This is a genomic window from Thalassotalea sp. Sam97 (assembly GCF_041379765.1).
GTDB lineage: Bacteria > Pseudomonadota > Gammaproteobacteria > Enterobacterales > Alteromonadaceae > Thalassotalea_A > Thalassotalea_A maritima.
In genome coordinates, this window is record NZ_CP166919.1 from 3171177 (window position 1) to 3286519 (window position 115343).

A 115343-nucleotide genomic window follows, 5' to 3' on the forward strand; every position below is an offset into this window, starting at 1 on the left:
TTCAATCACAACTTGGCGAATTGGAATATCTAAGACGTTGATCATGCGCTTAACATCATCAATGCTTTTCGCGGTATCACGAATTAATAAGGTATTGGTGCGATCATCAACGGTAACACTACCTCGATCTGATAACAGGCTTGTGCCTTCATTTTTTAGTAGCGATGCAAAGTCAGTCGCTTTAGCGTAGTTAATTTGTATATACTCTGCGTATAGCGGCGCCAATTCTGATACTTGCTGTTGAGCTTGCAGTTCTTTCGCTTCGCGCGCCATTAACTCTTCATTCGGGGCAATCATCAGTATGTTGCCATCTAAACGCTTTCCTAAACCTTTGACCTTAAGAATGATATCAAGAGCCTGATCCCAAGGCACACCATCAAGACGCAAGGTAATATTACCGTTTACCGTATCGCTGGTTACTAAGTTAAAGCCATTATAGTCGGCAATAATCTGCAATACGGTACGGATCGGGATGTCTTGGAAGTTTAATGAGATGGCTTTACCATTAAACTCTTTGCCATCTTCCATGTAACTTTTTTTCTCTTCTTGCTCTTTTATTGTTAAGGAGAAGATATTATCAATTTGGTCGTGCTCGAATTGGAATGCCTTACTGGTTTCAATCTCCAACCGTGCATTATTGCCTTCTTTAAACGTTTCGATACTCTTAACCAATGTACCAAAATCAGTCACATCAAGTTTGTACAACAACTCGTCCATAATGGCGGTGTTGTAAAACTCGACATTTATCTTGCCTAGCTTATCGGTAACATCAACGGCAGACTTATTATCATCAAGAAACACCAGTACTTGCCCGGCACTCCCCTCGCCTTTACGAAAATCGATGGCTTGAATACCATTAATAAAGCTACTGGTGTCAACTTTAGAGTCTGGCTTATCAAAGGTTGACATGCTATTTAACAATATTACGAACTTTCCTTCGATAATATCGGTTTGATATAGCTTTAATTCATCAAGATAAATCGTCGCTTTAACCTGACCGCCACCTTTTTGCACATCGATATATTTAACACCAGCATGGTTTACTTGAGTTTTAGCTAATGGCTCAATAAACGAATCTGCGTTAAATACGACTTCGATTCGTGCCGGCTCCGCATAAGTTTTTACAACGGGTTGATTACTCAATGGATGATCAAAACCGAAGGTGAATTCAATTTCATCAGCGAGCAATGTATTGTAGTAAATGTCATTTAATTGACCCGCAGCAAAACTTGGCATGGCAGCTAAGGTAATGGCACCAGCAACAAAACCGTTAAACAGCACCTTTTTAACGGGTGCTAACACATGGCTATTGAAAAACTTCAAACTGATCATTAATTCCTTTGCCCCTTAAACTCTGTATCAATCATTGCTACCGTGGTCTCACGCTCAACCCAACAGCCTGCGCCATCAGGAATAAGCTCAACGATAATGATTTCTTCGTCTGCAACGCTGATAATTCGGCCATTATATAGCCCTAAATAACTGCCAATAGACACGCGGTGTAACGCATTGTCTCCGGATTCGACTAACGCCCACAATATCCCCTCTTCGCCAAGCGTGCCACGCATACTCAGAGTATCTAAGGCAAACTTTTCAAGTGGTTGTTTGCGGCGCCTCGGGTCTGGGTGTAAACAATCTGAAACTTGCTGCATCTTCTCCTGAATCGCTTCAGGCTTAGGTGCAACAAACGGGCTACGTAACGCAAACGCTGAATAATCGAAATGATTAAACTCGTGAATCGCAGGCATTGGCTTTATACGACTTGGTGTAGACGCTTTTACTTTATCTATATGGGCCTGTAAGTCTGTCTTGTCATCAAAACACCCTACTAGCAACAGCAGGGGCAAATATCGTAGTAAACGCATTACTCTGCTGTCTCCCTATACTTGTATGTTTTCGCCTGCAAGGTTAAGGTCAACGACCCCTCGTTTCCTTTTTTGTTGGCGTTGGTAATAGAAAAATCATGTAACGTAACAATTCGTGGCAACCCTGAGATCTTACTTACGAACTCACCAAAGTCGTGGTATGTTCCGCTAACTTGCACTTCGATCGGCAACTCAACGTAAAATTTTTGCTGTATTTCAGGTTGCCAATTTAGCTTTTTAAAATCCAACCTTGAGGTGGTGCCAACAAAGGTTATATCATCAAGCAAACCAGGGGTTTCATGACTCTCTGGAAGACGCTTAATTTGATTAGCAAACATCTCTTCGGCTTCTTCCATTTGATCACGGAACAACTCTAGGTTGGCAGAAACAAAGTACTTAGCTTCATAATCGGATTTTAGTTTTTGCTCCTGGGCAATTTCACGATCAAGCTCGGTAATTTTATCGCTGACCAAAATAAAGTAAGCGACGTAGCCGATGAACAACACCAAAACGACCGAGAGAATTATTTTTGCCGTTTTCGGCCACTGACCAATATTATTGAGGTCTAAGTCGTTTAATTCATTTAAATCAATATTCATTATCGACGACCTCCCTTCGCTGTCAGAGAATCGGCTTGCAATAAACCTTGAATGCGCAATGACATCTTAAAATCACTCAATAACTTACTGTCTTTACCGCTACTGCTAATAAATTGCAGCTCGGCATCAGCAAGCAGTGCAGAACTTTGCACTTCACGGATCATATTGGCTAAGTGGTTATTCGATTCGCTCTTACCTTCAAGCAACAATTGGTTGTCTTGTTTGGTTAACCGAGTTAAATACACCCCTGATGGCACAATTTTCGCGATTTCATCTAACACTTGAGTACCAACGTTACGACTTTTTTGTAGCTGCTCAATCAATGACATACGCTGAATAAGGTCGCGCTTTTTCTCTTCTAAGGTTTTTATTTCAGCAATACGCGCGTCGAGAATGCGAATTTCATTGGTCAAAAATTGGTTACGGGCACGTTGGCCATCAATTTTCGCTTGATAGTACTGGGCAAATAAAAACACACACAAGAAGGTTACAAGCGTTAAAAATAGCAACAGAGAAAAGAATTGTTTTTGCCTTAAGCGCTGTGCTTCTTCACGCCAAGGCAATAAATTTATATGTGGCATGGCGAAAAACTCCTCATCGCCAAACCTGTCGCCACCATTAATTGCGGTGCAACAAGCGCGAGTTCATCTTCATCAATATGCTGACTTATCAACATATCTTGAAATGGATTAGCAATAACTGCATGAATACCTAATTCAGCAGACAATAGCTCTTGAATATTTTCTAGTCCGGCTGTACCACCAGAAAGAACTAGATAGTCGAGTTTTTCTTTACCACTAAAGGTTAGGTACATTTGGATGGCACGACGTATCTGTTGAATCAACGTTGTTTGGAATGGGGCTAATACTTCAAATGTATAGGTTGGTGGCAATTCGCCAGCAATCTTTTCTTTTTCAGCTTCTTCAAACGACTTATTGTAATAAGAGACGATTGAGCGGGTGTATTGTTCTGAGCCAAACAACTGATCACGGCTGTAGATGTTGGTTTCCGATTCAACAACGGTAAACAGGGTCATGGTTGCGCCAATATCGATAAATGCGACCGTTTTATCGGCGATATCGTCCGGTAACGAAGATAGACACAAATCAGCAGCGCGACTTAATGCGTATGATTCAACATCGACCACTTTCGCCTTAAACCCCCCGGCATCAAGCGCTGCGACACGCGCTTCAACGGTGTCTTTTCGAGCAGCACTCAGCAATACGTTAACCTTACTTGGATCTGATTCATTGACGTCAAGCTTTTCAAAATCCAGACTCACTTCATCTAACGGGTATGGAATCAAACTGTCGGCTTCGATTTCAATTTGGCTGGCCAACTCATCGTCATTGAGGGACACATCCATGTAAATAAGCTTGGTAATAACGGTAGAGCCAGAAATAGCTACGGCGGCATTTTGTACGGAGGATACGACGCGCTTGCGTAGTTTGCGGATAATATTGCTAACCGCTTCGATATCTTGAATTTTGCGATCTACAACAACACCTTTGGGGATAGGCTCGACAGCATAAGCCTCAAGATGATAGCCATCTTTATCTTCACTGATTAATACTGCTTTGGCGGCATGCGAACCTATGTCTATGCCAACCATTTTAGTAGCGTTCTTATTCCATAGCTTACTAAGCATATCTTCCCATCAATTATTATTGTTATTTTAACTACGCTAACATTAAATCATATTATCGCTAAAAATACATTTATTACAGCGCTAATGTCGTTATACTGATAATATTAATCACAGTCTTTGAGAAATGGTAGTATTTTTGTGCAAATTTTCAAAAGGTTAGTCAAATTATTGGCAGCCCTTATGTTACTTGGCTTACTCACAGTAGGAGCATTGTATCTATACGTAAAAGACGATTTGCCGAGTGTTGAGGTATTGCGAGATATACAATTGCAAATCCCAATGCAAATTTATTCTGCCGAGGGTAAACTGATATCCCAGTACGGTACTAAGCGTCGTATTCCGGTTAAATTAGAAGACATGCCGGACAAACTTATTCAAGCGTTTCTCGCTACCGAAGACAATCGTTTCTATGAGCACTTTGGCGTTGACCCTATCGGTATGTTCCGCGCCGCATTTTTATGGGTAAGTACCGGTGAAATACAAGGTGGTGCGAGTACCATCACCATGCAAACCGCACGTAATTTCTTTTTAACCAGAGAGCAAAAAATTACCCGCAAGATACGAGAAATATTCATCTCGCTCCATATGGAGAGGCTACTCAGCAAGGACCAAATATTAGAGCTGTATTTAAATAAAATTGAGCTAAGTCATCGTGCGTTTGGTGTAGGTGCTGCAGCGCAAGTCTATTACGGCAAGCAACTTGATGAATTAACTCTTGGGGAAATTGCGGTTATCGCCGGCTTACCGAAAGCGCCAAGCACCTATAACCCGATTAGTAATCCCAAGCGCGCCAAGTTTCGTCGCACAACAGTGCTACAGCGTATGTTAGTAAGTGGTTACATCACCCAAGAAGAATTTAATCAAGCTAATAGTGAAGAAATCCACACTAAAAGACATGGTGTCGACATTCAGTTAAGCGCACCATATGTTGCCGAAATGGCCAATAAAAAAGTGCTTGAAATGTATGGTAGTGACTACGCTTACACCAAAGGTTTAAAAGTATATACAACCGTGCAATCTGAGCTACAAGTTGCGGCTCGAGATGCTGTGGTCAACAACATTTACGCCTACGATCAACGCCATGGCTACCGTGGACCTGTGCAATACTTGTGGTTAGCCGCAAAAGATAAAGTTATCACACTTAACAAAGCTAAAGACTACAAAGACGCCGAGGAGCTAGAATCATTTAAGCAAATGATCAATGCCCTTCCCGAGCTACCCGTTAGCAAAGATCGACAACTTGAAGCCATATCAGCGGTAGAGGCTTTCCGTGATTTACAGGCTGCATTAGTTATCAATGTTGCCGAAAAGAGCGCAGACATTATGACCACGAGTGGTGAGATGCTCACTCTTGATTGGGATGGATTGAAATGGGCACGTCGATTTATTGACGATAAAACACAAGGCCGGGCACCAACTAAGGCCGCAGATGTGGTACTCAGTGGTGAAGTTATTCTGATTCGCCCACTCAATGCGGACAGTTGGCAACTCAGTCAAGTTCCGGAGGTTTCAGCAGGTCTAGTCGCCATATCACCAGATAACGGTGCCATATTAGCCAGTATCGGGGGCTATAGTTTTAAGCAAAGTCAATTTAACCGTATTACCCAAGCTAATCGTCAGGTTGGTTCAAATATTAAACCGTTTGTTTATTCTGCCGCATTAAAACATGGTTATACGTTAGCATCGATCGTTAATGATGCGCCCATTAACCAATGGGATAAAAGCTCGGGTTTTGTTTGGCGTCCTAAAAATTCACCTGCCGTTTATGAAGGTCCACTGACGGTCAGAACAGGTTTAGCAAAGTCGAAAAACGTTATGTCAGTGAGGTTACTAAGAGGCATTAAAATCAATAACCTTATTGATCACCTGATAAAATTTGGCATCGATCGCAGCGCTTTACCAAAGAACGAATCGATAGCGTTAGGATCACCGTCTTTTACACCGTTACAAGTGGTTACCGGCTATTCTGCCTTTGCTAACCAAGGTTTTTTAATAGCACCATACATTATTGAGCGTATCGAAGATGCTAATGGTGAAATACTATATCAAGCTGAACCAAAGATAGCCTGCTTAGAGTGTGAGCAAGCGCAATTGCAGTATGCTAGTGATTTCGATCCCAATAGCCAAATCGATGTCAACTTACTCACTAAGCCAGTGGCACCACGTATTTTATCACGTGGTAATGCGTTTTTAGTCACCGAAGCGATGAACAGCGTGATTTGGGGTGGCGGTGGCGACTGGTCGAAAGGCACCGGCTGGAGCGGTACAGGTTGGCGCGCAAAAGCGCTTAAACGTCGTGATATCGCTGGCAAAACAGGAACAACTAACGAGTCTAAAGATGCTTGGTTTACAGGCTTTAGCCGACACCTAGCCGCAAGCAGCTGGATAGGCTTTGACGATCCGAGTCGTAACCTTGGTCGTACTCGTGTGAACCGAAATATGGGCAAGAAACAAACTGCGGGCGCTGAAGCTGGTGCTAACGCCGCTCAGCCTGCTTGGATTGCCTTTATGCAACAAGCGCTAACACAGTATCCTTATGCACCATTTCCTCGTCCCGATGATATTGTTTCAATAAGAATTGATAAAAAAACAGGTAAGCGTACCAATAAAACCGATTCAAGCACTCGTTTTGAATATTTTATTCAAGGGACTGAACCACAAGAATGGGTCGTTGAAGACAATATTGAAGAAATTTTACAGCCGGAATTAAGTCCAAGTGAGGAAGAAATATTCTAAGCCAGCTCCGACTTGCTCAGCATCCGCAGCGTTGATTTAAATGAAAACGCCGACCTAGAACCTTCATCTAGGGCGAGTTTTATCAGCATCACATGCTACGCTGCTGCAATTGCTTGGTTGCACCTTTAAACCAGTGAAAATGTTTATCTTAAATGAGCCTTCAAGCAACTCTTGTATGCTCGGTTGAGGTTGTGTTTTTATATCGAGTGACCACTTTCAAGCAAAATCGTCTATGCTTTTTTAACATAAACAACAAAAATGCTTGGAGTGGCAATGGACCCGGTAGAAACAACAGAACCCATTGAAAATATTGAGAGTATGGTCGTACAAAGCGTGCAAGGTCATCTCGATGCCTTTATTCAATGGTTAATGAGTTTTTCCGTGACCTTAGTCGCTGCATTCGTCGTTTTATGGATTTCTTTTTGGCTTGTTAAACGCATTCTCAACTTTTTAGATGCAGCAATGACTCGACGAAAAGTTGAGATCACCCTACATAAATTCTTACTCAACATTATTAGTCTCGCTTTAAAAGCGATTTGCTTGATTATCTTTGCCTCAATGATTGGCGTTGAGACGGCATCTCTGATTGCTTTGCTTGGTGCGGCGGGCTTAGCGGTTGGTTTAGCGATACAAGGTAGTTTAGCGAACTTCGCCGGCGGTATTATCATTCTCTTCTTCCGTCCATTTAAAGCTGGTGATGTTATTCAAGCGCAAGGCTTTACCGGTAAAATTGAAGAGATTCAGATCTTTAATACAATACTCATCACCTTTGATAACCGAAAGATATTCATTCCTAATGGCATGCTATCTAACGGCTGTTTAATTAATGACTTTGCGCACCCTACACGACGCGTCGACATGCGTTTTGGCGTGAGTTATAGCGATTCCATTCCGCATGTGCGACAAGTAATCAGCAGTGTACTCGATGCCGATGAACGAATTCTAAAAACACCACCCCCTGACATATTCGTCGTTGAACATGGCGCGAGCTCGGTCAATTTTGTGGTTCGCCCATGGGTAAGGACAGAAGATTATTGGCCTGTTTATTTTTCGGTCCATGAAGAACTTAAATTAGCATTTGATAAAGAAGGGATTAGTATTCCTTTCCCACAAACAGATGTACATATTATTGCGCAACCAAATAACAGCATCACAAATGCCCCACCTTCGCCATAGGTTCAGTGCGGGGCAACAAAAACCCGCACGAAAATTACATCTTGGTGACAGTTTTTTCAAAGGCACTACGTATAATAGCTCCCGAATGATTTTTCATTCGTTTTCTCTCCCTGAGATATCCCTTTTTATTTTGCCCTACAATCTTGTAGGGCTTTTTTTTATCTGCGAAAATGTCGCATCGACAGCAAATTATTTACTTGCATGAAAAAATCCATCTATAGCCTCATTTTACTATCCCTTTCAGTAACAAGCGCAACCGTAGCTAATGAACAGCAAAACAACGACTTGGTCAATGCTTTTGCTGAGCAACATCAACAGCTAATGCCTAAAGTTGCTGTTGCTGATATGTATGCCGGATGCCTGTTGGCAAAACAACAAACTCCGCCGTCGATGGCTGAATTGATTTTAAAGACCGATAAAAAAGAGTTGGCGGACAACCTTATCAACTGCTTAGGCGATAGTTCGCTCGCATCGGATGTTGCCCTTAATAGTGGAATCCGCGCCTGCTTTTTAGATCAAATGAGCAACCTTGAAGCTGACCAGCGCCAGCAAAACATGCAACAAGTTGAAGCAGCGATCACACAGCTCCCTCGTGCTGAGCGACAAAAAAGTTTCACTCAATGTGTCAATAACCAAACGCTCAAATATCTGTCGCCAACGACACCATAGTTAGCTGATATTAAGGTAATAAACGTGATACAAGATAAGCAGGTTATTCGCCTAACCAAACTGTTGGCTAGATGCTTGAATTCACCCATAAGATTGCTAACATATCGCCTTTATCATTCTTATGCTGTTTACCGTTTACTATGCTGAATAAAAACTTCATCACTAACTTTACTGCGGCAATGATCACCTTATTGGGCTATGTCATTGCTAACGATTTATTGTTTTGGGTTGGCGTGTTTGCTTTATCAGGTGCAATAACCAATACCTTAGCTGTGCACATGCTATTTGAAAAAATACCTTTTCTCTATGGGTCTGGTGTTATTCCCGCACGATTTGAAGATTTTAAGCTAGGTATTCGTGAATTGATGATGAATCAATTCTTTACCAATGAAAATATCGATCGATTTTTGACTGAGCAAAATGGTGACGGTTTACAAATCGATCTTGCGCCAGTAATCGAGCAGGTTGATTTAGAACCCGCCTTTGACTCGTTAGTTAACACTATCGAACAATCGTCATTTGCTAGTATGTTAGCGATGCTTGGCGGGCGCGAAGCATTATTACCTTTAAAACAGCCCTTTATTGAAAAAATGCAACGCTATTTACTTAAGCTAAGTAACAACGAACAGTTAACCAACGCCGTAAAACAACAGCTTGAGCAACCTAAAGTGCTCGACACGGTGCGTGAGAAGGTTGCTGCGATTATCGATAAGCGCTTAGATGAATTAACGCCACAGTTGGTCAAGCAAATAATTCAAGATATGATCCGCAAGCACCTCGGCTGGCTAGTGGTTTGGGGTGGTGTGTTTGGTGGTTTGATTGGCTTAATCAGCAGTTATATCATCACCCTGTAATAGTGAGCTAACATTAGCGCTACAGGCATCCTTGAATGGTTTATTAAAAACACCATGAAAAGCTCGCATTCACCAACAAATTTTTCGATCTTTGCGGCTTAATTTTCATCGCTTTGTGGTATAGTCTAAGCGATTACTAACAACAGCTTATATTTGTTTTAACAAGCAATAAATAAAAGCAAATTTTCATACTGGGAAAACAACACTATGTTCGGTAACCTTTCAGCACTTCCGGCCGACCCTATCCTTGGTTTGTTGGCAAAATACAGACTTGATCAAAACCCTAAAAAAATAGACCTTGGCGTAGGTGTTTATAAAGATGAGCAAGGTCATACCGCAATTTTAGATTGCGTTAAAACCGCTGAAAAATTCCGTTTCGAAAACGAAGACACCAAAGTGTATATTGGCCCAACCGGTTCGCCGCTGTTTAACGAGAAAATGACCGAGTTGGTATTTGGTGAACATAAAGTGATCAGTGAAAACCGTGTACGTACGGTATCGGCGCCAGGCGGTACAGGTGCATTGCGCGTTGCAGCCGAGTTTATTCGTGCATGTAAAAGTGGCGCAACGATTTGGGTTAGCGATCCAACATGGGCAAACCATACGGGTCTGTTCCAAGCATCTGGACTCAACGTAAAAACCTACCCTTATTATGACTTTGAAAATAAAAACCTAAAATTTGACGAAATGAAAGCGACGTTAGCAACGGTTGCTGCTGACGACGTTGTGCTATTGCACGCATGCTGTCACAATCCAAGCGGTATGGATTTGAATCAACAGCAATGGCAAGAAATTGTTGAGCTCACCAAGCAACAAGGTTTTACCCCTCTTATTGACATGGCCTACCAAGGCTTTGGTGATGGCTTAGATGACGACGCATACGGCGTTCGCTTAATGGCAGACAACGTTGATGAGATGATCCTAGCAAGCTCTTGTTCAAAAAACTTTGGTTTATATCGTGAACGCATCGGTGCCTGTTCAATTATTGGTAAAGATGTGGCAACAACAGACATCGCCAACTCAGTATTATTAAGTGTGGTACGTTGTATTTATTCTATGCCGCCAGCACACGGTGCCGCAATTGTTGAAACCATCCTTAATTCAACTGAATTAACTGGCCAATGGCATCAAGAGTTGGCAGAAATGCGTAACCGCATTAATGGTAACCGCCAGTTGTTAGTTGATAAGTTACTCGAACAAGGCGTAGCACGTGACTTTAGCTTTATTACTGAGCAAAAAGGCATGTTCTCCTTCCTAGGTATTACCCCAGAACAAGTGCAACGCTTGCAAGATGAATTCAGCATCTACATGGTCGGCTCAAGCCGTATGAGTATTGCAGGCATTGCTAAGTCAAATGTTGACTACTTAGCGCAGAGTATCGCTAAGGTTCTATAAAGATTATCCTTTATTGCTAAAAAAGCTTCTTTCGAGAAGCTTTTTTTATGTCCGTAATGGGCGTCGGGTCAGGACTATCTATAGATAAAAAACACATCTTGATTGTTAATTGACCAACACTGAAATTGCCGTTAAGTTAGAATTTCCAATAATAAGAATAACGGTACCTTTATGGCAAACAGCAGTCATCATAGCAATACCGATGAGCGTAACGAGCACATTAAAGTAAACATCAATGGCGAGTTAGTGGATCGCCATCAAGCCAAAATTTCGGTGTTTGATTCTGGCTTTATTTTAGGTGATGGAGTGTGGGAAGGTCTGCGCCTACATCATGGTAAATTACCTTTCATCGACAAACATATGCGTCGTTTATTCGATGGTGCCAAAGCGCTCGATTTGGACATAGGTATTAGCAAAGAAGAATTAGTCGAACGGATCTTACAAACCTGCCATGTCAATGATATGAGCGATGATGTACATATTCGGGTGATGGTATCGCGCGGTGTAAAATCGACACCGTATCAAGATCCACGCGTTACCATTTCATCAGCAACCATCGTTATTATTCCCGAGTATAAACAGCCCGCAGCACAAACATTAGCAGCGGGATTAAATTTATACACAGTGTATGTGCGCCGTGGTGCGCCCGATGTGCAAGATCAAAAACTTAACACTCATTCCAAGCTCAATTGTATTTTTGCCTGCATTCAAGCCACCAAAGCGGGTGCTGATGAGGCTCTGATGCTAGATCCACACGGCTTTGTGTCAACGTGTAACTCAACACATTTCTTTATTGTCCGCGATAATGAGGTATGGACTTCGACCGGTGACTACTGTCTTGCCGGTATTACTCGAAGTAACGTCATCAACCTTTGCCGGCAAATAGGCATAAAGGTTCATCAAAAAAACTTTACTCTCGCTGACGTCTATGCGGCGGATGAAGCCTTTGTGACTGGTACATTTGCCGGCGTCACCCCAGTCAACTCGGTAGATGGTCGCAACATTGGCGACTTCGCAGAGCATGGTAAAGGTGAAATGGTAAGTCGCCTGCAACACGCATATCAACAGCTGATAAAAAATGAGTGCCGCTAATGGGCAAAATATAAGTGGAGGAATATCCTGCTATGACTCTCAATATTGCCATGTGGTCGGGGCCGCGCAATATCTCAACAGCAATGATGCGTTCATTTGAAAATCGCGACGACACCTGTGTTATTGATGAACCGTTTTACGGTTATTATCTAAAACAAACCGGTGCTGATCACCCTCTTGCAGAGCAAGTTATCGCCTCACAACCAACGCGCTGGCAAGACGTTAGCGCACAGTTAATCAGCAATAAGACACAACCAATATGCTATCAGAAGCTGATGACGCATCACATGCTCGATGATATTGACTTACAGTGGTGCAAGCAATTACGACATTGCTTTCTCATTCGCGATCCCAAACAGGTGATCCACTCCTACTTACAAAAAATGCCCAGCGTCTGTGATGACGATATTGGCATCATCAAGCAATGGCGGCTCTATCAGCAACTTGCTGACATCACCAAACAGCGTATGCCGATAATAGACAGTAACGACATACTCAAGGCTCCCAAGACCATGTTGCAAAAACTCTGTGAACAACTCGACATTCACTTTGATGAAAAGATGCTCAACTGGCCCAAGGGGAAACGCGATAGTGATGGCGTTTGGGCAAGTCACTGGTATAAAAATGTCGAAAATTCCACTGGCTTTAGTCGTTACAGCTATAGCGACACTTCGCTACCGAACGAATTAGGTGCGATGCTAGAGCGCAACAACGATTATTATCAGCAAATGTATGAAAAACGCATTAAAATATAGGCTAGCCATTTTTCCATTGGCTATTTTGCTTTAAAATATAAGGTTAACTCAGTCAATAACACCTAATAAGGAATCATTGTGACCGTTCCTGGAAACCTGTTTATTTTGTCTGCGCCTAGCGGTGCTGGAAAATCTAGTCTCATTAAAGCGCTACTTGCTGAACAAAGTACTCGCCCAATGCAAGTATCCGTTTCCCATACCACTCGAGCGCCACGTCCAGGTGAAGAAAACGGTGTGCACTATCATTTTGTCAGTAAACAAGAGTTCGAACAGCGCATTAGCAATGGTGAATTCTATGAGTGGGCTGAAGTTTTTGGTAACTACTATGGTACTAGCGAATCTGCTATCGACGCACAATTACAACAAGGTATCGATGTATTTCTTGATATCGATTGGCAAGGTGCGCAGCAAGTTCGCCTGAAAAAGCCACAAGTAACAACGATTTTTATTTGCCCACCGTCAAAACAAGAATTAGAGCAACGTTTGCGCAACCGTGGTCAGGACAGCGATGAGGTTATCAGTGACCGTATGGCACAAGCGAAATCGGAATGTTCTCACTACCAAGAGTTTGACTACATTGTCGTTAATGATAATTTTGAACAAGCATTGACCGATTTAAAGGTAATTATTGCCAATCAGCGCTTAAAGCAATCACAGCAAGCGATTCAGCATCAGGCGCTATTTAACGCCCTGCTTGAAGAGTAACAAACTGATTTTATTTAAATATTATAATCACGCAATGACAAGAAAGTGCTGGGCAGATAAAATTTTCGACAAGCGCTCTGTTATCGTTACTTTTTCGATCGACTTTATTGCCTAAGGATCAATAAAGATCTGGCATAAAATTATACGATTTAGTAAACTATAGGACTTATTGATTTAATTTAGCTTTTTTGGAGTAAGTAAATGGCTCGCGTTACTGTTGAAGATGCAGTGGAAAAGGTTGGTAACCGTTTTGATCTTATCCTTATTGCCTCGCGTCGTGCACGTCAAATCGCTACAGGCGGTAAAGATCCATTGGTTGAAGTAGAGAACGACAAACCAACGGTACTAGCGCTTCGAGAAATCGAACAAAACCTTATCAACAACGACATTATGGACAATGCTGATCGTCAAGAACAGGTTCAGCAAGAATCTGCAGAATTAGCAGCTGTTGCCGCTATCGTTGGTAATCAGGTATAAGCTAGGTTAACTCACCTTTAGCTAAGTTTTTTGAGAAAGCCAATGACCTACGTCATTGGCTTTCTTTTAGTTTATAGCTACTGGTCTGCCCCGTTTATGTAGCTTGCACAGCACCGATGATGAGGGTATCTTTATATTAAGTCTGGCAATGACTCTGACTTAATTGATATCCCTGCTATAGGAACAAGGTGGGATACCGTTTGCGAATAGATATCTTGCGGCGACCACGCACACAACAGCTAACATAGATGCCGCTTTTTCTCTCATATCTGTTTTATCGTACCACTTGGTATTGTTTGGCTTTGGAGCGCTAGGTGTATCTTTTTGAACCATTAAAAAAACTCGCAGAAACCTATTTATCGCCTGAGCAAATTGAATTGCTGAAGAAGGCGTACATCGTCGCGCATGACGCACACGATGGTCAAATGCGCTCGAGTGGCGACCCTTATATAACTCACCCTGTTGCCGTCGCACGTAACTTGGCAGAAATGCACCTAGATCATGAAACATTAATGGCCGCTCTTTTACACGATGTTATTGAGGATACTGAAGTAACCGGTGACGAGTTGGCTGAAATGTTCGGCAATACGGTTGCAGAGCTGGTTGAAGGGGTCAGTAAACTCGACAAATTAAGCTTTAGTAACAAGCAAGAAATGCAGGCGGAAAACTTCCGCAAAATGATCATGGCCATGGTACAAGATATTCGCGTTATCTTGATTAAACTTGCCGATCGTACTCACAATATGCGCACCTTAGGCGCACTGCGTCCTGACAAACGTCGCCGCATCGCTCGTGAAACCTTAGAAATTTATGCACCAATTGCCAATCGCCTTGGTATTCATGGCATTAAAAATGAGTTGGAGCTGTTAGGCTTTGAAGGTCTCTACCCAATGCGCTATCGCGCCCTTAAGGCGGCCGTCAGCCAAGCTCGAGGTAACCGCAAAGAAATCATCGATAATATTCGTGAAGAAATTGCTACTCGCTTAGAAGAATCAGGCATTGAAGCGCAAGTGATTGGCCGTGAAAAGCATCTATACTCCATCTATCGTAAAATGCTCAATAAAGAGCTGATGTTCAATGAAGTGATGGACATTTACGCGTTTCGTATTATTGTCGATAATAAATTCGATACCTGTTACCGCGCTCTTGGCGCCGTGCACAACTTATTTAAGCCGATTGAAACCCGCTTTAAAGACTACATCGCCATCCCTAAATCTAATGGTTACCAGTCTCTGCATACCTCGCTCATAGGCCCACACGGTATTCCTGTGGAAATCCAAATTCGTACCCAAGATATGGATCAAATGGCCGATAAAGGGGTAGCCGCACATTGGCTCTACAAACAACAAGGTGACGATTCGGGCACAACGGCACAAGTGCGCGCCCGCAAGTGGATGCAAAGCTTAATGGAGCTACAGCAAAGCGCAGGTAGCTCATTTGAATTTATTGAGAACGTAAAAACCGATTTATTTCCAGAAGAAATATACGTGTTCACCCCTGACGGTAAGATTATTGAGTTACCAATGGGCGCAACAGCGGTTGATTTCGCCTATGCGGTACATACCGATGTCGGTAATAGCTGTGTTGGCGCCAAAGTCTCTCGTAAACCGTATCCACTGCGCAAACCGCTGGAATCTGGGCAAACAATTGAAGTCATCACCTCAACAGGTGCTCGTCCCAATGCCACTTGGCTCAACTTTGTCGTCACTGCAAAAGCGCGCCTGCAAATTCGTAACTACTTGCGCTCAATGGAGCAAAATGAATCGCTTAACCTCGGTCGACGCTTGTTAACCCACGCATTAGCACCAACCAAGTTAGAAGAGATCCGCGAAGATATCATTCATGAGGTAGTGACCGAAGCCGGCTATAAGAACCTTGATGAGCTGATGATAAACATTGGTTTAGGTAACGTGTTAAGTATTGGTATTGCCCGCCGTCTCACCGGTGACTTTACTAATGAAAGTCATGAACCAAGTTATGGTAAGGCAAAAATGCCAATCAAAGGTTCTGAGGGCATGTTGGTTACCTATGGTAAATGCTGTCATCCGATTCCTGGAGACGATATCGTTGCTTATATCAGTTCAGGTAAAGGCTTGATGGTACATCAAGATGGCTGTCGCAATATCAAAGGTCGAGAAAAAGAGCTCGGTAAATTCTTCCCGGTAAAATGGGATAGCGATATCGACCATGAGTTTTTAGCCGCACTGCGCGTTGAAATTATCAACCACCAAGGTGCTCTGTCTAAGTTGACCTCGATTATTACCAAAGCCGATTCTCATATCCGTACCTTGTATACTGAAGAGAAAGACTCTAACTTATACTTAATCACTTTTGAGATAACGTGTAGAGATCGCATACACATTGCTAACATCATTAAAAAAATCAAAATAATACCTGATGTTCAACGCGTTTTCAGACCGAGAAAATAACAACACAGATTACTGAGTAAGCTATGAAAACAATTATTACTACAGACAAGGCACCAAGTGCTATCGGTACTTACAGCCAAGCAGTAAAAGTTCACAATACCGTGTATCTATCAGGGCAAATCCCGTTAGAGCCGCAAACTATGACCGTTGTTGATGGCGGCTTTGCAGAGCAAACACACCAAGTATTTAAGAACCTACAAGCCGTTTGTGAAGCCTCCGGTGGCGATCTAAATGACATGGTTAAAGTCAACATTTACATGACAGATTTGGATAACTTTGCCATTGTTAATGACATTATGAGTCAGTATTTTCAACAACCATATCCAGCACGTGCCGCTATCGGTGTAAAACAGCTACCTAAAGGCGTTGCGATTGAAATTGACGGCGTGCTTGAATTACCAAACGTGAACTAAACACATGACCCCAGAAAGACATAAACGTATCTTAGACATGCTTAACAAACGTCAGGTTGATTTAACCGTCGTTATGGAAGGCGTGCATAAACCACACAATCTAGCAGCGGTTATTCGTACTTGTGATGCTATCGGTGTTAACGATGTCCACGCTGTATGGAAAAATGAGCGCATGCGCGTGGGTGGTGGCACCGCACTCGGTTCACAAAACTGGGTTAACCTACATAATTACGACAGCACCAAAGATGCCCTAACCCGCTTAAAGCAATCGGGACATCAAATTTTGGTGACTAACTTGTCTGATACGGCAGTCGATTTTCGTGAAATAGATTACACCAAACCAACCGCCATTATTTTGGGTCAAGAAAAGTTTGGCGCTTCCGATGAGGCCTTGGCTATGGCTGATCAGGATATTATTATTCCTATGGTCGGCATGGTACAGTCTTTAAATGTCAGTGTCGCTTGTGCGGTTACCTTGTATGAAGCCCAACGCCAACGTCAGTTAGCGGGCATGTACGATAGCCCATCAAAAGTCAGCGATGAGCAGCGTAATCGAATTTTATTTGAAGGCGGTCACCCAATCTTTGCCGAAGCCTGCAAGCGCAAAGGCTTACCGTATCCACACATTGATGACGATGGCGAAATTGTTGCCGATGAGTCATGGTGGCAAAAAATGCAAATGAATAAAGAAGCTTGGCAGGATCTAGACGACTAATGACCACAGCGGTAAGCGAAGGATTGCAAAGTCTGGCCAATATTCCAGTCACTGTATTAAAAGGCGTCGGTCCTAGCATCGCCGCCAAACTGGAAAAGCTTGGCCTGCACAGTTTACAAGATTTACTGTTTCACTTGCCACTGCGCTATGAAGATCGCACCCGCATTTATCAAATTCGCGATTTAATCCCTGGCATTCATACCAGCGTAATAGGCACTGTTGTCGATAGTCAAATTCAATTTGGAAAGCGCCGCATGCTCTTGGTACGCATCAACGATGGCAGTGGCGAGCTAACACTGCGGTTTTTCCATTTTTCTGCTGCACAAAAAGCCAATTTAGCACCGGGCAAAATGCTACGTTGCTTTGGCGAAATTCAACGTGGCGGTCGCGGTTTCGAAATCATTCACCCTGAATATAAATCAGCCGAAGAAGACGCTGAAGCAGTGGCCGTAGAAGAAACCTTAACACCGGTTTATCCAACCACCGACGGCTTGCGGCAAATCAGTATTCGCAATATTTGTGAGCAAGCATTACAGCGACTCGATCGCGGTTCCGTAGAAGAGCTCCTACCGAGTCACATGCAAAATGATGGTTTAACCTTGGCGCAAGCGATTAAGCTACTTCACAAACCAACACCGGATGTATCAACAAGTTTATTCGAACAAGGTCGCCACCCTGCACAAATACGATTAATTCGCGAAGAGCTGCTTGCCCATAACCTCAGCATGCTTAAGTTACGTCAGTCCAGCGACAAGCACCCTGCTAAGGCAATACAGATAGATAGCGAACTCGAACAACGCTTTTTAGATTCATTACCGTTTTCGCCCACCAATGCACAGCAACGCGTCGTCAATGATATTCGTCAAGATCTGCAACGGGATATCCCGATGATGCGCTTAGTTCAAGGTGACGTTGGCTCAGGTAAAACCCTAGTCGCGGCACTAGCAGCCCTTACAGCTATTGGTCAAGGATTTCAGGTAAGCCTTATGGCCCCCACCGAAATCCTTGCTGAGCAGCATGCCATTAATTTTGGCAAATGGTTTGAGCCGCTAAATATTCGCGTTGGTTGGCTAGCCAGTAAAGCTAAGGTGAAACAAAAGCGCGAAACTCTGGCTGCCATTGCATCTGGTGAGATCCAAATGGTGGTGGGTACCCATGCGCTGTTTCAAGAGCAAGTACAGTTTCACAATATGACATTAATGATCATTGATGAACAACACCGTTTTGGCGTGCAGCAACGTTTAGAGCTGCGCGAAAAAGGCAAGTTTGATAACTGTTATCCCCATCAGTTGATCATGACGGCAACACCAATTCCGCGCACCTTAGCAATGACCGCCTACGCCGATTTAGACACCTCCATTATCGATGAGTTACCGCCCGGCAGGACACCGATAAAGACCGTGGCGATAGCCGACTTACGTCGCGATGATGTCATTGAACGGGTGCGCCTAAATTGTCTCAACGAAAATCGCCAAGCTTACTGGGTCTGTACCCTGATAGAAGAATCCGAAGTACTGCAATGCCAGGCTGCCGAAGATACCGCCGAATACCTACAGCAGCAATTAGGTGAGTTAAAAGTCGGCTTAGTGCACGGAAAAATGAAAGCGGCTGAAAAGCAAGCGGTAATGGACAAATTTAAAGATGGTGATATCCATTTACTGGTTGCCACGACAGTTATTGAAGTTGGGGTTGACGTTCCTAACGCCAGCTTGATGATCATTGAAAACCCAGAGCGCTTAGGCTTAGCACAACTGCATCAATTACGCGGGCGTGTGGGCCGAGGTAGTGTCGCTTCTCATTGTGTATTAATGTACAAGTCGCCTCTATCAAAAACCGCCACCAAACGTTTAGGCGTACTACGCGAGTCCAGTGACGGTTTTTACATTGCCCAGCGCGACTTAGAAATTAGAGGTCCAGGGGAGTTACTCGGCACCCGGCAAACAGGTTTGGCCGAACTAAAGATTGCCGATTTAGTGCGAGATGGCGATTTAATTCCCGACATCCAACAGCAGGCTTATTTGCTGTGGAAACAATACCCCGCAAACAGCCAAAGGTTGATTAACCGTTGGTTAGCGAATAAAGAGCAGTATTCAAATGCCTAACTTGGCATCCATGTTTGCGGCTTGAGTTGATACGCATAAAACACGCCTAGTTCGCAGGAAAACAATTAATTCATCACGGCTTAATAACTCGTTTGCTATAATTTGGCTAGCGTTTGGTTGGTTAATATTATTGCTATCGACCGTGGTGCTAACAGTGATCACTTATCAAGCGTTTGTATTGTTTCTAGGCAATTAAGCTCGCCAGCACGCTAATTATCTACCACTAGGCTTGACTTGAGCACAATTATCGCTAGTTTTAGCTATGCTTTCTCTACGACTTCAACCTTAAGGCGATTTATGATTCTTTTGCTGCGGATCATCGACAAGTACTGGTACTGGGTGACTTTCCTCATTATGGCGCTTATCGCGTTGTTATCTTTATACCCTCTGGATAGTTTACCGCCAGTACCGGGTAGTGACAAAACCCATCATTTCATTGCCTATGCTGCGCTCGCTTTTCCTGTTGCGCTAAGCAAGCCTAAATCTTGGTGGTATGTCATTGTCGCTATTATTGCCTTTGGCGGAATTATTGAATTAATCCAACCCTACGTAAATCGCTATGGCGAATGGGCAGATATGAGTGCCAACAGCTTAGGTGTGCTGGTAGGGATCATTTTAGCAACAGCAATGAAAGCCATATTCAAATATCAGCATGGCAGCAAAGTTAATTCGAAGGTCAAATAAAAGCTCGCTCCAAAGGTTGTAAAAACCACTTCCATGTCGATGTAACCTCTACTTTCACGACAAAATTGTTTTCCCTAGGCGCCATATTCCAGTACACTTAGGGACACTATTTACTATTGGTAAAACAAGCAGCAGCATGAGCAACGACAACAAAGATACCACCCATTTTGGCTATAAAACCATTAACAGCCAAGACAAAGAATCTATGGTCGCCAGTGTTTTTCACTCGGTAGCCAAACAATATGATGTAATGAATGATTTAATGTCGCTTGGTATCCATCGCTTATGGAAACGTTTCACCATTGATGCCAGTGGTGTCCGTCCAGGCAACACCATCTTAGATCTCGCTGGTGGCACCGGCGACTTAACCGCTAAGTTTTCTAAACTGACGGGACCGCAAGGTAAGGTCATTCTTGCTGATATTAATTCATCAATGTTGCAAGTTGGCCGAGATAAATTACGTGATCGCGGCATTGTTGGTAATGTTGAATACGTGCAAGCCAACGCAGAAGCACTGCCATTTGAAGACAATACCTTTGATATTGTTACCATCGCTTTTGGCTTACGTAATGTAACCAATAAAGACAAAGCGTTAGCGTCAATTTTTCGTGTATTAAAGCCTGGCGGCCGTTTGCTGGTGCTGGAATTCTCAAAGCCAGAGCATGACTTACTGAATAAAGCCTACGACTTTTATTCATTCAATATTTTACCGAAAATGGGTGAGCTAGTCGCCAAAGACGGCGAAAGCTATCAGTATCTAGCTGAGTCTATTCGCATGCACCCAGATCAAGAAACCTTAAAGCAAATGATGGACAACGTTGGCTTTGAGCAAACCAGTTACCACAACCTTACCGGTGGTATCGTCGCATTACACAAAGGCTACAAGTTTTAATGTTAAGCGCCGATACGCCAAATGCCGTGCAGCAATTAATGCCCAAACAGGTATTAACCGCGGTACTTGAGCAACTGATCAACAAAACGATTGATTTAGATGATAAGGCGCGCAAGTACCTAGAGGTCATTAACCATAATAGCCTTACGGTATTAATCAACGAGCTAGGGTTCCCGATTACCTTACATGTCGCTGATGGCCACATCAGCGTCATTGCCAACAAGCTTAGTGACGATTGCTTGATTGCCTGTAGCTTGCAAACATTAACTAAGTTACAACAAGCATCGTTAATCCCTCAGCTTATCAAATCAGGCGAGTTAGACATTGTTGGTGATGTCAAAATAGCCCAGCAATTTGCCTCAATTACCGAAAGGTTAAATATTGACTGGGGTACCCTACTCGCTGGACGAATTGGTGACGTACCTACTCATCAATTGCAAAAGTTGGCAAACGTATTAAAACAGAAATTCAGCTTTGCCAAACAACAAATAGGCGAAGATGCCAGTGAGTTTGTACTTCATGAGGCAAGATTAGCAGTGAGCACTAACGAAGTTGAGCAATTCAATCAGCAAGTTGCAGAGCTTGCTCAACAAGTTGATAGTCTAATCAGTCGCTTTCAATCGCTTAGGCATAAGTAAGCTCGCCTCGCCGAGTACTTAGAGCTAAGTTTTGCAACAACAAAAAAGAGTCTTTTTCGTGCGCAGCAAACGTTTATACCACATTGTTAAAACATTTCTTACCTATGGCCTAGATGAGCTAATTCCCAAAGAAAAGTTACCTTGGGTCGCCAAGCTCACACGGATGTCGTTATTCTGGCTACGCAATAAACACAAAGACAAACCCATAGAACAGCGTTTTCGCCTGGCAATTGAATCTCTCGGTCCAGTATTTATCAAGTTTGGGCAAATGTTGTCGACCCGACGCGATCTCTTGAGCCCAGAATTTGCTGCCGAATTAGCGCTATTACAAGATAAAGTTAGCGCCTTTGACTCAGATATAGCAAAGCAAATCATCATTGATAACATTGGCGAGGACACCTTTTCTCAACTATTCAGCGACTTTTCCGCACAACCACTAGCATCCGCTTCGATTGCACAGGTACATACTGCCACTATGACATTGCCTGACCAACCGGCTAAAGAAGTGGTTCTTAAAGTGATTCGCCCCAACATTGATCAAGTCATTGCTGCCGATTTAAGCGTCATGCACTCATTTGCGTCGCTACTTCGTCGCTTTTATCACGAAGGCAAACGCTTACGCCCAGTAGAGGTGGTTAATGAGTACAAAAAAACCATAATTGATGAGCTGGATTTATTGCGCGAAGCGGCAAATGCCATTCAATTGAAGCGCAACTTTGAAGGCGATAAAGTTCTTTACGTGCCAGACGTCTACAGTGAATATTGCAGTAAAGATGTTATGGTAATGGAACGCATCTATGGTGTTGGTGTTGGCGAAGTAGACAAGCTCAAAGAGTTAGGTGTGAATATGCAATTACTTGCCGAGCGCGGTGTTGAAGTGTTCTTTACCCAAGTGTTTCGCGATAGTTTTTTTCATGCAGATATGCACCCTGGCAATGTATTTGTCGACGTTAGCGATGTCAACGATCCAACATGGATAGCTATCGACTGCGGTATTGTCGGTACCCTCAACAAGGATGATAAACGTTATCTGGCTGAAAACTTTGTTGCCTTCTTCAACCGTGACTACCATCGTGTAGCACAGCTGCACGTCGATTCCGGCTGGGTACCTAGAGAAACAAGTGTCGATGAATTTGAGTCCGCCATCCGCACCGTGTGCGAGCCGATTTTTGAAAAGCCATTAGCGGAAATATCCTTTGGCCAGGTATTGATAAATCTTTTTAGTACCGCACGCCGCTTTAATATGGAAGTACAGCCACAACTGGTGTTATTGCAAAAGACCTTGCTCTATATTGAAGGGTTAGGTCGCCATTTATACCCGCAGCTCGACTTATGGCAAACCGCAAAACCATTCTTAGAAGAATGGGTAAAAGAGCAAATGGGCCCTAAAGCGTTACTTCGCTCAATTAAGCAAAACTTACCATATTGGGCTGAAAAAATGCCGGAACTACCAAATATGGTTTATCAATATTTGCAAACAGGACACCATAGCGCCCTTGAACAGCAACGTATTTTAGCGCAGCTACAACACCGCCAACAGCGCCAATTTAAACGCTTGCTAACGGGCATTATAGGCTCAACCATTACCTTAGCAAGTGCCATATTATTTGGCTTTGGTCAGCAAAACATTGCTATTGCCGGGGCGGTGCTAGGGGCAATAGTGCTACTCTGGGCAACCAAGAAGGTATAGGCCTGTTGCACATCAATTTAGGTAAAAACGAGCTTTGTACCTCGTTGTCCTGTCGAGTGTGCGAACTAAGGGTTATGTTTTTTAATAACTATTAATTACCTATTTTGAAAATAGCCCTCTACTCGCAAGGCGATACCAGGGGTGACTTTATAATCGTATTCTTCAGGAAAATGTATAAATGGCTCCACTTCAAAGTAGAGCCAGCGTCGATACGCATTAACACGATAACGATAATTGATGATGTAGTTTTCTACCTCAAAATTACGTTCATCACTGTCTTCTCCGTAAATAATTACCCCAAAGGCGCCTGCTCGGAAGCGATCGTATTGCTGTAAGTAATAATAACTATTACGCCAGCGATAACCCGAATAAGCTTCTGACGTGCGAAAATTTAAGTTAGCCCGCAACTGCCGTTCAGGACTCAAATTGTACTCGTACTCAAGTAAAAGACGAGATCCAAAGCCGTCATCTAAAAAGTAATACAGCTCAGGCTGGACCTTGAAGATATGCTGCTCTGCTACCTGATACAGCAATCGAGCTCTAACTTTGGCAAACAAATCACCGGACGAAATGCCGATACGACTATCAATAAACCTATCAGCCGATTCTTTATTAACTACCCGCAAGGCCGCTGTAAAGTTCTCGTCTTCCTCTTCTGGGTTACTTGGTCGCTGACCTTGTTTCCTCTCTAGCCCTTGCTCACTATCATCCTCATCAGACAGTAAAATATCGACACGTTCTTCTAAGTTTGGCAGTTTCATTTTTAAGCGAAAACGGTGCTTAAACACATTAAGATCTCGCGCTCTGGGTTCATAACCAAGGCGGATCCGCATTAACGTTTGTGGCGTGGTTTCTAGCACCTCATCAACCGCAAAAAATTTATCAAACCACAATGCCGTACCGTAAACGGAGTCACTAATGGTCTGATGTATACCAAATAGCCAATCATCCGCTGGGTCTGGATGCACTATCATGCGATCGGCATACTCTTGTTGCTCTTGTTCAGCTTGACTCACCTCCTCCGCTGCGTCTAAGCAGCACGGCGCCAGCACTAAAAAAAAAGCCAAAAGCGTAAATAAGTTGATATTTTTCATGTAATTATTGTTACTAAAATTCAAAGCATCATCGAAACAGCGTCACAATTAATTAGTATAGTCATAAATCTCAACGCTGGGCTCGGTTGCCAAAACTGGCGACTAAATCCATGGCTGTATCCCCACCTTATAAAATCATAAGCTTATCTAGAGAAATAAATTGTCATACGAAAACGAATAAACAGGATTTAAGGTTTGTAAATTGATATGATATATCGCACACTTACCAAGAATATTTCAAGATAGGAATGCTTTATGATGGGTATCAGTATTTGGCAACTACTAATCATTTTCGCGATCATCATTTTGTTATTTGGCACCAAAAAGTTACGTAACATTGGCAGTGATTTAGGCTCGGCTGTTAAAGGCTTTAAAAACGCGGTAACAGATGAAGATAAAAAAGAAGATGAAGCCAAGCAAATCAGTGAAAAAAATAAAGTAGAAGATAGCGAAACAACCAATAAGAAAGAAAAAGATCAGGCCTAATCTATGTTTGATATCGGCTTTTGGGAATTAACGGTTATCGCCGTTATCAGCCTCATTATTCTCGGCCCTGAACGTATGCCTACGGCGATCAGGACGGTTCGTGGCTGGGTACGCAGTATCAAGCAGTTTAGCAGTAGCATGCAAACCGAACTAAAAGAAGAGCTGCGAATTCATGAGCTCCATGAAAGCTTGCGTAAAGCTGAACAGCAAGGTATGAAAAACTTATCTCCAGAGCTACAAGAATCTGTCGATCAACTTAAAGCCGCAGCTGAACAAGCAAATCGCCCATACGCAAACAGTAACAATCAGCAGACTTCTTCTACTAATAGCCACGATGAGCAAAACAGTGTTGATGTTAAAACGTCAACACCTAACAACGACGACACCTCACAAGAAAAGACAAAGTAGCCATATACTATGACGCAATCATCCGGTTCTTCACTCTTTGAGCATCTTCTCGAACTCCGTTCACGTTTACTGGCTATGGTTGTCAGCGTACTAGTGGTTTTTCTCTGTTTAGCCTACTTTGCGCAAGACATTTACCAGTATCTCGCAAAACCATTGTTAGCGGTTTTACCTGATGGCGCTAATATGATCGCAACCGATGTCGCGTCACCATTCTTTGCACCATTTAAACTTACCTTGGTGGTGTCAATTTTTGTCGCCATGCCATTTGTTCTTTATCAAATCTGGCGCTTTATTGCCCCCGGCTTATACACCAATGAAAAGCGTTTAGTCGCGCCATTACTATTTGGCTCCAGCTTACTGTTTTACGGTGGCGTCGCTTTTGCGTATTTTGTTGTATTCCCACTGGCATTTGAATTTTTCAGCAATTTCGCCCCTGCCGGCGTCACTATTGCAACAGACATCAGTAGCTACTTAGACTTCGTATTAAAACTGTTCTTTGCTTTTGGTGCCGCTTTTGAAATCCCTATCGCGATTATCTTAATGTGCTGGACAGGGTTCACCACAGTAGAAAGCTTACGCATAAAGCGACCATACGTAATTGTTGGCGTGTTCGTCGTCGGCATGCTGCTCACTCCTCCTGATGTGATTTCGCAAACACTACTGGCCTTACCCATGTGGTTGTTATTTGAAATCGGCTTGATTTTGGCATCTTTTTATCGCCCTCGAGATGAAGAAGATGAAGACCACGAAGAAAATGCCAATATAGGTAACTAACTTTTATGAAACGCATAATAACAATGATGGCTTGCTTATGTTCGTTAAGCGCTATGGCCAATACGGATACCCGTATTATCGATTGCAGTAAATTAACCAATGATAGCGACCGCCTTGCTTGCTACGATCGCATCGCAGCTTCGTTAACAACACCAGTAGAACAGGCTAGTGCTGATAACGTTGTTACAAAACAGGTAATACCGCCTGAGGTTGCAACGAACACAACAACAAACCAAGCGCAACCAGCTACTGCCGATCGCTTTGGTTTAGAGCATAAACGTACAGAACAAGAAAAAGCTACTGATGATCTAACAATGACCATCAGCAAAGTAAAGGCTCGTGCCTATGATGAGTGGATCCTATGGTTTGAAAATGGTCAACAGTGGCAAACCGTCAGCAGTAGTCGCAGCAAATTTAAAGTCGGTCAAGAGGTAGTCATTAGCCGTGGCGTTTTCAACTCTTTCTCACTGAGCATTAAAGGCCAAAACCGCTCGGTAAAAGTCAAACGTATAAAATAACACAGGAGCTACGGTTTGATAGATATTGGTATTAACTTAACCAATAGTCGTTTTGATAAAGATCGTGCACAAGTTATTGACGCGGCAAAGCAGCACGGCGTGCATGCTCTTATCATCACAGGTACCAATCAAGCCGAAAGCAAAGCGGCAGCCAAGCTTGCTGATCAACATGCCGCTTTGTATGCAACTGCAGGCGTACATCCGCACGATGCTGATAACGTCAGTGATGATTACTTACAACACTTAAAAAGCTTATTACTCAACGATAAAGTGGTTGCGGTTGGTGAGTGTGGGCTTGATTTTAACCGTAATTTTTCTACCCCTGAAAACCAACAACGTGTTTTTGCCGAACAAATAGCATTGGCTATTGAAGTACAAAAACCACTGTTTTTGCATCAGCGAGATGCCTTTGCCACATGGCAGGCAATGCTTAATGAACAAATAAGCAAAACATCAGGTGGCGTCAGTCACTGCTTTACCGGCAACTTAGATGAGCTTAAAGGCGCCCTTGATATGGGCCTTTACATCGGTATTACTGGCTGGATTTGTGATCCTAAACGTGGTCAAGAGCTTTACGACATTGCTCGTTATATCCCTCTCGATCGCATTATGATCGAAACCGATGCCCCTTATTTAACACCGAAAAACATTCGCCCTAAGCCAAAATCAAGTCGTAATGAACCCAAATACCTCGCTTTCGTTGTAGATACTTTGGCTAAGGCCATGAATATAGACAATGAAACGTTAATTGAACACGCCAGCAATAACACCAAAGCCCTGTTTAATTTGCCTGGTTAGGAGTAACAACATGAATCAATCAAATCAGTTTGGTCAATTTCCTGCACGCCGTATGCGTCGCATGCGTAAGGACGATTTTTCACGTCGCTTAATGGCTGAAAACCAACTTACCGTTAACGATCTTATCTACCCTGTATTTGTTTTAGAGGGTGAAAATCAACGAGAAGCAGTGCCTTCAATGCCCGGCGTTGAGCGAAAGTCGATAGACTTACTATTAGAAGAAGCTGAAGAATTGGTGCAACTAGGCATTCCTGCAATCGCCATTTTCCCTGTAACGCCACAAGATAAAAAGTCACTCATGGCCGAAGAAGCTTATAATGATGACGGCTTAGCTCAGCGTACAGTACGTGCATTAAAAGAAAAATTTCCCGAGCTTGGGGTGATCACCGATGTTGCACTCGATCCTTTCACTACTCACGGCCAAGATGGCATCATTGATGATGAAGGCTATGTATTAAATGACATAACCAAAGATATCTTAGTCAAACAAGCGCTATCACATGCCCGTGCCGGTGCCGACGTCGTGGCGCCATCTGATATGATGGATGGTCGTGTTGGCGCAATACGTCAAGAGCTTGAACAACAAGGCTTTATCAACACTCGAATACTTGCCTACTCAGCAAAGTACGCCTCAAACTACTATGGTCCGTTTCGTGATGCTGTCGGCTCTGCGGGAAATATCAAAGGTGGTAACAAGTATTCTTATCAAATGGATCCGGCTAACTCTGACGAGGCGTTGCAGGAAATCGCCCAAGATATTTATGAGGGCGCTGACATGGTTATGGTTAAACCGGGTATGCCATATTTGGACATCGTCCGTCGAGTTAAAGACAACTTTCAAGTACCAACCTATGCCTATCAAGTAAGTGGCGAATATGCCATGCACATGGCCGCAATTCAAAATGGCTGGTTAGCTGAAAAACCGTGCATAATGGAAGGCTTATTAGCATTTAAGCGGGCTGGTGCCGATGGCATTTTAACTTACTTTGCCAAACAAGTGGCTCATTGGTTAAAAGAGGACTAAGCCATACATAGCGGACGGTATTATCTATTACTGCATACGGCAATCTTAATGCTTGCTGTATGCGCCTTGTTTGCTAAGTGGATAAACTTACCCGCTCTATATATTGTTTGGGGGCGTTGCTTTTTCGCTACCATCGCCCTATTGATATTTTGCTTTTTACGCAAAACCTCACTGCAAATAAGTAGCTATTTAGTAAAACGGCTAGTTATTACTGGCGCACTGCTGGCTTGCCATTGGTGGAGCTTTTTTCACAGCATTCAACTAACCAATGTCGCCGTAGGCTTGTTAACTTTCGCCTGCTTCCCCTTATTTGTACCAATATTAGAACGTATCATTGATGGTAAACCGCTACAGATGACGTTGCTAATACAGGGGCTATTATGTCTGTTGGGCATATATTTGGTGCTACCAGACGAGCTTAGCGTCGGTTTCAGGCAACAATGGCAGGTGGGTATACTATTAGGCTTATTATCTGCAGCAACCTTTGCGTTAGTGACGTTTTATAATCGCCGCTTTGTGCAAAAACAATCACCGCTTTTGATCAACCTTTATCAACAGGCGACCGCAATGGTGTTATTAAGCCCATGGCTACTTGCCTATGATGTACATATCAGTGGAGAAGATATCTTACTGTTATTATTGCTTGGTACGGTGTTTACTGCCCTTACTCACACACTGATCACCTATTGCTTGCGCTTTATCCCAGCCTTCAGCGCCAGTTTGGCATTTACTCTAGAACCTGTATATGGCATCGTCGCAGCCCATTGGCTGCTGCAAGAGCCATTAACACTAACCACTATGTTAGGTGGTGGTCTGATTGTCGCAGTTTGCGCCTATTCGGCATCAAAGCAGTACCAATCGCACGCTGCCAATTAATCATTCACAACGCAGACTGACTGCTCGCGTGATTTATCTAATGATATGGCTAGGCTAGTTACGCTCAATACTAAAGTGAAATCCACATGCGGTGATATCTTTGCATTCTTGTTTCAATTCAGCAGAAATTAGCGGATGCTTTTGGCAAAATGCTTGGGGAAGCTTTAATACTAAGGTGTTCTCACTGGCTTGCAAGATAAAGTCTGGCATCGCGTCATCACGGCGACGCTTGGCAAGTATCACCGCTAATCGCAATAAGACGATAAGGTAAATGGCTTTTTGTTGCTCAGTATAACTTTGTTCGGTAATTACCGACAAATTGATATCTGTCTTGTAATTAGCAACTAAGGCGGTAAGCAGTAATCGCTGGTCATGGCTAAAACCCGCTAAGACGGTATTAGCCAATATATATTGGGCATGCTTTTTACTACGTTTAAATTCGAGTAGCAAACCAATCTCATGTAATACACAAGCCGATTGCAAGATGCTGGCAAGCTCATTGCTTAGTTGCCAAGATTTTTGCACCTGACTAACTGCTTTATCCGCCAAGTTAGCCACTCGGTAAGCGTGCATTTCATCGATGCTAAAGCGCTCTATTAATCCCATCAAAGTGCGCTGGCGAATATTCATGTTGCGCATGTTAGGTAACAATTCGTATAAGATACCCTCGCGTATTGCGCCACCAGCTAGCTGTACTTCATCAATCGCAAATTCCTCAAGTATGGCGATTAAAATTGCCAAACCAGGGGCGAAAACCGGCTTACGGTCATCTTGCAAACCAACAATATTAAGTTGATTCAATTGCTGCCCAGCAATAACTTGCGTCTTCAATAAACGTAAGTTTTCAAGCGTTAATTTTTGACCGAGACCTTGAGCACTTAATGTTTCAGCTGCGGCTTGCAAGGTACCCGACACCCCCAACACCAAATCCCAGCCAAACTGCTGGTAGTCAGATTTAATTGCCGAAAGTTTGGTTTTTGCCGCGCGAATCGCGTCATTAAACGCTTGCTCTGATAAAACACCACCAGAAAAATAACGATGATTAAAAGTGACGCAACCGATATCAAGAGAGCGTACTATTTTCGGTTCAAACTGTTGACCAACAACGAGTTCTGTACTGGCACCACCGATATCGATCACCAAGCGGGCTTCAGCACCACACGTTGTGTGCGCCGCCCCTAAATAGATATGACGAGCTTCTTGCTCTCCGGTTATCACCTCAATAGGAAACCCGAGTACCGTTTCAGCTTGTTGTAAAAACACATCGGCATTTTTTGCCAGACGCAGCGTTGCGGTGGCTACCACGCGAATATTCTCGCGCGGAATATCTTGCAATCGCTCAGCAAAAAAACTTAAGCACTCCCAACCACGCGCCATCGATTTATCATCAAGCATATGATTATCATCAAGTCCTGATGCTAGGCGCACTTTACGTTTTACTTTATCAACCACTTGCACGCTGTCAGCAACAAGTCGTGCAATTAACATATGGAATGAATTAGAGCCAAGGTCGATAACGGCGTACAAAGGCTCTGCGACGGATGGAAGCGGTTTACTCATAAAATGTTAGTTTTTATGCGGCCCCGGACGGCGGTTACCTGACTGACCACCACGTTTAGGGCTTGGTTTATGACGACGCTGTTTAGGCTTAGGTTTCGGCAAATCGGTTAGCAATGCATCGGGGTTATATTTGCTTACCGGCAAACTATGCTCAATGTACTGCTCGATAGCAGGCAAATTAAATACATATTCTTCACAAGCTAAACTAATGGCATGCCCCGAGGCTCCTGCTCGACCTGTACGACCAATACGGTGCACATAGTCTTCACAATCGTCAGGTAAGTCGTAGTTAAACACATGCGTTACCGCCGGAATATGTAAGCCTCGCGCGGCGACATCGGTTGCCACCAAAATATCTAAATGGCCTTGGGTAAAATTCTCTAATATTTTTAAACGCTTATTTTGCGGCACATCACCCGTTAGCAAACCAACTCGATGTTTATCAGCATGCAAGTAGGCGTAAACCTTTTCACAGGTATGCTTGGTGTTGGCAAAAATAATCGCTTTATCAGGCCATTCTTCCTCGATAAGCGTTTGCAACAAAGCCATTTTGTCTTCGTTGGACGGATAAAATAGCTCTTCAGTAATGCGCACATTGGTCTTTTGTTCCGGTGCGACTTCGACACTAACCGGCTCATTCATGTGCTCAAATGCGAGCTCTTTAACACGGTAACTTAGCGTTGCTGAAAATAGCATATTAAGACGTTGTTTCGCTTCTGGCATGCGACGGAACATATAGCGAATATCTTTAATAAAGCCCAAATCAAACATGCGATCGGCTTCATCAAGCACGACAACTTCAATGTTATCTAAGCGGTATACACCTTGCTTGTAGTAATCGATTAAGCGACCACAGGTGCCAATAAGTACGTCAACACCTTGCTCCAGCGTTTCTCGTTGGCTTTCATAACCTTCACCACCATAAATCACACCAAGACGCATGCCCGAGGCTTTCGCCATAAACTTGGCATCGTTAGCAATTTGAATAGCTAACTCACGGGTTGGCGCCATAATAATCGCTCGAGGCTGATTGTGACCCGGATTACCATTGGCGAGTAAGTGGTGGAAGGTAGCGGCTAAAAAGGCAATGGTTTTACCTTCACCAGTCTGTGCTTGGCCGGCAATATCTTTACCAGTGAGGAGGATAGGCAGCGATTTTGCCTGAATAGTCGTGCAGTTGTGAAAGCCCATAGCATCTAAGCCACTCACAACTTTAGCATTTAAACCAAGTTCGCTAAACTTAGTATCAGTTAAGTGTGTTTTATTCATGCTTAAAGAATAACACCGATTAAATTTTCGAGTAAGTAATATCTTAGTGAAAAGAGATATTTATATACGTCTATCGATTTTTTTTAAGATATCGATACAATATCCCTTGTAATTATTGGCAAACGACCCAATATCGACACATATCGCAAGCCTAACTGTAGGTTTGCCACAGATTTATCAGGCTAATCGCCACTTAATTGGAGACAAAAATGAGCGATAAGATTGTTCAGCTGACTGATGACAGCTTTGACGAAGTAGTAAATTCATCTACCCCAGTGTTAGTTGACTTCTGGGCTGAGTGGTGTGGTCCTTGTAAAATGATCGCTCCAATCCTAAATGAAGTAGCGGAAGAGTATGATGGTAAAGTAACCATCGCTAAGCTAAACATTGACCAACACTCTGCATCACCTCAAAAATTTGCGGTACGTGGTATCCCTACTTTACTGCTATTCAAAAACGGTGAAGTTGCAGCGACAAAAGTTGGCGCACTTTCTAAAAATCAATTAAAAGAATTTTTAGACGCTAACATCTAATCTATATTGAAAAGGCCAACAGCAATTGTTGGCCTTTTTTCTTTAAATGGTCGTACTTCTAACTTAGTCGCTTTACCAATTGGTTATTTAATGCTAAGTTACACTATACATACCGAATTTCTAATTTAACCCTTTTCGTTTCAGCAACTAATAGCCAATTCAGTCGAGTGGCACTTGCAAAACACAAATTAAAAGACCCTTCAATATGAACCTGATCGAACTTAAAGATAAATCCATTAGCGAGCTTCTTAAACTTGCTGAAAGTATGAAGCTTGAGCACCTTGCTCGTAACCGCAAACAAGATGTTATCTTCGCAATTTTAAAAGCTCACGCAAAAAGTGGTGAAGACATTTTCGGTGGTGGCGTTTTAGAAATCTTACAAGATGGCTTTGGATTCTTGCGTAGTGCAGATTCATCATTTTTGGCGGGTCCGGACGACATTTACGTATCGCCAAGCCAAATTCGTCGTTTTAGCTTACGTACTGGTGACACCATTTTCGGTAAAATCCGTCCGCCAAAAGATGGCGAGCGCTACTTTGCCCTACTAAAAGTTAATGAAGTTAACTTCGACAAGCCAGAAAACTCACGTAACAAAATCTTATTTGAAAACCTTACCCCGGTTCACCCGAACGAACGTTTAACCATGGAACGTGGTAATGGTAGTACAGAAGATATTACCGCTCGTGTATTAGACTTAGCCTCTCCAATTGGTAAAGGTCAGCGTGGTTTGATTGTTGCACCACCAAAAGCAGGTAAAACCTTATTACTGCAAAACATCGCACAAAGTATTGCTCACAACCACCCAGAGTGTGAGTTAATGGTATTACTTATCGATGAGCGTCCTGAAGAAGTTACCGAAATGCAGCGCTTGGTTAAAGGTGAAGTTGTTGCCTCAACCTTTGATGAACCAGCAAGCCGTCACGTACAAGTTGCCGAAATGGTAATTGAAAAAGCCAAACGCTTAACCGAGCACAAGAAAGATGTGGTTATCTTGCTAGATTCGATTACTCGTTTAGCTCGTGCTTATAACACCGTTATTCCATCATCAGGTAAAATTCTTACTGGTGGTGTTGATGCTAATGCTTTACACCGTCCTAAGCGTTTCTTTGGTGCAGCACGTAACATCGAAGAAGGCGGCAGCTTAACCATTATCGCCACAGCACTTGTTGATACCGGCTCAAAAATGGATGAAGTTATCTACGAAGAGTTTAAAGGTACCGGTAACATGGAGCTTCACCTATCTCGTAAAATTGCTGAGAAACGTGTATTCCCTGCGATTCACTTTAATCGCTCAGGTACTCGTCGTGAAGAAATGCTAACCAAGCCAGACGAATTACAAAAGCAATGGGTACTGCGCAAAATCGTTCACGAAATGGACGAAATTGCGGCAATGGAATTCCTTATCGATAAATTGGCCATGACCAAAACCAATAACGAATTCTTCGACGCGATGAAAAAAGGCAAATAAGCGCCAGTAAACCTTTCTAGCAAATTATTAAAGCCGCTTATCTACCACAGGTCAGCGGCTTTTTTATTACTTGATGTCAGCCCATTGCTACCGACACAAGATCCACAAGCCCGCTGATACCCTTTAAAAAATTACAGCAATCAAAGCGCTGATCAGCGATAATAACACCGTCTATAACCCATTGAACATTCTTCGAGAGCACCACTTTGAGTACAGAACAAGGCAAACGTCTTAATAAATTCATTAGCGATACAGGTTATTGTTCACGTCGCGAAGCCGACAAACTTATTGAACAGCAACGTGTCACCATCAATGGTAAACCGCCTGAGTTAGGTACAAAGGTACTACCTAGTGATGAAGTTCGTGTGAATGGTAAATTGATTAATGCCGTTCGCGAAGATAAATCCGATCGTATCTATCTTGCCTATAACAAACCGATTGGCATTACCTGTACTACAGAGCGAAAAGTAAAAGGCAATATCGTTGATGCCATTGGTCATAAGCAGCGCATTTTTCCTATTGGTCGCTTAGATAAACCTTCGGAAGGGTTAATATTTCTTACTAATGATGGCGATATCGTTAATAAGATCTTACGCGCTGAAAATGCTCACGATAAAGAATATGTGGTCACCGTTGATAAACCAATCAGTGAACGCTTTGTTAAACGTATGGCGCAAGGCGTGCCTATTTTGGGTACGGTTACTAAACCTTGTCAGGTTGATGTGGTCAGTAAGTTTGTTTTTAAAATCATTTTAACCCAAGGTTTAAACCGACAAATTCGCCGCATGTGTGAGTACTTGGGCTTCGAGGTTACCAAACTCAAACGTACCCGCATTATGGCGGTGGAGTTAGGTAACTTAAAACCAGGACAATGGCGCAACTTAAACGCCAAAGAAATGCAGCAAATTAACGATGCGGTTGCCGGTTCACGCAAAACATCATTAAGAGCAGAGCAAAATCTTGGTAAAGAAGTCAAAGCCGCCGAAAAACATAGCGAACAAGTGTCACGACAAACAGCAAACCGAAGCACGAAACCTAACGACAAAAGCAGCTCGCGAGCAACGGGTGCTAAGACCACAGGCAAAACATCGGAAGCTGATAACAACAATAGCCGAAAACACGCATACAAACCTGATCAAAAGCGAACACCAAAACCACGATTAACCGGTAAACTGACCATAAAAAAATAGCTCACATAAATATTTTCACACATGCTAATGCTGGTAGCTATTCTAGTTGCCAGCTCTATATCAAACACATCCAAAAACACAATAAAGCGCATTGATTTCATAAGCTTAAAGCTGTTAGATTAATGATGCGAGTGGGTGTAGTTTCATCATTTTTGTATCTTGCTAGTCATGCCATTTGCCTTCAATCTCGTTCTACGGGTCACTCTAATCACCAAAGCCCGTTGAGCTTTTCTATCAATATGGAATAAGCATAAATATTAAGGAACTTACATGTTTAAAAAAACTATGTTGGCTGTATTGCTGGCTGGTACGTCGTTTGCATCTTCTGCAAATTGGGTAGCAGGGGCTGGTTATATGAGCTTCTCAGACAGCGAAGATGGTATAGATATTAACCTTAACGCTGTTATCGGTTCAGTTGGGTACAAATATCTTATTAATGATAACTTTTCGATTGTACCCGAGCTACGTTTAGGGTTTGGTCTAGGTGATGATACGTTTACCTTTTATGAATACGACTACGTCGTCGATGCCGAAGGTGACATTGTTGCTGGCGAGCCTATTAATAGCTTTATAGTGAAGACAGAGCTGGAGCGTTTTTTTGCTCTATCGTTACGTGCTGAGTACGATTTAAAAAATGGTGTCTACCTATTCGCCGTTCCTTCATATGCCAACGCAAAATTTAAGGCAAGCGCATCATTTATGGACGAAAGCTTTTCCGCTTCTGAAGACTCTTGGGAGTTTGGTCTTGGCGCTGGTGCTGGTTATAAGTTTACTGACACCGTGGCCGCGGAGCTAAGCTACGAGCAATACGATGGTACCGATATTTTGAATGCTAATATAAAATTCAGCTTCTAAATTATTAATCGAATAATATAAAAACGGGACCCTATTGTTATATCAGGTCCCGTTTTTTATTCTATACACTCATCGCAAATTATGGGCGCGTGTATTGTTTTGGTTTCTCGCTGTCTAATGTTAAGTAGCGATCGCGCAATTTGGTTTGACGTGACTCAAGTGGCACTTCAACACCATTAATAATCACGTGGGTTGGCGCTTCCATTACTTCTAATGGATCTCCTGACCAAACTACAACATCGGCTTGCATACCAGCTTTTAGCGCACCAATTTGTTCATCCATACCGTAGATTTGTGCAGGCACGGTTGTTAATGCCGCCAAGCCTGCCGCATATGGCAAACCATTGGCAACGGCGTTACCCGCCTGCTGTGGCGCTAAACGAATATTATGGGTGTCCATACCAACCGCCACTTTTACGCCGGCCGCATGCAAACGAGCGGCGTTTTCAAGCGTTGCGCCATTTTGCTCAAATGCATATGGTAGGTTTGATTCAGGGTTAATGATCACCTCAATACCTGCTGCTGCCAACTCATCCGCTACGCGCCAAGCTTCCGATGCGCCGACTAGGGTGATGTTTAATCTAGGGTAATCTTGCAACAACGCTAGCACTTGGCGAATATCCGCAGCGCGATGAGCAACAATTAATAGTGGTACATTACCATTAACAACGGGCATTAACGCACGCACGTCAGACTTAGAAAGCGTCCCATGCCAGTCGGTAACGGGTGTTAAATTAACGCCATACCAATCAGACTTAGGACTGAATTTCATACCTTGTGCGAATACTGCTTCAGCAAAGGCATCACGTACTTGCATCCACAATGAAGCTCGACTACCGGCAGTTTTATCAGCACCACTATTAGAAATATCAATGGTCATAAAGGCACGACGCTTGGTTACTGGCGTTTCGTTATCACCTAAGGTGATCATAGCCCCTAAACCTTTAAATAAGGTGTCGGTATATGCCATGCTTGTTGCGGCGCTAGTAATACCTTCAATGCGACTGATATTACGCAAGGTAGTATCTGGTGAGACAGCGTAGCTAACATCTAACGAGGCTTGATAATGGCTATTTTCAACCGTTGAGTCGACAGTGTTAGCCCAAGATGATACTTCGACTAAACCTAATGAGGTATAAGCACCAATAAAACCAGGCGTAACCACTTTGCCGTTTGCATCAATAACACGGTAACCATCGGTAGTAATATCACTACCAACAGCTTGAATACGACCGTCATCGATTAGTACAGTGGCATTATCAACTGTACCTTGCTCACTCATGGTGTGCACGGTACCACCAACAATGGCAATTTTTTCTGCATTAGATGCAAAGCTTGTTACGCACAGAGCCGCTAAAGCGGTTAATTTAAATTTGCTCATTTGCGGTCTCCTTCACCTACTTGTCCTAACTCATAATCGGCAATTGCCCAACTCTCTGGAGTATTGCGATCGAATGCTAAGCCACCGTCGATAAATACCAACTCAGCTTGTGCATACGTTGAAAACGGCTCGTTATTCCATAACACAACGTCGGCGTTTTTGCCTTCTTCAATAGAGCCAGTGTGCTCGAAGATACCTAGCGACTTCGCTGCATTTGAGGTCAACCAAATCCATGCATCGGCTTTTGATATTTCTAAACCTGCACGTTGGCCATCAGACAACGCTTTGGCGGCTTCTTGGTTTAAACGCTGAATACCTTGGTCACTATCTGAGTGAACAATCGCACACGCTTGTGCAGCATGTACCATAGGTACGTTTTCGCGAATCCCATCATAGGCTTCCATCTTAAAGCCCCACCAGTCAGCCCACATCGCCGAACAAATGTTATTTTCAGCAAGTAAGTCGGCAATTTTGTATGCTTCAACAGCGTGTTGGAATGAGGCGATTTGATAGTCGAACTCTTTCATAACGTCAATCATGGTGCCCATATCATCTGCACGGTAACAGTGCATATGTACTAAGATTTCACCATCAAGTACCCCCATTAGGGTTTCTTTGTTTAAGTCACGCTTTGGTGGCTTAGCATCTTTGCCAGCATTGTAATCTGCTTCATATTTTTCCCACGCTCGTTTGTAATCCTGAGCGTCAGACCATGCTTGACGATAACCAGCAACGTTACCCATACGCGTCATTGGTCCACCTTTTTGGCCATAGACACGCTTTGGATTTTCACCACAAGCCATTTTTAAACCATATGGTGCATCAGGGAATTTCATGTCTTGAATAACACGACCTGGTAAGTTTTTCACCGTTACACTGCGACCACCAACCAAGTTAGCGCTACCCGGCAGAATTTGCAGAGTGGTTACACCGCCTGCAAGGGCACGACGAAAACCAGGATCTTGTGGCCAAATTGAGTGCTCAGCCCACACTGCTGCAGTTACGGGCTTAGTCATTTCGTTACCGTCAGCATGTGCACCAGCATCAGGCGTTGCATAGACACCCAAATGGCTGTGCACATCGATAATTCCTGGCGTCAACCATTTACCACTACCATCGATGACGACAACATCATCAGCCAAATTAATATCGCTACCAACTTTGACGATTTTGCCGTTTTCTAACAAAACTGATACGCCTTGTTGCATACCACCAATACCGTCATACATGTTGACGTTTTTGATTAAGGTTGTTTTAGCAGGTAAAGGCTTATAACTGCTTGGGAATGGATCTTTGTTAATTTCAACAAAGGCTGCTTGTTCTTTCTTGTCGCTTGCTTGTTCACCACAACCGGTTAATACCGCTGCAGCAAGCAAAGAAACAGAAGTCAACAAGACTTTATTGACGTTTTTCATTACTACTCATCATCTTATTATTGTCAGGGTACTACACTTTAGCAGGCAAGATTATTAATGTCATCGCCATACACGGCAGATATTGGGTTAATCATCGCCATTTTGCTCGTCATCGGTTGTCGATCCTCGCAAGCTTTGACATATTCGTCATTTTTCGTTCAAATAAGCGGCCCTAATCGCTATAATGCAGACAAATTAACGCATAATAAGCTCTATGAAATATAAGGACTTGCGCGACTTTATCGACAAACTAGAACAGATTGGTCAGTTAAAGCGCATTACTCAACCTATATCAACTGATTTGGCGATGACCGAGATCAGTGATCGTACGTTACGTGCTGGTGGCCCAGCGTTACTGTTTGAAAACCCAATTGGTTACGACATCCCTGTGTTAACCAATTTATTTGGCACCCCAGAACGTGTAGCAATGGCCATGGGACAAGAGGATGTTCAATCTTTGCGTGATGTTGGCAAGTTAATGGCAACACTCAAAGAACCAGAACCACCAAAGGGCTTTAAAGATGCCATCGACAAGCTACCGGTGTTTAAGCAAGTACTGAATATGCCGACCAAGCGTTTAAAAAAGGCGCCATGTCAGGAAATCGTATTCACGGGTGACGATGTTGACTTAACCAAGCTGCCTATCCAAAAATGTTGGCCAGGAGATGTTGCACCGTTGATCACTTGGGGCCTAACGGTTACCCGTGGTCCAGAAAAAGAGCGACAAAATTTAGGCATTTACCGCCAGCAGTTGTTAGGTCCTAACAAGATCATTATGCGCTGGCTTTCACACCGCGGTGGTGCATTAGACTTTCAGGAGTTTAAAAAGCGCCACCCTGGTGAAAAGTACCCTGTGTCTGTCGCACTTGGTGCCGATCCGGCAACTATTTTAGGCGCCGTCACGCCTGTCCCTGACACATTATCAGAATACGCTTTTGCGGGCTTGTTACGTGGTAGCAAAACTGAAGTGGTAAAAAGCTTAAGCAATGATTTAGAAGTACCAGCGTCGGCAGAAATTATTTTAGAAGGTTACTTAGATCCTGAAGAAACCGCACCAGAAGGTCCATATGGTGATCACACCGGCTATTACAATGAAGTCGATAACTTCCCAGTAATGACGGTAACCCATGTGACTATGCGTAAAGACCCTATCTACCATAGCACTTACACTGGCCGTCCACCTGATGAACCGGCCATTTTAGGTGTGGCGTTAAACGAAGTATTTGTGCCTATCATTCAAAAGCAGTTTCCGGAAATTGTCGATTTTTATTTGCCACCAGAAGGCTGTTCATACCGCCTAGCCGTGGTCACCATGAAAAAACAATATCCAGGCCATGCCAAGCGAGTCATGATGGGGGTTTGGTCGTTCTTACGACAGTTTATGTACACCAAATTCGTTATTGTTTGCGATGATGATGTCAACGCTCGAGATTGGCATGATGTGATTTGGGCAATGACTACGCGCATGGATCCGGCACGGGATACGGTAACGGTGGAAAACACACCAATTGACTACCTTGATTTTGCTTCACCGGTATCTGGTCTGGGCTCCAAAATGGGTATGGATGCCACCAATAAATGGCCTGGTGAAACCGATCGCGAATGGGGCGAGCCAATAACCATGGACGATAACATTAAGCAGTATGTGGATGATATTTGGGAAGAACTTGATATTTTCGATACTCCTAAACCACAAGATAAGTGATTATTAAGAAAGATTATGAAACGAATTAACTGTCAGGTTGTATCACTACAACCTTTAACAGAACACGTATATCAGGTGCTATTAAAGCCTGAACAAAAAGTTGCATTTGCCGCAGGCCAATACCTTAATTTTGTAATGGCAGAGGACGATAAGCGCCCATTTTCTATTGCGTCAGGGCCAAGCGATGAACTAATAGAACTGCAAATTGGTGCCTTTGCTGCCGATAGCTGGGCGATGCAGGTTATCGATCGTATCAAAGCAAGTGAAAGCGTTGATATTGAAATGCCAGGTGGTAATGCGCAGTTACGTGACAACAGCGAGCGCCCTATTGTCTTGCTCGCTGGCGGCACTGGCTTCTCATATATTAAGTCAATATTAACCGAGCTGGTTACTCGTCACTATCAACAGCCGGTATTAGTGTATTGGGGCCTACGTGAACCAAGCGCATGCTACCAACTTGATGAAACACAAGCGTTAGTAAACCAGTTAGCACATGGCCAATTTGTCCCTGTCGTAGAAAATGCTAACGATAATTGGCATGGTCGTGTTGGCAAGGTTCATGAGCCGCTATTAAACGACGTAGTATCGCTGGCTGATTATGACATATACATGGCAGGTCGTTTTGAGATGGTCGGCTTTTTACGCGATGAATTTATTAAAGTCGGCGCTAAACGTGAACATATGTTTGCTGACGCGTTCGCATTTATCTAAAGAGATGCGCATCACAGAGGAAACCTAGCAACCCCCATATTGTCAGGTGTCTATCTCCTAAAGACAGTAATTGCGAGTTTGTAATACCTGGTTTCACGCTATAAACCGCTGTTTTATTGGTTCTATGCTAAAATAGGTCTACATTTGCATTCGCTTATTGTTAATCGAACAACTGACAGTACGGGCGTTGTAATTGATAAACGCCAGCTGTTCTGGTTGGTAAATACACACCGTTAACCGCGAAGCAAGGGTGCGTGGTACCGCACACAACGCTGGTCAATCGGTACAAATTTGAACATTTATACTATGAAATTAACCAAATTATCTTTATTGGTGATCGGTGCGATCGCCTCAACTCAAGCACACTCTGCCGCTTTCCAACTTGCCGAACACAGTGCCTCTGGCTTAGGTCGTGCATTCGCTGGTGACGCTGCTATTGCTGAAGACGCATCAGTTATAGCCCGTAACCCTGCCCTAATGAGCCAATTTGAGCAAAATGTTTTTACCGTAGCAGCCACATACATAAAACCCGATGTAAGCCTAGAGGGTTTAGGCGCACCGGCAGGTATCGATGCAAGTTCACTAAACGATGACAGCATCGCACCAGCTGCAGTCGTGCCTGGCGCTTATTTCTTAATGCCTGTTGATGACAAACTCTCTGTCGGTTTAGGTGCGTTTTCAAACTTTGGTTTAGCATCAGAGTTGAGTGAAAACTACCCAGCGGGTCAAATCGCCGGTGAAACCAGCATTACTACTGTTAACTTAAATGCGAGTGCGGCATACAAACTTAATGAACAGTGGACTGTTGGCGCAGGTTTAAACATTATTTATGCTGAAGCCGAATTAACGCGCTTTTTTGGTGAAACACCACTACCTTTGCCAGTAAACACAGTTGCAACGAAACTTGAAGGTGATGACATCGCCTTTGGTTGGAACGTTGGCGTAAGCTACGACATCAATGACAATCATCGTCTAGGCTTTAGTTACCGCAGTGAAGTTGAAGTCGCTTTTGAAGGTGACTATACCAACCAACTTCCTTCGGCGTTTGGTGGCTTGGAAGGTTCATCCATTGATGGTCGCTTAAATGTGAGTTTACCTGCCATTGCTGAAATTTCAGGTGTGCATCAAACGACAACAGATTTATCGCTTCACTACTCTGTTATGTGGATTGGTTGGAGTAGTTTAGACCGTTTAGATGCCGTATCAGAACAAGGAAATATCTTATTCAGTAAAGTCGAAGACTTTTCTGATTCATATCGCTATGCCTTGGGTGGTACTTATCAATATAACAGCGATGTCACCGTACGTTTTGGTATCGCTTACGACGAAACACCAAGTAGCCCTGCACACATGTCTATCTCAATTCCTGACAACAACCGCGTTTGGTACAGCACAGGCTTTAACTACAAAATTGACGACAACTCAAGCATCGACTTTGGTGTAACCTATATTCAAGGTAAAGGCGCAAGCTTCACCGAAGCAGACAACTTAGGTCAGCAATGGCAATTCTATTCAGAAGGTAATGCGACATTAATTGGCTTGCAGTATAACCAAGCGATTTAGCAACCTTGTTAGTTAGCTAGATAACTCTAAACAATGCAAAATGCCTGACATCGTCAGGCATTTTTTGTTATTAAGCCAGTCTCGTGGTGTGCATATTAGCTCTTTATATTATGAGCGCAACATCAACATGGCAAAGGGATCTCATCGTTAATTTACAGCCATCATTGAGGCGCTACGTGGATTTGCTAATAAGTCAGCAAACACCTGCCAGCGCTTGTTGGTATCGTTATGGCTTTGCGCTTCAACATAGCGCTTAACGATATCCTGGCCTAAATTGTAATTGATCACATAAGCGCGGTAGCGCTCAATAAAATCAACACGCTGGCGTGATTTTTGTTCATCACTCAAGGCATACTTCATTAAAAAATCGACTGCTTGCTGCTTATCTATGTCACCATCTAAATAGCGTTTGGCTGCAACATTGCCGGCATACGACAATTTCCCTAATAACGCCTGTACTTGGTAATAGGTTGCCGCCTTACTTGCATCAAGGCCTGCTAATTTAAACAACACTTGTTGCTCAAATTTAAGTCGTTGTTGCTCAGGAAAAGCGACCTCAATACCATAATTGGCACTGCCTTCGGCAAGTAAAGATAACGGTGAATATAATGGGTATACCGAGTATTCAACCCAACCCTTTGCATTGACTAAATGCTTTTCCATTAGAGAGTTGAACACATGGTGCCCTGGATAACCTTCATGGCTAGCTAAATCAATGGCACGATCTATCTGAATTGAAAAATCAACATTAATCTGGATTAAGCTAAAGCTATTACCTTTGTACCAGTTATAACCACTCCATGGCTTATCTGTAACGTATTCAATAGTAAACGCTTCATTATCTGGCAAGTCAATAAACTGCTTGGTGCGCTGGCGAGCCTCATCAATGGCGGCGATAAACACTTTACCTAGTTGTTCTTTAGGAATAACAAATTCTGCTTTAAACGATGCTAAGCGTTGATTTAATTCACCTTCTCCTGGTAATAAGCTGTCAAGTTCGGCAAGGGCCGCATCAAAGTCGGCTTCGGTTAAATCAGGCGATTTAGCGTCATACAAAGCCAGCGACTCTTCATCAAAGCTAAAGTGTTTACCATTTAGTTGCTCAATAAACGCTTTAACACTTTTCGCTTGTACCAACAGCATATCTTTGCGTAACGAAGGCGCGTTGATCGCCTCAACTTCGGTTATTAACTGCTCCGTTTGCTGCAACAGACTCGCTAAAGGTAACTGTGCTGCTTGCTCGCGCCATTCGCTAGGGCCATAGTAAGCATCAATATAATAGTCTTGGTGCTTGCCTACCATGAGTGTAAGTTTAACGTAGCGTTCTGCTAGTTCATTCATAACATTCTCGCTTGCTTGGCTGGTCTTTGCTGGCGTTGCTGGTTGTGATGGCTGTTTCACCTGACCACAAGCTAATAAGCCAATACAACTCAAAGCAACCAAACCCTTGCATATCATTGATTTCATTGTTGTTCCACCTTAGAAGACTGTGAATAATATTCTGCTAACGCCGCTAATTGTTGATCGCTAAAGCGTTGCATCATCACCTGTTTTATCTCACTTGTTCGTTGTCGATATTTATAGGCTTGCAATTGGCTGAGTAAATAATCGGCAGGTTGCTCAGCGAGATCAGGGTAAATTGATTCGCGGCTAATGCCATTTTGGCCATGACACGGCGCACAATAAGCAACGTGTTGTCGCAATTGCTCAACAGCGCGCTGTTGCTCGGCGAGTTGTTCTTGATCAAGCTCTGGGTGATCTGGTTTTGCTGTATCGACGGTGTTTAATGCGTCAGTTTCAGCGCTAACTTCGGGTAATGTAGAGTTTGCTGGGACTGACGGTTCACTTGCATACGCCTTTGCAACCAACGCAGAATTCAGCCAAAAAATAGTTAGGAATATTTTCATATAGACACAAAAAAAGCGCATACAGGATGCGCTTTTTTCTCAATTTGTCGCTTACTTAAGGCTAGCGTAGTATGCCGCTAAGTTAGCAATGTCAGCATCCGTTAATGGCATAGCCATTGGCGCCATAACAGGATCTTTACGAGTGCCTGCTTTAAAGTCTTTAAGCTGCTTAGCAATGTAAGCTTCTTTTTGACCCGCTAAGTTAGGGTACATAGGCACGGCAGAAACACCTTCAGCACCGTGACATGCAGCACATACAGCTGCTTTTGCTTTACCCGCTTCAATATCAGCGGCCATTGCCGGAGCTGCCATCATAACAGACGCAGTTAGAGCTAGAGTTAATTTTTTCATAAGTCACTACTCTTTTGGTTATTAAAATTTGAACACTCAGTTGATTATATGGAAAAAAACGTAACATGTCTGTGGTTTTTTTAGAAAAACATACAAGTGGATAAAATTATCGTAAAATAAAGCCAGTTTTCGCCGCAAAATTTGATATTAATCAACAATTATGGACGTTCTAAGCAACCAATATTTATCTCTTGGTAAGCAGTTTTATCAACGCAGCTTACCATGCAAAGCGCCGGCCCCTAGCACCCTATTGTTTAACAATGCTCTAGCAGAACAAATCGGTTTTAGTACGTCATTGATTGGCAACGCAAACTTACAAGCAAAGTTATTCAGTGGAACTGAGCTGTTTGCTGAAAGTGAGCCTCTTGCTTTAGCCTATGCCGGACATCAGTTTGGCCAACTTAACCCGCAACTAGGTGATGGACGAGCCCACTTATTAGGCGAAATAACCTCGAGCACAGGTACAGTTACCGAACTGCAACTAAAAGGTTCAGGACAAACCCCTTTTTCACGTGGTGGCGACGGCAAATGCGCATTAGGTCCAGCCATCCGCGAGTATCTGATGAGTGAAGCATTGCACGGCCTTGGCATTGCCACAACGCGCACGCTGGCGGTAGTCACAACCGGAGAAACAGTATGGCGTGATCAACCTCGACCGGGTGCAATTGTGACGCGCACTGCACAAAGTCATATCCGGGTTGGTAGCTTACAATACTTTGCTATCCGTGGCGATTACGACAGTATCAGGGCATTGGCTGATATCGCTATTGATCGTCATTACCCGCATATAAACAAGCAAGATGATGATTACTTACTGCAGTTTCTTAACGCCGTTATCGACAAACAAATTGCTCTTATTGTCAGTTGGTTAAGGGTGGGCTTTATTCACGGTGTGATGAACACCGATAACTCCTTGTTGAGCGGTGAGACCATTGATTATGGTCCATGTGCCATGATGGGTGCTTATCATCCTGGCACCGTATACAGCTCAATCGACCATCAAGGACGCTATGCCTTTGGTAATCAGGCGGCAATTGGGCAGTGGAATATGGCACGTCTAGCAGAAACCTTACTTGCTTTGGTAAGTGACGACAGTGACAAAGCGATAGAGCAAGTTAAGCCGATATTATTTGCCTATAGCGACAAATTTCAGCGCGCATACCAAGATATGCTCGCAAACAAATTAGGCTTCACCGAGCAAAGCGATGAGTCGCGCAGTTTGGCTGAGCAATTACTTAACATCATGCAAGAAAACGGCCTCGATTATACACAAACATTCATAACATTAAGTCAAGTGTTAGCGGGTGACACGGCGCTTAGACAGCTTGACGCCAGCTTATGTGATTGGTGTAAAACATGGCAAGCAGCGATCAGCAATACTGATAATGCCTTAGCGCTAATGGCCAAATCCAACCCTTTGGTTATTCCCCGTAATCATCATGTTGAGGCACTTATCGAGCAGAGCTACCAAACCAATAGCACGGCTCAAATTGACAAGTTTTTAGCGGTTGTTACGCGACCTTATCAGGCAACAGCTGATATTGCGCTTTATCAAGATCTACCCAGTGATGGTGATAAAGGTTATCAAACCTTTTGTGGTACATAAGTAAATCGTCGCGGCTCATAAATAGTAGGAAGTTTTTATGAATAAGATACAATCTATCAGTCATCCAAGCGAACTCGAAACCAGTATGCTAATTATCGATTTTGAACAAAACTGGGATGATGAAAATATTAATAGCTTAACTGAAATGCTGTTAGCCAAACTGAATGTTTCGAAAACAATCGAAACGATTGTCGGTGCTGATCGTCAAGATGTACGCTTTGAATTTGCCAATAGTATTTTACAGCTACATTTTGAGGTCAATAGCAACTCGTGTTGGCTAGAACCTGAACTCGGTAATGACCCAAATGGCGCAACTGCGATAGAACTGGCGCATAAAAGCTTGCTGTTATAAACACGGTTTGGCTCGCTAATCAGACCGCATTATTATCGCATCAGGTAATATGGCATTTATGACCCGATGCGATAACTTTAGTGCACTAAAACTTTAAAATGACCTTACCGTCGCTCTTATTCATTGCATAGTGTTCAAGACCATGAATAAAGGTTTCTGGTGTGAATTCACCATAAATATCGGTTTTAAAAATGCCCTCAGCAAACAGCTTTTGAACCTTGCGACTAAGTGACAAGATCGCTAATGGGTTGGCGCTCTTCATATACGTTGCCAACCAAAAACCTTCAATACGCTGATCTTTAAAGATTAAATCAGCAACGCCATACTGACCACCGTATGGGTGCATGGTTTCAGTGAGTCTGCCATAGACAATCGCGGTACTCGACTTTGGCAATGCATGCATAGTCTCAGCGGTTGCTTGATCTGCCACAGCATCTAACAATACGGTTGCCTGCAACTGCTCAGCCGCCTGTGTTAATTGCGGTACATAATCCTCACCTTCACTGTTTAATACAACATCAGCACCTAACGCTTGCAATACCTTGACGTTCGCATCGGAACGGACAATGGCGATGGTTTTTAAGCCTTGCATTTTGGCGTAGCGAATAACCCCTTTACCGACTTGGCTCGCTGCCGCGTTAAGGACAATCGCTTTGCTGGCAAGCTGCTTAGCACGCTCAACCAAACACACACTGGTGCAAGGGTTAACAATTAACGTGGCTGCTTGATTATCATCAATATCAGCACGTACAGGTAAACAATGATTGGCGGCAGTAATGGCGTATTTCGCCCAAACACCGTCACCACCAGGTTCTGCCGATAAAGCAACACGCTTACCTGTTAACCATTTACCATATAAACCGGCATTAGCCGCCACAACAGTACCACAGCCTTCAAAGCCCGCATAAGCGCCATCAACAGGCGGTAAGCCATATTTACCCATTAAGTAGACCAAATCGGATGGGTTAACCGGTGACGCCAGCATTTTCACCAACACCTGCCCTTGTTTTAATGCTGGTAATGGTTTTTCTGTAAGCTGGATGCGATCAGCAAGGGGCGCTTGTAAGTCATCTATAAAATTAAGGGCAAAGCCTAAGTTGTTATCGCTCATAATCTTCTATTTGTTCTATTAGTAAATAAAACCACTATAAAGCAAAAGCCTCGTCAATTCACATCGACAAGGCTATATGTTGTAAAACAGTAACGTTTGCAGGCCGATTAGAAAAATGCAGCCTGAGCATCTGGAGAAATATCGATACCGCTTACCTGTGCGCGTTGCAATAACTGCCAGTAATAACGATACGTTGCCCTATCATGCAATTCGCCTTTGTGCTGAATTGGCCCCCAACTGTTTTGTTGTGCTGCCAACAATATCGCCTCGGCGTCGGCTACTTCTTCATAGTTGGGTTTCATCGCATCAACAATTGCTTGTATTTGCGTTGGATAAATTGACCACATACGCATAAAGCCAAATTCGTTACGGGCGCGCTGAGCGTCAGCAAAGGTTTGATCGGCGTTTTTAAGATCAAGGGTAACGTTATGCGATGGCACGACGCCGTGCGCTAACGCTGCGGCAACCAACTCTGTCTTCGCTCGGTGCAGTAACGCGTGATCGAACTGACCAGGGCTGCGCATACAGCTTGCCGGAATCGCACCATTGTGGCCTGAAACAAAGTCCATCATGCCAAAATCTAATACTTGCACCCAATCGGTAGTAGCAATTTCCCATACGTCCCGCAACGCACCGTGGGTTTCAATAAGCACGTGAATAGGTATCTCTCGCTCAAGCTGATGCTCCGCAACAAGCGCTTGAATGTAAGCAACCATTTCTTTGATCTGCGCTGCTGTTGTGCATTTGGGTAACGTAATATAGGCCACTTTGTGGCCACATGCCGGTATTAAAATCTGCAAATCTTGACGCCAATGAGCGTGCGTATAATCGTGAATACGCACCCCCATCATTGCAAACTGGTTGTCGTCAGAGGCGATTAGCCGCGCTACCATCTCAGCATGTTGCTGCTCGCTCCCCGTGGCAGCACCATCTTCACAGTCGCAGGTAATATCAAATACTGGCCCTAATTGCTGTTGCATTTGCATAGCTTTGCTAATTAATTTTTCACTGCCAGCAAAATGCTCACATGAAGGAATAACCGCAAAAGGTTTTTCGGCATCAAATAAAGCGTCATTTGGATGAACCAAGCTGCTCATACTTTTCTCCTGATTATTGTTTTTGGCTACTCAACGAACAGCACTGTAATAAAATTACGTTATTTATGAAACTCATTATAGAAAAACATATATAAAGCACCTGCAAAGTGCTCTCCATCACGGCAACATTAGGCATTAAACGAAACTCAGCCGACAACATCACTTTAACCTAACTAAACAAGCCTCACGCTAATTGCACAATGGTTACTGCAATACTTTTATCACTTACCCTAGCGATAACCTGAACACATTTCAAACACTTTTTTAAAACATTTGTTTGAAATATATACTCAAATAATGTAATTGTTAATAAAAGTTTTCATTTTTTGTTCGGTTTTGCTCATTCACAGCAAAATTAAATAATACTGATTAATAACAATAAACCATAATGCGTCACAGCAAGGGGAGATATATGCATTACCATAATGAATTCCTCGATCATGTAAATGAACAGGATGTACTCGGTGGCTTTTGGCCTGGGATTCAGCTCTATTATCCGCCGATCAAATACTCTCCCAAAGATGGGCGATATGAAACAATAGAGCAAGCCACAGAGCGCTTGCACAAACATGCCCACGATTGCCAAGCCCACACTTTGTTGTTTGATCTTGAAGATGGTTGTCGACAAAAAGAGATGAGTCGAGAGCTCCTGCTCAATGAGCTGCCCAAATTTCCTGCTCGCGATTTTCAAATCGCGTTGCGCATCAATCCTTTTCGTACAGATGAGTATGAAAAAGATTTAAAAATGATTATGCAAGTGGCTGAATATATCGACGTCATCGTCTTGGCGAAAGCAGGTGAAATGTACGGTGCTGCGGAAATACGCGATTTATCTGCATGGCTACTGGGGGTTAACCCAGATATTGAAATTCAACCGATTATTGAACATCCGAGAAGTTTAAAAATCGCCGCCGAGCTCATGGCCTTTCCAGCAGTAAAGCATGTGGTGTTTGGTATTCATGATTTTTCCAAGGCGATGGCGATTCACTTAACGCCGGAAGGTTGGATTAACGAATTACTTACCTATTTGCGTAACCTTCTGCTTGAAGCTCGGATTGCCGGTAAGGGTGTAATTGGCGGCGTTGAGGTATTGATCAACGACACGCCGATGCCTGAACACTTTATTGAACCAAACGACGTCCGTCGCTGGTTAGATTTGCACGGTGACCATGAATCGCACGTGGTTCATGATCACGCCGTTATCGAAACACAAATGGGCTTAACAGGTAAGCAATTGATACACCCCTATCATATCCATTTGTGTAAGGTGGCCTTTACCCCGTCACCCAATCAAATTAAGCGCAATATTGAAATCCTCGAGGCTGCAATAGCCGCTGACGCGTTATTAGGTGGGGCAATAAAATTCGAAGGTGAAATGCTCGACCCGCCGATGTTTGGTAAAGCATTGCAAACCTTGTTAAGGGCCTATGCCTTAAAGTCATTAGACGAGAAAGACAAAAGGTTTGCGCTTGATGTATTAAAACGCCTACCGATAACCGTGATCCGAGAAAACTGGCCTTACGGGCGTATCTAGGGAGATGCTATGACAAGCTTCGATGATGTATTAATTGAAACAGCACAAGGTTGGCAATGGCAATTGCCCAGCCACTTTAATATTGCTGACGCCTGTATTCGCCAGCACGTACAAGCAGGACATGGCGATCGCACCGCGCTGATCGTCGAAGACGATAAGCTTGGCTGTCAGCAATTGAGCTATCAGCAGCTCGATCATGACTCAGCTAAATTGGCCTCTGTACTCGCCTCACTCAATATTGAGCCAGGCGATCGCGTGTTGATTCGTTTACCCAATGCAACCGATTATCCAGTCAGTTTTTTTGGTTGCTTGAAACATGGCGCCATCGCTGTACCAACCTCCACCTTACTATCAGCGAATGAAGTTGCCTATTTAGCACAAGATTCTGGCGCTAAAGTGCTGATCACCAGCAAACACATGTGGCCCGAATTAAAAACTATCGCTGAACAAGATAATCAATTAACAAGTGTATTATTGGCTGGCACTGGCGATATGCCACAATCCAATAGCCGCTTGCCACTATTTGATCTCAATGCCCTACTTAGTCAGGCTTCTGCTCGCGATGACATCATCAACAGTCGTATCGATGATGCCGCCTATTTAGTCTATACCTCTGGTACAACCGGCTACCCTAAAGGGGTGTTGCATGCGCATCGTTCTTTATTAGGCCGGTTGCCGGCGAGTCGCTACTGGTTTGATTTTAAACATGGCGACCGGATTATGCACTCGGGTAAATTCAACTGGACCTATGTACTCGGCTCAGCCTTAATGGACCCGCTATTTCATGGCCATACCGTCATTGTTCATGAAGGCGACAACGATGCCAGTACCTGGCCAAAACTGATAAAAAAACACGATTGCACCATTTTTATTGGCGTGCCTACCATTTACCGACAAATCATTCAAAAAACCACCTATAGCAAAGCTGACGTACCAAGCTTACGGCACTGCATGAGTGCCGGTGAGCATTTAAGTGATGAAATGCTCAGTGCCTGGCGCCAGCGCTTTGGCATGGATGTATTTGAAGCGATCGGCATGAGTGAATGCTCTTATTACATATCGCAAAATAAACACCAAGCGATTCGCCCAGGCGCTGCGGGTTTTGTCCAGCCTGGGCATCAAGTCACCTTACTCAATGAACAAAACCAACCGGCACAGATAGGTGAAGAAGCAATGATAGCCATAAAACAAACCGATCCTGGTTTATTTATGCAGTATTGGCAATTACCCGAAGCAACCAATAAGGCATTTCACGATGGCTATTTTTACACTGGCGATTATGCACGCCTAGATGAAGACGGTTATATTTGGTTTGTTGGTCGTAAAGACGACATTATCAATACCTTTGGCTACCGGGTATCACCGCACGAAATAGAGCGAATCATAAAGACCCATCCCGACGTCGCCGACTGTGTCGCCTTAGGTCAAAATATCGGCAATGATAAAACCTTAGTTTGTGCATGTGTTATTTTGCGCGAAGGCGCTAAGGTTAGTGAGCAACAATTGCTAAGCTTTGCCGATGCGAACCTTGCCAAATACAAAGCACCGAAAATCATCCACTTTTACCAAGACTTTCCAAGAACCAAAAATGGCAAAGTTTTGCGCAAGCAAATGCTTGCTGAATTACATAACGCCAAACGAGCAGCGGTTTAATGCGGGAGAATAAAATGAACTGTAGCAATCTAACAACATACCGCCCCCGACGCAGTGCCTTGTATGTACCTGCCCATCGTAGTCAATATATTGAAAAGGCACGTAAAGTAAATGCCGACGTGATTATTTTTGATTTACAAGAATCTGTACCACCAAATCGCAAAGACAGTGCTAGAGCGACCTTAGTAGAACATTTGGACAACAGTGATTTTGGCTATTCCGAAAGAATTGTTCGCGTTAATCATCTCGACTCAGCGTGGGGACAAGATGACATTGCCGCAATCGCTCAGTTGAATATTGATGGTGTCCTGTTCGCAGACATTGAGAGTGCGGAACAACTGCAAAACCATATTGACACTCTTGATCGGTGCGGTGGTAAGCGATTATCTGTCATGGCCAATATTGAGTCACCTTTGGGGGTGTTAAATTGTCAGCAAATTTGCGCCGCGAGTGAGCGATTAACTGCGATTATCATGGGCACATCTGATTTAGCAAATTCATTGCGTATTAACTTAACCTTGGATAGACAAGGTTTACTCACCTATCTATCTATGTGTATTTTAGCCGCCCGCGCTCACGATAAAGCCATTATCGACGGGCCCCATTTTGATTTAAAGGATGCAGTAGCGTGTGAGTTTAGTTGTCGCCAAGCGCGTGATCTAGGTTTTGATGGTAAAGCTGTTATCCATCCAGTCCAGCTCACCTACACCAACGATGCGATGACGCCTAAAGCAGAAGATATCAAGAAAGCGAAAGAAATCATTGCCGCAATGGAGCATGCTAATGCACAAGAACAATCGGTCGCCGTTATTGATGACCGGTTAATCGAGCCGTGTTTGCAGCAATGGGCACATCGCGTCATTTGCCTCTACAACAAAGTAAGTGAAATCGGCCAAGACGACTTATTTGGTAAGCCCTGTTAATAACAAAAAGAGTAAGTTCATGACTGAGCAGCATTATTTAAAGACCCCTGAAGGGCTATATTTTGAAGACTTTTACATTGGTCAAACCTTAAAGCATGGTGTACCCCGCACCATTACCACCGGCGATTGCAGTATGTATACAGCATTAACCGGATCTCGCTTTGCTTTGCATTGTGCCGACCCCGTAGCGCAAAAGCTTGGTTTTAGAACCACGCCGGTCGATAACTTTTTAGTGTTTCATATCGCTTTTGGCAAAACCGTGAACGATATCTCGCTAAATGCCGTTGCTAACCTTGGTTATGCACAATGTCGCTTCATAGAGTGTGTATATCCCGGGGATACCCTATCGGTTAGTAGCGACGTTATTGGCTTAAAAGAAAACTCCAATGGTAAAACCGGCGTGGTTTACGTTCACTCCAAAGCCTACAATCAAAAACGACAATTGGTTTTAGAATTTAAGCGCTGGGTAATGGTTCACAAACGTCATGCTGGTTTCACACGCCAAGAAAATGTCATTCCAGAGCTCGCCGATAATGTCGAGTTAACACAGCAAATTATTCCGAGGCAACTCGATCTTACTTTGTGGCCAAACCATGTTAGCGACCAGCAACGCCGCGCTAGCGAATTTGAAGTAGGCGATTGCATTTTTCATCGCGATGGCATCACCATTAATGACAGTGATCATTCATTAGCGACTCGACTTTACCAAAACAATGCACGGGTACACTTTGATCAGCACCTTATGCAACACTCAAAGCACGGTAAGTGCCTAGTTTATGGTGGCCATATCATCTCCTTATGTCGCGCCCTAAGTTACAATGGTATGGGCAACGCGATTTGGTTATCTGCCATTCACAGTGGCAGTCATGTCAATCCGTGCTTTGCCGGCGATACGATTTATACACAAAGCCAAGTATTAGCTATTAACTCTTTAGCTCATCGAGATGACTTACGCTTAGTGACTGTCCGCATGTTAGGTATCAAAAATAATATCCCTGAGCAAATGTCATGGCTTAGCCAACAATCCGAGCAAGGCAGGCAATATCATCCGGATGTTGTTTTAGATATGCGATTGAGCTATTTAATGCCGCGATAGTTCGGTTAGATTATGTCGCTTTGCTAGCAACAACGATAATAGGGCAATATTTATTGCCCTATTTTTTATTACGCTCTTAGTTAACCTGTGTGCAACAAGGTGGCAATAGCCAAGCTCATACAAGCCTATTACTTTCGACAAAAATTCCATATCACAAAGCCATCTCATGGCAATCGGATAGCTTGCGTGCTATACCATTGCTAGAGTCGTAATAATGGTAATACCAATCCCATTAAATTTTTGCTGACTCAGCGAGCATGTAATGGGATTGATATTACGCTGAAGCCTTAAACCCCAGGAGTGTCAGACAGTGAGATCCCTAGTTATAATTGCTTTTGTTCTGTTGGCTTTTTACTCGCACGCTCAGCAGCAACCGCCAGAGCCTGAAAAGCAAGTTGTGACAGAAACGAACCCCAAACAGGCAGAGCCCAAAGAGTCAGAACAACCACAAAGTCAAAACACAGAAAGCGAACAACAAGAAAACACTGAAACCGAGCAAAAAATTATTATAGAACCTGTCATTGTCACCGACTATCAAGATGAAATAGATAGCTTTTTTGAATTGTATCAACAAGACCAGATAAATGAGGCAATTGACTTTATCTATCGCTCTAACCAATACATTACCACCACATCAGAACAAGTCAGCAATAGGAAGACGCAGTTGTCCACACTTAAATCTTTAGTGGGGAAAATTCACCATATCGATAAAATAGACACCTATAAGGTCGGCGATAATTTTGTTCATATCACTTATTTGGTTATCTATGACCGCCAGCCGATTCGCTATGAATTTCAATTTTTCAAAATCACGGACAGTTGGAAAATTTATTCGTTTGCGTTCGATGATCATGTCACTATTGAAATAGCGGAACTCGCCAGAAAGGCGGCATTATCATCAAATAAGTGATAACCTCAGTAGATAATAAACATAATCGCAAGCGTGCACGGCACATAAAATAAGGACGTTAAAGTGAACTTAAACCAAGTAACACTGCCCACATTTAATATGGTTGCAACTACCGAGTTTTATCGAGGAATGGGCTTCATTCAGATCGTTGACACACCGCATTATGCGCGTTTTGAATGCCCCGAGGGCGATGCCACATTTTCTTTATCGCTTTGCGAGAAAACCTCTGATAATCCATCGGTTATTTACTTTGAGCATGAAGATTTAGATACTTGGGTTGGTGAGTTGCAAGCCAAAGGCTACGAGTTTGCACAAATGCCAAAAGATGAACGGTATTTATGGCGTGAAGCAATAATATTTGACCCAAGTGGCAATAAAATAAAACTGTACTGGGCAGGTGAAAATCGCAAAAACCCACCTTGGCGAGTGCCTAGGGTCTGAGGCTAGCTAAACCGACAAAAGAATTCGCCGCCATAATAGACAGTAACCAAACTCTAGGAGAGAAAAATAATTATGAATCCGTCTAACTGGGAAGATATCCTACTATTGGATGAGCAGCTTACTCAAGAAGAGCGAATGATCCGCGATAGTGCTCGAGAATTTTGCCAAAACGAGTTGCAACCCGGTATTTTAATGGCTAATCGCAATGAGCATTTCGACATCAGTATTATGCGTAAATTTGGTGAACTCGGGCTGTTAGGGGCAACAATCGATGGCTATGGTTGCTCTGGCGTATCTTATGTCGCGTATGGTTTAATCGCTCGTGAAGTGGAGCGAGTTGATTCAGGCTATCGCAGTGCCATGAGCGTTCAATCTTCACTAGTGATGCACCCTATTTATACCTGGGGAAGTGACGCACAAAAACAGCAGTATTTACCGAAACTGGCCACTGGCGAGTTAATCGGTAGCTTTGCATTAACCGAGCCTGACGCAGGCTCTGATCCTGCCAGTATGAAAACCCGTGCGGAAAAAGTGGATGGCGGTTATCGGTTAACAGGAAGCAAAACGTGGATTACTAACGCACCTATCGCCGATCTATTTATTGTTTGGGCCAAATCAGCAGCCCATGACAACCAAATTTGTGGCTTTATTTTAGAAAAAGGCATGCTAGGTTTAAGCACACCCAAAATTGCAGGAAAGCAATCACTAAAAGCCTCGATAACCGGCGAAGTCGTTATGGATAATGTCTTTGTTCCTGAAGAGAACATGTTCCCTGATGTGCGCGGTTTAAAGGGGCCCTTTAGTTGTTTAAATATGGCCCGTTATGGCATCTCTTGGGGGGTTATGGGTGCTGCCGAAGACTGCTGGCATCGTGCGCGCCAATACGGCTTAGACCGCTTACAATTTGGTAAACCGCTAGCTCAAACTCAGCTGTTTCAAAAAAAACTCGCCGATATGCAAACGGAAATAACCCTGGGTTTACAGGCATCATTACGAGTCGGGCGCCTCATTGATGAGCAACGCTTTGAACCAGCCATGATTTCGCTGATTAAGCGTAACAACTGCGGTAAAGCGCTTGATATAGCTCGCACTTCGCGTGATATGCATGGCGGCAATGGTATCTCAGATGAATTTCACGTGATTCGTCACATGATTAATTTGGAAACGGTCAACACCTACGAAGGCACTCATGATATTCATGCCTTAATTCTAGGTCGTCAACAAACCGGCTTGCAAGCCTTTTTCTAGCATGCGCAAACGCTAGCCCCTAAAAAGCACAGTGGCACGTTGTTGCTGTGCTTTGTGTTATAACACGTTTACAGCGGAACAACCTTGCCAATGTAAGGTAAATGACGATACTTCTGCGCATAATCAATGCCCACCCCAACTACGAATTCATCGGGAATTTCAAAACCTACCCACTTAACATCAACCTCTACCTCACGTCTCGATGGCTTATCGAGTAAAGTACAAATATTAATGGAATTTGGTGAGCGCAACTCCAGTATTTTTACGACTTTCGCTAACGTGTTGCCCGTATCAATAATATCTTCGACTAAAAGCACGTCCTTGCCTTCAATATTGCTACTGATGTCTTTAAGAATATGTACGTCGCGTGAGCTTTCCATGGCATTGCCATAACTGGATGCCGTCATAAAATCCACTTCGTGATTAACATCAATGACCCGAGCAAGATCAGCCATAAATACAAACGAGCCTCGCAACAAGCCAACCATTATCAGCTCCTCACTGTGTTGATAATACTGACTAATTTCGGTGCCTAATTGCATTACTCGTGCGGCGACTTCGGCCTCACTGATCATTACATCAACTCTATGTTCCATAGCCTACCCTGCGCCAAGCGCCCTCATTTACATTATCATTAACTATAGTTAATGAAGACTTTTCTGTCGCTACTCCCTAGCATTTCAGGAGAAAACGTTACAAAGCTTGATTTGTTGTATTAATCGTTTAAGCTCTGCCTACTTTTTCGCAGTATGAAAGTTATTATGACAACATTATTAAAATCATTTATAAAAACCATATCTATCACCGCACTATTAGTCGCTACCAGCGCCCATGCGACTATAGTCCAATTTAACACCAACATGGGCAACTTCGAGGTTAACCTAACCGACGAGCACACGCCTGAAACGGTTGCTAACTTTTTGCAATATGTTGATGCCGGCACTTATACTGATGTTATCGTGCACAGACTCGAAACAAACTTTGTCATACAAAGTGGTGGCTACACCTACAACGCTGATGATAATACGGTCGTAGCAATAGAATCTCTCGACCCTGTTGTAAATGAGCCCGTATTCTCAAATGTACGTGGCACCATTGCTATGGCTAAACTCGGCAACGATCCAAACAGCGCTACCAATCAGTGGTTCTTTAACGTGGCTGATAACGCAAGCAATTTGGATTTTCAAAACCAAGGCTTCACCGTATTTGGTGTGGTTTCAGAGCAAGGTATGGAAATTATTGACAGCATCAACAAGTTAAAAAAAGGCGACTTTGGCGGTGCATTTGCAAACACACCAATGCAATCATTCCCTGCTGAAGGAGAAACGGTATCTTCGGAGCACTTAGTCATCATTGAATCAATCACGGTTGTCGACACTGGCGCCAATACCATAACAAGCCTACCACCGATGAGTACGTATGTGCCAAGCGATGAATCGGCAGATGGCAGCAGTAAATCATCAGGTGGCAGCTGGTATGCCATGCTATTAATTGCTGGCTTAGGCTTACTGCGTCGTAAGTTCTAATGAAACTAAGGGTTTATGTTATAAAAGCCCCGATTAGGGTACTGCGCATCCAAAGACGGCGTAGTACCCTGCGTTTTAAGCGACAGATGCTAATCGTTAAGCAAGCACTTGCCCAGGAAAAGCAAGAAACTCGAGAAATGCTGGTTATTTATCGTAAATACACGCGTAAACAAGCCAGCAAAGAAGAAATGAAAATGGCCAATCAACAGTTCATTGATTTGCTTAAAGGTTTAGGTATTGGTGTTGTCGCTGTATTACCCTTTGCACCGATAACCATTCCTTTGGTGATTAAGCTGAGCCACTTAGTTGGCGTCAACATTCTGCCAAGCTCATTTACCGATAAAAACAAACCCTAGCAAACCAAATTGACATCTTGGTTCGCTATGCGAACTGCCATACCTTTGCGTTAATTTCGTACAAACTTTGCTAACAAGTTAATCTACCATTGGCTTTTTACGGGCCGCTTTAACTTGAATTTCTTCAGATTAATTAGTCTAATCGATACATCATAAGGAAAACTTTTGGGAAGTCTGTAATGAAGTTAATCATGCGCAGCGAGTTCGATGATTTACGTCTCAATGATAAGCACAGCTATGAATCGGATCGAAATGGCGATAAGCAAATAGTAAAAATATACTGTGATGACAAGCTGATAGCGAAAAAAGTGACCCACAAAAAGTCGATACGATATTTTGGCGTAAAAGAGTACCAAGATTACTTATCTGCAGATATAACGAGTTAAGCAATGAAAAAAGCCGCAGATGCAAAGATCTGCGGCTATTGAATGGGACGCTTTTATTCTTGTTATTTTATGATTGTTATTATTAGCGCTGTTGACCTGATATCAGCATACACTGCAGGTACTGACTCCCCCTAGACTGGGTAAATATTAATAATATATTTACCCAAATATTTTCTCTTAACAGTTGTCGTTAATTGATCAGCGACTTTATTAAGCCGATTTTACAACATCTTGATTGATCTGACCAAATATTGATTGGCCATCAGCATCAAACATCTCAATTTGGATGTTATCACCAAAGCACATAAATGGCGTGCTTGGTTTACCATGCTCAATCGTTTCAATCATACGGATTTCAGCAATACAGCTATAGCCGACACCACCTTCAGCTACTGGCTTACCTGGGCCACCATCCATTTTATTCGAAACTGTACCTGAGCCGATAATGGTACCTGCCGCTAACGGGCGTGTACGCGCCGCATGAGCAATTAACTGACCAAAGTGGAACGTCATATCAATGCCAGCATTAGGTTTACCAAATAACTCGTTGTTATAGCGAGAACATAATGGTAAATGCAGCACACCGTCTTTAAATGCATCACCTAACTGATCTGGCGTAACACAGACTGGGCTAAAGGCACTTGAAGGTTTTGATTGAAAGAAACCAAAGCCTTTGGCTAGCTCACCCGGAATTAGACCACGTAATGACACATCATTAACGATCATCACAAGTTTGATGTGCTCTAATGCTTGCTCTGCTGACACGCCCATCGGAACATCGTTGGTGATCACCGCAACTTCGGCTTCAAAATCAATCCCAAAACCATCATCTTGTGGCATAACAATGTTGTCACGAGGTGCTAAGAAACTGTCAGAACCACCTTGATACATTAACGGATCGGTCCAGAAGCTCTCTGGCATTTCCGCATTACGAGCTTTACGAACTAGCTCAACATGGTTTACGTACGCACTACCATCAGCCCATTGGTATGCTCTTGGCAAAGGTGATGCACATTCGGCTTGGTTAAAATCGACAGCCGTGACCTCGCCCGCTTCAAGCTGATTGAACAGTGCCTTTAACTGTGGCTCAACTGTGGCCCAGTTATCTAACGCATATTGCAAAGTTGGCGCAATAGCCTCCGCGGAAACCATTTTAGTAAGTGCATTATTAACGACGTGTAAGGCACCGTCGCGGCCTGCTTTAATAGTTGCTAATTTCATTATTATTTACCTGAAAACTCTTCACCATTGTGTAACCATGCTGCATGTTGTGGCGCTTTTTTAGTTTTCGCCCACTCTTCAAGCATGTCTACTGATACTCGTTTTAATTCTTCTAACATACCTGGTTTGGCTGTTTGTGCAGCCAACTCAATGCGATGACCATTAGGATCAAAAAAGTAAATTGATTTAAAGATAGTGTGATCAACTGGCCCTAATACTTCCAAGCCAGCATCTTCAAGGCGCTGCTTCGACGCCAGTAAGTCGTCCATTGATTCGACTTCAAAAGCAATATGCTGTACCCACTCAGGCGTATTATGGTCACGATCCATTTTGGGCGAATTTGGCAATTCAAAAAAGGCCAATACGTTACCCATGCCGGCATCTAAAAAGACATGCATGTATGGATCGGGCGCTTTCGTTGATGGCACTTCGTTTTCAGCTATCGCTAACTGAAAATCCATACCAAGTAGATCGCGATAGAACTCTACCGTTTCTTTAGCACAGTTACAGCGATAGGCGACATGATGAATACGCTTGATAGCCATAATAACCTCTTACGCGTTTTCCGCTTCTGTGCCAATCACACCGCGCTCTAATTGGTCGCGCTCAATCGACTCAAATAACGCTTTAAAGTTACCCTCGCCAAAACCATCGTCCTCTTTGCGTTGAATAAACTCAAAGAACACTGGGCCCAACAAGGTATCTGAGAAGATCTGTAACAATAAACGTGGTTGACCACCATCGGTGGTGCCATCTAGTAAAATACCGCGGCTTTGTAGTTCATCTACTGGCTCACCATGACCTGGCAAGCGTTCTTCTAACATATCGTAGTACGTACTAGGAGGTGCCGACATAAACTTGATGCCACGTGCTTTTAGCTTATCCCAGCAAGCAATAATATCATCACAAGCAAAGGCAATATGCTGGATACCTTCACCATTGTACTGCATTAAAAATTCTTCAATTTGACCACCGCCGCCAGCGGCTTCTTCATTTAACGGAATACGAATTTTACCGTCTGGTGCTGTCATCGCTTTTGATAATAAGCCGGTATATTCACCCTTAATATCGAAATAACGAATTTCGCGGAAGTTAAATAGATCTTCGTAGTACTTCGCCCAGTAGTCCATGCGACCACGGTATACGTTATGAGTTAAGTGATCTAATGTATGAAAACCACAACCCTCAGGATGGCGTTCAACACCTTCTAACCAGTCAAAATCGATATCATAGATGGTGTTACCTTCGCTGTAACGATCGATAAGGTATAGCGTTGCACCACCAATACCTTTAATTGCAGGTAAGCGTAACTCCATTGGTCCTGTTTCAACATGCACAGGTTGTGCACCTTTTTTCAGGCATTGCTCATAGGCAAAGGCGGCATCTTTTACACGAAACGCTAAGCCACATGCTGACGGACCATGCTCTTGAGAATAATAGTCGGCGTGACTTTTTTTCTCGTAGTTGGCGATAAAATTAATATCCCCTTGACGCCATAACTGCACATCTTTTGATTTGTGATTGGCTACGTGAGTAAAGCCCATACTGTCAAATACTGGCTCTAAAATACCTTTTGCAGGTGCAGTAAACTCTACAAATTCAAAACCATCTAGGCCCATAGGGTTTTCAAATAAGTCTGCCATCTTATGTCTCCAATTCTATCACCCTTATACCAAGGCTATTGAAATATGCGCCATAGGTGTTGAGGGGGTATATTATTATTCTTATAATAGTTACATATGAAACTATTTTAAACATTAGTCCCTAGTGACTCAATTCTGGATGCAATATGTTTAGCCAAGATAATGGCAGTTTATCTTTACAGGAATTTTTGCCTTACCGATTAAGCGTCCTTGCTAATCGCATGTCGCAGTCGTTAGCGACCAAATACCAGCGGCAATTTGGTATTAGTGTCGGTGAGTGGCGGATCATTGCTGTGCTCGGTGAAAAACTCACCGCCAGTGCTGTCGAAATCACTCAAATTATCGCCATGGATAAAGTGGCCGTATCTAGATCAGTAAAAAAACTCATTGAAAAACAGCTCATTAAAAAAACCACTTGTTCAAGTGACAGTCGCAAGAAGCTATTGGAAATGACGGATGATGGGCACGATTTATACCAACAATTACTGCCTATAGCACGACATCATCAGCAACTTGCTCTGCAAAATTTTAGCGAGCAAGAACGGCAAATGTTGGTAACATTGATTAGTAAGTTAGATCAAAGTGACGCTGTAATCGGTTATTAAATAAAAGCTATCGGAACGAATAGTTTACGCTATGAATCACGGTACAATAACCAACTCAGGTTAATTTACTTCGAACGTTAACCCTGGTTTAGCTTTTGTGCCTTGTTTAATTTTTGTTTTACAAACAATAAAGCGGTCGCTTGCGATATCATATTCATCAATCAGTTCTTCGATAAAATTATCGGCGCGCTCTTCGCCCAACTCCAATAGCTCGCTGTCATCCATATCATCTTGACGTACAACCACAGGGCAAACCGTCAAATTGAGCTTACGTCTGTCTTTCATCAAGTTACCTATTTGATCCACAAACTGCTTGTGACTGTCTTCGACATCGACCTCACCGATAGGGTAGCGTAAATCGGAAACCTTCATTTTAAATAAATCACCCGATGTCATTAACACAATATCGACTACCGCTGCGTACGGTATTAGCGATTGCAATAAGTAAGTTTTAGCCCCTTGTGCCAAGGCTTTACTAACTAACGCGGATATAATGCCAGATATACCAAAATCGGGATCGGTAACATCTCCCGATAGGTCAACATCAACTGAAAATACGCCATATTGATCGGACAATTGATTAATTACAGTATTGAGGGGCAGTGTGCTGCCGGAGGCTTTATCACTGCTCTTATCGGTACGAATGTCGATAGATTTGATTTGCGTATCCACCTGCCCTTTAATTTTATTTTTCACCACATTGATATCAAAGTCAGCATTAAGTAAACCTTGATTGATAACATAGCCGCTAGCCTTGGCAATATAGGGGGTGTAGCGTTTAAGATCTAGGCCTTTTAAATAACCTTTAGCTTGTGCATCCAACGTCTTTGAAAAGACATTCATTTTACCTGTGATATAGACCTCCGAGCGTTTGCCGACATCGCCTCGTAGCGCGACATTCACCCACTTATCTTTGCCATCGTTATTAACGCTATCCACTTTTAATTCTGCGATATTAAGTTGCTGTTTGACCATTGGCTCCATGGCGTAATCAAATGAAACAAGCTCGGTATCGCCCGTTAATACGATCTCATTAATATCAATTAAGTAGGGAGCACTATCATCTTGATTAGGTTCTGAACTTTGCTCCGAACTACTGACTTCAGTTGCCTCTTGGCTTGCCTCAACATGGTCTGCATCATCAGTAAAGAATGTTGGCATATTGGCAAATGACGTTTGCGCATTTTTATAAAAGACGATTTTTTCGATATTGCTGCGAATGCTGTCAATGTCAGCCGAGCGTTTATAAATACTCGCTTTACTGATCACAATATCTCGAAACTGCACCATCGGTTGCGCATCATCTTCACCAACTAACTCAATAGTTGGTATCGTTGTTAAATCAGCAAATGTCCCCGATCGTGCCTCAAACTTATCTGTAGCTAACCATAAATCGCTAGCTAAATCGCTACGTCCGTTAATAAGGCTAACATTCTCTACCGCAAGAATCAGTGCCTGTTGGCGCTCATCAAACCAACGCAATGCCGCCAGTTCGGCACTGTAATTGGCCTGCATTTCGGTTATTTTTTGCAAAGTCTGTTCTGATGCCTGTTGAGCTTGGTTAAGATTGGCTATGTTGAGCTTGAGCGCAGGTAGTTTCAGTGATCCTGAACCTAAGTCATAGATTTGTTGCTCGAGCTCCGCATGAACATTAGCTAACTCTAGATTGCTATTTGAGCTATCAATGTTAACGCCTTGAGGGCCATTAATGTCTGCCACTAACAATTGGCTTTTCAATTTTGCCGAGCCTAAGGTAAGTAGCTTTTGCGCAAATAGCGTATCGACATTAGTAAGCTCTATATTGCTATACTGGCCATTAATCGCAACGCTGGTTGCCCGCTCTTTTACAACATCAAGTGCTTGGCTTTTTATTTGAACAGCATCAAAGCGCAGGTAACTGGGCGTAGTATGTTGCTGTGCACTGGCTTCAGAAAGTGGTGCTAGTGATGCCGGTAGCTGACCATCAAAGTCATCCGCAAATAACGTTGTAGCCTGTGTTTTAATCGCAAAGTTACCATTACCGCTAACATCGGTTGTCAGTACATCGGACGTTAATTTGCCATTAGCAAGACTATATTGTTGCTTTGGTGAAACGAACTTGCCATTGTTGAGCGCTAACTCGTTCGCTAACGTGTTCACTTGCACTCCACTGTTGCTCGATTGCGACACCTTAAAGCGATTTCCACGATAACTGGCGCCCTTAAAAGTGACAGAGCTTACTGCCGATTTCGCTACAAAGTCTTGCAAGCGTATATCGGTTTTACGTCCGTTTATGGACAAACCGCTATTAACTCGATTAACAAAATCAATAGCATCACTCGATAACGATGCAGAGGCCATGGCTAACTGGTTTTGCTTGGCTTTACCGTCCATATTGGCGAGCACCATTTTGGTTTTCTTGGCGTCAATCGTCCACGTATTATCATCTGTTGCACTAACATCTAAAACGCTGCCAGTTATTGATAACGATGCCAAAGACAGCGATTGATCGAGCGCCTGCAGGTCTAACGCTTTGACTTGGACATTATTATTAGACGCAGCGATCGAGAGTGAGTCATTAACGATTGCGCTTATATCGAGAAGATTGCCAGAAATAGCTAACTCGCCTAATTTTAATGATTGTTTTGCAAGCTTTGCGCCCACATTCGTTAACGTCAGGTTAGGTTTCTTGCTCGTTACCGACATTGATCCACTTCTGGCAACGTTAATGTCCATAATATCACCGGTAGATGACAAGCCGCCAACCGACACCGTTTGCTGACTAACTTTGGCAACCAGATCACTCACTTCTAAGCGGTATTTATCACTGATCAAATGAGCGTTGTCATTGCCTGCCCATTCTAGCGTTACGCCAGGGACATCAAATGCAAACTTGGCGAAACGAAAACCGTGTTCGCGTAACGGTAAAATAGCCTCTTTGACATTGAGAGATGTTTTGCCAAAAACAAACTTACTGTATTCACTACGATAGCTACCTTTAACTGCGGTATTTAGTGCAATTTTGCCTGAAGCTTTGGGTAATTTTCGCTCAACAAAAACGGGCAAAGCTAATATTTCACCGATATCAAGGCGTGTTTCTAATTTAGATATATCCACGGTGGTGATTTGTGGCTCATAGTCGATAAAACCATCCATGTTAACGACGTTGTTATTGAGCGTTAGCTCAGCTTTTATCTGACTACTGAATGTGTCGCCGATTAACCGAGTATCAAGCAATTTAATTTGCTTCGCATGTAATTGGTTATTTTCTTCATCAATAACAACAATCGCTTCGTCTATATCCACATCGGCTAAAGTCAAATTAAGGGGCTTGCTGGGCTCTTGCTCATTTTCAGCGTGGTCCTGCTGTGCTGCGCTAAAGTCGACTTGTAATAAGTGATATAAATCAACTTTGGCTGATGTCGCTCGAAGCGAGTCGATAAGTTTAAGATCAGAAGAAATAAAACTGCGATTGAGATCGATAGTCGCATCGTCAATTGTGATTAGGTTGTGCTGTTCAGAATCGATCGTTAACTGTTTGACCTGTGCTTTCAAGGCATTGAGATCGAGATCGAGCTCAGAGAAGTTAATCGTTAAATTATAAACTTTTAACTGCTTGTTTGCTCCCCAACGAACAATATCATCGAACCGTAACCACACCAGTGCGACAATCAATAAAATTGCCACTAGCACCGTCAGCAGTGTGGTTTTCTTCGTCATGAATATGCAACAAAATTGCGAGCCGTACATCAAGTATAATGCATCAAGGGCTATTGCAATTGCCAAGGCAAAAGTTTCTTACAATAAATTTACAGCATGCCAAAAAGTTGCATATCGAGGTAAGCGAATACAGTTCAAAATGGGAGTGTTTAACGACTATTGCATATCGGGCAAGTGGGGTTTCGGCTCACTGAAAAACCATGAAATTGCATAGCAAAGCCATCAAATAACAACACTTTATTTAAATTATCGTGGTAGCCCAACAGTAAGCGTAATGCTTCAAGCGCCTGCAGGCTCCCCATAACACCAAGCAATGGCGCCATAACGCCCATACTTGAACAATTTAGTGCACTATTGTCGCCATCTGCATACAAGCATTGGTAACATGGTGACTCACTGTCGGCAAAATCAAAACTAAGTAAATGGCCACTGCCCTGGATTGCCGAAGCACTGACTAATTTCACTCGAGCATTGACGCATTGCTGATTAATGTATTGGCGTGTTTGTGGGTTGTCCGTGCAATCGAGGACGATATCAATGTGCTCAAGTAATGCTGCTAAGTTAATATCGAAGACTGACTCAGCTATCGCCTGTAATTGACAATGAGGGTTCATTGCTTCAAGGACATATTTGGCCGCTTCAACTTTATGCTCCCCTACATCGTCACTGGTATAAAGTACTTGTCGTTGCAAATTAGATAATTCGATAACATCGTGATCAACTAAGGTTAAACTGCCAATACCGGAACTCAGCAAATACTGCGCGGCCGGACAGCCCAAGCCCCCCATGCCGATAATAAGCACTCGACTGGATTTAAACTGCTGCTGGCCCTGTTCGCCTATTTGCGACATCATAATATGACGGCTATAACGCAGAAATTCTTGATCGGTTAATGTCACACAGACTCCTATTAAACGCCCTTGCAAAAACACTAAGCTAATGAATATTAATACTTTACTACAAAGCCAATAGTAAAGCACAAGTGCTACACCGATAAATCATCATTCTGCCATCACCGCTCACTATAATCTTGCCTATATTTATTACCTGTATAGCGAATAATTAAGGTAAACACATAATATGCAAGCGATAACTCTCAATACCTCTGTAGGACAATTGGCAGCTAATCTCTATTTACCAACCAGCAATATTGCGAAAAAGCCACCCGTCGTAATCATTACCGGCGCTTGGACTACGGTGAAAGAGCAGATGCCTGCGGTGTATGCTGTGGCATTTGCCGATAAAGGTTTTGCAGCATTAACGTTTGACTTTCGAGGTTGGGGGCAGTCTGACGATGCCGTCAAATACTTAGAAGATCCGCAGCGTAAAACGGAAGATATTCGTGCTGTCATTAAGGCTCTAGAACAGATTAGCGATATCGACCCAAGTAAAGTTTTCGGCCTTGGTATATGCGCATCAACCGGTTATATGCTTGATGCCGTAACAGATAACGATAAAGTGACTGCGGTCGCAGCGGTAGCGCCTTGGATACACAATAGCGACATCGCTAACCAAGTATATGGTGGCGAAAACCAGGTTAATGAACTTATAGAACTCGCTAACCAAGCGGCATTAAAAGGCGGTGTATTTATCGAAGCGGCGAGTATGGAAAATGATAAAGCACTGATGTACCAAGCACCTTATTATACCGAAACAAATCGAGGCTTAATCCCAGAGTATGATAACCAATTTAACGTCGCTTCATGGCTTCCGTGGTTAACATACGATGCGTTAAAAGGTGCTAAAAGCCAAGACAAATCAGTATTACTTGTGGCTTCAGAGGCAATGGCATTGCCAGATGGTGCTCGACAATATCTGTCACAATCTGGCGATAATGTATCTTCAGTCTGGCTTGATAATATTAGCCAGTTTGATTTTTACGATGTACCAAGCGTTGTAGAACGGGCGACTAGTGCGATTAGTAAACACTTTTGCTCATACACAAACAAAGCTAACGGAGTAAAATAAGCGCCTGATTATTTGGCGCTCTCAACTGGGTACATAGCTAACGCTGCTATAGATAATTATGAGAGATCGTAAGCGTTAACTTGTCAATTAACGTTGACTATACTCAACAAGCTCTCTACGCCCCCCGATAAACTTAGTCGCTAGTATTTTGTCATCCTTAATATCACTGATATAAGTGGTGTCTTTGTCTAATGCCGCCACTATTTTAAGTTCATGGTTAGTTAAATTGTAACGCCAGAAATTAGCATTTAGGTCAAGACCATAGATGTTGTCACCTATAGGTAACGCATAATCACCATCTAGTTTTTGATTAAGCATAGTGAGCGCCTGCTTTCCATCATTTGCCTGAAGCCAGAAGTTTCCTTGCTGATCTACGTAAACAATTTGATTGTTTTTGGTGTAGGTTGCCCACGAAACGTTTTGAATATTGAGGTCGGTTGTCTCACCTGTGTTAAGGTCAATATCAAATAATTGCTGTTTGCCTGCTTGGTTGTCTATAACGAGCAATTTATGTGGGATAGTCCACGGTAACACCAAGCGCGCCGCAACAGGCGACTCAACCATTTGATAACTGCCATCCAAATTGACTAAAGTGATTTGATTATTAACGTTCACCACTAAACTCTTACCACCCGGTGCCCAATCGTATCGCGTACTTTTGAGGCCTTGTTCGAACTTAGTTAATTGATAAGTTTTTTCATTATCTTTTATCCATAGTTGACGTTCTCCTGAACGAAAAGAAACAAACGCAATTAAATTACCGTCAGGCTGAAACTTAGCATTAATATCAGGGACAGTAGAGCGTGAAAAAATATCAAACTCAGCTTGCTCACCATCTAAGGTTAAGTAGCCAATATCAAAGTCTTTAGTACCATAGGTGACAGCAAACCTGGTTTGGTCTGGATGGTAACTCGGTGTCCATAATCCGGTGTGACTAACTGGATGCAGGAGATCTAACTGACCGTCTAAATTCAATCGATAGATCTTGCCTTCTATATCCGTAATGAAATGACTACCGTCTGGCGCAAATTTAATGAAAAATCGCTCATACACTGAATGGCTGGCATGACGTTTAATTTCCGCCTCACTTTTGACTTTACCTGATAGCGTTAAAGTTCTCACTACGTTCGAATTTTCGCTGCCTAGAGTGACCGTCGCCAAAAGGCCTGATTTACGCGAGTAGTCTAACGAGTAGATGCGCCCAGCATGTTCATGTGGTACTTGCGATATTTGATCGGAAACAGCATCGTAGATAACCAGCTCAGGTCGATTGCTCTCTAGGTCTGGGTATTGAAGTAAAGCGATACGTCCGTCATTTAACCACGTTGGGTGAGTCGTTTTTATTTCTGCACAGTCATAACGCAACTTATTGTTTGCGTTGCCGTTCCAAGCATGAGCAAAATCCAAGGTTTGTAATTGCCAGCACTGCTTGGTTTCTGTTGGTGCATCTGAGCAATTTGATTGCAGCACAAATGCTAATTGTGAGCCATCAGAAGACCAACTCAATTGACTATAGTGGCCAGGCTCGGTACTTAATCGTTGCTCTTGATTATTGTTCAGATCTTTTGCCCATAAATGACTTTCACACTGACCGACAAATCGATTAAAGACTAAGTATTTACCATCAGGAGAATAAGCAGCATTGTATTCTTGTTCATCACTTGCAGTAAGCGGTGTTACTTGATCATAAATAACGGGTTTAGATGGCCATAGAATAATAAGCGATAAAATAGCGATAGCAATACCAGCAAATAACAACCAGTTTTTGCCCTGCTTAGGTTGTTCAGATATTAACTGCGGGGCTTGCTTAATTTCATTATTATCCCAACGAACATTGGCTTCTAAACTGTATCCTTTTTTTGCGTGGGTTTTGATAAACGCTTGTTTTTTACTATCGTCACCAAATGCTTTTCTCAATTGAGCAATCGCTCTTTGTAACGTATTCGGGCCAACAACGCTGTTTTCCCAAACAATGTCCATAAGCTCATCATGACTCACCACTTCGCCAGCGCGTGAAGCTAAAACCTCTAACACTTTAAGTGCTTTTGGTGGAATAGGCGTAGCCTGTTGTTGATGCTCTATCTGGTTACGAGAAACATCAATAAAGTAGTTATTTACCCAAAACGTTTTGGTCATAAAAGAGATTACAGTTCTTATTCGTTATGCATCAAATCTTACCTCGCTCTTTGCCCCAAAATAAAGAAAAAACAAAGAAATCAGCTAAACGTCAGGTTTTTTTCATGTACGTCAGCTCGCATACAGGCAAGGTAGAGCAATAGTTATTCACTATGAAACCAAGTGACTAAGGAAAGAGAGAAAGACAATGAATTTACCTATCAAAAACCTAATGACAATAGCCTTATTGGCTAGTGTGAGTAGTATGGCTTCTGCTGATACTAAATTAACGGGCCCTTATTTAGGACAAAAAGCTCCGGGATTAACAGCTGAGATATTCGCACCAAATATCATCTCAACAAGAGGTTGGGAATATGGCGTCGTTTTCGCACCAAACATGAAAGAAATGTACATGGTTCGAGAAGTAAATGCAGACACTAAACCTGAACAACAATTTGTCGTTTATGAACAAGATGGTGATAACTGGAATGAACGCGTCATTTCAAAAAGAGTTGGCACACCGACTTTGTCACCGAATAACAAAATTATGTTTTTTGGCAGGGGTTACAAAGAAAGAACAACCGATGGTTGGTCAGAAATGAAGAGATTGGGGCCAGATTTTGAACCTTATCGTATTATGCGTGTAACTTCTTCTCTAAACGGCACCATAGCGTTTGATGAAGCTAGCAGTGACGGTAATGGGGTTTTGCGTTATTCAACTATGGAATACGGCAAGTTAAGTACACCTCAACCATTTCCAACGGTTATTAATACAGGTACGTGGAATGCACACCCTTTTATCGCACCTGATGAAAGCTATGTGATTTGGGACGGGCAAAGGGGTGAAGATACCCGTAATTCAGATCTTTTTATTAGTTTCAAAGAACTAGATGGCACATGGGGTGATGCGATTAAATTTGGTGATAACGTTAACACCTCAGAAAATGAGTTTGCAGCACAACTATCACCCGATGGAAAATACCTGTTCTTTAACCGTAATGGCGATGACCGCAATGTAGATACCTATTGGGTAGATGCCAAAGTGATTGAAGACCTAAAACCAGCTCACATTAAAAAATATCTAGCCAAACTAGGCCCATTGCCAACAGCAGTTCAGGCGTCAGGATCACTATGGGATATAGCACCTCTTGAGAAAGCTTTTACCAATACAGCGCCAACTTCGTCTGATAACAGCTTAATGGCAGGGCAGCTCCCTCTTTCAAAAGATAAGGCGTCAGCAATTATTAACCTAGCAAAAGAAATTGGCGAAGGTAAACATGGAAAATACGACAGTTTGTTAATTGCTAAGAATAATAAGCTTGTTTTTGAAAGCTACCATCAAAGAGGTCGCTTTGGGTTGGCTCATGGACAAGCTTCGGCAACGAAAGGATATACTAGCTTGATCGTTGGCCGTGCAATCCAATTGGGCTATTTATCCATGGCTGACTTACATAAACCGCTAATCAGCTTCTTAAAAGAATTAGACACTAGCAAGCTAGTCGCAGGCGCCGATAATATTACGCTTCATAAAGCACTAACGATGCAAGGTGGTTTAACAATTGATCGTGATAAATGGCAAGAAATTGAAAAAGCACCGGAGCAATTAGAAGGCCAAAAACTAGTGCAAAAGCTTTTACAAGAAAGCGCTCCAATCACTGAAGAAACACCGTCGTATAAATACGGTAACTTCAATCCTATACTTGTCATGTCAGTGATAGATGCCGTTGTTCCAGGCGGAGCAAAAGCATTTATCAAGTCTGAAATATTAGACAAATTGAACATTTCAAACTACAAATGGGACACTCACCTAAGTGGCTTACCTCAAGCTGGCTATAGAGTAGCCCTTACGTCACGAGACATGCTTAAACTAGGTAACATCGTTATTAACGAAGGAAAGTGGCAAGGAAAACAGTTTGTTTCACCTACTTACTTAAGTAAAGCAACAAGTAATATCATCAAGCCAACTGAAGACTGGATGCCTGATGAATACCGTTATGGTTACTACTGGTACAGTATGCCTGTAGTCGTTGAAGGTAAAACATTTGATCTTAATATCGCGTGGGGCGGTGGTGGAAACCGCGTAATAGTAGTTGAGGAGCTTGACTTAGTCATCGCTATTACTGGTCATGACAGAGAAGATACCATCATGAAACAAATTTCAGATGTCGTTATTCCAGCGTTTGTTAGTTAATAAAATTAACCAATTGAGCCTAAGAAGGGCAGTTTGTTGAACTCGCCCTTCTTTGCTGCTTATTACCCAAAAGCATCTAGGAAGTCTTTTCTATGTGGATTGAATCGACACTAATTTCCTAGACACCTCTTAGTTAGATTCTAAATAAAAGATGTCTACAGTGTTAGGGGAAGATCAATAGCAAAAGGCTTTGCTGGATTGATGTTTGACGTATTGAAGAAAGGTTTAAGAAACTAGACGAAGCTATAAAAAATTAAACTTGCTAAAAGCGAAGACCATCTTTAAGGCCTAACTTTCAATGAGTTAAGACTTCTTTCTTCTTAAGCGGTAGTGAGATTGTCTTCGATGCAATTTAAATTGTCTTCGTTTTAATTATAAAAAATTATTTAAACCACCTGTCCTGCGGCCCAGCCACTCGACCATGCCCATTGGAAATTGTAGCCTCCTAGCCAACCAGTAACCTCGGTGACTTCGCCAATAAAGTACAAGCCTGGTACTTTTTTACTTTCCATGGTTTTACTCGACAGTTCATCGGTGTTAACCCCGCCTAAGGTGACCTCAGCGGTACGATAACCCTCGGTACCATTGGGCTTAATTTGCCAATCGTGAAAGTAATCATGCAACGCTTGGCAATCGGCATTGGATAGTTGATTCAAGTTCTTGTCGGGTAACTCACCCGCGGCATACAAACGTTCAATTAGGCGCTTAGGCAACAAATGTGACAACGCTGTTTTTACCGCCCGCTGCGGTGACTCACTGCGTAATGTTTGTAATTTCTCGAATAAGTTATCATTAGGCAGTAAGTTAACACTTACAAACTGACCAGCTCTCCAAAAAGAAGATATTTGCAACACTGCTGGACCCGATAAGCCACGATGGGTAAAGAGGATATTTTCCCTAAAACTCACGCCGCTTTCGCTGGTTACTAAGCTGTCGACACTGATCCCAGATAAACCATCAAAGCGCTGTTTATCCGTATCGTGTAAGGTGAATGGCACCAAAGCCGCACAGGTTGGCAGCACGTTTAAGCCAAACTGCTCCGCTATTTTATAGCCAATAGGTGTTGCACCAAGCTTTGGCATCGTCAAACCGCCAGCAGCGACAACTAGCGATTGGCAGTGATAATCTTTGCCATTGGTTGTCACCACAAAGCCATCGTCAACTTTCGCAACCTTAACCACTTCGCTTTGCATCGCCAGCGATACACCTGCCCAATCACATTCGGTAGTAAGCATGTCAACAACATCATGCGCGCTGTTATCACAAAACAGCTGACCAAGTGTTTTATGATGATAGTCGATGCCATGTCGCTCCACCATATCGATAAAATCATATTGGGTGAAACGACTTAATGCCGATTTAACAAAATGGGGGTTTTGACAAAGATAATTGGCAGGACTTGCGCCTTGATTGGTAAAGTTACAACGCCCGCCACCACTAATGATTATTTTTCGGCCTGGTTTTTTGCCTATATCGACAACCACAACACTGCGCCCACGATAGCCGGCAGTGAGGGCGCACATTAAACCTGCTGCGCCCGCGCCAATGACCAAAACATCGGTTTTCTCTAGCGACATTGACGATTATGCACCTTCGGCTGGCGGCGCAACCGATGTCGGTGTCGCTTTTGCCATTTCAGCTAAGTCCTTATCAACAAAGAACAGCGCATGGCCGTCGTTACCTACTAATTCAATTTTATCGATAATTGATTTAAATAAGGTTTCTTCTTCGTGTTGCTCAGCAACAAACCACTGCAAAAAGTTAAAGGTAGAATAATCTTGAGTGGTAAATGCGGTATGTGCTAATTCGTTAATCTTTTCGGTGATCAAACATTCATGCTTATAGGTTTCTTTAAACACGTCGACCAACGACTCAAAGTCATGCTTTGGTGCGTCAATAGCGCCAATAATCGGCATCGCACCAGTTTCACTAACGTAATTAAATAAGCGATTCATATGTTGCATTTCTTCAATCGCATGGCCACGTAAAAACGCTGCTGCGCCTTCGAAACCGGCATCATCGCACCACGCACTCATTTGCAGGTACAAGTTTGAAGAGTAAAATTCTAGGTTAATTTGAGCATTCAATTGCTCGATCATTGCTGGTTTTAACATATTACTTCTCAACTTCTTTTATAAATTGGCAAGGACATTTTCTGCCGTGCTTACTTCAAATTGCTTCGGCTGCTCAACAAACAAGTGGCTGACAATACCGTTTTTAATTACCATAGCGTAACGTTGCGAGCGCAAGCCACCAAACCCAGCCGTCTCCATTTCAAGGCCAAGAGCCTTAGTATAACTTGCGTCACCATCGGCAAGCATCATTAAGTTTTCGGCATTGGTAGATTTACCCCAAGCATCCATAACAAACGCATCGTTCACCGATACACAGATAACCTGATCAACGCCTTTAGCGACAAGATCATCATAATGAACAACGAAACCCGGTAAATGCGCCGCAGAACAGGTTGGAGTAAACGCACCAGGGACCGCAAATAATACCGTTGTTTTATCTGCGAACAGCTGTTCAGCCTCGTGGTTTTTAACGCCTTCGGTGGTTAACTGGCTAAGTGTGCCGTTTGGCATTTTGTCGTTTACTTTAATCATAGAAATTTCCTGTTTGTCGAATGTTTCGCTGTAGTATTACGAAAAGTGACGCTAATTCTATCACTATTTCTCTTAATAACCTGAATTTTACGGCAATCTACTGGCACTATTGTAGCGTATTGGTATTGGCTCATCAGCCAATTAGCTAAAAACCGATAGTAAAGTAAAAGCGAATAATCTGCATTACTGATTCACCTATTCTGCATTCCCTGGGTAAATCTAGGTTATGACCTAGCACTCTACAACTCGCTAAAATCATGCTCTGCCAGTTGACTGCTGAATAGATCTTGTAAAATAGTAATATCATTGACGCGGGTATAATTCGGTCGGGTAATAAACGCTATGGTTCGGTGTGGTCCAGGTTCATCTAAGTGCAAGGCTTTCAGCTCTGACTCATCGTGCAGCAATTGCGATAAAGCCATTTGTGGTACTAATGTGGTACCAAGTTTACCGGCCACCATTTGGATTAAGGTGTACAAACTTGCTGACTCAAATTCCGCATTGGATTTAAAGTTTTGCAAATGACAAGCTGCTAACACATGATCTTTTAAACAATGGCCGTCTTTCAGCAACATTAATGTATCTTGGTTAAGCTGCTTGCTCGACACTTGATTACCTGAGATAAACTCGTCGTCTTTATGGGTCACCCAATAAAAATCTTCCTGCCAAAAGCTGAAACTCAATAACCCGTGAGTGTCATACGGCAATGCGAGAATGGCACTGTCTATATCGCCATTGCGGACCATATCAACCAACACATGCGACTGCTCTTCAACGATTTTCAGCTTTAAATCGGGATATAACTCTCGTACCGCAGGTAACACTTTCGGTAATAAATACGGGCCAATGGTTGGGATAACACCGAGGGTTAGCGGTACTGACAGCGGTGCCTTATTGATACTGCTTATTTGCGACAACTCATCCATTTGCAGTTTGATCATGCGCGCTTTGTCCAAAAACAAACGGCCTACTTCCGTCACTAAAACCTGCTTGTTATTGCGCTCAAAAATTTGCATACCTAAGTGCTTTTCTAATTCACTGATCGCGGTACTCAGCGCTGACTGAGATACATGGCACTGCACAGCCGCATTTTTGAAGTGACGTGTTTTGTCAACGGCCAAGGCATATTGAATTTGCTTGATTGAAATCATTAACGCACCCTAGTAATTCAATTTATCTGAACGTCATCATAAACACATTCAATTATACATATCAACCTATGCAATCTAATATTCACCTATCGAAACGAGGCAGTGCACGATTAACCGCTTTGCCTCTAATTATTAACTAATACATTAACGAAAGAAAAAGGAAAATAACCATGGCACAAATTGGTAAGCACATCCCTGAGTTCAAAGCACAAGCATTTCATAACGGTGACTTTGTTGAAGTAACAAGCGAGTCAGTAAAAGGTAAGTGGGGTATTTTCTTATTTTACCCAGCTGATTTTACTTTTGTTTGTCCTACTGAACTTGAAGACATGGCAAGCCACTACGAAGAATTACAACAGCTTGGTGTAGAGGTTTATGCGGTATCAACCGATACTCACTTCTCTCACAAGGCGTGGCACGATTCTTCAGATGCAATCGGTAAAATCAAATTCCCAATGTTAGGTGACCAAACAGGTACTATCACCCGTGGCTTTGACGTAATGATTGAAGAAGATCACATGGCGCATCGTGGCACATTTTTAGTTGACCCTGAGGGCATCATTCAAGTAGCGCAAATTCACGCAGGTGGTATTGGTCGCAGCGCTAAAGACATGGTTCGCAACGTTAAAGCCGCTCAATACGTACGTGAGAATGATGGCGAAGTATGTCCTGCAGCTTGGGAAAAAGGCGACGCAACGCTTACACCAAGCTTAGATCTAGTCGGCAAAATCTAAACCGTCGACGTTTTGACAGGTAGCTTTGCTGCCTCACTAAAAGGCGGGTTAGTCCCCACATCGACCCGCCTTGTTAACGCCCGGTGTAAACAACCAAAATAACAAAGGTATTCATATGTTATCTCAAGATATTCTTAATACGCTATCAACTTACACAGCCAAGATGGAAAATCCTGTGACATTGGTTTTACAAACCGGTGCACATCCAAAACGAGACGAATTAAAACAGTTTTTAACCGATCTATGCTCAGTATCTGATAACTTAGTATTGGTCGATAGTGATATAGGCTTGCGCAGCCCAATATCATTTGCCCTGCAAGTGAATGATCAACCTAACGGTATTATCTTTTCAGGTATTCCTGGAGGCCATGAATTCAACTCGCTTATTTTGGCCATTTTACAGTCTGCAGGGACGGCAATTAAGCTCGATGACAACATAGCGACACTTGTGAAAAAAGTCAGTCAGCCTCTACATTTCGAAGTATTTGTTAGCTTAAGCTGTCACAACTGTCCCGATGTAGTACAAGCACTAAATCAATTTGCGCTGCTAAACCCAAATATCAATTCGGAAATGATTGATGGCGGTTTATTTCAAGAAATAATTGACGCACGTAACATTCAAGGCGTGCCAAGTGTTTACTTAAACGGTGAACCATTTGCCAACGGTAAAATAGATACCGCGCAACTTATCGATAAATTGATTGCGCGCTTCCCTGATATTGTCAGCGCGCAAACAACAGCCGAGCTTCCAATCCAAGACGTAACCGTTATAGGTGGAGGTCCTGCTGGTGTGGCTGCAGCGATATATGCGGCGCGCAAAGGTTTACAGGTCACAATGATTGCAGATCGGTTTGGCGGTCAAGTGAAAGACACCGTCGATATCGAAAACTTAATATCGGTCAACAAAACAACAGGCAGTCAATTGTCTGCGAACATGTCGCAGCACATGCAAGATTACGACATTACTCTAAAGCAACACGTGCGTGTTGAACGCATTGCCCATGGTGATCATAAGCTGAAAACCTTGCAATTATCCTCAGGTGAGATGATCAATAGCAAAACCATCATCGTTGCCACCGGAGCCAAGTGGCGTGAACTTGGCGTACCAGGCGAAAAAGAAAATGTCGGTTCGGGCGTTGCTTATTGCCCACATTGTGATGGCCCATTCTTTAAGGGCAAAGACGTTGCAGTTATTGGCGGTGGTAACTCAGGTATTGAAGCAGCTCTAGATTTAGCTGGCATGGTCAACAAGGTGACTGTTCTAGAGTTTATGGATGAATTTAAAGCGGATAAGGTATTACTTGATAAAGCCAAATCAAACAGCAAAATCACCTTAATTAATAACGTCGCAACCGAACAAATCATCGCAACAAACGGCAAAGTAAGCGCGCTAGCATACCGAGATCGCAACAGCGAACAGCGTCAACAAATTGACTTAGCCGGTGTGTTTGTGCAGATTGGTCTAGCACCAAACAGCAGTTTTTTACAAAACATGGTTGAGTCAACGCAATATGGTGAAATCATTATCGATGAAAAGTGTCGAACATCTGAGCCGGGTATTTTTGCTGCCGGCGATGTCACCACAGTACCATACAAGCAAATTGTTGTTGCCATGGGCGAGGGATCAAAAGCTGCGTTATCGGCATTTGATTACCTAATCAAAGAATTCTAACAACGATTGATTGTAAAAAGGGGCCTCCTACAGTGCCCCTTTTTATTGCCTCGATGTAAATAACGATACGACTACCGACTTAAACCCGCTATTGCTTGGGAATACCTTGGTTGACGTAAATGTCGAAACGATTTTTTTTCATCTTTATCGATGTTGACGGTGCTCGGTTAGCAAGAGGCTCGGCATAATTAGGACGCTTAACCACAACTCGATACTTGGCGATTGCTAGCGCTTTATCGAGTAATTCATCCGCATCAGGATCACTGCCAACTAACCCCTGAAACACACGCATTTCTTTTTTCACGGCGGCGGATTTTTCCCGATGAGGGTACATAGGATCTAAATAAACAACATCAATATCGTCTAGAGTTGGCATGGCCTCTAAACTTGAGGCATTAATCAAACGCATCCGCTCGCTAATCCACTGGCCTATTTCATTATCTTGCTGCGCTCGCTGTAAACCATCATCAAGCAACGCTGCCACTGGGCGTTGACGCTCAATCATGGTTACCTTACAACCGAGGTTAGCCAGAACAAAAGCGTCACGACCAAGACCCGCGGTGGCGTCAAGTACATGCGGGTTAAAACCATGCTTTAAGCCGATAGCTTTAGCAATGTCTTGACCCCGTCCACCACCAAATTTGCGGCGATGGCCAACGGCTCCACCGACAAAGTCGACATTGATGCCACCAAGCTTAGGTTCATCGGTTTTATATAAACTCACATCATCATCACGAACCAACAAATAATATGGGCTGTTAACTTTGTTGATATCACGCAATTCACCACCGTAGGGCAATTGCCATTTATCAGCAACGTCCTCCGCCGCCATCACATTGGCGAGGTTATCGGCAAAAACAACGCAGTGTAAAGATTGATTCATTATTAAGTTTCCATCACCAAGTAGTTGTCACCGGTACTTAGGGCAATTAAGCGCGATATTTGCGCTAAACTATAGCCACTTTGTTGTTGCCATTCATTAAAACATTGTTGAATAGTATTGAGGCTCGCTTTAGACGTTAGGCCACCAGAAATAAGATCTTGGGCGCGGAAATATGCTTCAACATCTCGACTCAGTAAAAAGGTATCCTTACCCAATGCACGCAAAGCATATGGGCCCGTATTACCACCTAAACGTTGGCCATGCTTTTTTAAATACGCCCACAAGCCGATAATATCAGTCTCCGGCCAATCGGCAATAAATTGAGCAAAACAGCCCTGCTCGACTTGCGTCTCAAAAATCATTTGCGCGTTAGCTTTAATGGTTTGTACTTTTTTAAAGTTGCGAATAATGCGCGGATCCGCGGCGCGTTGCTCAAGCATCTCGTCGGGCATCATCAATATCTTTTCAACATTAAAGTTGAAAAACAACTGCTCGAAATCAGCCCACTTATTTTCAACAACACGCCAAACAAAGCCAGACTGGAAAACTTTCTTGGTAAACTCCGCCAAAAACCTGTCACTACCAAGTCCGGCTAATTGCTTGTTATTATCCGCTAGCGGTGCATATGGCTGCATCAATAGCTGTAATTGCTGCTCGCCACCTTTACGCTCCATAGCCCTTTGATAAATAGCGCTGATTTTTTCCATAACAAACTTCTCTAAACAAAATGGGCGCCACTTAGGCGCCCAAAAAATAGCTATCGTGACAACTATACGCCAATGCCACTATGACGCAATAGCGCATCGACTTGTGGCTCTCGGCCTCTAAATGCTTTAAATAATGCCATCGGCTCTTCACTGCCGCCTTTTTCTAGAATGCACTCTAGGAAGTCTCGCCCAGTTTGAGGGTTGAATATGCCTTCTTCTTCAAATCGAGCATAAGCATCGGCTGATAATACTTCAGCCCACTTGTAAGAATAGTAACCTGCCGCATAACCGCCAGCAAATATGTGCGCAAAACTATGCTGAAAACGATTAAAGTCAGGCGCTTTAACTACCGCGTATTTTTCACGCACGGCATCGAGAATTGCTTGGATTTCATTACCCTTTTCAGGGTTATAATTAGCGTGAATAGAAAAATCGAACAAGCTAAATTCTAGCTGACGCAACATTTGCATCGCCGATTGGAAGTTTTTCGCTGCGAGCATTTTATCTAACATCGCTTGTGGCAGTGACTCGCCCGTTTCAAAATGACTTGATAAAAATGCTAAAGCTTCTGGTTCCCAGCACCAGTTTTCTAAAAACTGACTTGGTAGCTCGACGGCATCCCATGGCACACCATTAATGCCGGCAACACCGCCCGCATTAACCTGTGTTAACATGTGATGCAAACCGTGACCAAACTCATGAAATAAAGTCACAACCTCATCATGTGTGAATAATGCCGGCTTGTCTCCAACCGGCTTGGTAAAGTTACACGTTAAATAAGCAACCGGCAGTTGTATCTCGCCATTAGCAAGTTGACGTCGGCCAACGCAGTCTGCCATCCAAGCACCACCACGTTTTTTATCGCGGGCATATAAGTCAAAGTAAAAGCTACCGCGTAAACTGTTGTCGGCCGCAAATACATCATAAAAGCTCACATCTTTGTGCCATGTCTCAACATCGCCACGAGGTTTAATGGTAATGCCGTACAATCGCTCAACCACAGTAAACAACCCTGCGATAACTTTATCTTCTGGAAAGTATGGGCGCAGATCTTCATCTGAAATAGCGTAACGAGCTTGCTTTAGTTTTTCGGAATAATAGGCCAGATCCCAAGGCTGCAACTCTCCTTTGGCAAATTCTTGTTGCGCGAATGCCTTAAGCTCAGCAAGATCTTGCTCGCCTTGTGTTTTTGACTTATCCGCTAAGTCTTCTAAAAAGCTAAATACCTGCGCTGGCGATTCAGCCATTTTGGTTGCCAAAGACTCCTCGGCGTAATTGGCAAAGCCTAATAAGTTTGCCAGTTCGTGACGTAATGCCATAATTTCGGCCATAATTTCGCTGTTATCAAATTCGCCAGCATTAGGCCCCTGATCAGAAGCGCGTGTCACGTAGGCTTTGTACATTTTTTCACGCAGTTCGCTATTGTCAGCGTACATCATCACCGGTAAATAACTCGGGATATCTAGGGTAAATAACCACCCCTCTTTGTCTTGGCTTTGTGCCAATTGTTTAGCGCCGGCTAGCGCAGATTCAGGCAAGCCCTGTAACTCAGCTTTATCTGTGATGTGTATCGTAAATGCCCCTGTGGCATCCAATAAGTGATTACTAAAATTCGACGACAGCTCACTTAATCGCGTTTGAATTTCGCCATAGCGCTGTTTCTTATCGGCAGGTAGGCTAATACCAGATAATTTAAAATCACGTAGCGCATTAGTGATCACTTTTTGTTGAGCAACATCTAATGACTTGAAATTATCGCTATCAGCAAATTGTTGGTAGGCTTGATATAAACCCTCATGCTGGCCAACCCAAGTACCGTACTCTGATAACATAGGCAAACAGGCATCATGCGCTTCTCGCAACGACTCTGTGCTCATCACTGAATTGATGTGCGATACCGCTGACCAGATTTTTTCTAACTTATCATCCGCTTCTTCAATGGCAACGACTAACGACTGCCAAGTGTGTGGTGTTGTTTGCGCCACGACCTGATCAATCGTTTTCTTACAATGAGCAATCGTTTGCTCAACAGCCGGTTGAATGTGTTCTGGTTTGATTTTGGCAAACGGTGGTAATGTAGTTTGCTCTAATAGCGGATTACTCATATGAATTCTTATCTAGTCAACAATATTTGTTATGTATACAAAGATGGGTGCTTAACGGTCAATATCAAGATGTATTGCGAAAAATAGCATCGCAATGACTGGTGATAATAGAGCAAGTTTGTGTTTATTCTTGAAATAACAGCTAATCACCTCCATGTTTTACCCATGCTAGCACGTTGATACAACAATAGATCAACACTCTGTGGAGAGAATTATGAGTAAACATTTCGACTATATCGCCCTTGGCGCTGGTTCAGGCGGTATTGCCTCCGTTAATCGCGCTGCCATGTATGGCAAAAAGTGCGCGCTAATTGAAGCTAAATCACTTGGTGGTACCTGCGTTAACGTTGGCTGTGTGCCGAAAAAAGTGATGTGGTATGCCGGACAAATCGCCGAAGCCGTACATTTATCTGATGATTATGGCTTTAACTTAACCGCTGGCGAATTAAACTGGGCAAAGTTAGTTGAAAGTCGAGAGGCTTATATTTCTCGTATTCACAACTCCTATGATTCCGTCCTTAGCAAAAATAATGTTGAGGTTATCCAAGGCTTTGGTAAGTTCATCGATAAAAACACCATTGAAGTAAATGGCGAGACCTACACGGCAGATCACATCTTAATTGCCACTGGTGGTCGTCCAAGCATCCCACATATACCAGGCGCTGAATATGGCATCACGTCCGACGGTTTCTTTGCACTGACAGAACAACCAAAGCGCGTTGCCGTGGTAGGTGCGGGTTACATTGCGGTAGAGATTGCTGGTGTATTACATGCTTTAGGTAGTGATACCACGTTAGTGGTACGTAAACACAAGCCACTACGCGACTTTGACGACATGCTTTCTGATACGTTGGTTGAAATCATGGCTGAGCAAGGGCCAACGATGAAAACTCACAGCATCCCGAAAGCCGTGGTTAAAAACAGCGATGAAAGCCTGACTTTGCAACTTGAAAACGGTGACTCGTTAACGGTTGATTGTGTTATTTGGGCGATTGGTCGAGAGCCTGCAACCGATAACATCAATCTGGAAGCGACAGGTATTGAGCGCAATAAGCACGGCTTTATTGATACAGACATGTATCAGAATACTGCTGTTGAAGGCATTTACGCTGTTGGCGACAACACAGGCAGAGCGCAACTCACGCCGGTGGCGGTAGCCGCAGGTCGCCGCTTATCAGAGCGCTTATTTAACGATAAGCCGACCGAGCACTTAGATTATTCACTGATCCCTACCGTAGTATTTTCCCACCCAACAATAGGGACGATCGGCTTAACCGAGCAGCAAGCTATAGAGCAATATGGCATAGATGATATTAAGGTATATCGTTCACAGTTTACGTCCATGTACACGGCGGTAACCAAACATCGTCAGCCATGTCGAATGAAACTGATCTGTCAGGGCGACAATGAAAAAATTGTTGGTATGCATTGCATTGGCTTAGGAAGCGATGAAATGCTACAAGGCTTCGCAGTTGCCGTAAAAATGGGCGCAACCAAAAGTGATTTTGATAATACAATCGCTATTCACCCAACGGCAGCCGAAGAATTTGTCACCATGCGCTAACAGCTAAAAGGGCATACCGAAAACTTACTTTGCGAATTTATTCACGGGTAATTTGGTCGCCCTAAAGCAGTGCAACATTGCCATAAAGCCCTCCATAATGGGCTTTATTTTCAGGCGTTTAACGGCACCTGAAAATTATGTAAAAAAAATGTTTTTTTTGAAAAATCTTTCTGCTAATATCATTTCCCTCCTAGCTCATTTTTGTTTAAAAAATAAGCTAGAAATCATAAAGGGAATAATTATCCACATCTAAGTTAGCGACAATAATAATTAGAAACGATCAATTGCCTCTTCCCAAATCCTTATAAAACGTGGTTTACATAAACGTCACACTCGCTAGTTTTTTATACAGCCGGTGGATCTTGTGATCCTTTTTCACAGACTTATCCACAACTGATGATCACTTTAAGACATAAATACCCTAGCTCGCTATCGTGATATATGGCATTCTTATTGCCATTCATTTCAAGCAACCAATAATCAACCATGAGCCAATCAGCCCCTTATATTCTTGTTGACGGATCGTCATACTTATTCCGCGCATATTATGTACCTTATTTGCAAGCATTGAGCACTAAAGACGGCCACCCTACGGGCGCTATTACCGGTGTTTTAAATATGATCAATGCCTTACAAAAAGAGTACCCTAGCGGCAAGATCATTGTGGTATTTGATGCGAAAGGCAAAACGTTTCGCAATGATATGTATCCAGAATATAAGGCGAATAGACCGCCAATGCCTGATGACTTGCGCTGCCAAATAGAACCTTTACATAACATTATTAAAGCGATGGGTTTACCATTGTTGGTTATTGAAGGGGTTGAAGCCGACGATGTGATTGGCACATTAGCCCACCAAGCGTCTGCCCAAGGACTTGAAACCATCATTTCTACTGGCGATAAAGATATGGCGCAGTTGGTTACCGATCATGTGCGATTAATTAACACTATGACGAACACGGTTACCAATGTTGACGCCGTGATTGAAAAATTTGGTGTGCGTCCCGATCAGATCATTGATTATCTTGCACTAATGGGCGACAAGGTTGATAACATTCCTGGCGTTGAAAAGTGTGGCCCTAAAACAGCGGTCAAATGGCTAGCTGAACATGGTAGTTTAGATAACGTCATCGCCAATGCCGACAAAGTAAAAGGTAAGATCGGCGAAAACCTACGCGCAGCCCTCGAACAGCTACCGCTATCATATCAATTAGCAACAATTAAAGTTGATGTTGAATTAGAACAAGAATTAACCGATATCGTTGCCTGTCCAGCCGATACCGATACCTTACGTGATCTTTATAGTAAATACGAGTTAAAGCGACTACTGGCAGATTTGGATAAGCGCGCAACGGCTCAAAGTGATAACGGCAGCAAAGTTGACAGCAGCGATAACTCGGTCGATGTTGACGACAGTCAAGTCATCGCCGATGTCGTTAGCGAATACGAGATTATCTTAACGGAACTGAAACTCAATGAATGGTTAACTAAACTTGAAGCGGCAGAATTAATTGCTTTCGATACCGAAACAACGTCAGTTAATTACATGCAAGCTGAGTTAGTAGGTGTATCATTCGCCATTGAACCAGGCAAAGCTGCGTATATACCATTAGCCCACGACTACGAAGGTGCGCCACAGCAGCTTGATAAGCAAATGGTGTTAGAAAAACTAACACCGCTACTGGAAAATTCAGCCATTAGCAAAGTTGGTCAAAATCTGAAATACGATAGCAATGTGCTATCGCGTTATGGTATATCGTTGAACGGTATCGCTCACGATACTATGCTCGAATCATACTGTTATAATAGTGTTGCCACGCGCCACAACATGGATGCATTGGCACAGACCTATCTTAACTACACTACCGTTCATTTTGAAGATATTGCCGGTAAAGGTGCCAAGCAGTTGACCTTTAATCAAATCGATATTGATAAAGCGGGTCACTATGCGGCTGAAGACGCAGATATTACCCTTCGCCTGCATCACGTTTTGTGGCCAAAACTCAGCAAGAGTAAACAGCAGGCTACAGTTTATAACGACATTGAGATGCCATTATTGTCAGTCCTTGCCAAAATGGAACAAACTGGCGTACTTATCGATGCCGACTTGCTTAACGAGCAAAGCCAGCAAATTGCCGCTCGTCTTGATGAAATAGAAATGCAGGCACATAATATTGCAGGCAAAAATTTTAATTTAAGCTCGCCGAAACAATTACAAACCATTTTATTTGAAGAGCTAAACATTCCTGTTATTAAGAAGACACCAAAAGGCGCCCCGTCAACTGCGGAAGAAGTACTGCAAGAGCTCGCCTTAGATTACCCGTTACCAAAATTGATTTTGGAGCATCGTGGTCTAGCAAAACTAAAATCTACCTATACCGATAAGTTACCACTCATGATTAACGCCAACACGGGGCGTGTTCACACTTCGTATCACCAAGCAGTGACCGCAACAGGTCGGTTATCTTCAAGCGATCCCAACCTACAAAACATTCCAATTCGTTCAGACGAAGGGAAAAAGATTCGCCAAGCATTTATTGCCAACCCTGGCAGTAAAATTGTTGCTATCGATTATTCACAAATTGAATTGCGTATTATGGCGCACTTGTCTAATGACGAGGGTTTATTAAAAGCATTTGCTGAGGGTAAAGACATTCACCAAGCTACCGCTGCAGAAATTTTTGCTTTACCGCTTGATGAGGTCACGGCCGATCATCGTCGTAGTGCTAAAGCCATCAACTTTGGTCTTATTTATGGCATGTCAGCATTTGGCTTAGCGAAACAATTACACATTGGTCGTAACCAAGCACAAGAGTATATGAACAAATATTTTGAACGCTACCCTGGTGTTCGCGAATATATGGATAACACCCGGCAGTTAGCAACCGAGCAAGGCTACGTAGAAACGCTATTTGGTCGACGTTTATATTTACCAGAAATCAAATCTAAAAACGGTGCTCGCCGAGCAGGAGCTGAGCGTGCGGCGATTAATGCGCCAATGCAAGGTACTGCTGCAGATATTATAAAGAAGGCGATGCTCGCTGTTGATGCATGGCTGACAGAACAAAATGATGAGCGCATAAAAATGACCATGCAGGTGCACGATGAACTCATTTTTGAAATCGATGAAAGCATTGTCGATGAAACCGTACAAAAATTAGTAGACATTATGGACAATGCCGTGCAATTAAATGTGCCGCTGATCTCCGAGGCTGGCGTTGGCGAGAACTGGCAACAAGCCCACTAGATGTAATAAAACTACAAAAAAAGCGATCAAACGGTGAAATAACCAACGCTTTTAACAAGATGCCAGCCAAAAATGTAATAATATTTAGAATAAAAGCTTTACATCCTAGAGTTAAGACTCTAAAATACAATCATTCCTAACGGAATTCTTGTTGTAATAACTTTTGTTTTCTAGCTTCCCCATAAGCTTCCAACCGACGGCACATTGTGACGTCGGTTTTTTTTGCTCCTATAGAAAGCCACAACCTCTCATCGATCATACTCGTCTACAAATGGCTTAACACCGGGCACTCAAAAAATACGGTCGACTGACTAACCGCAAAATTATTTGGTTATAAATCATTAAATTACTCTGCATTTTAGTAGTCGCCTTGTTGCAATATAAACCTAAAAATCATTCTAAACGGTGACACGATGAGTGTGACCAAGCGAGTTATTCGAAAGAATTGGTTAAGTTATAAATGAAAAATCTAGGTTGGTGCGCTATATGACGCCACAAAAATACATATAAACATGTCCGCATTTGAGCTATCAAATTTACCAAGTTCGCACTCGATGTAAGCTAATTAGGCGACAAACATTTACCGGTGATAACCGCATAAAAAACGCGGAATGTAATAAAGTTACACTAAAAAGCACTCAAGTGCGGAAATAACCAGCACAATGAGTCTTTTTTTCAACAAAATGTAATAATATTTAGCATAAAAGCTTTACACTATAGAATAAAAGCTCTAAAGTAGAATCATTCCTAACGGAATTCTTGTTGTAATAACTTTTGTTTTCTAGCTTCCCCATAAGCTTCCAACCGACGGCACATTGTGACGTCGGTTTTTTTTGCTTATTTTTCTGAGTGTTTACCTGTTACCACATCAACACAGAAACAAGCTGGTAATCAGATATCGACATGGTCTCGAAGCGTTTTTAGCGATCAAAAAAGGCGCTCATCGCGCCCTTTAAAATTGTTAACTTTTCTTGTACGACAATCATTTATTCAATGATATGCTCGCCGTCTTCAATATCCGTTTCAGTATCAGCAAACTCTGTAAACCAATCAGCAATAATTGCCGTGGCTTGATCTAAGCCAACCTTTGTTAGTGAAGAAAACGCCATAACTTTAATATCGCTATGTAAATCTTTACACGCCTTTTTCACTTTAAGCACTTCCGCGCTGCGCTTTCCAGACTTTAACTTATCGGCTTTCGTGAGTAGCGCCAGCACAGGTAGCTCGCAATCATTTGCCCACTGAATCAAATCAACGTCTAAATCTTTTAATGGATGGCGAATATCCATTAATACCACAAGACCGCGCAAACTCTCTCGCTTTTGTAAATATTCAGCTAATGATTTTTGCCACTTCTTCTTCATTTCCAATGGAACTTTGGCAAAACCATAACCCGGTAAGTCAATCAAACGTCGGTTATCGCGAATATCAAAAACATTAATAAGCTGGGTTCGTCCAGGCGTTTTACTGGTACGAGCTAACGATTTTTGCTGTGTTAGCGTATTCAAAGCGCTCGATTTACCAGCATTTGAACGCCCAGCAAAAGCAACTTCAATACCTGTATCTTCCGGTAATCTACGAATATCCGGTGCACTAGTGACAAACTCGGCCACATGCAAGTTCACATCAGATGACAAAATCATTTACCTACATTTAAAAACAACTTGTTCAATTATATCCTGTTTTCGCTATCGCTTCGCATTGTTTTTTTGTAATCCATGAATTCGTTCACTTTTTTGCGTAAAAAAATCAAGAATAACCATTACACCCGCGTGGGAATTGTGTAAAATACGGTAAAAATCTATATCAATTTATTAACTTAACCGCGCTATTAAAGAATACAATCAATCTATAATTGAGGTATTCCGGTAATAACAGGCAGAAAACTTATGAAAAAACTTGTTCTTTCAGCAATCTTAGGTTGCGGATTGCTTGGTAACGCATTTGCCGCAGGTGATGCAGATGCAGGTAAAACAAAAGCTGCAACTTGTGCGGCTTGTCATGGTGCTAATGGTATTGGTACCACTGACATGTACCCGAACCTTGCTGGTCAGCATGCCGATTACATTGTTAAACAATTAAAGGCTTTCAAAGATGGTTCTCGTAAAGATCCAATGATGTCGCCAATGGCAATGCCACTATCAGAACAAGATATGGCTGATGTTGCTGCATATTTCTCAAGCTTTTCACGTTCAGGCGAAGCGGCAGATTCAGCTACAGATGCAACTCAACAAGCAGCAGCGCCTGCGGCACCAGTTGCCGTAGCCGATCCAGTAGCAGGTAAAGGCCTTTATGAAAATGGTGATGTCACTCGTGGAATTACCGCTTGTATTGACTGTCATGGTAAAGAAGGTAACTCAGAAGTTCTGATCAACCCTAATCTAGCTGACCAACACCCAGAATACATTGAGAAGCAATTAAAGGCGTTCCACTCTGGTGAGCGTATGGATGCATCAATGAATGCTGTTGCAATGAACTTAACAGATCAAGACATCATGGATTTAGGTGCGTACTTTAAGTCTCCTGAAGCCGTTGCTGATGTTGAAGCTGCTAAGCCTTCTGCAGAAGTATTAACGTTTACCGGTGATGTTGACGCAGGTAAAGCCAAAGCAATGGTATGTGCGGCATGTCATGGTGCTGACGGTAACCAACCGCTTCCAAATCACCCAAAACTTGCTGGCCAACACGAGCAATACTTAGTTAAGCAATTACAAGATTTCAAATCTGGTGCACGTAATAATGCGATCATGGCTGGCCAAGTTGCAACATTGTCAAACGAAGATATGCAAAATCTAGCGGCATACTTCGCAAGCCAAAAACTAACACCTGTAGCAGCAGAAGCTAATGAATACGGCAAGAAATTATACCAAGGTGGTGATGCTGCACGTGGTATTACCGCATGTATCGCCTGTCATGGCACCGATGGTAAAGGCGCAGGCTTAGCTGGCTTCCCGAAAGTTGGTTCACAAACTGCTGACTACATGAAGTTACAACTTGAGCAATTCCGTAGCGGCGCTCGTAACAACGACATGAATAGCATGATGGCAAATATCGCGGCGAAATTAACCGACAAAGATATCGCAGCTTTAGCTGAATACATGGCATCATTGAAGTAATCGCCAATAAAACGAATTAACTAAAAACAGCGCCTACATGGCGCTGTTTTTGTTTATACGCTAAGCATTCAATCGACATAATAGGTTGCTCTGCTACTTTACGGTTAAGTCATTGCTAACACTCTTATCGCACCTATTTTTTAGCTGTAACTCTGTTTCATTTATATGCTCCCGTGACTGGCTATAAAACATTTGTGAGCTTTTGTATTTTGTTAGATTAGTCGGCTCAATGAGTACGACACGAGCGAGCATGTAAGACGCTATTATCTTAAGGTTTTGAGTGGTAACTTAATACTAATGAGTGACTTAACTGGATTGGAGCTGGGCTATAAAGTTTGTTATAAGCTAGCAAAAAGTTTGCAATAGTTGAACGAAGCGCAGTTTACTAACAAATACGCGCTACAATACTAAACAATAATTAGGGTTTTAAAATAGGAATTAACATCAGGATAAGTGGGGTGGCTGATGGGACTTGAACCCACGACAACCGGAATCACAATCCGGGGCTCTACCAACTGAGCTACAGCCACCACTATCTTTTGAGGACACTGCCTTAAACAGTGCGCGGATTATAGCGACCTTTAACGACATTTAGCAAGAAAAAAATAGTAAAAATGATGATTTTTTTTAAAGATATAAGCCGCTGCTTATATCTTCATCAAAAAAGCTACTTATTTGCTCAACTTGCAGGCAACATGGATTAAAGTACGTTTAAAAGTATAGCGCTCTGATATTGAATCAGTTCGATAAACTCGAGCATAGCTTTAATAAACATTATTATCGCCTAAGAGGCTATTTACACCGCATTAACAACTCTGCTAAATTGGAATATGTATCTCAATTATTCAGTTATAAAATAACAACTAGGGCTGATCATGGCGCATCTCGTTCACCGAACAGTTGTAGCATTGCTATGTGCATTAGCGATGTTTTGTAGCGCTTTTATTACTAAAGCATATGCTGACAGCAACGCGCACGTTTCAATATCAGACTTGCGCTTTTTATTTGAAAAAAATACGCAAATGACTGCAGCGGAAATTTGGCGTTCCGATGAGCTATTTACTTCAGTTGAATGGGGGCAAAAACCCTACCTGGGCGTCCGCGCTGGCTCAACCTGGCTATCATTTGATGTCCATAATCACGGTGACGACACACACACCTACTATTTTCAATATCCGGCGATCAACGCTTTAACGCTGTCATTATTTGTCGTCGACGATAATCTACCACAGCAACTCATGCAGGTGCCTATCTCCAATCCATTTGCCAAACAACGGCTCGCTTCAGCCAACAATGTTTTTGCTATGCAACTTGCCGCTAACGAAAGTAAGCAAGTGCTACTAGAGGTGTTTAGTCCAACCGCAACGCCTCGCTATGCTCATGTGGACGTTTGGAAATTACCGGAATTAAGCCAAGCGATGAACATTCAGCATAGCTTAATGGGCCTTATATTGGGGCTAACACTAATGTCTTTGTTAGCCGGCTTTATATATTTTCAACTCTTTAAAGAAACATACTGCTATTGGTATGGTTTTTATGTGATAAGTCTGATCCCCGCCATGTTGCTTGCTAGCGGTGTTGCTAATTTATATGTAAGTAACCTCGATTATTACTTACTCGGAACCATCGCTATCGCTATGATGTTAAGCTGTGCTCTGCAGTTTATTCGTACCTATAACAACATAGGCTTTCACTCAAAAGCGCTTGATAAGATTATGCATGTGATGATTTGCGCCACTATATTTATCATTCCGGTGGCGATAATTGGCTTTCATGATCTGGCAAAAACGTTACAGCAAATAACCATCTTTACTTTACCGGTAGCCGTGCTAATTGCGGCCTATTGTGGCTATACGGGTGAAAAGAAAACCAGCATAATGTTACTGTCGATCATTCCGCTATTTGCTACCTTACTAATAATCACACTACAAGAGCTCGGTGTTGTCTATCCCAATGTAAATATCACCATTGTATGTATAGTGACTATGGTGGCACATTTGCTAGGCTTTATGTGGAGTATTTACCAAAAGATTCGTATCCATATCACTGAGGGCTCAGCTGAAGATATCAATAATATCAGTGATGCATATGAGAAAGCATACAAACTACAAGAGTTGGTAAAAGAGCAAAATCAAAAGCTGAAAACCGCCAAAGAGCAAGCGGAGTTTGAAGCAAGAACCGATATGCTGACTCAACTCCCAAATCGCCGAGCCTTTATGAATTTGGCTAAAATGGCCATTGCCCAAGCAGAACGTCAACAAAAGCCTCTGACCTTTATCGCTTTTGATGTTGATAATTTTAAGCTTATTAACGATAAATTTGGTCATCCGGCAGGTGACCAAACATTAAAAGAAATAGGCGACCTGATCCGCAATATTATCCGCGCAAGTGACTTTTGTGGCCGAATTGGTGGTGAAGAATTTATGGTAGGTTGTCATGACAATAACATGTTAGACGCTCATCATGTGGCAGAGCGTATCCGCTCAGCTATTGAGAAAAATCAAATTGTTTATGAAGATCTCAAATTTAACACAACCATCAGTATTGGTATGGCAGAGCTGGAAGATGGTGATGACCTAGATTCCTTGCTCAAAAAAGCGGACGATGCCATGTACGAATCAAAAACCACAGGCAAGAATAAAATTACCTTGTATGCGGCTTAGGCTATGTATTAGCTACGTTAGTTACTTAGCATGCCGCTTATTCATAGATAATTGTGTTATCGTTATGCACCTATATCGAACCTATTAGATGAGATGCCTTATGTCCCTGCAACGCATCAGTGAACAGATCCACGCCAAACAAAACGAGCTTCCTCCCGTAGAAAAATGGGATCCACCATTTTGTGGCAATATTGATATGGTTATAACAGCTGACGGTAAGTGGTTGTATCAAGGTAGCGAGATTACTAGACCACGATTAGTTAAATTATTTGCCCGAGTGTTAATTAAGCAAGGCAATAAATATTATTTAGTCACGCCTGTAGAGAAAATTGGCATTTCGGTTGAACGGTATCCATTTACCATTACCTCATGGCAATGGCTCGATGACAGTGAGCAAGCCACGATGCTATTAACAACCAATTTAGGTGATCAGATACTATTAAATGACAAAACGCCACTGATATTGGACGATAACGGACAGCCTATAATCAAGGTACGTCGTAATTTATATGCGAGTATTCATCGCAATGTCTTTTATCAGTGGGCGGAAATTGCACAAGAGAAGCTAAGTGGCAATAAGGAGCAGCTGTACATCAAAAGTGCTGGCGTTGAGCACGTTATCGGCGAGCTTTAGGCTCGCCAACGGGGCTAGATAAGATCTGCCTATATAACTTTAGAAAAGCGTTGCTGCTGTAAGCGAGGCTTAATATAAGCATCAAACGACATGCATATATTACGAATTAGCAACCTTGCTTTGGGTAGCACATCGATAGCTTCTGCATTATTTATTAACAAACCGTCATTAATAAAAATAGCTAAAGATGGCAAATCATCAGCAAAATACTCATCGAAAATAATATTAAACTGACGCTCGATTTGACGCTTCGATACACGGAAATTACACATAAGTTGCTTAATAACAAAGGCACGAATCGCATCATCGCGATCTGTAGCTATGCCTTTTTCTAATGCATGGCCACAATCATCAATCGCTTGGTAATATTCTTTTAGTGTTTTAACGTTCTGGCTAAAGCTGGCACCAATGGCACTGATTGACGAGACACCCAGCGCTAATAAATCGCACTCTCCGAGCGTTGTATAACCTTGAAAGTTACGGTGTAAACGCCCTTCTCGCTGAGCTTTAGCAAGCTCATCGTCGACTTTTGCAAAATGATCCATACCGATGAACTCGTACCCCATATCGATAAGCGACTCTATCGCAAATTGCATAATCGCTAGCTTTTCATTTGAATTTGGTAGCCATTCATCGCGAATTTTTCGTTGCGGTGCAAAACGAGTTGGTAAATGGGCGTAGCTAAATAATGAAATACGATCAGGATCAATCGCTTGGACCGCATCAATGGTACTGGCGAAGGTTTGCTTACTCTGATGTGGTAGGCCATAAATCAAATCAATATTAACAGACGAAAAACCTACCGCCTTAGCGCGCTGTACAAGCTCGACAATAAACTGGGTACTTTGCAGACGATTGATGGCCTGTTGTACTTTTTCATCGACATCTTGTACACCGATACTAAGCCGGTTAAAGCCTAATGCATGCAGGTGGTCGACTAAATCTAGTTCGATTTCTCGAGGGTCAACTTCAATACCCATTTCAACATCGTCGGCAAAGTTAAATGATGTGGTTAGCTTCTCAACTAAACGGGTTATTTGTTGCTTGGTTAAAAATGTTGGCGTACCACCACCTAAATGTAATTGCTTAACTGGCTTGTTCGCCAACAGCGTTGATCGGGTATCAATTTCTTTAAATAAATAATCTAAATACTGATCTGCTTTATCTTTATGACGAGTTACGATTTTATTACAGCCACAGTAGTAACAAAGGCTATGGCAAAATGGTATGTGTATATACAGAGATAGGTTCTGTTTTTCTGACTCGATGATTGCTTTCAGTAAATCGTCGTTATCGAATGCCTCGTTAAATTCAACAGCTGTTGGATACGAGGTGTACCGAGGGCCACTAACATCGTACTTACTTAACAATTGCGGAGAAAACATTTCACTAAAAGACATGGCATCGAGCTCGATAGATACTTAAGACTGCACATTATAAAAAAGCCTGTTGGCAAATTTATTGATCAAGCTCAAGGTTTTAGCAAAACATTAACAGTAAAGAATATAAATGAACGTTTCTAAGACGGTTAGTACACACAAGTAAAGAAATTGCTTCAATCTGCACATTCTATGCACTTGGTTGCTGCAGGTTGGGCGGCCAGTCTAGCTGCCGCAATTTGGTCACCACACGAAGAACAAATACCGTAAGTACCGTTCTCGATACGTTGAATAGCGTTAGATAATTGCTGAATCTCGATTTTCGCCTCAACTTCTAAGGCGTTAAGTACTTCGTCATTTTCTCGCTCTCCCGCTTGCTCTGACCAATCCGCATCTCGCCCTTCGGCAAAGTCATCATGAATTGAATCTACGCGAGCCTGCAAGGCAATAATGCGCTTAGTGAAGTCTTGTTTTAATTGCTCAGTCATTGTCATACCCTTTGATTCCGTTCAGCGAATTGGCAACGACTGAGCGGAGGTTTTATTGTTGCTTCTGCATTGAATCAATCAGCGACTTAACAAACGGCAATAGCTTAGCAACATCGGCGTTGACGGCTGACTCAAATTCCTCTTCATAACCAGCACGCTCTAAATCTAACTTAAAGCGCTCCTTCTTCGTCAGTTGCTTACGCGCTTCCAAAATAGGCATGTGATTGATCTTACTATATAAAGTAAATATAGCAGGAAAATTAGACTTCATTTGAGCTTGATGATTCGGTAACGATTCCATCAATACAGATAATCGCCAACTGCCTTCAGATACCTCACACTGCTTTTCAGCCATTGCTCGGCAAATATGCATGATTGACTCTAAGACTTTAACATCTCGCTGCTGAGCTTTTTCACGCTTTTGACGTTCTGCTTGCTCGCGGAAACGCTTTTGTTCTCGTAATCTAAACAGTAAGAAGCTGGCATAACTTGCCAGGGCTAAAATAATAATTACGGCGACAATAACTAAAACTAACTGCATGGTCGTCATCTATTACTCTTTAAACTCCGAAAATTCACTGTCATCAAACTTACGCAACAACGCGTCTTCATCGTCATCATCTTCGACAGGCTGCTCGTCTTCAATGAAGTCGTCTTCTTCATAACCTAATAGATCTAACAATTCTTGGTGGCGCTGTTGAGCTTGTTCAAGCTTTTGTTGCTCAGCCAAAGTGACTTCTTCCCCAGCTTCAAGTTTAGCGGCGATGATTATAAATTCTTCGTTTGCTTCAATAGCATCAAGCTCTTGCTCATAAAGATCGATTAATGCTTGTTCATCGGCGATAGTTTCAGTGGTGGTTTCAGCAACACGAATTGGCGCAACCACAGCCTGCTTAGGTTTATGTTGCTCTGGCTTTTTCGGCTTTAAAGAAACACCCAGATCGATTGGCTTCTTACTACCAACTCTAGGGTCTTGATTGCCTGTTTGCTGTTGCGATGCATCTTTCTGAGAGGCTACTTGTTGACGTGTGCCTGATTTATTTCCAGATACCTTACGCTTACGAGGTTCTTTTTCAACTTTTTCAGGACGCTTTAAATTAAGCTTTTTCATTAACGCGCCTTCTTTGCGCGATTTTTTTGATCTAGCCATAATACCGTACGATGTTTACAAATAATAATGACTATTTTACGCTAAACAGCGTCATAAGGATAATAATAAGCGCTTTTTTCGAGCAACTTATCTGTAATGCAATAGAATGCCAGTCGCTAGCGTGAGAAGGGAATCATGACTGTGGTCTATAATTCTGCTCGCTATTACTTAGCATTGACTAAAAGCAGTCCTGTTTCAAAGCCATTATGAAAATATTAAGGCGTATATAAAGAAAAAGCGAAAGTAACTACTTTCGCTTTAGACAAACCATTTGTCTGTGTCTGGTACAAATTTTTGCAGCCCTGACCCTTCCTTGTATAGCACTCCTTGCTATATCCGTGTTCCTGACTTTATATTATCAATCGTCCTGATCTCTTTTGGGTTGTCCTTAAAATTACACTTCCGTGATAATAGCTCTTCCTGAGCCGGTAAATAATCCATCAAGCTGTCCTTATGGCATCCTACCAATAAATCCTGATGTTTCTGACTAGTTACATCCTGTAACGAATTGATATTCTATATTAACACTTTGTCGTTACAAGTATGCTGACCAATAAAAATTGACAATTGCACAGCGAATAAATATAACGCATTGATTTTATTTAATTAAAAAATAGAACAAAAATTCTATATTTGAAAATATAACGGAATTTAATGGCAAATGTCTTACATATAAAAATGCGACCATGAACGAATAGATGTTTTTGGAATACTTCTTTCCAGAAGAGAATCTCTTTCAATAACAGCCTACAAAAATGATTAAATAACTTTTTTATGTTTTCTTTCGTTGAGAGATTAATCTTTCATGCTGAGTTTTTAATTTTAACCTTTTACAGCTTAGATATTTCACAATCTCCTATAGCCTGCTATATAAATTAGATGATGAATGGATAACTATGGCGTACAACTGAACCGATTAAAAGAACGAGGCATTATATTTCACCAAAGGGCGTTAGATGCTATTACTAATTACCTTATTTGCCACCCCGCATGCAGCCAAGTTTATGTTACTCAGAGCCATGTTGAAACTACATGGACAGACTTGACAAGTCATGGCTTTGAGGGCACATCAGAGAAAATTCTTATACAGGGTAGTGGATACTTAAATCAGATTACTCTAAATCTTGCACCAAACAGCACATTCAATCGTTCTGACGCAGATTTATTTTATTCGATATATATCAACGGCGACAATGCAAGTGTCCGAGCTTTCAATATTAAGGAAGCGCGCCCCATACTTAATGATTTACGTGAACGCTTTGACAGAATACCTGTTGAAGATGCCGAACAACCCGGCAGATGTGTAGTTGGTATAGATCTAGCTTTTTTAATTGATAACATTCATTCATATTCTGAATTCAAATTTAATCTGCCCGAGGTGAAAGCCTATGTTGATGAAGAACGGAAAATAGCTTTGTTAAACCAGAAAGCCCAAGAACTTTATATCAACAGCCTGGTTTAGCATGGCTGTATGTGGGATATATCACTCGAAAAGAGAATTGGGTTTACGATGAGAATAGTGACGGTTTTGATGACTCAGTATACGAGACAACATTTGATGCCATAGGATTTAATTTTTACCGTGCTTATCATCAAAGCTTTTATGAAGCACACTCGTCGATAGGATGCTTCGAAGGAAGGAACGGCTTGGCTTTTGTAAGGGCGGTAGACTACAACGACTCTTTGACTGATAACAACACCTACAGTGACACTCTAAGTTTGGTAGATGAGGGTAATTTAACGCAATATTGGGATTCCAAAGAGTCTTATAGGTCAACATTACTAGTTTATAAAGCAAGTGGAACCTCTGTACAGCCAGTCAGCGAACCATCAAGCTTCATGCTATCATACCGTCCCACTAAAGTGTGTCCCACTAGACAAATAAAAAAGTCTCTCTTAGTTTAGTTGAAAGTTTCGACCAAAAAACAATCAACAACAAACGGAGAGAGACTATGACTAATTTAACGCTGAATAGTAAGCAAATTCAAGCAGCATTAGATTCTTTAATCCAAAAGCCAGGTGGTCTAAATCAGGTATTAGAGCTCGCCCTTAATTCATTTATGAAAGCTGAGCGAACGGAATACCTAAGATCTTCTCAAGGTAACAAAGGCAATGGCTATAGACCTGTGGCAGGCTTAGGTATAGGTGATGCTCTATCTTTACAGGTACCTCGTGATCGATTAAATCAATTCAAGCCTTGGATCCTCAATGTCATGAAAGAGCAAAGCGATACACTGAACGAACTTTGTTTTGAGCTTTATGCCAAGGGGCTTACAACTCGAGAAATTGAATCAATAACTGAATCTATCTATGGCCAAAAGCTCACTCGAAGCGCCGTATCGCGCATTACTAAGAGCCTATATGAGGAAATGGAAGACTTCAGAAAACAGAAGTTATGCGATTATTACCCCATCATTTATCTCGATGCGACATTTATCAAAACAAAGCGTGAAACGGTTTCTAGCGAAGCCTACTATATCGTTTTAGCGGTAAAGCACGACATGACTCGTGAAGTGATTGGTATTTACAATGCACCGACCGAATCAGCAGCCAATTGGGATGACATCTTGTTAGATTTAAAGGAGCGTGGCCTCAAGCAAATCGACCTTGCTGTGATTGATAACCTATCGGGCTTAGATTCGGCCATTGAACGGCATTATCAATGTAAAATTCAAAAGTGCGTCTTACATATGAAACGCAACATCTTAAAAAAAGTGAAGAAGTCTCATCGTGGTGAAGTCGCTGATGATTTGAGGTTTGTCTTTAATTTAGATGATCAATCAGATGACCGTGAAGAACTTATGATCCGCGCTCGGTGGTTATATGAGAAGTGGGGTAAGAGATATTCTAACTTTAAGATGTTTATTGATAAGCCGTACTTGCAGTATTACGCCACATACTTGGACTTTGAGCCGATCATCCGCAATATGATTTATACTACCAACTGGATTGAACGATTAAATAAATCATTCAAACGAACGTTAAAAATAAGGAATTCCATGCCAAGTGTTGATTCTGTATTAACCATTCTAAGTAAGGTAGCACTGGATATGAATAAAACGACTTACCAATACCCGATAAGTCGCTTTGAGAAAAGTAACTTGTTTAACTAGGTAATTTGAAACTGAAATTAAAATAAGAGAGACACACTTTCTGGGACGGTACCCATGCTATGGTTAACAGCTTTAATCGTTTTTGTAGGGAGTTTATCGAAAGGCATAACGAGCAAGCTTATCGGACATGCTAACGAGTTCGTCTAGAAATGTCGTGGACGCATGAATGCTTAAGATCTGTGCCGGTACTATTTTCAGGAAGCGAGTTTGAGGTTTTTAGCTTGCTAAATTTAATTTTAGCCATATAGCAAAAAAGGCTGCACAATGTGCAGCCTTTCTTTTAATTAGAAGCCTGGCGATGACCTACTCTCACATGGGAACTCCCACACTACCATCGGCGCTACTTCGTTTCACTTCTGAGTTCGGCATGGGTTCAGGTGGTTCCAAAGTGCTATTGTCGCCAGACAAAAATCGTTTAAATCTGGAAATCTGATATTTAACTTTTTCTTTCAATATGAATGCTTGAACTTTTTTATGTCAGACCATATACACCTGAGGAAAACCTCTTGGGTGTTGTATGGTTAAGCCTCACGGGCAATTAGTACAGGTTAGCTCAACGCCTCACAACGCTTACACACCCTGCCTATCAACGTCGTAGTCTCCGACGACCCTTTAGGGGACTTAAAGTCCCAGTGAGAACTCATCTCAAAGCCTGCTTCCCGCTTAGATGCTTTCAGCGGTTATCAGTTCCGAACATAGCTACCCGGCAATGCCACTGGCGTGACAACCGGAACACCAGAGGTTCGTCCACTCCGGTCCTCTCGTACTAGGAGCAGCCCTCTTCAATTCTCAAACGCCCACGGCAGATAGGGACCGAACTGTCTCACGACGTTCTAAACCCAGCTCGCGTACCACTTTAAATGGCGAACAGCCATACCCTTGGGACCGACTTCAGCCCCAGGATGTGATGAGCCGACATCGAGGTGCCAAACACCGCCGTCGATATGAACTCTTGGGCGGTATCAGCCTGTTATCCCCGGAGTACCTTTTATCCGTTGAGCGATGGCCCTTCCATACAGAACCACCGGATCACTATGACCTACTTTCGTACCTGCTCGACGTGTCTGTCTCGCAGTTAAGCTGGCTTATGCCATTGCACTAACCGTACGATGTCCGACCGTACTTAGCCAACCTTCGTGCTCCTCCGTTACGCTTTGGGAGGAGACCGCCCCAGTCAAACTACCCACCAGACAGTGTCCCCAGCCAGGATTACTGGCCCAGGTTAGAACATCACGCATACAAGGGTGGTATTTCAAGATTGGCTCCACGAATACTGGCGTACTCGCTTCAAAGCCTCCCACCTATCCTACACATGTAGGAGCAATGTTCACTGTCAAGCTATAGTAAAGGTTCACGGGGTCTTTCCGTCTAGCCGCGGGTATACGGCATCTTAACCGCAAATTCAATTTCACTGAGTCTCGGGTGGAGACAGTGTGGCCATGATTACGCCATTCGTGCAGGTCGGAACTTACCCGACAAGGAATTTCGCTACCTTAGGACCGTTATAGTTACGGCCGCCGTTTACCGGGGCTTCGATCATGAGCTTCGCTTGCGCTAACCCAATCAATTAACCTTCCGGCACCGGGCAGGCGTCACACCGTATACGTCATCTTTCGATTTTGCACAGTGCTGTGTTTTTAATAAACAGTTCCAGCCACCTGGTTACTTCGACCGACCGGTGCTTACTCCGCAAGGGATTCACACTAGCCGGCGTACCTTCTCCCGAAGTTACGGTACTATTTTGCCTAGTTCCTTCACCCGAGTTCTCTCAAGCGCCTTAGTATTCTCTACCTAACCACCTGTGTCGGTTTGGGGTACGGTTCCTTATAATCTGATGCTTAGAAGCTTTTCCTGGAAGTATGGCATCAACAACTTCAACTCCGTAGAGTCTCGTCTCGTATCTCAGTCTTAGGAGTCCGGATTTGCCTAAACTCCCAACCTACATACTTTCACATGGACTACCAACGCCATGCTTGCCTAGCCTGCTCCGTCCCTCCTTCGCAATTATAAGAAGTACAGAAATATTAATCTGTTTCCCATCGACTACGCGTTTCCGCCTCGCCTTAGGGGCCGACTTACCCTGCCCTGATTAACATGGGACAGGAAACCTTGGTCTTTCGGCGTGGGGGTTTTTCACCCCCATTATCGTTACTCATGTCAGCATTCGCACTTCTGATACCTCCAGCATGCTTTACAACACACCTTCAACGGCTTACAGAACGCTCCCCTACCACTTGAACCTAAGTTCAAATCCGCAGCTTCGGTGCTATGTTTAGCCCCGTTACATCTTCCGCGCAGACCGACTCGACTAGTGAGCTATTACGCTTTCTTTAAAGGATGGCTGCTTCTAAGCCAACCTCCTAGCTGTCTGGGCCTTTCCACATCGTTTCCCACTTAACATAGACTTTGGGACCTTAGCTGGCGGTCTGGGTTGTTTCCCTTTCCACGACGGACGTTAGCACCCGCCGTGTGTCTCCCGGATATCACTCACTGGTATTCGGAGTTTGCAAAGGGTTGGTAAGTCGGGATGACCCCCTAGCCTTAACAGTGCTCTACCCCCAGTGGTGTTCGTCCGAGGCTCTACCTAAATAGATTTCGGGGAGAACCAGCTATCTCCCGGCTTGATTAGCCTTTCACTCCGACCCACAGGTCATCACCGCATTTTTCAACATACGTGTGTTCGGTCCTCCAGTTGATGTTACTCAACCTTCAACCTGCCCATGGGTAGATCGCCGGGTTTCGGGTCTACACCTTGCAACTAAACGCGCAGTTAACACTCGCTTTCGCTACGGCTCCCCTAATCGGTTAACCTTGCTACAAAATGTAAGTCGCTGACCCATTATACAAAAGGTACGCAGTCACCCGAAGGCTTCCACTGCTTGTACGTATGCGGTTTCAGGTTCTATTTCACTCCCCTCACAGGGGTTCTTTTCGCCTTTCCCTCACGGTACTGGTTCACTATCGGTCAGTTAGGAGTATTTAGCCTTGGAGGATGGTCCCCCCATATTCAAACAGAATTTCACGTGTTCCGTCCTACTCGATTTCACGGTAAGGTTATTTTCGTGTACGGGACTATCACCCTGTATCGTCAAGCTTTCCAGCTTATTCCACTAATTCACAAACCGCTTAAGGGCTAATTCCCGTTCGCTCGCCGCTACTAAGGAAATCTCGGTTGATTTCTTTTCCTCGGGGTACTTAGATGTTTCAGTTCTCCCGGTTCGCCTCGTTAAGCTATGTATTCACTTAACGATACCTGCCTTATGACAGGTGGGTTTCCCCATTCGGAAATCTGTGCTTATAACGCCTTTTATCGGCTCAACACAGCTTATCGCAGATTAACACGTCCTTCATCGCCTCTAACTGCCAAGGCATCCACCACATACGCTTAGTCACTTAACCATACAACCCCAAAAGGTTTCGAGTGATTCGGTGACAAAACCGAACCCAAATGTATGTCTGACATGTTCACGCATTCATAAATGAATGTTCCAAACACGGATGTTTGGATGTCGAATTGTACATGGAAGTACTAAATTCGACCTTGAAAGAAATTGATTTTAAAAATCAATTTTGAAGAATTTCTTCTTCGTTTTGGTATTTCACATATTAATGAAGAACTACGCGACATAGTCTTCTATGAAATACCGGGTTTAATATCAGCTTTCCAAATTTTTAAAGAACAGTGAGTTAAAAACTCAAACATAAACGTCAACGCTTATGTTTGAGTTCTTTGAGAAGTAAAATGGTAGGTCTGAGTAGACTTGAACTACCGACCTCACCCTTATCAGGGGTGCGCTCTAACCAGCTGAGCTACAGACCTACTACATAGGTATGTCTACCAAAGTTTCAGTAAATGGTGGAGCTAAGCAGGATCGAACTGCTGACCTCCTGCGTGCAAGGCAGGCGCTCTCCCAGCTGAGCTATAGCCCCACTACTGAGATACTTCTCTTACAATCGTTATCTATGCAATTTGTGTGAACACTCGACAAGGAATGTTTTACTTAAGGTAAGGAGGTGATCCAACCCCAGGTTCCCCTAGGGTTACCTTGTTACGACTTCACCCCAGTCATGAATCACAAAGTGGTAACCGTCCTCCCGAAGGTTAAACTAGCTACTTCTTTTGCAACCCACTCCCATGGTGTGACGGGCGGTGTGTACAAGGCCCGGGAACGTATTCACCGTGGCATTCTGATCCACGATTACTAGCGATTCCGACTTCATGGAGTCGAGTTGCAGACTCCAATCCGGACTACGACGGACTTTCTGGGATTCGCTCCACCTCGCGGTCTTGCTGCCCTCTGTATCCGCCATTGTAGCACGTGTGTAGCCCATCCCGTAAGGGCCATGATGACTTGACGTCGTCCCCACCTTCCTCCGGTTTATCACCGGCAGTCTCCTTAGAGTTCCCGCCCGAAGCGCTGGCAAATAAGGATAGGGGTTGCGCTCGTTGCGGGACTTAACCCAACATTTCACAACACGAGCTGACGACAGCCATGCAGCACCTGTCTCAGAGCTCCCGAAGGCACCAAACTATCTCTAGTAAGTTCTCTGGATGTCAAGGGATGGTAAGGTTCTTCGCGTTGCATCGAATTAAACCACATGCTCCACCGCTTGTGCGGGCCCCCGTCAATTCATTTGAGTTTTAACCTTGCGGCCGTACTCCCCAGGCGGTCAACTTAGCGCGTTAGCTACGCTACCCACAGATCAAGTCCACAGACAGCTAGTTGACATCGTTTACGGCGTGGACTACCAGGGTATCTAATCCTGTTTGCTCCCCACGCTTTCGTGCCTCAGCGTCAGTATTTGTCCAGGTGGCCGCCTTCGCCACTGATGTTCCTTCCAATCTCTACGCATTTCACCGCTACACTGGAAATTCCACCACCCTCTACAATACTCTAGACAGCCAGTTCGAAATGCAGTTCCAAGGTTGAGCCCTGGGCTTTCACATCTCGCTTAACAATCCGCCTACGCACGCTTTACGCCCAGTAATTCCGATTAACGCTCGCACCCTCCGTATTACCGCGGCTGCTGGCACGGAGTTAGCCGGTGCTTCTTCTGTAGGTAACGTCACAGATAGCCGATATTAGCGACTACCCTTTCCTCCCTACTGAAAGTGCTTTACAACCCGAAGGCCTTCTTCACACACGCGGCATGGCTGCATCAGGCTTTCGCCCATTGTGCAATATTCCCCACTGCTGCCTCCCGTAGGAGTCTGGGCCGTGTCTCAGTCCCAGTGTGGCTGATCATCCTCTCAAACCAGCTAGAGATCGTCGCCATGGTAGGCCATTACCCCACCATCTAGCTAATCTCACTTGGGCTAATCTAAAGGCGAAAGGTCCGAAGATCCCCTCCTTTGGTCCGTAGACATTATGCGGTATTAGCAGTCGTTTCCAACTGTTGTCCCCCACCTAAAGGCATATTCCCAAGCATTACTCACCCGTCCGCCGCTCGACGCCTTCTAGTAAACTAGAATCGTTTCCGCTCGACTTGCATGTGTTAAGCCTGCCGCCAGCGTTCAATCTGAGCCATGATCAAACTCTTCAATTAAAAATTAAATCGTGATTCCGAAGAATCGACTCAATGAATTACGCTTGTTGGTATTGCTACCAACTTGACATATGTCGTTTTGCGTGTCACTCATCAAGTTATGTCTTAAAGACAATATGGTAAAACCATTTTCTTGTGAGTGCTCACACAAATTGCATGATAACTATTTGTTAAAGAATTGAAGTAACAATCGCATTCGTTATTACTTGAACTTCATCGGCGTTTGCCGTTGAAGTGGATGCGCATTTTACGCATCTCAGTTTCGATGTCAACACCTTTTAAAAATTAATTTTCAAAAGTTTTTGTTGACCGTTAAGGCTCACATTGAACAACTTAACTTATCAAAACGAGGCTTTGTAAAAATACTGAATTGGATTCGTTATTTTTACAAACTTCAGCACTTCAACTGCTGTGAAGCCTTATTGGCTGTGCCGTCGAAGTGGATGCGCATTTTAGGGATTTTTGTGAAGACGTCAACACCTTTTTTAGAAAAAAACACCTTAAAAGATTTGTTTGGTTATTTTATATGCAAAAGCTAGCCCCTCCACCTATTAAACAGCGCTAATAGTGGTTAATTTTGACCACTTGCAGATATTCGCGTACAAATATCGGTTTTTAAATATAGTATTAATATGAACAGTCTGACGGTATATACGGCTAAATAACTGTTTATTTGTTTTTCATCTTTATGTTTGTCAAAAATAGGGTTTTATATGTTTACTAATGTACGTTCTTATAACGGTATATCGCCAAAACTTGGGGATAAGGTTTTTATCGATAGTAGCAGTGTCGTTATTGGTGATGTGACGTTAGCTGATAATGTAAGTATTTGGCCGTTAGTTGTAGCGCGTGGTGATGTTAACTACATCAGCATTGGTGAGAATACAAATATCCAAGATGGCAGCGTTCTTCATGTGACCCGTAAAACCGAAACTAACCCTAATGGCCACCCTTTGATTATTGGTAATCAAGTAACCGTTGGTCATAAAGTTATGTTGCATGGCTGCAAACTAGGAAACCGGATTCTCGTAGGTATGGGGGCCATTGTTATGGATGGTGCAGAAGTGGAGGATGATGTGATTATAGGTGCAGGCTCTCTTGTATCCCCAAACAAACGATTACGAAGTGGTTTTTTATATGTTGGTAACCCTGCTATTGAAAAGCGTCCACTTAGCGATGCTGAAATGGAATTTCTAAAATCTACTAACGCTAACTATGTACGCCTAAAAGACGAATACTTAACGGAACAATAACGCTCAAAGCCTATATTGATTTGGTTGTGACGTATGGCTTTGATAAGCAGACTAACGAGCATCCATCTACTTATATACATCTATAGCCGGATGACATTATTTTCGTCCGGTTCATCTTCTTCAAGGAAGTCTTCAACTTGTGCTTCTAAATCAAACTTTAACGAATCACTAATGACATCGTCAGAGCATTGGATGTAGATACTAATTTTTGCTCCGCTCAACATGCCAGTAAAATGCCAACAGCCCTGCTCTGTTAAATAGATATAGTCATCATTAAACAATATGGCTTGATTCATTTATAATTGCTCCCTTAGTGAGTTTAAAACAGGTGCAACGGCTGGCTTTACCCCATGCCAAATAGCAAAGCTCTCGGCAGCCTGCCCTACCAGCATACCTAAACCGTCGATCACTTGCGATGCTTTGTGGTTCTGACACCACGCTAAAAATGGTGTCAATTGATGGTTGTATACCATGTCATAACATGTCGCATTTACCACAGCAGTCGGTGCCAGTGGGGGAAGCTCTGCAGATAAGCTTGCCGATGTTGCATTAATAATGATATCAACATCAACCTCTGCGGTTTGTTGGTAACTTATGGTCGACAATCGGCTATCGTTGAAATGAGCAATAAGGGCATCCGCTTTACTTTGTGTGCGGTTTACCACGATAAGGTGTTTAGGTTGTTGAGCTAACAAAGGCAATATCACACCACGACTCGCGCCCCCAGCACCAAGCAACAATATCGTTTTATCTGCCAAGGTAACCTTATGATTTAATAAATCAGCAACTAATCCACGGCCATCGGTATTATCCCCGACAATCTTTCCGTTTTGGATATATAACGTATTCACGGCACCAGCTGCGTTGGCGTCACTTGATAGACAATCACATAATGCAAATGCTTGTTCTTTAAAAGGCGCGGTGACATTCGCCCCTTTACCTCCTTGTGTAAAGAAGTTACGCATATCATCATCAAAGTCATCGGAGGTTGTTAAATATTTCTCATAACTTAACTCAATATTGGTTTGAGTAGCGAATAGCTTATGAATAATTGGTGATTTTGATTGACCAATGGGATTGCCAACGACTAGAAACTTATCCACTTATTACCGTATCCAATTCGACACATATACGAATAGAGTAAAGAATATAAAACATAAAAGAAAGCGGCCGAGACCTACTCGACCGCTTTTAATATGGAAATTTTGCGTTGTGTTTATGAAGTGCCGGCTTAGAACTTGTAGCCTAGCATCACAGAGTAAACCATTGGGTCAATAGCAACATCTGCTGAGCCGGTGATGTCATCACCAATTTTGAAAGTCGCCGTAGTATCAATGTCGATGTAACGAACTGATGCGTTGACATGCCAGTTATCGTTTAGTTGATAGTCTGCACCAAGCTGCACGGCCAGGCCAAATGAATCATCAAGTTCTAAGTCGTTAAACCCTAAGTCACTAGGCCCATCTTTAAAATCTTCCTCAAAGAACACGGTGTAGTTTAAACCAACCCCTACATACGGCATAAAGTTGCTACCTGTATCAAAGTAGTACAGAGCACTGACTGTTGGCGGTAAGTGAGTTACATCAGCTAAAACTGCGCCATCTACATCTGTGCCAAATAAATCAGGGCTGATGCTTTGTGGATCATGAATGTTGATATCGTGGTTAAAAGGCGTTGCTGCTAGAACCTCTAGCGCCCAATTGCTATCGATGAAGTAGACAAAGTTAAGACCTAATTGCTCGTCATCCTTTACAGAAACAGACAACGGTGTTGCACCACCGAGCGCCTCAACATTAACAACCTCTTTATTGTTATCTGGATTAACAGAGGTTATCCCGCCGCGAACAACAAAATCACCCGCCTCGTATGTCGCTGCTTGAGCGACCCCTGTAACCAACACACCTGCAATCGCTAATGTCACTAAATTCTTTTTCATAGCTCTAACCCTAATTTCTTGTGGTCAATAATGTAAATAACTGTAGTAAATTGTATAGAAGAGGCAAGTTTATGAATTTGATTTAGAACAAGTTTTATTGAATAGTCGAAAAATATTTACTGAACACATGCATTTAAAATCGAACACTATCTATGAGTGCGAATTAAACTACTGGTTTCAAAGGATAAATGAAAAATACAAAAAGGGCTGATAACTTGTTGTTATCAGCCCTTTTATCTAAATAAATAGCTATTACTGAATTAAGCGTTGATCGCTAGCCAATCTTGCGGTTTTAAGTATTGATTGTAAAGTTCCGCTTCTTGGCTATCGGGTGCTGGGGTGTAATTGTATTCCCAACGTGCTAATGGTGGCATCGACATTAATATCGACTCGGTGCGACCACCTGATTGCAAACCAAATAAAGTGCCGCGATCAAATACCAGATTAAATTCAACATAACGGCCACGGCGATATAATTGAAACTGACGATGATGATCGTTGTACTCGGTATCTTGACGCTTATTGATAATAGGTACGTAGGCATCGATATAACCTTGACCTACCGCTTTAATGTAATCAAAACACGTATCGAAGTCCCACTGATTCAAATCATCAAAGAATAAGCCACCTACACCGCGAGTTTCCTGACGGTGCGGTAAAAAGAAATATTCATCACACCACTTTTTATGCTCGTTATACACGGTATCACCAAAAGGCGCACACAAGTCTTTCGCGGTTTGATGCCAATGGATAACATCTTCTTTAAACGGGTAAAATGGCGTTAAATCAAAACCACCGCCAAACCACCAAACAGGCTCTTCGCCTTCTTTTTCGGCAATAAAAAAGCGCACATTGGCATGAGATGTTGGGATAAATGGATTTTTCGGATGAATAACGAGCGATACCCCACAGGCTTGCCACGTTCGTCCGGCAAGCTCTGGGCGATGAGCGGTCGCTGATGGTGGTAATTTATCACCACTCACTAAAGAAAAGTTTACTCCACCCTGCTCAATGACAGTGCCGTCGGTAAGAACACGCGTACGGCCACCGCCACCTTCTGGGCGCTGCCAGTTGTCTTCGATAAATTTACCCGTGCCATCAGCTTGCTCAAGCGCATGGCAAATCTTATCTTGCAACGATGTTAAAAACTCTATGACTTTATTAATATCTACTTGGCTCATGCTCTAAATACTTCTCCAGTTAGTGCGTCAATGATCTGCGATGGCTTGGTAAAACCAAGTGTGTTGCCTTTAATGACAAAATCAACTTTCTCGCCCATTTCTCGCTCAGCCTGTTGCCATGTCGTCGCAGGCTCCGCGCCAGTTAAATTGCAGCTCGTCGACACAATGGGTTTATTTGTTTGCGTGCATAATGCGACCACATCTTTTTGACTGGTAATGCGCACGGCAATGGTGTCAAATTTACCGCTAAGATGTCGTGAAATACTGGTATTTGCAGGCATCACTTGTGTTATGCCATCTGGCCAACGAGATAACACGCTATAGCGCTTATCTTGTGGTATTTTGCTGTCATCAATATATGGCAATAACTGAGAATAGTTTGCTGCCAATAAAATAAGACCTTTTTCTATTGGCCTTTGTTTTATTGATAGTAGCTTTTCTATTGCCTCTACATTGTCGGGATCACAACCTAAACCAAACACTGCTTCGGTTGGGTAAGCAATAATACCTCCAGCATAAAATGCATCTACGGCACTGTCATACTGTGGCTTATGTTCGCTCATTATTGTCGTCCTGTAACCATTACCACTGGCTAAAAATGGCTCATTATAGCCAGTTTATCAGCCTGTCGCATTAAAGAATGGTGTATTGCACAAAAATCGCCCGCAATGGTTGGGTATTTAGCTAAACAGGGGTATAATGCGCGCTTTCATTTTATCGAGCCTGGGCAATGTACTCGGGTTCAATGTTAAGACAAAAAATATTAAAGGGTAGAGACATGAAAGTGGGAATTATTATGGGTTCCAAGTCAGATTGGCCAACAATGCAGCACGCTGCTGAAATGTTGGATATGCTGAATGTCCCTTACGAAACAAAAGTCGTATCAGCACATAGAACCCCTCACCTACTGGCTGAATATGCCGAAACAGCCAAACAGCGCGGTATTAAAGTGATTATTGCCGGTGCTGGTGGCGCTGCACACTTACCAGGCATGGCCGCAGCATTTACGCCACTACCTGTCCTTGGCGTACCTGTACAATCGAAAGCGCTAAGCGGTCAAGACTCTTTACTGTCTATCGTGCAAATGCCAAAAGGCATCGCCGTTGGCACATTAGCCATTGGTACTGCTGGTGCGGCAAATGCAGGTTTACTCGCTGCACAAATTCTAGCGACTCACGATGATAGTATTATGGCTAACATTGAAGCGTTCCGCGCCCAACAAACGCAAACCATTTTGGATAACCCAAATCCGGCAGAATAACGACATGAAAAATGTATTGGTACTAGGTGCTGGTCAACTGGCGCGAATGATGGATTTAGCGGCAACACCACTAAATATCGACACTAAGGCTTATGATGTACGCATAAGTAAAGTTGTTCACCCTTTAGCGAACGAACATCAATACGGCGATCTACAAGCAGGTATTGATAACTGCGACGTTATTACCGCTGAGTTTGAGCACATTAGCCATGATGTATTAGCTGTGTGTGAGGCTTCAGGTAAACTTTTACCAAGCAGTGATGCTATCAAAATTGGTGGCGATCGCCGCTTAGAAAAAGCATTATTGGAAACTTGTCAGGTGGCAAATGCAAAACACAAAATCATCAACAGCCGTGATGACTTTGATGCCGCTATCGAATACCTACAGTTACCAATTATCTTTAAAAGTGCCCTTGAAGGATACGACGGCAAAGGCCAATGGCGCCTAAAAGACATCGCCCAAGCCGGTGCCGTTTGGGAAGATATGCAAGCTTTTATCGAAGCAGCTAACACCTCAGTTCCGCAAGGGATTGTAGCCGAACAAATGGTGCCGTTTGATCGTGAAGTGTCGATTGTGGGTGCTCGTAATGAACATGGCGAGGTAGCTATTTACCCGATCACCGAAAACCACCACACCAATGGTGTGCTTAGTGTCAGTTTAGCTATGCCTGTTGAAGCAGCATTGCAAGAGCAGGCATTAGAAGTGTTCACAAAGCTAACTAATAAGCTGAACTATGTTGGTGTGTTAGCGATCGAGTTCTTCCAAGTAGGTGAGCAACTGTTAGTTAACGAAATTGCCCCACGTGTTCATAATTCAGGCCACTGGACACAACAAGGTTGTGATACCTGCCAATTCGAAAATCACATGCGTGCTATTTGTGGTCTGCCACTAGGCAATACTGAATTAATTCGCCCTACTGCGATGATAAATATTCTTGGTGCGAATACGGTACCAGATAGTGTATTAGCCATGCCTAGCGTTGCGGTTCATTGGTACAACAAAGAAAAGCGTGCTGGCCGTAAAATGGGTCACATCAATGTATGCGCCAATAACGAACAAGCATTGGCGGACAAGCTAACTCAGTTAGCAGATATTTTAGATGCTGAAGTGTTTACCGATTTAAAAGTGTTTAGTGAACGTTTGCAGGCTCGCCTGCAGTAGTAGCAATAGTAAGCTTATTTAATCAATAAGGCCGACATTTGTCGGCCTTATTATTTGGTACTGTTTTGAGAATAAATTAGCCAGCTTTTTGAAAGTGACAGCATTTTTTACTGGCACACTGCAGTTTTTCTCCCGCAGCCATATGGCGCTTTAATAATAAAGAAAAACCACATTGCTCACATGTGCCGGCAACTGGCTCATAGTTAACAGCGTACTTACATTTTGGGTAGTTGTCGCAGGCGTAAAAGGTTTTTCCATAGCGACTATGTTTTTCCTGCAAATGCCCAGATTGGCATTGCGGACACTCTATATCATCAAGTTGTTGCTGCTGTTCATGCTCAATATGATGGCATTGTGGAAAGTTAGTACAACCAATAAATAAACCATACCGGCCCTGCTTTACCGCGAGCTCAGTGCCGCATAATGGACATTCAGTACCAGCAAGCACTTGTTGTTCAAACTTTTCTTGCTCCACTAAAGGGCGAGAATAACGACAATTAGGGTAATTGCCGCAACCAAGGAAAGCGCCAGATTTGGAATTACGAATATGTAATTCGCCACCACATTCTGGGCAAACGCCATACTCTTTTTCTAAGGCATGCTCATGTTGACTAAATAACGGTTTGCTATCTTTACTCATTGCAATTTCGATATGACTAACCTGCGATCAATAGTAGTCTATTATCGCAAATCAGAGCTGAAATTATAAGCGTAAATCAGCTAAAGCCAGCTAAAACCACAACAATATAAATAATCGCCAAGGCAAGCTAATATAAGTGCTTGTTAGCGTCTAATGTAATGGTCCGTCGCACTCGTCGAAAATTAAATCTTCCATTTGCGAGTATGCCGACTCTTTACCAGGTACATTAAATAGCACCATTAGCACGACCCACTTTAAGTCATCAATATTAAAATCTTTGGTATCGAGTTCCATGACTCTATCAATAACCATTTCGCGTGTGGCAAAGTCCAAGACATTAACATGCTCGAGAAACATCAAAAAACCACAACTTTCAACATCAAGAAAGCGCATTTCTTCTGGTGTGTATACCCTTACCGAGGCACCGGGGCGACGGGTTAAATATGGATAAGCATCACTATTTTGTAATGCTGCTAGATTTTCTAGCCAAGACAATGCTTTATATATCTCATCCTGATGAAAACCCGCTCGGGTAAGTTCATCAGTGAGTACATCATGATCAACCATTACCTCTGCTTCACTATGGATATAGTTTTCAAATAGATACATTAAAATATCAAACATAACCATCCCCCTATTAGCGAATAAAATTGCACTAGAGTTAATTTTTCAATTTGATATAGCCTCCTGGTACCGCAGCTACCAGACCTCTGAGCTCTAGCGTCATTAGTCGGGTTAAAACCTCCTCTATGGGAAGTTTGCTCCGAGAAACTACAGTATCTACGGCTGTAGTCTCATAATCCACAGTACGCAACAATGGGTCGATAAACAAGTCTTGTTGCTCACTTTTTTGCAGTTTTTTTTGCGAACTTTTTGCGACTAAATTGGTCTCTATATTGCTGCTGATATCTGCTAGTAATGACAAATTAAGCGCACCAATGATATCGTCACGGCTATCGACAAGATGTGCGCCTTGTTTTATCAAGCTATGACAACCACGGGTATTAGGATTATTGATATTGCCCGGCATCGCAAACACCTCGCGATTTTGCTCCAACGCCAGTTTTGCCGATATTAACGAGCCACTTTTTATTGCTGCTTCAACGACGAAAACACCACAACTCATACCGGAAATAATACGATTGCGGCGAGGAAATGCACCAGGGTGTGGTGGTGCCTTAGGCAAACATTCACTAACAATTGCGCCATTATTATCTAATATTTGCTGCGCTAAGATCTTGTGTCGAGTTGGATATACCATATCTAACCCTGTCGCCACTACAGCGATTGTCATGCCATGACCTCGCAAAGCACCTGCATGTGCACAACCATCAATACCCAGAGCAAGGCCCGAGGTTATAACAGCATAGTCACTTAGCTGCATAGCAAAATATTTGGCGTGCTCTCGCGCCGCTAAGCTAGCATTTCGCGAGCCAACGATCGCTAATTGCGGCATATTCAGTAAAGTAAGATTACCCTGCACAAACAAACACAGTGGCGGGTTGGTAATTTGTTTTAACAACCGCGGATAATGAGGTTGATCAATACTCACAACTTGCATATTGTGTTGCAGCGCTAAATTCAGTACATGATCGATATACGCCCAGTTAGGCTCTAACAATGCTCGGCGCTGTTTGTCATTTAAACCTATCGTTGTCAGTTGCTGTTCGCTTAATTGGAATATCTGTGGCAAACCATATTCGTCAATTAGCCGCAGTTTGATGTCATTTGCCAGTCTTGGTACTAAACGCAAGGCAAGGTATAAGGCGTTGGTCGCAGAGGATGTGGCCATTGTCATAATTCAATCCTTTGATAATGAACAATCGTATAAAAGCAAAAAAGCGCTAATCATTAGCGCTTTTTTGCTTTTATTTAATGGTTTATCTAATTTCAGTGTAGCAGAAGTTAGATAAATAAGTGAACTTGCTAGGTGTTTATGGCGCACTCACTTCATCGGTTATATGTACTGATTTTTGCGAGCCTAACACGATGGCATAACTGGTATCATCAAGCACTTTAAATACCATTAAATGACCGATGTTTTCGGTTGG

The 115343-nt window shown here is 42.9% G+C and carries 101 protein-coding genes, 3 tRNA genes, 3 rRNA genes and 1 pseudogene (2 of these 108 cut by a window edge); 59 read left to right on the top strand and 49 right to left on the bottom strand.

Features of this window, described 5'->3' with window-relative positions:
• The 5 genes in view from ACAX20_RS14180 to ACAX20_RS14200 are tightly spaced (each overlapping or abutting the next) and all read right to left on the bottom strand, a layout consistent with a single transcriptional unit that may run on beyond the window.
• Nucleotides 1–1332, bottom strand: the 5' portion of a protein-coding gene (locus ACAX20_RS14180; RefSeq protein WP_371187230.1) for a type IV pilus secretin PilQ. Its footprint begins 738 nt before the window's first position; only the first 1332 of its 2070 coding nucleotides appear in the window; the start codon lies at nt 1330–1332; its stop codon lies off the left edge, out of view.
• Nucleotides 1332–1865 (bottom strand): pilus assembly protein PilP, encoded by a 534-nt coding sequence (locus ACAX20_RS14185; RefSeq protein WP_371187232.1) that lies wholly within the window; start codon nt 1863–1865, stop codon nt 1332–1334. Before ACAX20_RS14185 ends, ACAX20_RS14180 begins: the two co-directional genes overlap by 1 nt.
• Nucleotides 1865–2464, bottom strand: a complete 600-nt coding sequence (locus ACAX20_RS14190; RefSeq protein ID WP_371187234.1) for a type 4a pilus biogenesis protein PilO — start codon at nt 2462–2464, stop codon at nt 1865–1867. Before ACAX20_RS14190 ends, ACAX20_RS14185 begins: the two co-directional genes overlap by 1 nt.
• Entirely contained in the window at nt 2464–3045 is a 582-nt protein-coding gene (locus ACAX20_RS14195) for a PilN domain-containing protein (protein ID WP_371187236.1), read from the bottom strand. Before ACAX20_RS14195 ends, ACAX20_RS14190 begins: the two co-directional genes overlap by 1 nt.
• Nucleotides 3033–4112, bottom strand: a complete 1080-nt coding sequence (locus ACAX20_RS14200; RefSeq protein WP_371187238.1) for a pilus assembly protein PilM — start codon at nt 4110–4112, stop codon at nt 3033–3035. Before ACAX20_RS14200 ends, ACAX20_RS14195 begins: the two co-directional genes overlap by 13 nt.
• 138 nt (nt 4113–4250) lie before the next feature.
• Here ACAX20_RS14200 and ACAX20_RS14205 point away from each other — a divergent pair, with 138 nt between their 5' ends.
• From ACAX20_RS14205 to ubiB, 17 genes are all read left to right on the top strand, one after another.
• The gene (locus tag ACAX20_RS14205) at nt 4251–6848 is read left to right on the top strand and encodes a penicillin-binding protein 1A (protein ID WP_371187240.1); all 2598 of its coding nucleotides are present in this window, start codon (nt 4251–4253) and stop codon (nt 6846–6848) included.
• 273 nt (nt 6849–7121) lie between these two features.
• Nucleotides 7122–8024 carry a mechanosensitive ion channel family protein gene (locus ACAX20_RS14210; protein ID WP_371187242.1) on the top strand — a complete coding sequence of 301 codons (903 nt, stop codon included), beginning with the start codon at nt 7122–7124 and terminating at the stop codon, nt 8022–8024.
• Nucleotides 8025–8225: 201 nt separating this feature from the next.
• The gene (locus ACAX20_RS14215; RefSeq protein WP_371187243.1) at nt 8226–8693 is read left to right on the top strand and encodes a hypothetical protein; all 468 of its coding nucleotides are present in this window, start codon (nt 8226–8228) and stop codon (nt 8691–8693) included.
• A 143-nt stretch (nt 8694–8836) separates the two neighbouring features.
• Nucleotides 8837–9547 (top strand): DUF445 family protein, encoded by a 711-nt coding sequence (locus ACAX20_RS14220; RefSeq protein WP_371189665.1) that lies wholly within the window; start codon nt 8837–8839, stop codon nt 9545–9547.
• A gap of 207 nt (nt 9548–9754) precedes the next feature.
• Nucleotides 9755–10942 carry an amino acid aminotransferase gene (locus tag ACAX20_RS14225; protein ID WP_371187245.1) on the top strand — a complete coding sequence of 396 codons (1188 nt, stop codon included), beginning with the start codon at nt 9755–9757 and terminating at the stop codon, nt 10940–10942.
• 171 nt (nt 10943–11113) lie between these two features.
• Nucleotides 11114–12034: an aminotransferase class IV gene (locus ACAX20_RS14230; protein ID WP_371187247.1), complete on the top strand. Its 921-nt coding sequence runs from the start codon at nt 11114–11116 to the stop codon at nt 12032–12034.
• Nucleotides 12035–12066: 32 nt separating this feature from the next.
• A complete protein-coding gene (locus tag ACAX20_RS14235) occupies nt 12067–12789 on the top strand; it encodes an HAD family hydrolase (protein ID WP_371187248.1) in 723 nt (240 codons plus the stop codon).
• A 75-nt stretch (nt 12790–12864) separates the two neighbouring features.
• Nucleotides 12865–13494 carry a guanylate kinase gene (gene gmk, locus ACAX20_RS14240; RefSeq protein WP_371189667.1) on the top strand — a complete coding sequence of 210 codons (630 nt, stop codon included), beginning with the start codon at nt 12865–12867 and terminating at the stop codon, nt 13492–13494.
• A gap of 201 nt (nt 13495–13695) precedes the next feature.
• On the top strand, nt 13696–13971 hold the full coding sequence (gene rpoZ, locus ACAX20_RS14245; RefSeq protein WP_371187250.1) for a DNA-directed RNA polymerase subunit omega: 276 nt from the start codon (nt 13696–13698) through the stop codon (nt 13969–13971).
• A 314-nt stretch (nt 13972–14285) separates the two neighbouring features.
• Complete coding sequence (gene spoT / locus ACAX20_RS14250) at nt 14286–16400, top strand: bifunctional GTP diphosphokinase/guanosine-3',5'-bis pyrophosphate 3'-pyrophosphohydrolase (RefSeq protein WP_371187252.1); 2115 nt, start codon at nt 14286–14288, stop codon at nt 16398–16400.
• Between the two features lie 23 nt (nt 16401–16423).
• Nucleotides 16424–16813 (top strand): RidA family protein, encoded by a 390-nt coding sequence (locus ACAX20_RS14255; protein WP_371187254.1) that lies wholly within the window; start codon nt 16424–16426, stop codon nt 16811–16813.
• 4 nt (nt 16814–16817) lie between these two features.
• Complete coding sequence (gene trmH, locus ACAX20_RS14260) at nt 16818–17528, top strand: tRNA (guanosine(18)-2'-O)-methyltransferase TrmH (protein WP_371187256.1); 711 nt, start codon at nt 16818–16820, stop codon at nt 17526–17528.
• Nucleotides 17529–17551: 23 nt separating this feature from the next.
• On the top strand, nt 17552–19630 hold the full coding sequence (recG, locus tag ACAX20_RS14265) for an ATP-dependent DNA helicase RecG (RefSeq protein ID WP_371189668.1): 2079 nt from the start codon (nt 17552–17554) through the stop codon (nt 19628–19630).
• 297 nt (nt 19631–19927) lie between these two features.
• A complete protein-coding gene (locus ACAX20_RS14270; protein ID WP_371187258.1) occupies nt 19928–20314 on the top strand; it encodes a VanZ family protein in 387 nt (128 codons plus the stop codon).
• Nucleotides 20315–20450: 136 nt separating this feature from the next.
• Nucleotides 20451–21206: a bifunctional demethylmenaquinone methyltransferase/2-methoxy-6-polyprenyl-1,4-benzoquinol methylase UbiE gene (ubiE, locus tag ACAX20_RS14275; protein ID WP_371187259.1), complete on the top strand. Its 756-nt coding sequence runs from the start codon at nt 20451–20453 to the stop codon at nt 21204–21206.
• Nucleotides 21206–21844 carry an SCP2 domain-containing protein gene (locus tag ACAX20_RS14280; protein ID WP_371187261.1) on the top strand — a complete coding sequence of 213 codons (639 nt, stop codon included), beginning with the start codon at nt 21206–21208 and terminating at the stop codon, nt 21842–21844. Before ubiE ends, ACAX20_RS14280 begins: the two co-directional genes overlap by 1 nt.
• 58 nt (nt 21845–21902) lie before the next feature.
• Nucleotides 21903–23534: a ubiquinone biosynthesis regulatory protein kinase UbiB gene (gene ubiB / locus ACAX20_RS14285; RefSeq protein ID WP_371187263.1), complete on the top strand. Its 1632-nt coding sequence runs from the start codon at nt 21903–21905 to the stop codon at nt 23532–23534.
• A gap of 95 nt (nt 23535–23629) precedes the next feature.
• On the opposite strand, the gene ACAX20_RS14290 is transcribed toward ubiB, so the two are convergent.
• Complete coding sequence (locus ACAX20_RS14290) at nt 23630–24628, bottom strand: hypothetical protein (RefSeq protein ID WP_371187265.1); 999 nt, start codon at nt 24626–24628, stop codon at nt 23630–23632.
• Between the two features lie 255 nt (nt 24629–24883).
• Between ACAX20_RS14290 and tatA the strand changes: the two genes are divergently transcribed.
• From tatA to ACAX20_RS14325, 7 genes are read left to right on the top strand one after another with little or no spacing between them, the layout of a single operon-like run.
• On the top strand, nt 24884–25114 hold the full coding sequence (gene tatA, locus ACAX20_RS14295; protein ID WP_371187267.1) for a Sec-independent protein translocase subunit TatA: 231 nt from the start codon (nt 24884–24886) through the stop codon (nt 25112–25114).
• 3 nt (nt 25115–25117) lie between these two features.
• Nucleotides 25118–25522 (top strand): Sec-independent protein translocase protein TatB, encoded by a 405-nt coding sequence (gene tatB, locus ACAX20_RS14300; RefSeq protein WP_371187269.1) that lies wholly within the window; start codon nt 25118–25120, stop codon nt 25520–25522.
• Nucleotides 25523–25531: 9 nt separating this feature from the next.
• The gene (gene tatC / locus ACAX20_RS14305) at nt 25532–26296 is read left to right on the top strand and encodes a twin-arginine translocase subunit TatC (RefSeq protein ID WP_371187271.1); all 765 of its coding nucleotides are present in this window, start codon (nt 25532–25534) and stop codon (nt 26294–26296) included.
• A 5-nt stretch (nt 26297–26301) separates the two neighbouring features.
• A complete protein-coding gene (locus ACAX20_RS14310) occupies nt 26302–26814 on the top strand; it encodes a hypothetical protein (RefSeq protein ID WP_371187273.1) in 513 nt (170 codons plus the stop codon).
• Nucleotides 26815–26829: 15 nt separating this feature from the next.
• Nucleotides 26830–27612: a TatD family hydrolase gene (locus tag ACAX20_RS14315; protein ID WP_371187275.1), complete on the top strand. Its 783-nt coding sequence runs from the start codon at nt 26830–26832 to the stop codon at nt 27610–27612.
• Between the two features lie 10 nt (nt 27613–27622).
• Nucleotides 27623–28636 (top strand): porphobilinogen synthase, encoded by a 1014-nt coding sequence (gene hemB, locus ACAX20_RS14320; RefSeq protein WP_371187277.1) that lies wholly within the window; start codon nt 27623–27625, stop codon nt 28634–28636.
• A 30-nt stretch (nt 28637–28666) separates the two neighbouring features.
• On the top strand, nt 28667–29512 hold the full coding sequence (locus ACAX20_RS14325) for a DMT family transporter (RefSeq protein WP_371189670.1): 846 nt from the start codon (nt 28667–28669) through the stop codon (nt 29510–29512).
• A 54-nt stretch (nt 29513–29566) separates the two neighbouring features.
• Here the strand turns inward: ACAX20_RS14325 and ACAX20_RS14330 are convergent, their stop codons facing one another.
• Together ACAX20_RS14330 and rhlB are read right to left on the bottom strand one after the other, a co-directional pair.
• A complete protein-coding gene (locus ACAX20_RS14330) occupies nt 29567–31072 on the bottom strand; it encodes a guanosine-5'-triphosphate,3'-diphosphate pyrophosphatase (protein WP_371187279.1) in 1506 nt (501 codons plus the stop codon).
• A 6-nt stretch (nt 31073–31078) separates the two neighbouring features.
• The gene (gene rhlB / locus ACAX20_RS14335) at nt 31079–32341 is read right to left on the bottom strand and encodes an ATP-dependent RNA helicase RhlB (protein ID WP_371187281.1); all 1263 of its coding nucleotides are present in this window, start codon (nt 32339–32341) and stop codon (nt 31079–31081) included.
• 209 nt (nt 32342–32550) lie between these two features.
• On the opposite strand from rhlB, the gene trxA reads away from it, so the two are divergent.
• The 4 genes from trxA to ACAX20_RS14355 all read left to right on the top strand — a co-directional run bounded on the left by trxA (nt 32551) and on the right by ACAX20_RS14355 (nt 36387).
• Entirely contained in the window at nt 32551–32874 is a 324-nt protein-coding gene (trxA, locus tag ACAX20_RS14340; protein WP_371187283.1) for a thioredoxin TrxA, read from the top strand.
• 205 nt (nt 32875–33079) lie between these two features.
• Complete coding sequence (gene rho, locus ACAX20_RS14345; protein WP_371187285.1) at nt 33080–34342, top strand: transcription termination factor Rho; 1263 nt, start codon at nt 33080–33082, stop codon at nt 34340–34342.
• Between the two features lie 206 nt (nt 34343–34548).
• Nucleotides 34549–35532, top strand: a complete 984-nt coding sequence (gene rluF / locus ACAX20_RS14350) for a 23S rRNA pseudouridine(2604) synthase RluF (RefSeq protein ID WP_371187287.1) — start codon at nt 34549–34551, stop codon at nt 35530–35532.
• A gap of 270 nt (nt 35533–35802) precedes the next feature.
• Nucleotides 35803–36387, top strand: coding sequence for an outer membrane protein (locus ACAX20_RS14355; protein WP_371187289.1), 585 nt, complete (start codon nt 35803–35805; stop codon nt 36385–36387).
• A gap of 79 nt (nt 36388–36466) precedes the next feature.
• Here ACAX20_RS14355 and ACAX20_RS14360 read toward each other — a convergent pair whose 3' ends face one another.
• Both ACAX20_RS14360 and ACAX20_RS14365 read right to left on the bottom strand, forming a co-directional pair.
• On the bottom strand, nt 36467–37768 hold the full coding sequence (locus ACAX20_RS14360) for an amidohydrolase family protein (RefSeq protein ID WP_371187291.1): 1302 nt from the start codon (nt 37766–37768) through the stop codon (nt 36467–36469).
• Nucleotides 37765–39183, bottom strand: coding sequence for an amidohydrolase (locus ACAX20_RS14365; RefSeq protein ID WP_371187293.1), 1419 nt, complete (start codon nt 39181–39183; stop codon nt 37765–37767). The genes ACAX20_RS14360 and ACAX20_RS14365 overlap by 4 nt, the downstream gene beginning before the upstream one ends.
• 214 nt (nt 39184–39397) lie before the next feature.
• Between ACAX20_RS14365 and ubiD the strand changes: the two genes are divergently transcribed.
• From ubiD to ACAX20_RS14380, 3 genes are all read left to right on the top strand, one after another.
• Nucleotides 39398–40888 (top strand): 4-hydroxy-3-polyprenylbenzoate decarboxylase, encoded by a 1491-nt coding sequence (gene ubiD / locus ACAX20_RS14370; protein ID WP_371187295.1) that lies wholly within the window; start codon nt 39398–39400, stop codon nt 40886–40888.
• A 15-nt stretch (nt 40889–40903) separates the two neighbouring features.
• On the top strand, nt 40904–41599 hold the full coding sequence (fre, locus tag ACAX20_RS14375; RefSeq protein WP_371187297.1) for an NAD(P)H-flavin reductase: 696 nt from the start codon (nt 40904–40906) through the stop codon (nt 41597–41599).
• A gap of 306 nt (nt 41600–41905) precedes the next feature.
• The gene (locus ACAX20_RS14380; protein WP_371187298.1) at nt 41906–43162 is read left to right on the top strand and encodes an outer membrane protein transport protein; all 1257 of its coding nucleotides are present in this window, start codon (nt 41906–41908) and stop codon (nt 43160–43162) included.
• 147 nt (nt 43163–43309) lie between these two features.
• Here the strand turns inward: ACAX20_RS14380 and ACAX20_RS14385 are convergent, their stop codons facing one another.
• From ACAX20_RS14385 to ACAX20_RS14395, 3 genes are read right to left on the bottom strand one after another with little or no spacing between them, the layout of a single operon-like run.
• On the bottom strand, nt 43310–44629 hold the full coding sequence (locus ACAX20_RS14385) for a hypothetical protein (protein ID WP_371187300.1): 1320 nt from the start codon (nt 44627–44629) through the stop codon (nt 43310–43312).
• Nucleotides 44626–45069, bottom strand: a complete 444-nt coding sequence (locus ACAX20_RS14390; protein WP_371187302.1) for a cytochrome c — start codon at nt 45067–45069, stop codon at nt 44626–44628. Before ACAX20_RS14390 ends, ACAX20_RS14385 begins: the two co-directional genes overlap by 4 nt.
• A gap of 51 nt (nt 45070–45120) precedes the next feature.
• Nucleotides 45121–45420 carry a cytochrome c gene (locus ACAX20_RS14395; RefSeq protein WP_371187304.1) on the bottom strand — a complete coding sequence of 100 codons (300 nt, stop codon included), beginning with the start codon at nt 45418–45420 and terminating at the stop codon, nt 45121–45123.
• A gap of 160 nt (nt 45421–45580) precedes the next feature.
• On the opposite strand from ACAX20_RS14395, the gene ACAX20_RS14400 reads away from it, so the two are divergent.
• Together ACAX20_RS14400 and ACAX20_RS14405 are read left to right on the top strand one after the other, a co-directional pair.
• On the top strand, nt 45581–47026 hold the full coding sequence (locus tag ACAX20_RS14400; protein WP_371187306.1) for a YdiU family protein: 1446 nt from the start codon (nt 45581–45583) through the stop codon (nt 47024–47026).
• A gap of 37 nt (nt 47027–47063) precedes the next feature.
• Entirely contained in the window at nt 47064–47378 is a 315-nt protein-coding gene (locus ACAX20_RS14405) for a DUF3630 family protein (protein WP_371187308.1), read from the top strand.
• Nucleotides 47379–47463: 85 nt separating this feature from the next.
• Here the strand turns inward: ACAX20_RS14405 and ACAX20_RS14410 are convergent, their stop codons facing one another.
• Nucleotides 47464–48489 (bottom strand): zinc-binding dehydrogenase, encoded by a 1026-nt coding sequence (locus tag ACAX20_RS14410; protein ID WP_371187310.1) that lies wholly within the window; start codon nt 48487–48489, stop codon nt 47464–47466.
• Nucleotides 48490–48596: 107 nt separating this feature from the next.
• Nucleotides 48597–49586, bottom strand: coding sequence for a CoA ester lyase (locus ACAX20_RS14415; RefSeq protein ID WP_371187312.1), 990 nt, complete (start codon nt 49584–49586; stop codon nt 48597–48599).
• Between the two features lie 412 nt (nt 49587–49998).
• On the opposite strand from ACAX20_RS14415, the gene ACAX20_RS14420 reads away from it, so the two are divergent.
• The 7 genes from ACAX20_RS14420 to ACAX20_RS14450 all read left to right on the top strand — a co-directional run bounded on the left by ACAX20_RS14420 (nt 49999) and on the right by ACAX20_RS14450 (nt 57391).
• A complete protein-coding gene (locus tag ACAX20_RS14420) occupies nt 49999–51120 on the top strand; it encodes a CoA ester lyase (RefSeq protein WP_371187314.1) in 1122 nt (373 codons plus the stop codon).
• Between the two features lie 9 nt (nt 51121–51129).
• Nucleotides 51130–52773: an acyl-CoA synthetase gene (locus ACAX20_RS14425; RefSeq protein WP_371187316.1), complete on the top strand. Its 1644-nt coding sequence runs from the start codon at nt 51130–51132 to the stop codon at nt 52771–52773.
• 14 nt (nt 52774–52787) lie between these two features.
• A complete protein-coding gene (locus ACAX20_RS14430; RefSeq protein WP_371187318.1) occupies nt 52788–53696 on the top strand; it encodes a CoA ester lyase in 909 nt (302 codons plus the stop codon).
• 19 nt (nt 53697–53715) lie between these two features.
• Nucleotides 53716–54792, top strand: a complete 1077-nt coding sequence (locus ACAX20_RS14435; RefSeq protein ID WP_371187320.1) for a MaoC family dehydratase — start codon at nt 53716–53718, stop codon at nt 54790–54792.
• 310 nt (nt 54793–55102) lie between these two features.
• On the top strand, nt 55103–55702 hold the full coding sequence (locus tag ACAX20_RS14440) for a hypothetical protein (protein WP_371187322.1): 600 nt from the start codon (nt 55103–55105) through the stop codon (nt 55700–55702).
• Nucleotides 55703–55765: 63 nt separating this feature from the next.
• Nucleotides 55766–56143, top strand: a complete 378-nt coding sequence (locus tag ACAX20_RS14445) for a VOC family protein (protein ID WP_371187324.1) — start codon at nt 55766–55768, stop codon at nt 56141–56143.
• 72 nt (nt 56144–56215) lie between these two features.
• Complete coding sequence (locus ACAX20_RS14450; RefSeq protein ID WP_371187326.1) at nt 56216–57391, top strand: acyl-CoA dehydrogenase; 1176 nt, start codon at nt 56216–56218, stop codon at nt 57389–57391.
• A 68-nt stretch (nt 57392–57459) separates the two neighbouring features.
• On the opposite strand, the gene hpt is transcribed toward ACAX20_RS14450, so the two are convergent.
• Complete coding sequence (gene hpt / locus ACAX20_RS14455; protein WP_371187327.1) at nt 57460–57987, bottom strand: hypoxanthine phosphoribosyltransferase; 528 nt, start codon at nt 57985–57987, stop codon at nt 57460–57462.
• A 165-nt stretch (nt 57988–58152) separates the two neighbouring features.
• Between hpt and ACAX20_RS14460 the strand changes: the two genes are divergently transcribed.
• From ACAX20_RS14460 to ACAX20_RS14470, 3 genes are all read left to right on the top strand, one after another.
• The gene (locus ACAX20_RS14460; protein ID WP_371187328.1) at nt 58153–58917 is read left to right on the top strand and encodes a peptidylprolyl isomerase; all 765 of its coding nucleotides are present in this window, start codon (nt 58153–58155) and stop codon (nt 58915–58917) included.
• The gene (locus tag ACAX20_RS14465) at nt 58917–59273 is read left to right on the top strand and encodes a hypothetical protein (protein ID WP_371187330.1); all 357 of its coding nucleotides are present in this window, start codon (nt 58917–58919) and stop codon (nt 59271–59273) included. The genes ACAX20_RS14460 and ACAX20_RS14465 overlap by 1 nt, the downstream gene beginning before the upstream one ends.
• Nucleotides 59274–59452: 179 nt before the next feature.
• Nucleotides 59453–59659, top strand: coding sequence for a hypothetical protein (locus tag ACAX20_RS14470; protein ID WP_371187332.1), 207 nt, complete (start codon nt 59453–59455; stop codon nt 59657–59659).
• A 210-nt stretch (nt 59660–59869) separates the two neighbouring features.
• Here ACAX20_RS14470 and ACAX20_RS14475 read toward each other — a convergent pair whose 3' ends face one another.
• The 3 genes from ACAX20_RS14475 to hppD are packed head-to-tail and all read right to left on the bottom strand — an operon-like array spanning nt 59870 to nt 62523.
• Nucleotides 59870–60880: a fumarylacetoacetate hydrolase family protein gene (locus ACAX20_RS14475; RefSeq protein WP_371187333.1), complete on the bottom strand. Its 1011-nt coding sequence runs from the start codon at nt 60878–60880 to the stop codon at nt 59870–59872.
• Nucleotides 60881–60882: 2 nt separating this feature from the next.
• Nucleotides 60883–61428: a VOC family protein gene (locus ACAX20_RS14480; protein ID WP_371189671.1), complete on the bottom strand. Its 546-nt coding sequence runs from the start codon at nt 61426–61428 to the stop codon at nt 60883–60885.
• A 6-nt stretch (nt 61429–61434) separates the two neighbouring features.
• Nucleotides 61435–62523, bottom strand: coding sequence for a 4-hydroxyphenylpyruvate dioxygenase (hppD, locus tag ACAX20_RS14485; RefSeq protein WP_371187334.1), 1089 nt, complete (start codon nt 62521–62523; stop codon nt 61435–61437).
• Between the two features lie 146 nt (nt 62524–62669).
• Between hppD and ACAX20_RS14490 the strand changes: the two genes are divergently transcribed.
• Nucleotides 62670–63128 (top strand): MarR family winged helix-turn-helix transcriptional regulator, encoded by a 459-nt coding sequence (locus ACAX20_RS14490; protein ID WP_371187335.1) that lies wholly within the window; start codon nt 62670–62672, stop codon nt 63126–63128.
• 60 nt (nt 63129–63188) lie between these two features.
• Here ACAX20_RS14490 and ACAX20_RS14495 read toward each other — a convergent pair whose 3' ends face one another.
• Complete coding sequence (locus tag ACAX20_RS14495) at nt 63189–66827, bottom strand: DUF748 domain-containing protein (protein ID WP_371187337.1); 3639 nt, start codon at nt 66825–66827, stop codon at nt 63189–63191.
• A 149-nt stretch (nt 66828–66976) separates the two neighbouring features.
• Complete coding sequence (locus ACAX20_RS14500) at nt 66977–67726, bottom strand: ThiF family adenylyltransferase (protein ID WP_371187339.1); 750 nt, start codon at nt 67724–67726, stop codon at nt 66977–66979.
• A gap of 181 nt (nt 67727–67907) precedes the next feature.
• On the opposite strand from ACAX20_RS14500, the gene ACAX20_RS14505 reads away from it, so the two are divergent.
• The gene (locus ACAX20_RS14505) at nt 67908–68795 is read left to right on the top strand and encodes an alpha/beta hydrolase (protein WP_371187341.1); all 888 of its coding nucleotides are present in this window, start codon (nt 67908–67910) and stop codon (nt 68793–68795) included.
• An 87-nt stretch (nt 68796–68882) separates the two neighbouring features.
• Here the strand turns inward: ACAX20_RS14505 and ACAX20_RS14510 are convergent, their stop codons facing one another.
• On the bottom strand, nt 68883–70931 hold the full coding sequence (locus ACAX20_RS14510) for a winged helix-turn-helix domain-containing protein (protein ID WP_371187343.1): 2049 nt from the start codon (nt 70929–70931) through the stop codon (nt 68883–68885).
• A 187-nt stretch (nt 70932–71118) separates the two neighbouring features.
• On the opposite strand from ACAX20_RS14510, the gene ACAX20_RS14515 reads away from it, so the two are divergent.
• Entirely contained in the window at nt 71119–73101 is a 1983-nt protein-coding gene (locus ACAX20_RS14515; protein WP_371187345.1) for a serine hydrolase, read from the top strand.
• 386 nt (nt 73102–73487) lie between these two features.
• Here ACAX20_RS14515 and ACAX20_RS14520 read toward each other — a convergent pair whose 3' ends face one another.
• From ACAX20_RS14520 to ACAX20_RS14535, 4 genes are all read right to left on the bottom strand, one after another.
• A complete protein-coding gene (locus tag ACAX20_RS14520) occupies nt 73488–74678 on the bottom strand; it encodes an NAD(P)/FAD-dependent oxidoreductase (protein ID WP_371187347.1) in 1191 nt (396 codons plus the stop codon).
• A gap of 6 nt (nt 74679–74684) precedes the next feature.
• Nucleotides 74685–75215 carry a non-heme ferritin gene (gene ftnA, locus ACAX20_RS14525; protein ID WP_371187349.1) on the bottom strand — a complete coding sequence of 177 codons (531 nt, stop codon included), beginning with the start codon at nt 75213–75215 and terminating at the stop codon, nt 74685–74687.
• A gap of 18 nt (nt 75216–75233) precedes the next feature.
• Nucleotides 75234–75707, bottom strand: coding sequence for a peroxiredoxin (locus ACAX20_RS14530; protein ID WP_371187351.1), 474 nt, complete (start codon nt 75705–75707; stop codon nt 75234–75236).
• Nucleotides 75708–75946: 239 nt separating this feature from the next.
• Complete coding sequence (locus ACAX20_RS14535; RefSeq protein WP_371187353.1) at nt 75947–76858, bottom strand: LysR substrate-binding domain-containing protein; 912 nt, start codon at nt 76856–76858, stop codon at nt 75947–75949.
• A gap of 170 nt (nt 76859–77028) precedes the next feature.
• On the opposite strand from ACAX20_RS14535, the gene ahpC reads away from it, so the two are divergent.
• Nucleotides 77029–77592: an alkyl hydroperoxide reductase subunit C gene (ahpC, locus tag ACAX20_RS14540; protein ID WP_371187355.1), complete on the top strand. Its 564-nt coding sequence runs from the start codon at nt 77029–77031 to the stop codon at nt 77590–77592.
• A 115-nt stretch (nt 77593–77707) separates the two neighbouring features.
• On the top strand, nt 77708–79264 hold the full coding sequence (ahpF, locus tag ACAX20_RS14545; protein ID WP_371187357.1) for an alkyl hydroperoxide reductase subunit F: 1557 nt from the start codon (nt 77708–77710) through the stop codon (nt 79262–79264).
• An 88-nt stretch (nt 79265–79352) separates the two neighbouring features.
• Here ahpF and ACAX20_RS14550 read toward each other — a convergent pair whose 3' ends face one another.
• The 3 genes from ACAX20_RS14550 to prlC all read right to left on the bottom strand — a co-directional run bounded on the left by ACAX20_RS14550 (nt 79353) and on the right by prlC (nt 82959).
• A complete protein-coding gene (locus ACAX20_RS14550) occupies nt 79353–80096 on the bottom strand; it encodes a class I SAM-dependent methyltransferase (RefSeq protein ID WP_371189672.1) in 744 nt (247 codons plus the stop codon).
• A 53-nt stretch (nt 80097–80149) separates the two neighbouring features.
• The gene (locus tag ACAX20_RS14555) at nt 80150–80854 is read right to left on the bottom strand and encodes a DNA-3-methyladenine glycosylase I (RefSeq protein WP_371187359.1); all 705 of its coding nucleotides are present in this window, start codon (nt 80852–80854) and stop codon (nt 80150–80152) included.
• Nucleotides 80855–80916: 62 nt separating this feature from the next.
• Entirely contained in the window at nt 80917–82959 is a 2043-nt protein-coding gene (prlC, locus tag ACAX20_RS14560) for an oligopeptidase A (protein WP_371187361.1), read from the bottom strand.
• Between the two features lie 214 nt (nt 82960–83173).
• Here prlC and gorA point away from each other — a divergent pair, with 214 nt between their 5' ends.
• Together gorA and polA are read left to right on the top strand one after the other, a co-directional pair.
• Nucleotides 83174–84523 carry a glutathione-disulfide reductase gene (gene gorA / locus ACAX20_RS14565; RefSeq protein ID WP_371187363.1) on the top strand — a complete coding sequence of 450 codons (1350 nt, stop codon included), beginning with the start codon at nt 83174–83176 and terminating at the stop codon, nt 84521–84523.
• A gap of 486 nt (nt 84524–85009) precedes the next feature.
• Nucleotides 85010–87769 (top strand): DNA polymerase I, encoded by a 2760-nt coding sequence (polA, locus tag ACAX20_RS14570; protein WP_371187365.1) that lies wholly within the window; start codon nt 85010–85012, stop codon nt 87767–87769.
• A 986-nt stretch (nt 87770–88755) separates the two neighbouring features.
• On the opposite strand, the gene yihA is transcribed toward polA, so the two are convergent.
• Nucleotides 88756–89409, bottom strand: a complete 654-nt coding sequence (yihA, locus tag ACAX20_RS14575) for a ribosome biogenesis GTP-binding protein YihA/YsxC (RefSeq protein ID WP_371189674.1) — start codon at nt 89407–89409, stop codon at nt 88756–88758.
• A 249-nt stretch (nt 89410–89658) separates the two neighbouring features.
• On the opposite strand from yihA, the pseudogene ACAX20_RS14580 reads away from it, so the two are divergent.
• Nucleotides 89659–90279 (top strand): annotated as a pseudogene (locus ACAX20_RS14580) (c-type cytochrome); the annotation flags it as partial.
• On the top strand, nt 90265–90885 hold the full coding sequence (locus ACAX20_RS14585; RefSeq protein WP_371189676.1) for a cytochrome c: 621 nt from the start codon (nt 90265–90267) through the stop codon (nt 90883–90885). The pseudogene ACAX20_RS14580 and the gene ACAX20_RS14585, both read left to right, overlap by 15 nt.
• A gap of 454 nt (nt 90886–91339) precedes the next feature.
• Here the strand turns inward: ACAX20_RS14585 and ACAX20_RS14590 are convergent.
• Nucleotides 91340–91415: transfer RNA gene (locus ACAX20_RS14590), tRNA-His, on the bottom strand.
• A 345-nt stretch (nt 91416–91760) separates the two neighbouring features.
• On the opposite strand from ACAX20_RS14590, the gene ACAX20_RS14595 reads away from it, so the two are divergent.
• Together ACAX20_RS14595 and ACAX20_RS14600 are read left to right on the top strand one after the other, a co-directional pair.
• Nucleotides 91761–93548, top strand: coding sequence for a diguanylate cyclase (locus ACAX20_RS14595; RefSeq protein ID WP_371187367.1), 1788 nt, complete (start codon nt 91761–91763; stop codon nt 93546–93548).
• Nucleotides 93549–93648: 100 nt separating this feature from the next.
• A complete protein-coding gene (locus ACAX20_RS14600) occupies nt 93649–94182 on the top strand; it encodes a DUF1285 domain-containing protein (RefSeq protein WP_371187369.1) in 534 nt (177 codons plus the stop codon).
• 29 nt (nt 94183–94211) lie between these two features.
• On the opposite strand, the gene hemN is transcribed toward ACAX20_RS14600, so the two are convergent.
• The 4 genes from hemN to ACAX20_RS14620 all read right to left on the bottom strand — a co-directional run bounded on the left by hemN (nt 94212) and on the right by ACAX20_RS14620 (nt 97160).
• Nucleotides 94212–95582, bottom strand: a complete 1371-nt coding sequence (hemN, locus tag ACAX20_RS14605) for an oxygen-independent coproporphyrinogen III oxidase (protein WP_371187371.1) — start codon at nt 95580–95582, stop codon at nt 94212–94214.
• Nucleotides 95583–95737: 155 nt separating this feature from the next.
• On the bottom strand, nt 95738–96049 hold the full coding sequence (locus tag ACAX20_RS14610; protein ID WP_371187373.1) for a TraR/DksA family transcriptional regulator: 312 nt from the start codon (nt 96047–96049) through the stop codon (nt 95738–95740).
• A 52-nt stretch (nt 96050–96101) separates the two neighbouring features.
• On the bottom strand, nt 96102–96599 hold the full coding sequence (locus ACAX20_RS14615; RefSeq protein WP_371187375.1) for a DUF2489 domain-containing protein: 498 nt from the start codon (nt 96597–96599) through the stop codon (nt 96102–96104).
• Nucleotides 96600–96602: 3 nt separating this feature from the next.
• Nucleotides 96603–97160, bottom strand: coding sequence for a GTPase-activating protein (locus tag ACAX20_RS14620; RefSeq protein WP_371187377.1), 558 nt, complete (start codon nt 97158–97160; stop codon nt 96603–96605).
• Between the two features lie 925 nt (nt 97161–98085).
• Here ACAX20_RS14620 and ACAX20_RS14625 point away from each other — a divergent pair.
• Both ACAX20_RS14625 and ACAX20_RS14630 read left to right on the top strand, forming a co-directional pair.
• A complete protein-coding gene (locus ACAX20_RS14625; RefSeq protein WP_371187379.1) occupies nt 98086–98661 on the top strand; it encodes a hypothetical protein in 576 nt (191 codons plus the stop codon).
• A gap of 490 nt (nt 98662–99151) precedes the next feature.
• Nucleotides 99152–100312, top strand: coding sequence for an IS256 family transposase (locus ACAX20_RS14630; RefSeq protein WP_371185618.1), 1161 nt, complete (start codon nt 99152–99154; stop codon nt 100310–100312).
• A 290-nt stretch (nt 100313–100602) separates the two neighbouring features.
• Here ACAX20_RS14630 and rrf read toward each other — a convergent pair.
• From rrf to ACAX20_RS14655, 5 genes are all read right to left on the bottom strand, one after another.
• Nucleotides 100603–100717: ribosomal RNA gene (gene rrf / locus ACAX20_RS14635) — 5S ribosomal RNA — on the bottom strand.
• A gap of 112 nt (nt 100718–100829) precedes the next feature.
• Nucleotides 100830–103711: ribosomal RNA gene (locus tag ACAX20_RS14640) — 23S ribosomal RNA — on the bottom strand.
• A 344-nt stretch (nt 103712–104055) separates the two neighbouring features.
• Nucleotides 104056–104132: transfer RNA gene (locus tag ACAX20_RS14645), tRNA-Ile, on the bottom strand.
• A 34-nt stretch (nt 104133–104166) separates the two neighbouring features.
• Nucleotides 104167–104242: transfer RNA gene (locus ACAX20_RS14650), tRNA-Ala, on the bottom strand.
• 77 nt (nt 104243–104319) lie between these two features.
• Nucleotides 104320–105859 (bottom strand): 16S ribosomal RNA (locus ACAX20_RS14655).
• The 16S, 23S and 5S rRNA genes sit together here with 2 tRNA genes alongside, the layout of an rRNA operon.
• Before the next feature lie 713 nt (nt 105860–106572).
• Here ACAX20_RS14655 and ACAX20_RS14660 point away from each other — a divergent pair.
• On the top strand, nt 106573–107112 hold the full coding sequence (locus ACAX20_RS14660; protein WP_371187381.1) for a gamma carbonic anhydrase family protein: 540 nt from the start codon (nt 106573–106575) through the stop codon (nt 107110–107112).
• An 80-nt stretch (nt 107113–107192) separates the two neighbouring features.
• On the opposite strand, the gene ACAX20_RS14665 is transcribed toward ACAX20_RS14660, so the two are convergent.
• The 5 genes from ACAX20_RS14665 to ACAX20_RS14685 all read right to left on the bottom strand — a co-directional run bounded on the left by ACAX20_RS14665 (nt 107193) and on the right by ACAX20_RS14685 (nt 110792).
• The gene (locus ACAX20_RS14665) at nt 107193–107408 is read right to left on the bottom strand and encodes a hypothetical protein (RefSeq protein ID WP_371187383.1); all 216 of its coding nucleotides are present in this window, start codon (nt 107406–107408) and stop codon (nt 107193–107195) included.
• Complete coding sequence (aroE, locus tag ACAX20_RS14670) at nt 107409–108215, bottom strand: shikimate dehydrogenase (protein ID WP_371187385.1); 807 nt, start codon at nt 108213–108215, stop codon at nt 107409–107411.
• Nucleotides 108216–108343: 128 nt separating this feature from the next.
• A complete protein-coding gene (locus ACAX20_RS14675) occupies nt 108344–109048 on the bottom strand; it encodes an OmpW family protein (protein ID WP_371187387.1) in 705 nt (234 codons plus the stop codon).
• 260 nt (nt 109049–109308) lie between these two features.
• Complete coding sequence (gene hemF, locus ACAX20_RS14680; RefSeq protein WP_371187389.1) at nt 109309–110229, bottom strand: oxygen-dependent coproporphyrinogen oxidase; 921 nt, start codon at nt 110227–110229, stop codon at nt 109309–109311.
• Nucleotides 110226–110792 (bottom strand): Sua5/YciO/YrdC/YwlC family protein, encoded by a 567-nt coding sequence (locus ACAX20_RS14685; protein ID WP_371187391.1) that lies wholly within the window; start codon nt 110790–110792, stop codon nt 110226–110228. The genes hemF and ACAX20_RS14685 overlap by 4 nt, the downstream gene beginning before the upstream one ends.
• Nucleotides 110793–111007: 215 nt before the next feature.
• On the opposite strand from ACAX20_RS14685, the gene purE reads away from it, so the two are divergent.
• Nucleotides 111008–111490: a 5-(carboxyamino)imidazole ribonucleotide mutase gene (gene purE / locus ACAX20_RS14690; RefSeq protein ID WP_371187393.1), complete on the top strand. Its 483-nt coding sequence runs from the start codon at nt 111008–111010 to the stop codon at nt 111488–111490.
• Nucleotides 111491–111494: 4 nt separating this feature from the next.
• Nucleotides 111495–112652 (top strand): 5-(carboxyamino)imidazole ribonucleotide synthase, encoded by a 1158-nt coding sequence (locus tag ACAX20_RS14695; RefSeq protein ID WP_371187395.1) that lies wholly within the window; start codon nt 111495–111497, stop codon nt 112650–112652.
• 76 nt (nt 112653–112728) lie between these two features.
• Here the strand turns inward: ACAX20_RS14695 and ACAX20_RS14700 are convergent, their stop codons facing one another.
• From ACAX20_RS14700 to ACAX20_RS14715, 4 genes are all read right to left on the bottom strand, one after another.
• Nucleotides 112729–113292 (bottom strand): topoisomerase DNA-binding C4 zinc finger domain-containing protein, encoded by a 564-nt coding sequence (locus ACAX20_RS14700; protein WP_371187397.1) that lies wholly within the window; start codon nt 113290–113292, stop codon nt 112729–112731.
• Nucleotides 113293–113442: 150 nt separating this feature from the next.
• Nucleotides 113443–113916 (bottom strand): DUF494 family protein, encoded by a 474-nt coding sequence (locus ACAX20_RS14705; protein WP_371187399.1) that lies wholly within the window; start codon nt 113914–113916, stop codon nt 113443–113445.
• A 37-nt stretch (nt 113917–113953) separates the two neighbouring features.
• Nucleotides 113954–115090 (bottom strand): DNA-processing protein DprA, encoded by a 1137-nt coding sequence (gene dprA / locus ACAX20_RS14710; RefSeq protein WP_371187401.1) that lies wholly within the window; start codon nt 115088–115090, stop codon nt 113954–113956.
• A gap of 136 nt (nt 115091–115226) precedes the next feature.
• On the bottom strand, nt 115227–115343 hold the 3' portion of the coding sequence (locus tag ACAX20_RS14715) for a LysM peptidoglycan-binding domain-containing protein (protein WP_371187403.1). The gene runs 981 nt beyond the window's last position; 117 of the gene's 1098 nt are visible here — the last part of the coding sequence; its start codon lies beyond the right edge, outside the window; its stop codon occupies nt 115227–115229.

What these genes read in the sequence shown, in the direction of transcription:
- ACAX20_RS14185 (WP_371187232.1), bottom strand. Translation starts at nt 1,865, where the DNA reads ATGCGTTTACTACGATATTTGCCCCTGCTGTTGCTAGTAGGGTGTTTT.
- ACAX20_RS14190 (WP_371187234.1), bottom strand. Translation starts at nt 2,464, where the DNA reads ATGAATATTGATTTAAATGAATTAAACGACTTAGACCTCAATAATATT.
- ACAX20_RS14195 (WP_371187236.1), bottom strand. Translation starts at nt 3,045, where the DNA reads ATGCCACATATAAATTTATTGCCTTGGCGTGAAGAAGCACAGCGCTTA.
- ACAX20_RS14200 (WP_371187238.1), bottom strand. Translation starts at nt 4,112, where the DNA reads ATGCTTAGTAAGCTATGGAATAAGAACGCTACTAAAATGGTTGGCATA.
- ACAX20_RS14210 (WP_371187242.1), top strand. Translation starts at nt 7,122, where the DNA reads ATGGACCCGGTAGAAACAACAGAACCCATTGAAAATATTGAGAGTATG.
- ACAX20_RS14215 (WP_371187243.1), top strand. Translation starts at nt 8,226, where the DNA reads ATGAAAAAATCCATCTATAGCCTCATTTTACTATCCCTTTCAGTAACA.
- ACAX20_RS14225 (WP_371187245.1), top strand. Translation starts at nt 9,755, where the DNA reads ATGTTCGGTAACCTTTCAGCACTTCCGGCCGACCCTATCCTTGGTTTG.
- ACAX20_RS14230 (WP_371187247.1), top strand. Translation starts at nt 11,114, where the DNA reads ATGGCAAACAGCAGTCATCATAGCAATACCGATGAGCGTAACGAGCAC.
- ACAX20_RS14235 (WP_371187248.1), top strand. Translation starts at nt 12,067, where the DNA reads ATGACTCTCAATATTGCCATGTGGTCGGGGCCGCGCAATATCTCAACA.
- rpoZ (WP_371187250.1), top strand. Translation starts at nt 13,696, where the DNA reads ATGGCTCGCGTTACTGTTGAAGATGCAGTGGAAAAGGTTGGTAACCGT.
- ACAX20_RS14255 (WP_371187254.1), top strand. Translation starts at nt 16,424, where the DNA reads ATGAAAACAATTATTACTACAGACAAGGCACCAAGTGCTATCGGTACT.
- trmH (WP_371187256.1), top strand. Translation starts at nt 16,818, where the DNA reads ATGACCCCAGAAAGACATAAACGTATCTTAGACATGCTTAACAAACGT.
- ACAX20_RS14270 (WP_371187258.1), top strand. Translation starts at nt 19,928, where the DNA reads ATGATTCTTTTGCTGCGGATCATCGACAAGTACTGGTACTGGGTGACT.
- ubiE (WP_371187259.1), top strand. Translation starts at nt 20,451, where the DNA reads ATGAGCAACGACAACAAAGATACCACCCATTTTGGCTATAAAACCATT.
- ACAX20_RS14280 (WP_371187261.1), top strand. Translation starts at nt 21,206, where the DNA reads ATGTTAAGCGCCGATACGCCAAATGCCGTGCAGCAATTAATGCCCAAA.
- ACAX20_RS14290 (WP_371187265.1), bottom strand. Translation starts at nt 24,628, where the DNA reads ATGAAAAATATCAACTTATTTACGCTTTTGGCTTTTTTTTTAGTGCTG.
- tatA (WP_371187267.1), top strand. Translation starts at nt 24,884, where the DNA reads ATGATGGGTATCAGTATTTGGCAACTACTAATCATTTTCGCGATCATC.
- tatB (WP_371187269.1), top strand. Translation starts at nt 25,118, where the DNA reads ATGTTTGATATCGGCTTTTGGGAATTAACGGTTATCGCCGTTATCAGC.
- tatC (WP_371187271.1), top strand. Translation starts at nt 25,532, where the DNA reads ATGACGCAATCATCCGGTTCTTCACTCTTTGAGCATCTTCTCGAACTC.
- ACAX20_RS14310 (WP_371187273.1), top strand. Translation starts at nt 26,302, where the DNA reads ATGAAACGCATAATAACAATGATGGCTTGCTTATGTTCGTTAAGCGCT.
- hemB (WP_371187277.1), top strand. Translation starts at nt 27,623, where the DNA reads ATGAATCAATCAAATCAGTTTGGTCAATTTCCTGCACGCCGTATGCGT.
- ACAX20_RS14330 (WP_371187279.1), bottom strand. Translation starts at nt 31,072, where the DNA reads ATGAGTAAACCGCTTCCATCCGTCGCAGAGCCTTTGTACGCCGTTATC.
- rhlB (WP_371187281.1), bottom strand. Translation starts at nt 32,341, where the DNA reads ATGAATAAAACACACTTAACTGATACTAAGTTTAGCGAACTTGGTTTA.
- trxA (WP_371187283.1), top strand. Translation starts at nt 32,551, where the DNA reads ATGAGCGATAAGATTGTTCAGCTGACTGATGACAGCTTTGACGAAGTA.
- rho (WP_371187285.1), top strand. Translation starts at nt 33,080, where the DNA reads ATGAACCTGATCGAACTTAAAGATAAATCCATTAGCGAGCTTCTTAAA.
- ACAX20_RS14355 (WP_371187289.1), top strand. Translation starts at nt 35,803, where the DNA reads ATGTTTAAAAAAACTATGTTGGCTGTATTGCTGGCTGGTACGTCGTTT.
- ACAX20_RS14360 (WP_371187291.1), bottom strand. Translation starts at nt 37,768, where the DNA reads ATGAGCAAATTTAAATTAACCGCTTTAGCGGCTCTGTGCGTAACAAGC.
- ACAX20_RS14365 (WP_371187293.1), bottom strand. Translation starts at nt 39,183, where the DNA reads ATGAAAAACGTCAATAAAGTCTTGTTGACTTCTGTTTCTTTGCTTGCT.
- ubiD (WP_371187295.1), top strand. Translation starts at nt 39,398, where the DNA reads ATGAAATATAAGGACTTGCGCGACTTTATCGACAAACTAGAACAGATT.
- fre (WP_371187297.1), top strand. Translation starts at nt 40,904, where the DNA reads ATGAAACGAATTAACTGTCAGGTTGTATCACTACAACCTTTAACAGAA.
- ACAX20_RS14380 (WP_371187298.1), top strand. Translation starts at nt 41,906, where the DNA reads ATGAAATTAACCAAATTATCTTTATTGGTGATCGGTGCGATCGCCTCA.
- ACAX20_RS14385 (WP_371187300.1), bottom strand. Translation starts at nt 44,629, where the DNA reads ATGAAATCAATGATATGCAAGGGTTTGGTTGCTTTGAGTTGTATTGGC.
- ACAX20_RS14390 (WP_371187302.1), bottom strand. Translation starts at nt 45,069, where the DNA reads ATGAAAATATTCCTAACTATTTTTTGGCTGAATTCTGCGTTGGTTGCA.
- ACAX20_RS14395 (WP_371187304.1), bottom strand. Translation starts at nt 45,420, where the DNA reads ATGAAAAAATTAACTCTAGCTCTAACTGCGTCTGTTATGATGGCAGCT.
- ACAX20_RS14400 (WP_371187306.1), top strand. Translation starts at nt 45,581, where the DNA reads ATGGACGTTCTAAGCAACCAATATTTATCTCTTGGTAAGCAGTTTTAT.
- ACAX20_RS14405 (WP_371187308.1), top strand. Translation starts at nt 47,064, where the DNA reads ATGAATAAGATACAATCTATCAGTCATCCAAGCGAACTCGAAACCAGT.
- ACAX20_RS14410 (WP_371187310.1), bottom strand. Translation starts at nt 48,489, where the DNA reads ATGAGCGATAACAACTTAGGCTTTGCCCTTAATTTTATAGATGACTTA.
- ACAX20_RS14415 (WP_371187312.1), bottom strand. Translation starts at nt 49,586, where the DNA reads ATGAGCAGCTTGGTTCATCCAAATGACGCTTTATTTGATGCCGAAAAA.
- ACAX20_RS14420 (WP_371187314.1), top strand. Translation starts at nt 49,999, where the DNA reads ATGCATTACCATAATGAATTCCTCGATCATGTAAATGAACAGGATGTA.
- ACAX20_RS14425 (WP_371187316.1), top strand. Translation starts at nt 51,130, where the DNA reads ATGACAAGCTTCGATGATGTATTAATTGAAACAGCACAAGGTTGGCAA.
- ACAX20_RS14430 (WP_371187318.1), top strand. Translation starts at nt 52,788, where the DNA reads ATGAACTGTAGCAATCTAACAACATACCGCCCCCGACGCAGTGCCTTG.
- ACAX20_RS14435 (WP_371187320.1), top strand. Translation starts at nt 53,716, where the DNA reads ATGACTGAGCAGCATTATTTAAAGACCCCTGAAGGGCTATATTTTGAA.
- ACAX20_RS14450 (WP_371187326.1), top strand. Translation starts at nt 56,216, where the DNA reads ATGAATCCGTCTAACTGGGAAGATATCCTACTATTGGATGAGCAGCTT.
- hpt (WP_371187327.1), bottom strand. Translation starts at nt 57,987, where the DNA reads ATGGAACATAGAGTTGATGTAATGATCAGTGAGGCCGAAGTCGCCGCA.
- ACAX20_RS14460 (WP_371187328.1), top strand. Translation starts at nt 58,153, where the DNA reads ATGACAACATTATTAAAATCATTTATAAAAACCATATCTATCACCGCA.
- ACAX20_RS14465 (WP_371187330.1), top strand. Translation starts at nt 58,917, where the DNA reads ATGAAACTAAGGGTTTATGTTATAAAAGCCCCGATTAGGGTACTGCGC.
- ACAX20_RS14470 (WP_371187332.1), top strand. Translation starts at nt 59,453, where the DNA reads ATGAAGTTAATCATGCGCAGCGAGTTCGATGATTTACGTCTCAATGAT.
- ACAX20_RS14475 (WP_371187333.1), bottom strand. Translation starts at nt 60,880, where the DNA reads ATGAAATTAGCAACTATTAAAGCAGGCCGCGACGGTGCCTTACACGTC.
- hppD (WP_371187334.1), bottom strand. Translation starts at nt 62,523, where the DNA reads ATGGCAGACTTATTTGAAAACCCTATGGGCCTAGATGGTTTTGAATTT.
- ACAX20_RS14490 (WP_371187335.1), top strand. Translation starts at nt 62,670, where the DNA reads ATGTTTAGCCAAGATAATGGCAGTTTATCTTTACAGGAATTTTTGCCT.
- ACAX20_RS14495 (WP_371187337.1), bottom strand. Translation starts at nt 66,827, where the DNA reads ATGACGAAGAAAACCACACTGCTGACGGTGCTAGTGGCAATTTTATTG.
- ACAX20_RS14505 (WP_371187341.1), top strand. Translation starts at nt 67,908, where the DNA reads ATGCAAGCGATAACTCTCAATACCTCTGTAGGACAATTGGCAGCTAAT.
- ACAX20_RS14510 (WP_371187343.1), bottom strand. Translation starts at nt 70,931, where the DNA reads ATGACCAAAACGTTTTGGGTAAATAACTACTTTATTGATGTTTCTCGT.
- ACAX20_RS14515 (WP_371187345.1), top strand. Translation starts at nt 71,119, where the DNA reads ATGAATTTACCTATCAAAAACCTAATGACAATAGCCTTATTGGCTAGT.
- ACAX20_RS14520 (WP_371187347.1), bottom strand. Translation starts at nt 74,678, where the DNA reads ATGTCGCTAGAGAAAACCGATGTTTTGGTCATTGGCGCGGGCGCAGCA.
- ftnA (WP_371187349.1), bottom strand. Translation starts at nt 75,215, where the DNA reads ATGTTAAAACCAGCAATGATCGAGCAATTGAATGCTCAAATTAACCTA.
- ACAX20_RS14530 (WP_371187351.1), bottom strand. Translation starts at nt 75,707, where the DNA reads ATGATTAAAGTAAACGACAAAATGCCAAACGGCACACTTAGCCAGTTA.
- ACAX20_RS14535 (WP_371187353.1), bottom strand. Translation starts at nt 76,858, where the DNA reads ATGATTTCAATCAAGCAAATTCAATATGCCTTGGCCGTTGACAAAACA.
- ahpC (WP_371187355.1), top strand. Translation starts at nt 77,029, where the DNA reads ATGGCACAAATTGGTAAGCACATCCCTGAGTTCAAAGCACAAGCATTT.
- ahpF (WP_371187357.1), top strand. Translation starts at nt 77,708, where the DNA reads ATGTTATCTCAAGATATTCTTAATACGCTATCAACTTACACAGCCAAG.
- ACAX20_RS14550 (WP_371189672.1), bottom strand. Translation starts at nt 80,096, where the DNA reads ATGGCGGCGGAGGACGTTGCTGATAAATGGCAATTGCCCTACGGTGGT.
- ACAX20_RS14555 (WP_371187359.1), bottom strand. Translation starts at nt 80,854, where the DNA reads ATGGAAAAAATCAGCGCTATTTATCAAAGGGCTATGGAGCGTAAAGGT.
- prlC (WP_371187361.1), bottom strand. Translation starts at nt 82,959, where the DNA reads ATGAGTAATCCGCTATTAGAGCAAACTACATTACCACCGTTTGCCAAA.
- gorA (WP_371187363.1), top strand. Translation starts at nt 83,174, where the DNA reads ATGAGTAAACATTTCGACTATATCGCCCTTGGCGCTGGTTCAGGCGGT.
- polA (WP_371187365.1), top strand. Translation starts at nt 85,010, where the DNA reads ATGAGCCAATCAGCCCCTTATATTCTTGTTGACGGATCGTCATACTTA.
- ACAX20_RS14585 (WP_371189676.1), top strand. Translation starts at nt 90,265, where the DNA reads ATGGATTTAGGTGCGTACTTTAAGTCTCCTGAAGCCGTTGCTGATGTT.
- ACAX20_RS14595 (WP_371187367.1), top strand. Translation starts at nt 91,761, where the DNA reads ATGGCGCATCTCGTTCACCGAACAGTTGTAGCATTGCTATGTGCATTA.
- ACAX20_RS14600 (WP_371187369.1), top strand. Translation starts at nt 93,649, where the DNA reads ATGTCCCTGCAACGCATCAGTGAACAGATCCACGCCAAACAAAACGAG.
- hemN (WP_371187371.1), bottom strand. Translation starts at nt 95,582, where the DNA reads ATGTCTTTTAGTGAAATGTTTTCTCCGCAATTGTTAAGTAAGTACGAT.
- ACAX20_RS14610 (WP_371187373.1), bottom strand. Translation starts at nt 96,049, where the DNA reads ATGACTGAGCAATTAAAACAAGACTTCACTAAGCGCATTATTGCCTTG.
- ACAX20_RS14615 (WP_371187375.1), bottom strand. Translation starts at nt 96,599, where the DNA reads ATGACGACCATGCAGTTAGTTTTAGTTATTGTCGCCGTAATTATTATT.
- ACAX20_RS14620 (WP_371187377.1), bottom strand. Translation starts at nt 97,160, where the DNA reads ATGAAAAAGCTTAATTTAAAGCGTCCTGAAAAAGTTGAAAAAGAACCT.
- ACAX20_RS14625 (WP_371187379.1), top strand. Translation starts at nt 98,086, where the DNA reads ATGGATAACTATGGCGTACAACTGAACCGATTAAAAGAACGAGGCATT.
- ACAX20_RS14630 (WP_371185618.1), top strand. Translation starts at nt 99,152, where the DNA reads ATGACTAATTTAACGCTGAATAGTAAGCAAATTCAAGCAGCATTAGAT.
- ACAX20_RS14660 (WP_371187381.1), top strand. Translation starts at nt 106,573, where the DNA reads ATGTTTACTAATGTACGTTCTTATAACGGTATATCGCCAAAACTTGGG.
- ACAX20_RS14665 (WP_371187383.1), bottom strand. Translation starts at nt 107,408, where the DNA reads ATGAATCAAGCCATATTGTTTAATGATGACTATATCTATTTAACAGAG.
- ACAX20_RS14675 (WP_371187387.1), bottom strand. Translation starts at nt 109,048, where the DNA reads ATGAAAAAGAATTTAGTGACATTAGCGATTGCAGGTGTGTTGGTTACA.
- hemF (WP_371187389.1), bottom strand. Translation starts at nt 110,229, where the DNA reads ATGAGCCAAGTAGATATTAATAAAGTCATAGAGTTTTTAACATCGTTG.
- ACAX20_RS14685 (WP_371187391.1), bottom strand. Translation starts at nt 110,792, where the DNA reads ATGAGCGAACATAAGCCACAGTATGACAGTGCCGTAGATGCATTTTAT.
- purE (WP_371187393.1), top strand. Translation starts at nt 111,008, where the DNA reads ATGAAAGTGGGAATTATTATGGGTTCCAAGTCAGATTGGCCAACAATG.
- ACAX20_RS14695 (WP_371187395.1), top strand. Translation starts at nt 111,495, where the DNA reads ATGAAAAATGTATTGGTACTAGGTGCTGGTCAACTGGCGCGAATGATG.
- ACAX20_RS14700 (WP_371187397.1), bottom strand. Translation starts at nt 113,292, where the DNA reads ATGAGTAAAGATAGCAAACCGTTATTTAGTCAACATGAGCATGCCTTA.
- ACAX20_RS14705 (WP_371187399.1), bottom strand. Translation starts at nt 113,916, where the DNA reads ATGTTTGATATTTTAATGTATCTATTTGAAAACTATATCCATAGTGAA.
- dprA (WP_371187401.1), bottom strand. Translation starts at nt 115,090, where the DNA reads ATGACAATGGCCACATCCTCTGCGACCAACGCCTTATACCTTGCCTTG.